This window comes from Cellulosimicrobium sp. 4261 (assembly GCF_040546915.1).
Classification (GTDB): Bacteria; Actinomycetota; Actinomycetes; order Actinomycetales; family Cellulomonadaceae; genus Cellulosimicrobium; species Cellulosimicrobium cinnabarinum.
The window spans coordinates 1-112,712 of sequence record NZ_JBEPOQ010000012.1 but is presented as its reverse complement, the minus strand read 5'-3'; the positions used below and the strand labels follow the sequence as shown (position 1 = coordinate 112,712).

The 112,712-nt window shown below is 73.1% G+C and carries 95 protein-coding genes, 3 tRNA genes and 1 pseudogene; 40 read left to right on the top strand and 59 right to left on the bottom strand.

Translation table 11 applies throughout. From position 1 onward, the window contains the following. Positions 1–88: 88 nt before the first annotated feature. From ABIE39_RS14860 to ABIE39_RS14845, 4 genes are all read right to left on the bottom strand, one after another. A complete protein-coding gene (locus ABIE39_RS14860; RefSeq protein WP_074804115.1) occupies positions 89–1,810 on the bottom strand; it encodes a sensor histidine kinase in 1,722 nt (573 codons plus the stop codon). Next, on the bottom strand, positions 1,807–2,886 hold the full coding sequence (locus tag ABIE39_RS14855; RefSeq protein WP_074804112.1) for a PIG-L family deacetylase: 1,080 nt from the start codon (positions 2,884–2,886) through the stop codon (positions 1,807–1,809). Before ABIE39_RS14855 ends, ABIE39_RS14860 begins: the two co-directional genes overlap by 4 nt. A gap of 104 nt (positions 2,887–2,990) precedes the next feature. Further along, positions 2,991–4,490, bottom strand: a complete 1,500-nt coding sequence (locus ABIE39_RS14850) for a lactate/malate family dehydrogenase (protein ID WP_074804108.1) — start codon at positions 4,488–4,490, stop codon at positions 2,991–2,993. 25 nt (positions 4,491–4,515) lie between these two features. Then, the gene (locus tag ABIE39_RS14845; RefSeq protein WP_074804106.1) at positions 4,516–5,433 is read right to left on the bottom strand and encodes a LysR family transcriptional regulator; all 918 of its coding nucleotides are present in this window, start codon (positions 5,431–5,433) and stop codon (positions 4,516–4,518) included. A gap of 216 nt (positions 5,434–5,649) precedes the next feature. Here ABIE39_RS14845 and ABIE39_RS14840 point away from each other — a divergent pair, with 216 nt between their 5' ends. Further along, entirely contained in the window at positions 5,650–6,018 is a 369-nt protein-coding gene (locus ABIE39_RS14840) for a CBU_0592 family membrane protein (RefSeq protein WP_074804104.1), read from the top strand. Between the two features lie 63 nt (positions 6,019–6,081). Here ABIE39_RS14840 and ABIE39_RS14835 read toward each other — a convergent pair whose 3' ends face one another. Both ABIE39_RS14835 and ABIE39_RS14830 read right to left on the bottom strand, forming a co-directional pair. Next, the gene (locus ABIE39_RS14835) at positions 6,082–6,981 is read right to left on the bottom strand and encodes an endonuclease/exonuclease/phosphatase family protein (RefSeq protein WP_255437299.1); all 900 of its coding nucleotides are present in this window, start codon (positions 6,979–6,981) and stop codon (positions 6,082–6,084) included. Positions 6,982–7,075: 94 nt separating this feature from the next. Continuing rightward, complete coding sequence (locus tag ABIE39_RS14830) at positions 7,076–8,260, bottom strand: aminotransferase class I/II-fold pyridoxal phosphate-dependent enzyme (RefSeq protein WP_074804408.1); 1,185 nt, start codon at positions 8,258–8,260, stop codon at positions 7,076–7,078. A gap of 122 nt (positions 8,261–8,382) precedes the next feature. Between ABIE39_RS14830 and ABIE39_RS14825 the strand changes: the two genes are divergently transcribed. The 5 genes from ABIE39_RS14825 to ABIE39_RS14805 all read left to right on the top strand — a co-directional run bounded on the left by ABIE39_RS14825 (position 8,383) and on the right by ABIE39_RS14805 (position 12,227). After that, a complete protein-coding gene (locus ABIE39_RS14825) occupies positions 8,383–9,015 on the top strand; it encodes a hypothetical protein (RefSeq protein WP_354052351.1) in 633 nt (210 codons plus the stop codon). Positions 9,016–9,078: 63 nt separating this feature from the next. Further along, positions 9,079–9,687, top strand: a complete 609-nt coding sequence (locus ABIE39_RS14820) for a DnaJ family domain-containing protein (RefSeq protein ID WP_354052349.1) — start codon at positions 9,079–9,081, stop codon at positions 9,685–9,687. 45 nt (positions 9,688–9,732) lie between these two features. Further along, positions 9,733–10,881 carry an alpha/beta fold hydrolase gene (locus tag ABIE39_RS14815; protein ID WP_175009389.1) on the top strand — a complete coding sequence of 383 codons (1,149 nt, stop codon included), beginning with the start codon at positions 9,733–9,735 and terminating at the stop codon, positions 10,879–10,881. A 60-nt stretch (positions 10,882–10,941) separates the two neighbouring features. Further along, positions 10,942–11,433, top strand: a complete 492-nt coding sequence (locus tag ABIE39_RS14810; RefSeq protein WP_175009390.1) for a hypothetical protein — start codon at positions 10,942–10,944, stop codon at positions 11,431–11,433. 176 nt (positions 11,434–11,609) lie between these two features. Next, a complete protein-coding gene (locus ABIE39_RS14805; RefSeq protein ID WP_175009391.1) occupies positions 11,610–12,227 on the top strand; it encodes a VanZ family protein in 618 nt (205 codons plus the stop codon). Here ABIE39_RS14805 and ABIE39_RS14800 read toward each other — a convergent pair. Further along, positions 12,210–12,734 carry a low molecular weight protein-tyrosine-phosphatase gene (locus ABIE39_RS14800; RefSeq protein WP_255437301.1) on the bottom strand — a complete coding sequence of 175 codons (525 nt, stop codon included), beginning with the start codon at positions 12,732–12,734 and terminating at the stop codon, positions 12,210–12,212. The genes ABIE39_RS14805 and ABIE39_RS14800 overlap by 18 nt on opposite strands. Before the next feature lie 120 nt (positions 12,735–12,854). Here ABIE39_RS14800 and ABIE39_RS14795 point away from each other — a divergent pair, with 120 nt between their 5' ends. Then, positions 12,855–13,763 carry an SDR family oxidoreductase gene (locus tag ABIE39_RS14795; RefSeq protein WP_209829385.1) on the top strand — a complete coding sequence of 303 codons (909 nt, stop codon included), beginning with the start codon at positions 12,855–12,857 and terminating at the stop codon, positions 13,761–13,763. Between the two features lie 457 nt (positions 13,764–14,220). On the opposite strand, the gene ABIE39_RS14790 is transcribed toward ABIE39_RS14795, so the two are convergent. The 8 genes from ABIE39_RS14790 to ABIE39_RS14755 form a co-directional block, all read right to left on the bottom strand. Further along, complete coding sequence (locus ABIE39_RS14790) at positions 14,221–15,078, bottom strand: sugar phosphate isomerase/epimerase family protein (protein WP_502914874.1); 858 nt, start codon at positions 15,076–15,078, stop codon at positions 14,221–14,223. Positions 15,079–15,245: 167 nt separating this feature from the next. Beyond that, positions 15,246–16,466, bottom strand: coding sequence for a dihydrodipicolinate synthase family protein (locus tag ABIE39_RS14785; RefSeq protein ID WP_354052347.1), 1,221 nt, complete (start codon positions 16,464–16,466; stop codon positions 15,246–15,248). Further along, positions 16,463–17,689 carry a Gfo/Idh/MocA family protein gene (locus ABIE39_RS14780; RefSeq protein WP_209829384.1) on the bottom strand — a complete coding sequence of 409 codons (1,227 nt, stop codon included), beginning with the start codon at positions 17,687–17,689 and terminating at the stop codon, positions 16,463–16,465. Before ABIE39_RS14780 ends, ABIE39_RS14785 begins: the two co-directional genes overlap by 4 nt. 8 nt (positions 17,690–17,697) lie before the next feature. Next, positions 17,698–18,480 (bottom strand): ABC transporter ATP-binding protein, encoded by a 783-nt coding sequence (locus ABIE39_RS14775; RefSeq protein ID WP_021479843.1) that lies wholly within the window; start codon positions 18,478–18,480, stop codon positions 17,698–17,700. After that, positions 18,473–19,231 carry an ATP-binding cassette domain-containing protein gene (locus ABIE39_RS14770; protein ID WP_175009394.1) on the bottom strand — a complete coding sequence of 253 codons (759 nt, stop codon included), beginning with the start codon at positions 19,229–19,231 and terminating at the stop codon, positions 18,473–18,475. The genes ABIE39_RS14775 and ABIE39_RS14770 overlap by 8 nt, the downstream gene beginning before the upstream one ends. Continuing rightward, positions 19,228–20,349: a branched-chain amino acid ABC transporter permease gene (locus tag ABIE39_RS14765; protein ID WP_255437303.1), complete on the bottom strand. Its 1,122-nt coding sequence runs from the start codon at positions 20,347–20,349 to the stop codon at positions 19,228–19,230. Before ABIE39_RS14765 ends, ABIE39_RS14770 begins: the two co-directional genes overlap by 4 nt. 109 nt (positions 20,350–20,458) lie before the next feature. Beyond that, positions 20,459–21,343: a branched-chain amino acid ABC transporter permease gene (locus tag ABIE39_RS14760; protein WP_074804082.1), complete on the bottom strand. Its 885-nt coding sequence runs from the start codon at positions 21,341–21,343 to the stop codon at positions 20,459–20,461. A gap of 7 nt (positions 21,344–21,350) precedes the next feature. Next, a complete protein-coding gene (locus ABIE39_RS14755; protein WP_354052345.1) occupies positions 21,351–22,589 on the bottom strand; it encodes an amino acid ABC transporter substrate-binding protein in 1,239 nt (412 codons plus the stop codon). A 217-nt stretch (positions 22,590–22,806) separates the two neighbouring features. Between ABIE39_RS14755 and ABIE39_RS14750 the strand changes: the two genes are divergently transcribed. Continuing rightward, complete coding sequence (locus ABIE39_RS14750) at positions 22,807–23,859, top strand: LacI family DNA-binding transcriptional regulator (RefSeq protein ID WP_354052343.1); 1,053 nt, start codon at positions 22,807–22,809, stop codon at positions 23,857–23,859. Between the two features lie 19 nt (positions 23,860–23,878). On the opposite strand, the gene ABIE39_RS14745 is transcribed toward ABIE39_RS14750, so the two are convergent. Beyond that, entirely contained in the window at positions 23,879–24,727 is an 849-nt protein-coding gene (locus ABIE39_RS14745; protein ID WP_354052341.1) for a class I SAM-dependent methyltransferase, read from the bottom strand. 229 nt (positions 24,728–24,956) lie between these two features. Here ABIE39_RS14745 and ABIE39_RS14740 point away from each other — a divergent pair, with 229 nt between their 5' ends. Genes ABIE39_RS14740 through ABIE39_RS14730 form a run of 3 tightly spaced genes read left to right on the top strand, consistent with a single transcriptional unit; the run spans position 24,957 to position 27,507 of the window. Next, a complete protein-coding gene (locus ABIE39_RS14740; RefSeq protein ID WP_137281383.1) occupies positions 24,957–25,961 on the top strand; it encodes a WXG100 family type VII secretion target in 1,005 nt (334 codons plus the stop codon). Further along, positions 25,958–26,773, top strand: a complete 816-nt coding sequence (locus tag ABIE39_RS14735) for a hypothetical protein (RefSeq protein WP_354052339.1) — start codon at positions 25,958–25,960, stop codon at positions 26,771–26,773. The genes ABIE39_RS14740 and ABIE39_RS14735 overlap by 4 nt, the downstream gene beginning before the upstream one ends. Continuing rightward, the gene (locus ABIE39_RS14730) at positions 26,770–27,507 is read left to right on the top strand and encodes a hypothetical protein (RefSeq protein ID WP_354052337.1); all 738 of its coding nucleotides are present in this window, start codon (positions 26,770–26,772) and stop codon (positions 27,505–27,507) included. Before ABIE39_RS14735 ends, ABIE39_RS14730 begins: the two co-directional genes overlap by 4 nt. Positions 27,508–27,588: 81 nt before the next feature. Here ABIE39_RS14730 and idi read toward each other — a convergent pair whose 3' ends face one another. After that, positions 27,589–28,185: an isopentenyl-diphosphate Delta-isomerase gene (gene idi, locus ABIE39_RS14725; protein WP_175009400.1), complete on the bottom strand. Its 597-nt coding sequence runs from the start codon at positions 28,183–28,185 to the stop codon at positions 27,589–27,591. Between the two features lie 183 nt (positions 28,186–28,368). Here idi and ABIE39_RS14720 point away from each other — a divergent pair, with 183 nt between their 5' ends. From ABIE39_RS14720 to ABIE39_RS14705, 4 genes are all read left to right on the top strand, one after another. Beyond that, positions 28,369–29,463, top strand: a complete 1,095-nt coding sequence (locus ABIE39_RS14720; RefSeq protein WP_175009401.1) for an iron chelate uptake ABC transporter family permease subunit — start codon at positions 28,369–28,371, stop codon at positions 29,461–29,463. Continuing rightward, positions 29,460–30,551: an iron-enterobactin ABC transporter permease gene (gene fepG, locus ABIE39_RS14715; RefSeq protein WP_354052334.1), complete on the top strand. Its 1,092-nt coding sequence runs from the start codon at positions 29,460–29,462 to the stop codon at positions 30,549–30,551. Before ABIE39_RS14720 ends, fepG begins: the two co-directional genes overlap by 4 nt. A gap of 104 nt (positions 30,552–30,655) precedes the next feature. Then, complete coding sequence (locus tag ABIE39_RS14710) at positions 30,656–31,456, top strand: ABC transporter ATP-binding protein (protein WP_209829442.1); 801 nt, start codon at positions 30,656–30,658, stop codon at positions 31,454–31,456. Positions 31,457–31,546: 90 nt separating this feature from the next. Beyond that, positions 31,547–32,602 carry an ABC transporter substrate-binding protein gene (locus tag ABIE39_RS14705; protein WP_175009403.1) on the top strand — a complete coding sequence of 352 codons (1,056 nt, stop codon included), beginning with the start codon at positions 31,547–31,549 and terminating at the stop codon, positions 32,600–32,602. On the opposite strand, the gene ABIE39_RS14700 is transcribed toward ABIE39_RS14705, so the two are convergent. The 5 genes from ABIE39_RS14700 to ABIE39_RS14680 form a co-directional block, all read right to left on the bottom strand. Continuing rightward, complete coding sequence (locus ABIE39_RS14700; RefSeq protein ID WP_209829380.1) at positions 32,527–33,609, bottom strand: squalene cyclase; 1,083 nt, start codon at positions 33,607–33,609, stop codon at positions 32,527–32,529. The two genes, ABIE39_RS14705 and ABIE39_RS14700, sit on opposite strands and share 76 nt — an antisense overlap. 39 nt (positions 33,610–33,648) lie before the next feature. Further along, a complete protein-coding gene (locus ABIE39_RS14695) occupies positions 33,649–35,025 on the bottom strand; it encodes a permease prefix domain 1-containing protein (RefSeq protein ID WP_354052332.1) in 1,377 nt (458 codons plus the stop codon). Further along, entirely contained in the window at positions 35,025–35,399 is a 375-nt protein-coding gene (locus ABIE39_RS14690; protein WP_024841614.1) for a PadR family transcriptional regulator, read from the bottom strand. Before ABIE39_RS14690 ends, ABIE39_RS14695 begins: the two co-directional genes overlap by 1 nt. A gap of 206 nt (positions 35,400–35,605) precedes the next feature. Continuing rightward, positions 35,606–36,133, bottom strand: coding sequence for a hypothetical protein (locus ABIE39_RS14685; protein ID WP_354052330.1), 528 nt, complete (start codon positions 36,131–36,133; stop codon positions 35,606–35,608). Between the two features lie 229 nt (positions 36,134–36,362). Further along, a tRNA-Leu gene (locus ABIE39_RS14680) sits at positions 36,363–36,446 on the bottom strand. Positions 36,447–36,850: 404 nt separating this feature from the next. Between ABIE39_RS14680 and ABIE39_RS14675 the strand changes: the two genes are divergently transcribed. The 7 genes from ABIE39_RS14675 (at position 36,851) to pknB (ending at position 46,483) form a co-directional block, all read left to right on the top strand. Then, positions 36,851–37,558 carry an FHA domain-containing protein gene (locus ABIE39_RS14675; protein ID WP_021480387.1) on the top strand — a complete coding sequence of 236 codons (708 nt, stop codon included), beginning with the start codon at positions 36,851–36,853 and terminating at the stop codon, positions 37,556–37,558. A gap of 10 nt (positions 37,559–37,568) precedes the next feature. After that, complete coding sequence (locus ABIE39_RS14670; protein ID WP_175009407.1) at positions 37,569–38,072, top strand: FHA domain-containing protein FhaB/FipA; 504 nt, start codon at positions 37,569–37,571, stop codon at positions 38,070–38,072. Between the two features lie 6 nt (positions 38,073–38,078). After that, a complete protein-coding gene (locus tag ABIE39_RS14665; protein WP_108050900.1) occupies positions 38,079–39,506 on the top strand; it encodes a Stp1/IreP family PP2C-type Ser/Thr phosphatase in 1,428 nt (475 codons plus the stop codon). Next, positions 39,506–41,140 (top strand): FtsW/RodA/SpoVE family cell cycle protein, encoded by a 1,635-nt coding sequence (locus ABIE39_RS14660; RefSeq protein ID WP_354052327.1) that lies wholly within the window; start codon positions 39,506–39,508, stop codon positions 41,138–41,140. The genes ABIE39_RS14665 and ABIE39_RS14660 overlap by 1 nt, the downstream gene beginning before the upstream one ends. Continuing rightward, entirely contained in the window at positions 41,137–42,603 is a 1,467-nt protein-coding gene (locus ABIE39_RS14655) for a peptidoglycan D,D-transpeptidase FtsI family protein (protein WP_074804024.1), read from the top strand. Before ABIE39_RS14660 ends, ABIE39_RS14655 begins: the two co-directional genes overlap by 4 nt. Continuing rightward, the gene (locus ABIE39_RS14650; RefSeq protein WP_354052324.1) at positions 42,600–44,294 is read left to right on the top strand and encodes a serine/threonine-protein kinase; all 1,695 of its coding nucleotides are present in this window, start codon (positions 42,600–42,602) and stop codon (positions 44,292–44,294) included. The genes ABIE39_RS14655 and ABIE39_RS14650 overlap by 4 nt, the downstream gene beginning before the upstream one ends. A gap of 110 nt (positions 44,295–44,404) precedes the next feature. Further along, on the top strand, positions 44,405–46,483 hold the full coding sequence (gene pknB, locus ABIE39_RS14645) for a Stk1 family PASTA domain-containing Ser/Thr kinase (protein WP_354052322.1): 2,079 nt from the start codon (positions 44,405–44,407) through the stop codon (positions 46,481–46,483). A 117-nt stretch (positions 46,484–46,600) separates the two neighbouring features. Here the strand turns inward: pknB and ABIE39_RS14640 are convergent, their stop codons facing one another. From ABIE39_RS14640 to ABIE39_RS14625, 4 genes are read right to left on the bottom strand one after another with little or no spacing between them, the layout of a single operon-like run. Continuing rightward, the gene (locus ABIE39_RS14640; RefSeq protein WP_354052321.1) at positions 46,601–47,260 is read right to left on the bottom strand and encodes an aminodeoxychorismate/anthranilate synthase component II; all 660 of its coding nucleotides are present in this window, start codon (positions 47,258–47,260) and stop codon (positions 46,601–46,603) included. Then, the gene (locus ABIE39_RS14635; RefSeq protein ID WP_175009413.1) at positions 47,257–47,451 is read right to left on the bottom strand and encodes a hypothetical protein; all 195 of its coding nucleotides are present in this window, start codon (positions 47,449–47,451) and stop codon (positions 47,257–47,259) included. Before ABIE39_RS14635 ends, ABIE39_RS14640 begins: the two co-directional genes overlap by 4 nt. Continuing rightward, complete coding sequence (locus ABIE39_RS14630; RefSeq protein WP_175009414.1) at positions 47,451–48,230, bottom strand: class E sortase; 780 nt, start codon at positions 48,228–48,230, stop codon at positions 47,451–47,453. The genes ABIE39_RS14635 and ABIE39_RS14630 overlap by 1 nt, the downstream gene beginning before the upstream one ends. Next, complete coding sequence (locus ABIE39_RS14625; protein ID WP_354052319.1) at positions 48,227–49,027, bottom strand: DUF881 domain-containing protein; 801 nt, start codon at positions 49,025–49,027, stop codon at positions 48,227–48,229. Before ABIE39_RS14625 ends, ABIE39_RS14630 begins: the two co-directional genes overlap by 4 nt. 333 nt (positions 49,028–49,360) lie before the next feature. Here ABIE39_RS14625 and ABIE39_RS14620 point away from each other — a divergent pair, with 333 nt between their 5' ends. Then, the gene (locus ABIE39_RS14620) at positions 49,361–49,612 is read left to right on the top strand and encodes a cell division protein CrgA (RefSeq protein WP_074804014.1); all 252 of its coding nucleotides are present in this window, start codon (positions 49,361–49,363) and stop codon (positions 49,610–49,612) included. Positions 49,613–49,719: 107 nt separating this feature from the next. On the opposite strand, the gene ABIE39_RS14615 is transcribed toward ABIE39_RS14620, so the two are convergent. Both ABIE39_RS14615 and ABIE39_RS14610 read right to left on the bottom strand, forming a co-directional pair. Beyond that, positions 49,720–50,529 (bottom strand): rhomboid family intramembrane serine protease, encoded by an 810-nt coding sequence (locus ABIE39_RS14615; RefSeq protein ID WP_354052317.1) that lies wholly within the window; start codon positions 50,527–50,529, stop codon positions 49,720–49,722. 107 nt (positions 50,530–50,636) lie between these two features. After that, entirely contained in the window at positions 50,637–51,176 is a 540-nt protein-coding gene (locus ABIE39_RS14610; protein ID WP_175009415.1) for a peptidylprolyl isomerase, read from the bottom strand. Between the two features lie 140 nt (positions 51,177–51,316). Here ABIE39_RS14610 and ABIE39_RS14605 point away from each other — a divergent pair, with 140 nt between their 5' ends. After that, positions 51,317–52,483: a hypothetical protein gene (locus ABIE39_RS14605; protein WP_175009416.1), complete on the top strand. Its 1,167-nt coding sequence runs from the start codon at positions 51,317–51,319 to the stop codon at positions 52,481–52,483. A 209-nt stretch (positions 52,484–52,692) separates the two neighbouring features. Here the strand turns inward: ABIE39_RS14605 and ABIE39_RS14600 are convergent. The 6 genes from ABIE39_RS14600 to gyrB all read right to left on the bottom strand — a co-directional run bounded on the left by ABIE39_RS14600 (position 52,693) and on the right by gyrB (position 59,049). After that, positions 52,693–52,768 (bottom strand) — tRNA-Ala (locus tag ABIE39_RS14600). A 38-nt stretch (positions 52,769–52,806) separates the two neighbouring features. Then, positions 52,807–52,926 (bottom strand): DLW-39 family protein, encoded by a 120-nt coding sequence (locus tag ABIE39_RS14595; protein WP_021483216.1) that lies wholly within the window; start codon positions 52,924–52,926, stop codon positions 52,807–52,809. Between the two features lie 27 nt (positions 52,927–52,953). Then, a tRNA-Ile gene (locus ABIE39_RS14590) sits at positions 52,954–53,027 on the bottom strand. A gap of 128 nt (positions 53,028–53,155) precedes the next feature. After that, complete coding sequence (locus tag ABIE39_RS14585) at positions 53,156–54,166, bottom strand: DUF3566 domain-containing protein (protein ID WP_255437306.1); 1,011 nt, start codon at positions 54,164–54,166, stop codon at positions 53,156–53,158. Continuing rightward, positions 54,163–56,862 (bottom strand): DNA gyrase subunit A, encoded by a 2,700-nt coding sequence (gene gyrA / locus ABIE39_RS14580; protein ID WP_175009417.1) that lies wholly within the window; start codon positions 56,860–56,862, stop codon positions 54,163–54,165. The genes ABIE39_RS14585 and gyrA overlap by 4 nt, the downstream gene beginning before the upstream one ends. A gap of 123 nt (positions 56,863–56,985) precedes the next feature. Beyond that, a complete protein-coding gene (gyrB, locus tag ABIE39_RS14575; protein WP_255437315.1) occupies positions 56,986–59,049 on the bottom strand; it encodes a DNA topoisomerase (ATP-hydrolyzing) subunit B in 2,064 nt (687 codons plus the stop codon). A gap of 562 nt (positions 59,050–59,611) precedes the next feature. On the opposite strand from gyrB, the gene ABIE39_RS14570 reads away from it, so the two are divergent. Continuing rightward, complete coding sequence (locus ABIE39_RS14570) at positions 59,612–61,156, top strand: hypothetical protein (protein ID WP_354052314.1); 1,545 nt, start codon at positions 59,612–59,614, stop codon at positions 61,154–61,156. 104 nt (positions 61,157–61,260) lie between these two features. Here ABIE39_RS14570 and ABIE39_RS14565 read toward each other — a convergent pair whose 3' ends face one another. From ABIE39_RS14565 to dnaA, 5 genes are all read right to left on the bottom strand, one after another. Further along, a complete protein-coding gene (locus ABIE39_RS14565; RefSeq protein WP_074804375.1) occupies positions 61,261–61,761 on the bottom strand; it encodes a DciA family protein in 501 nt (166 codons plus the stop codon). Between the two features lie 106 nt (positions 61,762–61,867). Continuing rightward, on the bottom strand, positions 61,868–63,172 hold the full coding sequence (gene recF, locus ABIE39_RS14560; RefSeq protein ID WP_354052312.1) for a DNA replication/repair protein RecF: 1,305 nt from the start codon (positions 63,170–63,172) through the stop codon (positions 61,868–61,870). A gap of 37 nt (positions 63,173–63,209) precedes the next feature. Then, positions 63,210–64,148, bottom strand: a complete 939-nt coding sequence (gene gnd / locus ABIE39_RS14555; RefSeq protein ID WP_175009421.1) for a phosphogluconate dehydrogenase (NAD(+)-dependent, decarboxylating) — start codon at positions 64,146–64,148, stop codon at positions 63,210–63,212. 53 nt (positions 64,149–64,201) lie between these two features. Continuing rightward, positions 64,202–65,332, bottom strand: a complete 1,131-nt coding sequence (dnaN, locus tag ABIE39_RS14550) for a DNA polymerase III subunit beta (RefSeq protein ID WP_034651929.1) — start codon at positions 65,330–65,332, stop codon at positions 64,202–64,204. A 1,300-nt stretch (positions 65,333–66,632) separates the two neighbouring features. After that, on the bottom strand, positions 66,633–68,054 hold the full coding sequence (gene dnaA, locus ABIE39_RS14545; RefSeq protein WP_074803999.1) for a chromosomal replication initiator protein DnaA: 1,422 nt from the start codon (positions 68,052–68,054) through the stop codon (positions 66,633–66,635). A 542-nt stretch (positions 68,055–68,596) separates the two neighbouring features. On the opposite strand from dnaA, the gene rpmH reads away from it, so the two are divergent. The 8 genes from rpmH (at position 68,597) to ABIE39_RS14505 (ending at position 74,785) form a co-directional block, all read left to right on the top strand. After that, a complete protein-coding gene (rpmH, locus tag ABIE39_RS14540) occupies positions 68,597–68,734 on the top strand; it encodes a 50S ribosomal protein L34 (RefSeq protein WP_034225701.1) in 138 nt (45 codons plus the stop codon). Between the two features lie 6 nt (positions 68,735–68,740). Then, entirely contained in the window at positions 68,741–69,109 is a 369-nt protein-coding gene (gene rnpA / locus ABIE39_RS14535) for a ribonuclease P protein component (protein WP_031315171.1), read from the top strand. Beyond that, the gene (yidD, locus tag ABIE39_RS14530; protein WP_354052309.1) at positions 69,106–69,441 is read left to right on the top strand and encodes a membrane protein insertion efficiency factor YidD; all 336 of its coding nucleotides are present in this window, start codon (positions 69,106–69,108) and stop codon (positions 69,439–69,441) included. The genes rnpA and yidD overlap by 4 nt, the downstream gene beginning before the upstream one ends. A 61-nt stretch (positions 69,442–69,502) precedes the next feature. Beyond that, positions 69,503–70,594 carry a membrane protein insertase YidC gene (gene yidC, locus ABIE39_RS14525; RefSeq protein WP_209829370.1) on the top strand — a complete coding sequence of 364 codons (1,092 nt, stop codon included), beginning with the start codon at positions 69,503–69,505 and terminating at the stop codon, positions 70,592–70,594. A 39-nt stretch (positions 70,595–70,633) separates the two neighbouring features. After that, entirely contained in the window at positions 70,634–71,161 is a 528-nt protein-coding gene (locus ABIE39_RS14520; RefSeq protein WP_175009426.1) for a R3H domain-containing nucleic acid-binding protein, read from the top strand. A gap of 326 nt (positions 71,162–71,487) precedes the next feature. Beyond that, complete coding sequence (gene rsmG / locus ABIE39_RS14515) at positions 71,488–72,150, top strand: 16S rRNA (guanine(527)-N(7))-methyltransferase RsmG (RefSeq protein ID WP_175009427.1); 663 nt, start codon at positions 71,488–71,490, stop codon at positions 72,148–72,150. A 194-nt stretch (positions 72,151–72,344) separates the two neighbouring features. After that, positions 72,345–73,439 carry an AAA family ATPase gene (locus tag ABIE39_RS14510; RefSeq protein ID WP_175009428.1) on the top strand — a complete coding sequence of 365 codons (1,095 nt, stop codon included), beginning with the start codon at positions 72,345–72,347 and terminating at the stop codon, positions 73,437–73,439. Beyond that, positions 73,436–74,785, top strand: a complete 1,350-nt coding sequence (locus tag ABIE39_RS14505) for a ParB/RepB/Spo0J family partition protein (RefSeq protein ID WP_209829367.1) — start codon at positions 73,436–73,438, stop codon at positions 74,783–74,785. Before ABIE39_RS14510 ends, ABIE39_RS14505 begins: the two co-directional genes overlap by 4 nt. A gap of 2,735 nt (positions 74,786–77,520) precedes the next feature. On the opposite strand, the gene ABIE39_RS14500 is transcribed toward ABIE39_RS14505, so the two are convergent. The 8 genes and pseudogenes from ABIE39_RS14500 to ABIE39_RS14465 form a co-directional block, all read right to left on the bottom strand. After that, a complete protein-coding gene (locus ABIE39_RS14500) occupies positions 77,521–78,441 on the bottom strand; it encodes a D-alanine--D-alanine ligase family protein (RefSeq protein WP_255437318.1) in 921 nt (306 codons plus the stop codon). Positions 78,442–78,644: 203 nt separating this feature from the next. Continuing rightward, entirely contained in the window at positions 78,645–79,880 is a 1,236-nt protein-coding gene (locus tag ABIE39_RS14495; RefSeq protein WP_175009431.1) for an aminotransferase-like domain-containing protein, read from the bottom strand. A gap of 227 nt (positions 79,881–80,107) precedes the next feature. Next, positions 80,108–80,440, bottom strand: coding sequence for a thioredoxin (gene trxA, locus ABIE39_RS14490; protein ID WP_175009432.1), 333 nt, complete (start codon positions 80,438–80,440; stop codon positions 80,108–80,110). A gap of 40 nt (positions 80,441–80,480) precedes the next feature. Beyond that, the gene (trxB, locus tag ABIE39_RS14485) at positions 80,481–81,509 is read right to left on the bottom strand and encodes a thioredoxin-disulfide reductase (protein ID WP_354052304.1); all 1,029 of its coding nucleotides are present in this window, start codon (positions 81,507–81,509) and stop codon (positions 80,481–80,483) included. Between the two features lie 339 nt (positions 81,510–81,848). Then, positions 81,849–83,705, bottom strand: coding sequence for a protein kinase family protein (locus ABIE39_RS14480; RefSeq protein WP_354052302.1), 1,857 nt, complete (start codon positions 83,703–83,705; stop codon positions 81,849–81,851). 107 nt (positions 83,706–83,812) lie between these two features. Then, positions 83,813–85,735 (bottom strand): murein biosynthesis integral membrane protein MurJ, encoded by a 1,923-nt coding sequence (murJ, locus tag ABIE39_RS14475; RefSeq protein WP_354052300.1) that lies wholly within the window; start codon positions 85,733–85,735, stop codon positions 83,813–83,815. Further along, on the bottom strand, positions 85,732–88,077 hold the full coding sequence (locus ABIE39_RS14470) for a DUF6049 family protein (RefSeq protein WP_354052298.1): 2,346 nt from the start codon (positions 88,075–88,077) through the stop codon (positions 85,732–85,734). The genes murJ and ABIE39_RS14470 overlap by 4 nt, the downstream gene beginning before the upstream one ends. A gap of 128 nt (positions 88,078–88,205) precedes the next feature. Next, a pseudogene (locus ABIE39_RS14465) lies at positions 88,206–88,793 on the bottom strand (NUDIX hydrolase); the annotation flags it as partial. Between the two features lie 152 nt (positions 88,794–88,945). On the opposite strand from ABIE39_RS14465, the gene ABIE39_RS14460 reads away from it, so the two are divergent. Then, positions 88,946–90,400 (top strand): CCA tRNA nucleotidyltransferase, encoded by a 1,455-nt coding sequence (locus ABIE39_RS14460; protein WP_354052354.1) that lies wholly within the window; start codon positions 88,946–88,948, stop codon positions 90,398–90,400. 131 nt (positions 90,401–90,531) lie between these two features. Here ABIE39_RS14460 and ABIE39_RS14455 read toward each other — a convergent pair whose 3' ends face one another. The 4 genes from ABIE39_RS14455 to ABIE39_RS14440 all read right to left on the bottom strand — a co-directional run bounded on the left by ABIE39_RS14455 (position 90,532) and on the right by ABIE39_RS14440 (position 95,735). Then, positions 90,532–92,079 carry an MDR family MFS transporter gene (locus ABIE39_RS14455; protein ID WP_354052297.1) on the bottom strand — a complete coding sequence of 516 codons (1,548 nt, stop codon included), beginning with the start codon at positions 92,077–92,079 and terminating at the stop codon, positions 90,532–90,534. A 328-nt stretch (positions 92,080–92,407) separates the two neighbouring features. Then, positions 92,408–93,739 carry an MFS transporter gene (locus tag ABIE39_RS14450; RefSeq protein ID WP_209829361.1) on the bottom strand — a complete coding sequence of 444 codons (1,332 nt, stop codon included), beginning with the start codon at positions 93,737–93,739 and terminating at the stop codon, positions 92,408–92,410. A gap of 212 nt (positions 93,740–93,951) precedes the next feature. Further along, complete coding sequence (locus tag ABIE39_RS14445; protein ID WP_021482832.1) at positions 93,952–95,043, bottom strand: inositol-3-phosphate synthase; 1,092 nt, start codon at positions 95,041–95,043, stop codon at positions 93,952–93,954. After that, a complete protein-coding gene (locus tag ABIE39_RS14440) occupies positions 95,040–95,735 on the bottom strand; it encodes a PadR family transcriptional regulator (protein WP_021482833.1) in 696 nt (231 codons plus the stop codon). Before ABIE39_RS14440 ends, ABIE39_RS14445 begins: the two co-directional genes overlap by 4 nt. 414 nt (positions 95,736–96,149) lie before the next feature. On the opposite strand from ABIE39_RS14440, the gene ABIE39_RS14435 reads away from it, so the two are divergent. The 5 genes from ABIE39_RS14435 (at position 96,150) to rplI (ending at position 100,510) form a co-directional block, all read left to right on the top strand. After that, the gene (locus tag ABIE39_RS14435) at positions 96,150–98,561 is read left to right on the top strand and encodes a transglycosylase domain-containing protein (RefSeq protein WP_209829360.1); all 2,412 of its coding nucleotides are present in this window, start codon (positions 96,150–96,152) and stop codon (positions 98,559–98,561) included. A 154-nt stretch (positions 98,562–98,715) separates the two neighbouring features. Next, complete coding sequence (rpsF, locus tag ABIE39_RS14430) at positions 98,716–99,006, top strand: 30S ribosomal protein S6 (protein ID WP_009863694.1); 291 nt, start codon at positions 98,716–98,718, stop codon at positions 99,004–99,006. Between the two features lie 155 nt (positions 99,007–99,161). Continuing rightward, positions 99,162–99,707: a single-stranded DNA-binding protein gene (locus ABIE39_RS14425; RefSeq protein ID WP_021481583.1), complete on the top strand. Its 546-nt coding sequence runs from the start codon at positions 99,162–99,164 to the stop codon at positions 99,705–99,707. A gap of 101 nt (positions 99,708–99,808) precedes the next feature. After that, positions 99,809–100,045, top strand: a complete 237-nt coding sequence (gene rpsR, locus ABIE39_RS14420) for a 30S ribosomal protein S18 (RefSeq protein WP_021481584.1) — start codon at positions 99,809–99,811, stop codon at positions 100,043–100,045. A gap of 18 nt (positions 100,046–100,063) precedes the next feature. After that, positions 100,064–100,510 carry a 50S ribosomal protein L9 gene (gene rplI / locus ABIE39_RS14415; protein WP_047230914.1) on the top strand — a complete coding sequence of 149 codons (447 nt, stop codon included), beginning with the start codon at positions 100,064–100,066 and terminating at the stop codon, positions 100,508–100,510. Between the two features lie 83 nt (positions 100,511–100,593). Here the strand turns inward: rplI and ABIE39_RS14410 are convergent, their stop codons facing one another. Next, complete coding sequence (locus ABIE39_RS14410; RefSeq protein WP_209829439.1) at positions 100,594–101,901, bottom strand: MATE family efflux transporter; 1,308 nt, start codon at positions 101,899–101,901, stop codon at positions 100,594–100,596. 460 nt (positions 101,902–102,361) lie between these two features. Here ABIE39_RS14410 and dnaB point away from each other — a divergent pair, with 460 nt between their 5' ends. Then, on the top strand, positions 102,362–105,853 hold the full coding sequence (gene dnaB / locus ABIE39_RS14405) for a replicative DNA helicase (RefSeq protein ID WP_209829359.1): 3,492 nt from the start codon (positions 102,362–102,364) through the stop codon (positions 105,851–105,853). A gap of 283 nt (positions 105,854–106,136) precedes the next feature. Here dnaB and kduI read toward each other — a convergent pair whose 3' ends face one another. The 7 genes from kduI to ABIE39_RS14370 all read right to left on the bottom strand — a co-directional run bounded on the left by kduI (position 106,137) and on the right by ABIE39_RS14370 (position 112,551). Beyond that, on the bottom strand, positions 106,137–106,973 hold the full coding sequence (gene kduI / locus ABIE39_RS14400; RefSeq protein WP_209829314.1) for a 5-dehydro-4-deoxy-D-glucuronate isomerase: 837 nt from the start codon (positions 106,971–106,973) through the stop codon (positions 106,137–106,139). A 79-nt stretch (positions 106,974–107,052) separates the two neighbouring features. Then, positions 107,053–107,817, bottom strand: coding sequence for a 2-dehydro-3-deoxy-D-gluconate 5-dehydrogenase KduD (kduD, locus tag ABIE39_RS14395; protein ID WP_209829313.1), 765 nt, complete (start codon positions 107,815–107,817; stop codon positions 107,053–107,055). After that, positions 107,814–108,722, bottom strand: coding sequence for a fumarylacetoacetate hydrolase family protein (locus tag ABIE39_RS14390; protein ID WP_354052292.1), 909 nt, complete (start codon positions 108,720–108,722; stop codon positions 107,814–107,816). Before ABIE39_RS14390 ends, kduD begins: the two co-directional genes overlap by 4 nt. Further along, positions 108,719–109,894 carry a glycoside hydrolase family 88 protein gene (locus ABIE39_RS14385; protein WP_175009444.1) on the bottom strand — a complete coding sequence of 392 codons (1,176 nt, stop codon included), beginning with the start codon at positions 109,892–109,894 and terminating at the stop codon, positions 108,719–108,721. Before ABIE39_RS14385 ends, ABIE39_RS14390 begins: the two co-directional genes overlap by 4 nt. A 53-nt stretch (positions 109,895–109,947) precedes the next feature. After that, complete coding sequence (locus ABIE39_RS14380) at positions 109,948–110,700, bottom strand: DUF624 domain-containing protein (protein ID WP_209829310.1); 753 nt, start codon at positions 110,698–110,700, stop codon at positions 109,948–109,950. 4 nt (positions 110,701–110,704) lie between these two features. Next, positions 110,705–111,604, bottom strand: coding sequence for an ABC transporter permease subunit (locus tag ABIE39_RS14375; RefSeq protein ID WP_175009446.1), 900 nt, complete (start codon positions 111,602–111,604; stop codon positions 110,705–110,707). Beyond that, complete coding sequence (locus tag ABIE39_RS14370) at positions 111,604–112,551, bottom strand: ABC transporter permease subunit (RefSeq protein ID WP_175009447.1); 948 nt, start codon at positions 112,549–112,551, stop codon at positions 111,604–111,606. The genes ABIE39_RS14375 and ABIE39_RS14370 overlap by 1 nt, the downstream gene beginning before the upstream one ends. Between the last annotated feature and the right edge of the window lie 161 nt (positions 112,552–112,712).

The window sequence follows — 112,712 nt, the reverse complement described above, 5'->3', positions numbered from 1 at the left end:
CCTCGACCTGATCACTGAGGTCCGGCAATCAGAGCGATCGCGAGGTCACTTGCTCTGTCGCTCCATGGCCCTCATTAGGAGACACGCCCTAGGGCTCGTCCTGGTCCGGTGAGAGGTCGGGCAGGAGCACGTCCACCTCGGTCCCGACCCCCGGTTCGCTGGCGATGGACAGGCTCCCCCCGTGCGCGTCGACGATCGTCTGCACGAGCGACAGGCCGAGACCGACGCCCCGGACCCGCCGACGGACGGTCTCCCGGGTCCGGTAGAAGCGCTCGGTCAGGCGCGCGAGCTCATCCGCCGGGATGCCGGTGCCGTGGTCGACGACCCGGACGCGGACGCACCGGGCGGCATCCTGCGCGGGCTCGGCGGTGACGCTCACCCGCACCTGGCCGCCCCGCGTGCTGTGCTTCACGGCGTTCGTGAGCAGGTTCTCGACCACCTGGCCCAGCCGCTGCGCGTCGGAGAGCAGGCGGACCTCGGCGTCCCCGTCCTCGACGATCGCGACCCCGGCACGGGCCGCGACCGGTGCGGTGGACGCCACGGCCTCCCGGACCACCTCCACCACGTCCAGCTCCATCGGTACCAGGGCGAACGTCCCGGAGACCACCTGGGCGCTGGTGAGCAGGTCCTCCACCAGGGCCTGGAGCTGGTGCGCGTTGCGCTCCACGACCTGGAGATAGCGCTGCTGCTCGTCGTCCAGGCTCTCGGGCCGCATCCGGAGCAGGTCGACGTACCCGAGGATCGAGGCGAGCGGCGTGCGCAGCTCGTGGCTGACGAGGCCGATGAACGCGTCCTGCTCCTGCTCGTCCTCGTGGCGGCGCGTCACGTCGGTCGCCACGAACAGGTAGCCCGGCGGGAGCTCCGGCGCCGGCCCCGAGAGGGCGGGCCTGCGGGTCACGACCACCTCGAGCCGACGACTCGTACCGTCCGGCAGGGTGTGGTCGCGCTCGTGCACCTCGGTGCCGCCGTGCGCGGCGGCCCCGACGATCTCCGCGAGCGCCGACGGCGTGCCCCCCTCCTGGTCGCCCGCCTCGCCCGCCGCGGCCGATCCTCCGCCGAGGAGGCGGACGACGTCCGTCCCCACGAGCGTGCTCGCCGCCGTCCCGAGGAGACGTTCGGCGCCGGTGTTGGCGGAGACCACCGTGCCCGCGTCGTCGGTGGCCAGGAAGGCCTGCTCGGTAGCGGCGGCGAGGATGCTCGCGAGCGTGTCCCGCGAGTCGCGCAGACGTCGTGACGACGCGTCGAGGGCGTCGCGGGCGGCGGCCAGCTGGACGGCCTGGCCGCGCGCGAGCGTCACCATGCCGTGGATGCCGAGCGCGAGCGTCGCGAGGATCGAGAAGGTGACGACCGCGTGCAGGACGGGCTGGATCCGGCCGGTGTCCACGACGACCGGCACGAGGAGGACCAGACCCGCGCCCGCGAGCCCGACCGCGGGACCGGCCGAGCCCGGACGGAGCGCCAGGCTCGCGAGGGGGAGGACGAGGAGGATGTCGAGGGTCACCGCCTGGAGGCCCGCCCCGACGTCGAGCAGGCCGATCGCGAGCATCTGCGCGAGCGAGCAGGCGAAGCGCCATGAGACGGGCCACGTGTCCCACCGGCCGAGCGCGGCGACCACGAGGACGCCGACGGAGAGCACGACCGCCGCGACCAGCAGACCCGGACGGGCGGGCTCCACCATCCACCACAGCGAGGCCGCGGCGACCACCACGGAGAGCGTGATGGGCACCTGGCGCAGCGCGACGGCGTCCTCGTCCGCCCAGCCCAGGCGGAGGACCGGGTACCTCTCACCGAGCTCGGTCGGTCTGCTCACCGCCCGCCGGAGCCGTGCCCGGCGTCCGCCCCCTGCCCGTCGACCGCGGGAGCCGCCTGGACGACCTCCCCGCGGACGAGGGTCTCGCTGGCCCGGACCGTCTCCAACGGCTCGGCGTCGCGGGCGGGGCTGAACCTGGCCCAGTACCGCGCGGTCGCACGCACCACGTCGGGCTGCATGTACTCCCGGTGGCTCTGGGACGCGAAGGCGGCGAGCATGCTCAGCTTGGTGTCGACGAACCCGTCGACGTCGACGAAGCGGTTCGGCGCGAACTCGACGGTCGAGGACGGGCTCTGGAAGCACCAGAGCCCCGGGACCTCCCGCGCAGCGACCTGGACCGCCTCGTGCACGGCGCGGTGGTCCTGGTGGCGGTCGTGGATCCCGTGGGTGTAGATCCGCGTCGGGCGGACCTCCCGGACGACCTCCTCGATCGCGGTGATCATCCCCGCGGCGGGGTCCAGCCGCGTGTCGGGGAAGTCGAGGTGCACGAGGCGCGCACCGACGACCGCGGCCGCGGCGGCCGCCTCCGAGCGGCGGGCCGAGGTCTCGCCGCCGACCGCACCGCCGGAGAGGACGAGCGTCACGATCTCGTCCCCGGCGGCGGCGTGCGCGGCGAGCGTGGCACCCACCCCGATCTCGACGTCGTCCGGGTGCGCTCCGACGGCGAGCACCCGCTGCCGGGAGGAGGTGCGGGCCGCCCGGGTCCGCTGCGCGAGCTCGGTGGCGCGGCGGACGACCTCGGCGGCTGTCACCGGCTTGACGAGGAAGTCGTCCGCCGACTCGCGCAGCGCACCGATCGCGTGGTCCACGGTCGGGTACGCGGTGACGATCATGACGCGCACCGCCGGGTCGATCGCCCGGAGCTCGGGCAGGACCTCGAGCCCGGAACGGCCGGGCAGCTGGATGTCGCTGACGAGGACGTCGTACGACTGCCGTCGCAGCGCCTCGACGGCTCCCTCGGCGGTCTCGACCGTGTCGACGTGCATGCCGCCGTGACGCTCGAGCGCGATCCTCAGGAACTCGGCGGCGTCGAGGTCGTCCTCGATCACGAGCACCTGGTACTGGGATTCGGGCACGGTCCCCCCTGACTGCGGACTCGGTCCCATCGACGGTACGCGCCCCGGGACGACACCGCTCGTCACGGTCCCGGCGTGCGCGGCACGGGCACCCCGGGGCGCGGTCAGGGACGCCCGGCGTCGCCTCCCGCGGGCTCGACGACGACGGAGCGCACCGTCGCGAGTCGCCGGACCGCGCGCTCCAGGGCCCGCGTGCGGCGGGGCGTCGCGCGGAACGACACGACGATCCGCCCGGCCCGGCCGTCGCCGTCCACCGGCCCGGTGGCGAGCGAGTCGAAGCTCACGCCGCGCGTCGAGAACACCCCGGTGAGCGCGGTGAGCGTGCCCGGCTGGTCCAGACCGTGCACGGTCGCGACCCAGTCGCGCTCCGCACCGGCCGGGGTCGGCACGCGCTCCGCGACCGTCGTCCCGGTCGTGCCCGGGACGCCAGCCGTCCCGACCTGCGTGCCCGCCGCGCCCGACGAACCCTCCGCACCCGCCGCCGCGCTCGCCGTACCGCCCGCGGGCGACCCCGCGCTCGCCGACGCCGCGCTCGCCGACACCAGGCGATCGATCCCCCCGGCCGCCTGCACGAGCCGGCGCGCTTCGTCGTCGGGCAGCTCGTCGAGCAGGACGCGCGTCCACCCGCCCGGGCCGAGCACGACCGGGACGCCGAGGACGCCGCGCGACGGCACGCCGTCGTCCGAGGGAAGCCGTCCGTCGAGCTCGCCGTCGAGCGCGACCTGCCCCGCGACGACGATCTCGCGGCCGTCGAGGATCACCTCGAGGAGGTCGACGGTCGCGCTCGCGGTGCCCGCGGGGGTCTTCGCGCCGGACTGGTGGGTCATCCAGGGTCGCGTGACGAGCCGCAGGTCGGCGGGCCAGGTGTCGATGAGCTCGAACGCGGCGCCCATGTCCTGGCTCGCGACGCGCGCGAGCTCGTCCTTCGCCGCGGCGATCTCGCCGGGCAGGGCGCCGAGCGTGCGGCCGCGGCGTAGCGCGGCGACGGCGCGGGCCCGCTCGTCGGCGTCGAGCCCGCTCACCCGGACGGTCGACCACAGCGGGACGGCGTCCTCGCCGTGCTGGCCCCCCACGAACCCGCCGACCCGGTGCCGCCGCACGCCCAGCTCGACCGCGATCTCGCGCCGGAACCGCAGCGTGTCGAGCCAGGCCCCCATGCCGAGCACACGGTGCCGCCCGAGCCGTTCCGCCATGACCGCGACCCCGAGCTCCACGGGGTTCGTCACGACGATCACGACCTCGTGGCCCGAGCCGTGCCGCGCGATCGCGTCCGCGTACTCGGCGAGCACCGCGCCGTTCGTCGCGGCGAGCACGCGCCGGTCGGGGTCGGCGCCCGTGCGGGCCGGGGGAGTGAGGCCGGCGGCGACGACGATGACGTCGGCGGTCACGTCGTCGGGCGAGTGCGCGACGTCGAGGAGCGGCGCGTGCTCGTCGTACGCGTCGACGAGGTCGGCGCGCAGCCCGTGCACGGCGCGCCCCGACGCCCCGCCTGCCCGGCCGACGAGCTGGAGCCGCGCCGTCGGCGGGAGCACCCGCCGCTCGACGATCTGCGTGCACACCTGCCGGCCGACGTCGCCCGTCGCCCCCACCACCGCTACGTCCACCCTCGCAGGCTACGACGCCCCGGAGTCAGGCGAACGCGATCCCGCCCGCGGCGGCGACCATCTCGTCGAGCACGGCGGAGACCACGGGACGGGGCTCGTGCCGGGTCGCGCGGTGGCGCGCGACGAGGCGGCGCGAGCCGAGCCCGGGCAGCCCGACGACCGTGACGCCGTCGGGCACCTCGTCCGACGCGCCACCCTCCACGGCGAGCGCCGGGAGCATCGCGACGCCGAGCCCGGCCGCGACGAGCGAGAGCGCGACGTCGAAGTCGTAGTAGTTGTGCCGCGTGCGCAGGGTCCCGCCGAGCCCGCGCGACAGCCGCCGGAGCGCACGGGCCGCGGCGGTGCCGGGCTCGGGTCCCAGCCACACGGCGTCGCGCACGTCGTCGAGACGCGTGGGCGTCGGCATGCCGGCGGGGACGACGAGCCGCCACGGCTCGTCGAGCAGGACGATCTCGCGCGTGCCGCGCGGGGCGGGGGAGTCGGCCTCGTAGTCGCGCTCGAGGAGGACGACGTCGAGCTCGCCCGCGCGCAGGAGGCGCAGGGCCTCGGTGGGCTCGCGCTCCTGCACGTCGAGCTCGATCCCGGGGGCGGTCTCGGCGAGCCGCCCGGCGACGGGCGCGACGACGGCGCGGATCGCCGTCTGGAAGGAGCCGACGGCGACGCGCCCGCTCACCTCGTCGCCGAGCGCGGCGAGCGCCTTGCGGGCCTCGACGAGCTCGGTCTCGATGCGCTCGGCGGTCTCGGCGAGCACGCGACCGGCGGGCGTGAGGGTCACGCCGCGCGGTCCGCGGTCGAGCACGACGACCCCCTCCTCGGCCTCGAGCCGCTGGATCTGCTGCGAGACCGCGGACGGGGTGACGTGCAGGAGATCCGCTGCCGCGAGGATGCCTCCACCACGGTGCACGGCAAGGAGGAAACCAAGTCTGCGTGGGTCCGTCGCCATGTAGAGATGCTAAACACCCGGTGCAGAATCCTTCGATTGTGCTGAACCGCGGAAGGCCTCACACTTGTCGTGGCGCCGGTCGGTTACCTCCTCCTCCTTACGGGTCGGCGCCCGAGCTTCGCACCACCCGCGCCACCAGCCATCGGCCCGGAGCGCACAGCCACCGCAGCGTCGCGGTACCCCCCTCCACCCCTTCTTCGTCACCGGAGTACCGCTGTGCCTGTCACCCTCGACGCGATCGTCATGTTCCTCGGCTGGATCGGTGCCGCCGCCGGCGTCGTCGCCTACGCGATGGTCAGCCGTGGCCGCTGGGCGCCGTCGTCCGCCCCGTTCCAGCTCACCAACCTCACCGCCGCGGGCCTCATGGGCATGGTCGCCGCGGCCAACGGCGTGTGGCCGTCCGTCGCCGCGAACCTCGTGTGGGTGCTCATCGGCGCCCAGGCGATCGTCGTCATCGTGCGGGCGCGGCGTGCGCGCCGTCGCGCGCTCGACGAGGCCGCCGCCCTCACCGCGTCCGCCCCTGCGGCGGTCGCCGTGCGCGCCGACGGCGAGCCCGCGCCCCAGGAGGTCGGGCTCGCCGCCTGACGGCCGCCCGCCCCCGCCCGGCACGGCTGCCCGACCCCGCTCGGCGCGGCCGCCCGACCCTGCTCAGCGCGGAGCGCCGGGCGCCGGCTCCAGGACGACGTCCACCACGACCGCACGGTGGTCGGACAGCCCCGTGTCGACGGCCGTCGCGGGCCCGAGGGCCCGGACGGTCGGGCCGCCGGGCAGGCCGTCGGCGAGCACGTGGTCGATCTGCCGCACGGGCCGGTCGACGGGGTGCGTGAGCACGTCGGCGAGCGAGGTGAACCCGGTGATCTCCGCGGGCTCCGGCGCGCGCAGGTTGAGGTCGCCCAGCAGCACGAGCGGGCGCGGGAGCGGCGCGCAGGCTCCCGTGAAGGCCCGGAGCTGGTCCGCGGTGAACTCGGGGCGCGACGTCGTGTGCGCGGTCACGACGGTGAGCGGCCCCCACGGCGTGCGGACGGCCGCGGCGAGCGCGGCGCGCGGCTCGTCGGGCACCACCCGGAAGGGCAGCAGGCGCGCGGCCCCCGTCGCGGTCCCCGGCCGGCGCCGCCGCACGCGCGACCGCCACGGCATCCGGTCGAGCTCGAGGCGCGACCACCGCTCGACGGAGAACCTGCTGACGAGACCGATCCCGTAGGACGCGACGCCCGGGACGCGCCGCACGCCCGACCCCGGCCGCCCCGCGCGCACCCACGCACCGGAGACGCCACGGAGCGTGGGGGACAGGTGCCGGTGCTCGGCGCTCAGCGCCTCCGCCGCGACGGCGACGAGGTCGGCGCGGTGCGAGCGGGGCGAGTCGCGCTCGACCTCCTGGAGGGCGAGCACGTCGGCGTCGAGATACGCGACGGCGCGCGCGAACCGCTCGACGTCGACCGTCCCGTCGAGCGCGGCGCCGTGCAGCGTGTTGAAGGTCGCGAGGCGCAGGGCGCCGTCCGGGCGCGGGGGCAGCGGTCCGTCGTTCAGGTCACGGGAGTCGTGGGGCACCGGACGATCCTCGCGCGGGCCGCGGACCGTCGCGACCAGGGCGGGGTCCCCGGGCGCGGGGGACGTCGTCGGGCCGCGCGCCGCCCGGGCCGCGTCAGAGGGTGCGGCGCCAGGCGGCGATGCGCTCGACCGCTTCGGCGACCGTGCTCGGGGCCGCGGCGAACGACAGCCGGACCCAGTCCCCGCCGCGGACGCCGTCGAAGTCGGTGCCGGGGGTGAGCGCGACGCCCGCCTCGGCGAGCAGGCGCGCGCACCACGTCACGGAGTCCAGGCCGTCCCCGGAGACGTCGGCGTAGACGTAGAACGCGCCGTCGGCGGGCGCGACGCGCGACCACCCGAGGTCGTCGAGCCGGGAGAGCACGAGCTCGCGCGACGCCGCGTACCGCGCGACGTTCTCGGCCGCGGCGGCGTACCCCTCGGGGGAGAACGCGGCGACGCCCGCGTGCTGCGCGAGCGCGGGCGGTGACAGCGCGACGTTCCCGGCGAGGGCGTCGACCGGCCCCACGAGCTCGTCGGGCAGCACGAGCCACCCGAGGCGCCACCCCGTCATCGCCCAGTACTTCGAGAACGAGTTGACGACGACGGCGCCGTCGGGCACGTACCGCGCCGCCGTCGGCAGCGCGGCGGCCGGGCCGTCCGCGCCGTCCCCGTAGACGATGCCGTGGTAGATCTCGTCGCTCACGAGGCGCACCTCGTGGTCGGTGCACCACGCCGCGACGGCGTCGAGCTCGGCGGGCAGGATCATCGTCCCCGTCGGGTTCGCGGGGCTCGCGACGACGAGCCCGTCGAGGCCGCCGTCGTAGTACGCCTCCATGAGCTGCGACACCGTGGGCTGGTAGCGCGTCTCCGGGCCGCAGTCGAGCTCGACGACCTCGCAGCCCAGCGCGCGCAGGATGTTCTTGTACGCGGGGTAGCCGGGGCGTGCGAGCGCGACGCGGTCGCCGACGTCGAAGGCCGCGAGGAACGCGAGGAGGAACCCGCCGGACGACCCGGTCGTCACCGCGACGCGCGCCGGGTCGATCTCGACGCCGTACCAGCGGTCGTAGTGCTCGGCGATCGCGCGCCGCAGCGTGGGCACCCCGAGCGACTCGGTGTAGCCGAGGTCGCCGTGCTCGAGCAGCTCGATCGCACGCCGCCGCACGACGTCCGACGCCCCGGTCGACGGCTCGCCCGCGCAGAGGTTGAGCACGGACGCGCCCGCGTCGCGCAGCCGGTTCGCCTCGGCGAGGACCTCCATCACCGCGAACGGCGGCACGTGGGAGCGGCGTGAGACCTTCATCGACCCGGGCATGAGCCCATCATGCCCGGGTCATCCGTTCGGCGGACGTCGGCCGGCCGCGCACCGGGGTGTCGGTCGTCCGGCCGACGCGCCGTGCCCGACGCCCGGGGTCGGATGGGGCCATGACGACCGACGACGCCTGGCGCGACGGCCCCGAGGACCGGGAGGACGACGACCGCGGCGACCACGGTGACCGACGGGACGGCGCCGCGACCTTCCGCCCCGTCCGCGGGTGGGCGGTGCTGTGGCGCAGCGCGTTCGGGCTCCGGCACGGCGGCCACGAGTTCGTCGTGGCCGTGGACTTCCTCGACTGGGACGAGCGCATCCGGCTGTACCGGGACGGTCGGCTCGTCGACGAGCAGCGCTCGCGCGCCCGGTTCGACCTCGGGGGCGCGACGCTGGAGGCGAGGATGGGCACCTACGGGATGCGGTACGTGCGCGTCGTGGACGCGGTCGGCACCGTGCACGACGTCCCCCCGCTGCCCGGGACCGCCGAGGCCTGGCGCGACCGCATGGACCGCGAGCGCCCGACGGCGAGCCGCGCCGTGGGCGTGACGGCGTGGGTCGTGCTCGCGGTCGCGCTCGTCACGCAGGTGCCGCAGCTGCTCGCGCTGGCTTCGGAGATCACGGGGTGGACGCCGCCCTTCGTCCCGGACCTCCCGAGCCCGGTGAACACGATCCTCACCGTGGGCGGCGTGCTCGCCGCGCTCGACCGGGCCCTGCGCCGCCGGTATCACCCGCTCCTCGACGGCTGATCCCCCGCTCGTCCTGCGGGGCGGCGGCTGCCTACGCTGGCGGGGACGACGAGGGAGGTGCTCGTGTTCCGACGACGTTCCCGGACCCCGGACGACCCGGTCCGGCGTGCCGCGCAGTACCGGGTCGACCGGGAGGCGGCACGCGAGGCCGCGCAGCAGGAGGCGTCCGACGACGAGCCCGCGATCCCTGACCCGGCGCGCGCACCGGGCGGGTCGCGCACGACGGACGAGCCGGCCGGGGCGCGCGACGACGACCTCCCGGCCGTAGGTCCGCGTCGCGTACGACCCGAGGACCGGGCGATGTACGTCGACACGGTGATCGACCAGGCTGTCCGGCGCGGCGAGTTCGACGACCTCCCGCTCGCGGGCAAGCCGATCCCCGGGCTCACGGGGACGCACGACCCGGATTGGTGGCTCAAGGCCGTGATCGAGCGCGAGCAGCTCACCGGGCTCGGGCCCCCGGCCATGCTCCTCAAGCGCGAGGACCGCGAGCTCGACGACCGCCTCGACCGGGAGCTCGACGAGCGGGCGGTCCGCGAGATCCTCGCGGACTTCAACGCGCGCGTCGTCGACGCCCGCCGCCAGCTGCTCGGCGGGCCGCCCGTCGTGACGCCGACGCGCGACGTCGAGCACGAGGTCGCGCGCTGGCGCGCCCGCCGCACCGCCCGCTGACCACCGGGCGGGCGGCCGTCGTCGGGCCCGCCTAGGGTCGGCGGCATGGCCGACTGGCAGCCCGACGTCCTGGGCGACGACTACGAGCAGCTCATGCTCCCGCTCGCGCCCGACGAGGAGGGCGACGTCGTCGCGACGCTCGTGCGGCGCCGACGCCCGGGCCCCGACCCGTACCTCGACGTGCTGTACGTGCACGGCTGGTCCGACTACTTCTTCCAGACCGGGCTCGCCGACTTCTGGGAGGCGCACGGCGCGCGGTTCCACGCGCTCGACCTGCGCAAGTACGGCCGCAGCCTGCGGCCCGGCCAGACGCCCGGGTACGTCGCCGACCTCGCCACGTACGACGAGGACATCGAGGCCGCGCTCGGGGCGATGGGCCACCGGGGCGACGGGCGCTCCTCGCGCGAGGTCGTGCTCATGGGTCACTCGACCGGCGGCCTCACGCTGAGCCTGTGGCTCGCGCGCCACCCGGGGCGCGCGGCGGCGCTCGTCCTCAACAGCCCGTGGCTGGAGTTCCAGACGCGCGAGGTCGGCCGCCTCCTGCTCGAGCCCGTGATCGGCGCACGCGCCCGGCTCACGCCCACGCGCCCGCTCCCGAACGTCGACCTCGGCTTCTACACGCGCTCCGTGAGCAAGGAGTTCGACGGCGAGTGGTCCTACGACCTCGCGTGGCGTCCCCAGCACGGCTTCCGGACGACGCCCGCGTGGCTGTCCGCCGTCTTCCGCGGGCAGCAGACCGTCGCGCGCGGCCTCGGGATCGGCGCGCCGGTGCTCGTCCTGCTCTCGGCCCGGAGCACGCTGCTGCCGCGGTGGACGCCGGAGATGATGCACACCGACACGGCGATCGACGTGGACGGCGTCGCGCAGCGCTCGGTCCAGCTCGGCGACCTCGTCACGGTCGCGCGCCTCGACGGCGCCCTGCACGACGTCGTCCTCTCCTCCCGGCCGGTGCGCGCGCTCGCGTACGGGCGCATCGCGCAGTGGGTCGGCGCGTACCTGCCGCGCCCGGCCCCCGTCACGCCCCCCGTGCCCGACGCCGTCGCCCCCTCTCCCCGCGTCGCGCCGCGCGCGACGGGGGGCGTGGCGCGCGCGCTCGGCCGGCTCGGTGCCGGGGTGCGGCGCGCCGGACGGTCCGTCGCGCGGTCCGTGGGGACCGCCGTCGGGACGTTGCGCGGGCGGACGCGCCGCCGGTGACGCTCAACGACACCCGATGACACCTCCCCTCGCCGACCGCACGACACCCAGGAGAGACGCATGACGCTGCCCCCCGCCCCGTTCACGACCCCCGGCGGCACAGTTCCCGCCGAGCGCCCCGCCCGTCGTCGACCGCGGTGGCTGGTCCCGCTCGTCGTCGTGCTCGCGCTGGTCCTCGTCGCCGCGGTCGCGCTGGTCGCCTCCCTCGTGCTGGGACCCGACCGCCAGCGCCGGGCGAACATCGCTGCCGTGTCGACGGCGTTCGACGAGTGCGACCTCGGTGGCTCGGGCGCGACCGTCGACCGCGAGAACGGCTCCGTCAGCTTCGGCGCGGTGGGATCGTCGTTCGGCCCCTCCTGGGGCCACGTCGAGTGCCTCACCGACGCGCTGGGGATGCCCGAGGGATACCTCACGGAGCTGCAGGAGCCCGGGGAGAGCGTCGACACGGAGGAGTACCGGTGGGACACCTACATGGTGCTGCGGCTGCGGAGCGGGACCGAGACCCGCGTCTCCGTCTACCACGACTGGTGGGCGCCGGCGTACGAGCGCTGACCTGATCCACCGACCCCGGGAAGCGGCGCGGACCGCGGGCCGCGCGCGGACCGGTCCCCCCGCAGGGGGACGGCGCCGGGGCCGGCGTCGCACCGTCGGGGGATCCCCCGGACGACGCGGCGGCGCTACCGTCGGCGACGTCGTGCGTGGCGTCGTCAGCTGAAGGAGCGGTTCGAGTGTTTCGCGAGGTCCCCGTCCTCCCCGTCGTGATCCCGCTGGGAGCGGTGGTCCTCGCGCTCCTGCTGTGGCGCCTGCACCGGACCGGCCGGCTGACCGTGCCCCGCGCCGCCGTCGCGCTCGCGCTCGCCGTCTACGCGGCCGGGGTCGTGGCGAACACGGTGTTCCCGATCTTCCTCGACAAGCCGGTGACCAGCGCCCCGTGGGACGCCCACCTGGTCCTCGTGCCTCTCGTGGACTACGAGGTCGCCGACGCGCTGACGAACGTCCTCGTGTTCGTGCCGCTGGGCATGCTCGTGCCGCTCCTCCTGACGCGGACGTCGTGGTGGCGCGTCGTCCTCGCGGCGGCGGCCTTCAGCCTCGCGATCGAGGTCACCCAGTACGTCACCGCGCACCTGCTGGGTGGGGGCCACATCGCGGACGCCAGCGACCTGCTCTTCAACGTCGTGGGCGGCGTGCTCGGCCTCGCGCTGTTCACCGTGCTGTCCCGCGTCCCCGCGCTCGACGCGTTCTTCGACCGCTTCCGCTGGTCCGCGGCGCCGCGGCCGGGCGGGTCGCGCGGGTCGCGCCTCGACGGGACCGAAGCCGGTCGCGCGCGCTCAGCCGTCGAGCGCTGAGCGCACGAGGTCGACGATCCCGTCGGCCGCGGCCTCGACCTCGGCGAGGCAGTCCTCGAAGTCCTGCTGCCCGCCGTACCAGGGGTCGGCGATGTCGAGCACGTGCTCGGACCCGCCCGGCTCGACGCGCGGCGCGGCCGGGTCGAACGAGCGGTACAGGCGCACCGGCGCCGACGCGTCGAGCCGCCGCAGCGCCCGCGCGTGCTGGGCGGTCATCGCGAGCACGAGGTCGCGGGCGGCGAGGTCGCCCGCGCGCACCTGCCGCGCCCGGTGCGTCCCGTCGACGACGTACCCGTGCTCGGCCAGGACGGCGCGCGCCCGGCGGTCGATCGGGTTCCCCCGCTCCTCGTCGCTGATCCCGGTCGAGTCCACGACGACGCGGTCGTTGAGCCCGGCCGCCTCGAAGCGGTCGCGCAGCACCACCTCGGCCATGGGGGAGCGGCAGATGTTGCCGGTGCAGACGGTCATGACGCGGTAGGGCCCGGGGCGGGTCTCGGCACTGGACATGGCCCCATTCTGCGCGAGTCGTGACCTTTCCTCCCGTCCGGGTCGGGCGTCCTGCGTGTCCTGACGCCCCGCCCGGACCGTCGTCGGGCGGCCGGTGACCTGGGCGCCTACCGTGAGGAGATGATGATCGGGGCGGGGTCGGGGCGGGTCGCCGTGACGGGCGCGAGCGGGCTCCTGGGGTCGAAGCTCGCGTTCCGGCTCGCCGCCGAGGGTGCGCCGCAGCGCCTGGTGGTGCGCGACGCCGCCCGCGCGCCCAGCCTGGGCGACGACCCGTTGCCCGAGTCGGACGTCGCCGTCGTCTCCGGGTACACGGACACGCGGGGCATGGTCGAGGCGTTCACGGGGGTGGACACGGTGCTGCTCGTGTCCGCGCGCGAGGACGTCGACCGCGTCGCGCAGCACCGCGCGGCCGTGGACGCGGCCGTCGCGGCGGGCGTCCACCGCATCGTCTACGTGTCGTTCGTGGGCGCCGCCCCGGACGCCGTGTTCACGTTCGCGCGCGACCACTGGCGCACCGAGGAGTACATCCGCGCCACCGGCGTGCGGCACACGTTCCTGCGCGACAACCTCTACCACCGCGGGCTCGCGCTCATGGTGGGCGACGACGGCGTGATCCGCGGCCCCGCGGGCGACGGGCGCGTCGCGTCGGTGTCGCACGACGACATCGCCGACGTCGCGACCGTCGTGCTGCTCGACGCCGACGCGCACCGTCACGACGGCGTCACCTACGACGTCACGGGCCCCGAGGCGCTCACGCTCGCCGAGGTCGCGGCCGAGCTGTCGTCGGCCACCGGGCGCGAGATCACGTACCACCCGGAGACCGTCGACGAGGCGTACGCCTCACGCGACCGGTACGGGGCGCCGCGGTTCGAGGTGGACGGGTGGGTGTCGTCGTACACGGCGATCGCCGCGGGCGAGCTCGCGCACGTGAGCGACACCGTCCCGCGGCTCGTCGAGCGGCCCGCCCAGTCGTTCGCCGCGTGGCTCGACGACTACCCCGAGGAGTGGGCGCACCTGCGTCCCGCCTGACGCCCGTCCTGCGCACGAGATCGGCCCACGCGTCCGACGTCGACCCTCGGAGGGCCGACCGGGCGACCGGCAGGTCGATCTCGGCGGTTCCACGCCGTGGGCGAAAACCCCTGGCGTGGCCGCGGGAGGCGGACGTACCGTCGTCGTACACGCGAAAGGAGGTGGTCCTGGAAGTGAAGATTCTTCGGACTCGTGAGGTGGTTGCGCGCTAGTCGTCGCGCAACCGATCCAGCAACGGACCGGATGCGGTGAGCCCGTGAACCGGGCGGGGTCTCCCGACGCGAGCCCCCGGCGGCGAGCGAGTACCACGCAACCACCGGAGCCCGCGGGTGTCGTGCCCTCGTCCAGCACGACAGGAGGAACCCTCCAGCCCGCGGGCTTCTTGCTGTCCACCCCCTGCCGCTGGGTGCAGGAAACAGTCGCGTCCGGCACGTCCGGACGCGACTGTCTCACGCGCTCACGGGGTGGCGAGGTGGGGTTCCACGAGCTCGACGTAGCGGCGGGCGAGGGTCGCGACGACGTCGGCGCCGGGCGCGGCCCAGACGTCGGCGTGGAAGATCTCGACCTCCACGTCGCCCGTGTAGCCCGCGGCCGCGACCGACCGCGTGAACGCCGCGAAGTCGACGTGGCCGTCGCCCATCATGCCGCGGCCCAGCAGCGTGTCCGCGGGGAGCGGCGTGATCCAGTCGCACACCTGGTAGCTGACGATCCGCCCCGCCGCGCCGGCGCGCGCGACCTGCTCGTGCACCTTCGGCTCCCACCACAGGTGGTACGTGTCGACGACGACGCCTACCTCCTCGGGCGCGAACGGCTCGGCCAGGTCGAGGGCCTGCTCGAGCGTCGACACGACGCCGCGGTCGGCGGCGAAGATCGGGTTCATGGGCTCGATCCCCAGCGTCACGCCCGCGTCGCGCGCGGCCGGGACGAGGGCCGCGATCGCGTCCGCCGCCCGGGCGCGCGCCCCGACGAGGTCGCGGTCGCCCGCGGGCAGGCCGCCGGGCACGAGGACGAGCGCGCGTGCCCCGAGCGCGGCCGTCTCCGCGATCGCGGCGAGGTTGCTCGCGTGGGCGGCCGCGCGCGCGTCGGGGTCGCTCGCGGTGAAGAACCCACCGCGGCACACGGACGAGACGCGCAGCCCGGCGTCGCGCACCCACCGCACGGCGGTGTCGAGCCCGACCTCGGCGACGGGCTCGCGCCACACCCCGATCGCCGGGAGCCCGGCCGCGACGCAGCCGTCGATCGCCTCGCGCAGCGACCAGCCCGCCGTCGTGCGCTGGTTGAGCGAGAGCCGCGCGAGCCGCGGATCGCCGGCCAGCGGTGTCCCGACACGAGCCGGCGCGCCGCTCGGCACGTCCACGACCCCCGCCTCCCCGCCGAACATGGGGTCATCGCCCGAGCTGAGCCCCGGACGGGCCCCAACCGCATGCTCGGCGGGTGGGGCGCCCCGTTCGGGGGCCGACGGGAACTCCGAGATCTCGGTGCTCATGCGACACCGTGCCCGACGACGGCCGGCTCGTTCGCGCCCGCACCGGACCCTTCGACTCCCGCCGCCGCGAGCACGAGGCCGAGGCGGTGCGCCGCGAGGTCCGGGTCCGGCAGGAGGCGCGCCTCGTTGGCGAGCTCGAACGCGCGCGCGAGGTGCACGACGCTCCTGGCCGACTGTAGGCCGCCGACCATGGTGAAGCCCGGCTGGTGGCCCGCGAGCCAGGCGAGGAACGCGATGCCGGTCTTGTAGTAGTACGTCGGCGCCTCGAACACGTGCCGCGAGAGCGCGAGCGTCGGCGCCATCTCGGCGTCGTAGCGGTCGAGGTCGCCGTCGTCGAGCGCAGCGAGCGCGGCCGAGGCGGCGGGCGCGACGGCCGCGAACGCGCCGAGCAGCGCGTCGGAGTGCCGCTCGCCGTCGCCCCGGATCAGCTCGGGGTAGTGGAAGTCGTCGCCCGTGTACAACCGCACACCCTCAGGAAGTACAGCGCGCAGACCCACCTCGTGCGCCGCCGAGAGCAGCGACACCTTGACCCCGTCGACCTTCGCGGCGTGCGCGCGCACGAGGTCGACGAAGGTCGACGTCGCGACGTCGACGTCGTCCGACCCCCAGTAGCCCCGGAGGTTCGGGTCGAACGCCTCGCCGAGCCAGTGCAGCACGACCGGCTCGCGCACCTGGGACAGGATCGCGTCGTAGACGCGCACGTAGTCGTCGGCGGACGTCGCGACGCGCGCGAGGTGCCGGGACGCCATGAGGATCACCTGCGACCCCGTGCCCTCGACGAACTCGACCTGCTCCGCGTAGGCCCCGATCACGTCGTCGACGGTCCGCAGCTCGTCGGGCGCGCGGTGGTCCGTGCCCGCTCCGGACGCGATGCGCGCGCCCAGCTCGTGGGCCTGCGCGGCGCTGCGCGACACGAGCTCCTGCACCGCCGGCCAGTCGAGCCCCATGTTGCGCTGCGCGGTGTCCATCGCCTCGGCGACCCCGAGCCCGTACCGGAACAGGTGCCGCCGGAAGGCGAGCGTCGAGTCCCAGTCGACGACGGCCGGGGCGCCCGGGACGTTCTCGCCCCGCGGGTCCGCCACGACGTGCGCCGCCGCGAACGCGACGCGCGAGCGGTACGGGCCGGGGTGGGCGGCCCACTCCCGGGGCGCGCGGAGCTCGACGCGGCGCGTGCCGCCGTCGGCCAGCGGGATGCGCACCGCGTCCCCGGCCGTCACGCGCCCGCCTCGACGGCAGGCGCGGCGAGGCCCGACGGCGCGGAACCCGCCCCGAGCTCGACCCGACGCCCCTCGCGCGACGACGCGTAGCCGGCGTCGACCAGGCGCAGCCCGCGGACCCCGGCGTCGAAGTCGTACGGGTGCGGCCGGCCGGCGTGGACGTCGCGGAGGAACTCCTCCCACTGGGCGCGGAACCCGTTGACGAACTCCTGGTTGTCCGGGACCTGCTCCCACTGGGCGCGGAAGTCCTGGTCGGTCGGCAGGTCGGGGTTCCACACGGGCTTGGGCGTGCGGGCCCGCGGCTGGACCCGGCACCCGAACAGGCCGGCCACCGCCGACCCGTGCGTGCCGTCCACCTGGAACTCGACGAGCTCGCCCCGGTCCACGCGCACGGCCCACGACGAGTTCACCTGGGCCACGACCGGACCGTCCGGCCCGGCGAGCTCGAAGATCCCGTACGCCGCGTCGTCGGCCGTGGCCCGGTAGGGCTCGCCGCGCTCGTCCCAGCGCTCCGGGATGTGGGTCACGGCCTTCGCCATGACCGCCTCGACGGGGCCGAACAGGTTCTCGAGCACGTAGTTCCAGTGGCAGAACATGTCGAGGACCATCCCGCCGCCGTCCTCGGCACGGTAGTTCCAGCTCGGTCGCTGCGCGGGCTGCCAGTCGCCCTCGAACACCCAGTACCCGAACTCGCCGCGCACCGACAGGATGCGGCCGAAGAACCCGCCGTCGATGAGGCGCTTGAGCTTGATCAGGCCCGGCAGGTACAGCTTGTCGTGCACGACGCCGTGGATCACCCCCGCGGCGCGCGCCGCGTCCGCGAGCTCCTCGCCGTCGGCGACGGACTCCGCGATGGGCTTCTCCGTGTACACGTGCTTGCCGGCCGCGAGCGCCGACAGCAGCGCCTTCTTGCGCTCGGACGTCACCTGGGCGTCGAAGTAGACGGTCGCCGTCGGGTCCGCGAGCGCGGCGTCGAGGTCGGTCGTGAACTCGGCGACGCCGTGCCGCTCGGCGAGCTCCGCGAGCTTCGTGCGGTTGCGGCCCACGAGGACAGGCTCCACCTGGAGGCGCGTGCCGTCGTCGAGCTCGACGCCGCCGTCGTCGCGGATCGCGAGGATCGAGCGGACGAGGTGCTGGCGGTATCCCATGCGGCCCGTGACGCCGTTCATGACGATGCGGACGGTGCGGTCGGGCGTCGTCGCGCCCGTGGTCTGGCTGGTCATCCTGCGGGTCATCCGTTCTGCGAGAGCGAGCGCTCGGCGGGGCGTCCGCCGAGGTAGAGCTCGGAGAGCTGGGGGTCGGCGAGGAGCTCGGGCGCGGGGCCGGTGATGTGGACGCGGCCCAGGTCGAGCACGCACCCGATGTCGGCGGTCTCGAGCGCGCGGCGCGCGTTCTGCTCGACGAGCAGCACCGCGACCCCGGCGTCGCGCATGCGCACGACCTGCTCGAAGACCGTCGACGTGGTCTTGGGGTCGAGGCCCATCGAGGGCTCGTCGAGGAGCACGACCTGCGGGCTCACCATGAGCGAGCGCGCGAACTCCACCTGCTTCTGCTGCCCTCCGGACAGCAAACCGGCGAGCTGCTTCCACCGCTCGCCCACGACGGGGAAGAGGTTCTGCACGAACGCCACGCGCTCCGCGACCTTCTCCTTGTCGCGCAGCGTGTACGCGCCGAGGAGCACGTTCTCCGCGACGGTCATCTCGCGGAACACGCTGTGCCCCTGGAGCACGTGGGCCAGGCCGGAGGAGAGCATCTCCTGCGGCCCCTGGCCCGTGACGTCGCGCCCGCCGACGAGGATGCGTCCCGAGCGCGGCTTGAGCAGCCCGCTCGCGACCTTGAGCACCGTCGACTTGCCCGCGCCGTTCGGTCCGACGAGGCACACGACCGTCGACGCGGGGACCTTGATGGTCAGCCCGCGCAGCACCATCGCGGCGCGCCCGTACCCGGCCTGGACGTCGTCCAGCTCGAGGAGGTACTCCTGCTTCGCCCCCGTCCCGGGGGTCGGGTCAGACACCAAGGTAGGCCTCCAGCACTCGCGGGTCGGCTTGCACGACGGCGGGGGTCCCCTCGGCGATGGGCCGTCCCCGGTCGAACACGATGACGTGGTGGGACAGGCTCATGACCATGTCCATGTTGTGCTCGACGACGAGGAACGTCTTGCCCTCGGCGTTGAGCTCCTGCACGAGCGTCCCGATGCGCCCGATGAGCGCCGGGTTCACGCCGCCCGCCGGCTCGTCGAGCATGATCGTGTCCGGGTCGCCCATGAGCACGCCCGCGAGCTCGAGGAGCTTCTGCTGCCCGTAGGACAGGTTGCGCGCCTCCGCGTTCTCCAGGTGGTCGATCCCGACCCGCACGAGCAGCGCGCGCGCCTTGTCGATCTCCTCCGGGTTGCGCGCCCCGGCGAGCAGCTCGCGCACCCGGGTGCGCCGGACCGCGACGAGCATGTTCTCGAGGACCGTCATGCGGGGGAACACGCGGCAGAGCTGAAAGCTGCGCCCGATCCCGGCGCGCGCGATCTTGTGCGGCGCGCGCCGCGTGATGTCCTCGCCGCGGAACGTGACCGTGCCCGCGTCGGGCTTGATCATGCCCGTCACGCAGTTGAAGAACGTCGTCTTGCCCGAGCCGTTGGGCCCGATGAGCGCGTTGATCTTCCCGTGCTGGAACGTGACCGTCGCGTCGCGCACGGCGTGGACGCCGCCGAACGACTTGGTGAGGCCGACGGTCTCGAGGTTGCGGGTCGTCGGCGGGGTGGTGGTCGTCGTCATCGGTCCTTCTCCTCTCCCGTGCCCTCTGCCCTCGGCTCGCCGTCCTCGCGCCGCCCGTCCTGCCCGACGGCGGTGGCCGGCCCGGCGGTCGCGGCGCCCGTCGTCGGGGCGGGGCCGGCCGCGGCGCGGTTGCGCTCGAGGAGCTCGGCGGCCGTCATCTCGCGGATCGAGGAGTCCTGCGGGCCGAAGCGCTTCACGAGCGCCTGGGCGGCGGGGATGATCCCGTCGGGCATGAAGAGCACGACGACGCCGAGCAGCAGGGCCGTGGCGACGAGGTGGAACTGGGTGTCGCCGAACTCGAGCTTGAAGTACTCCAGGCCGGTGCCCACGACGACGGCGCCGAGGAGCGGGCCGAAGAGGTGCCGGACGCCCCCGAAGAGGGCCATGAGCACCATGTAGGAGCCGAGCATGATGGAGAACTGGAAGATCGGGTCGAGGTCGCCGAACCACAGGGCGTACATGCCGCCCGCGAGGCCGGTGAACGTCGCCGACACCACGTACGCGACGAGCTTGTAGTTGCGCGTCGGGACGCCGAGCGCCTGGGCCTTGTCCTCGTCCTCGCGGATGGCCTTGAGCCCGGTACCGAAGCGCGAGCGGTCGATCGCCCACCACGCGACGAGCATGACGGCGAGCAGCGCCGCGAACAGGTAGAAGAACGTGCGGTGGTGCTCGGGCCGCAGCAGGTCGGGGAACGGGCGGGGGACGACGAGGCCGTCGGACCCGCCGGTGAAGGAGCCCCATGCCTGGAAGACGAGCAGCAGGATGAGCACGAACGAGATCGACACGATGACGAACGACGCGCCGCGCACGCGCAGCGCCGCGATCCCCACCGGGATGGTGACGAGCAGGACGAGCACGCCCGCGACGAGCCAGGCGACGAAGCTCGGGAGGCCGACGTCGCGGATGAGCAGGCCGGTCCCGTAGGCGCCGAGCCCGAAGAACGCGGCGTGGCCGAGCGAGACGTAGCCGGTGAACCCGCCCATGAAGTTCCAGGCGGTGGCGGTGCACGCGTAGCTCGCGACGACGATGCCGGCCGAGAGGATGTACGCGTTCGGGGCCATCGCCGGGAAGGCGAGGACCAGCACGACGCCGACGACAAGCGCGGCGAGGCGGACCACGCGGACCCACGGGCGACGAGCGGGAGGTGCGCCGGGAGCGGAGGAGGCGGCCGCGCCGTCGGGCACCGGGCTGGCGGCCGCAGCGCTGCGGCGGCTCGCGGGACGGGTGTCAGAAGCGTTGGGCAAGGCGACCTCCGAAGAATCCCTGGGGCCGCAGCATCAGCGTCGCGAAGAGCGCGACGTAGAAGATGGTCTGCGCCCACGTGGTGCCGAGCGGCACCTGGAGCAGGCTCTGGCCGATGCCGAGGACCATGGCGGCGATCGCGGCACCCGGGATGGAGCCCAGGCCGCCGACGACGATGATCGCCATGAGCGGGCCGATCCAGTGCCAGTGCAGCGACGGGTAGATCGTCGCGTCGAGCGACAGCGCGGTCCCGCCGATGGCGGCGGTCGCGAGGCCGAGGCCGAAGCCGTAGCCGGCGACGCGGTCGGTCTTGATGCCGACGAGCTGCGCGGCCTCGCGGTGCTGGATCGTGGCGCGCAGCGCCTGGCCGAACCGGCTGTGCTTCATGAGCACGTAGAGCAGCGCGAGCGACAGCGCCGCGAGCGCGAACGCCACGAGCTTCACGACGGCGATCCGCGCGCCGAAGAACTCGATGCTCGCGCCCGAGTACGGGAGCTGGATGCGCCGCTGCGTGCCGCTCCAGACGAAGCCGATCATGCCCTCGATGAAGAGCGCGACGGCGAACGTGAGGAGGACGGACATCATCGTGAGCGTCGCGGGCCGCAGGCGCGTGATGAGCAGGCGCTGCATCCCGACGCCGACGAGGAAGAACAGCGGCACCGTGACGACGAGCGACAGCAGCGGGTCCATGCCGGTCTGCTGGTTGAAGAACCAGGCGAGGTACGCGGCGAGGATGAGGAACGCCGAGTGGGCGATCATCACGACGCGCATCACGCCGAAGTACAGGGTGAGGCCCGCTGCCAGGAGGGCGTAGAGCCCTCCCAGCAGCACGCCGAGCACGAGGCTCTGGAAGAGCAGGGTTCCCGTCACGAGGCGATCACCAGGCCGGCTTGGGGAAGACGAAGTCGGCTTCCTTCGCGTCCTGCGGGAGCACGATCTGGATCTCGCCGCCCACGTACTGCTGGATGAGGTGGGCGCCCTGCGGCTTGCCCGTCTCGTCCCACGTCAGCGGCCCGACGACGGTCTCGACCTCGTTGTCCCGCAGCCACGAGACGAGCTCCTGCTGGCACTCGCCCTGCTCGGCGCACCCGACGGCCTCGACGGCGGCGGCGACGACCTGGCCGGTCGTGTACGCGTTGGCCTCGTCCTCGCCGGGCGGGTTGCCGTGCAGCTCCGTGTACCGCTCGACGAAGTCGACGTTCGACGGCCAGCTCGCGGTCTCCGTGTAGCCCGTGGGCGAGAGGATGCCCTCGGTCTTCGCGCCGATCGCGGCGGAGAACTCGGGGTTCGTCGGCGCGGTCGAGAACGCGGCGAGCATCGGCTGGTAGTCGAGCTGCTGCAGCGCGACGATGAGGTTCACCGCGTCCTGGTACTGCGTGCCGCCGATGACCATGTCCGCGCCGGAGTCGTTGATCTTCGCGGCGATCGAGGAGAAGTCGGTCGTGTTGGGCGGGTAGACCTCGTCGACCACGACGTCGAGGCCGGCGTCGGCGAGCTTGTCGCGCAGGCCGTAGGCGGTGCCCTGGGCGAACGGGTCGTCCATCGCGGCGACGGCGACCGTCTGCGGGCGCTCCGCCTCGGGCATGTCGAGGATGTGGTCGGCGAGGTAGTTGTAGTGGTCGTCGGCGACGGCGGGGGCGGCGTAGAAGAGGTTCTCGAAGCCCTGCTCGAACACCTCGTTCGCGGCGCCGGCCGGCTCGACGAAGAGCATCCCGTACTCCTCGGCGACACGGGCGCTCGGCACCACGAGGCGCGTCGAGAACGGGCCGAAGACGAGGTCGACCTCGTCCTGCGCGATGAGCGCCTCGTAGTCCTGCACGACGCGGTCCGCGTTGGACTGGTCGTCGAGGATCTTCAGCTCGACCTGGCGCCCGAGGAGGCCGCCGTCCTCGTTGACGAACTGGGCCCAGGCCTCGTAGCCGCGCTGGACCCCCTTGCCGGGCTCGGAGAAGTCGCCGGTGAGGGGGAGGGAGATGCCGACGACGATCGGGTCGTCCGCGCCACCGCCTCCGCCCTCGCCGTCGGACCCGCCGGAGCACGCCGTGAGGACGAGCGCCGCTGCGGACGCCCCGGCCACGAGGGCGAGCGCACGGCGTGCGGGGGGGCGGGTGGACATCCGTGGAGTCGACCGAGAATGCATGGACGTGACTCTCCCTACTTCGTCGTAGTGAAGACCTGAGGCCGTACTGCTCCGTACGAGACCGCTGCATTGCGAAAGCGCTTTCGTAAGCGCTTCCGCTAGAGTACGGTGCGGACAGCGGATGTGGCAAGCGTCACGTCGGGGAGGGCCCACGGGCCGCCGACCGGGCGACGCACGGACGAGCGGAGCAGGGGTGCGTCGAGAGGGTCGGGCCACGAAGGGCCGGAGCGCGCTGCGGCTGGTCGACGTCGCCGAGCGGGCGGGCGTGTCGCTCGCGACCGCGTCGCGCGCGCTGTCCGGCAGCGACGGCGTCTCGGAGGTCCTCGCCGAGCACGTGCGCGAGGTCGCCACGCAGATGGGCTACATCGCCAACCCGCACGCCCGCACGCTCGCGGGCGGCACGACGTCGGTCGCGGGCCTGCTGGTCTACGAGATCGGCGACCTCTACTTCTCCGAGATCGCGAGCGGTGTCGTGCGCGTCGCGACCGAGCACGGCTGGAGCGTGCAGATCAGCCACACCGAGCGCGAGCCCAGCGCCGAGGTCACGCAGATCCGCCTCATGCGCGCGCATCGCGTGGGGGCGATCCTCGTCGCCGGCTCCGGGTACGTCGAGCCCGCGATGGAGGCCGACGCCGCGCGCGAGCTCGAGGCGTTCGAGGAGGCCGGGGGGCGCGTCGTCGTCATCGGGCGGCACCACCTGCCCAGCGACGCCGTGCTGCCCGACAGCGAGGCGGCCGCCGCGACCCTCACCGAGCACGTGCTCGGCCTGGGCCACCGGCGGCTCGCGATCGCCGCCGGCCCGGAGCGCCTGACGACCGTCGCCGACCGCACCGCGGGCATCCGGGCCGCCGTCGCGGCGCACGGCCTCGACCCGGACGACCTGGTCGTCGTGCACGCGCCGTTCACGCGCGAGGGCGGCCGGGACGCCACGGCGCGCATCCTCGAGGAGGCACCCGGCACGACGGCGATCCTCGCGCTCAACGACGCGATGGCCACGGGGGTGCTGTCGCTCCTGCGCGAGCGCGGCGTCGTCGTGCCGCGCGACGTGTCCGTCACGGGGTTCGACGACATCCAGGTCGCGCAGGACCTCGCGCCCGCGCTGACGACCGTGCGCCTGCCCATGAGCGAGATGGGTGCCGCCGCGTTCGAGATGGCGCTGCGGCCGCCGTCGGCCCGGCCTCGCCGCAAGCGCACCGACCACGTGCTCGTCGTGCGCGACTCCACGGCCCCACCCCGCCACCCCTGAGTGCGAGGTGGGGCGCGGGTCAGAAGGGCTTGCGCGCGACGACGAGGAAGCGCGGCGCCTCGTCGACGAACTCGTGGCCCGCGGCGAGGTGCAGGTGCAGGGCGCGCAGGGGTGCCTCGTAGCGCGCGACCGCCTCGGGCGAGAGCGACGCGAGCCCCGGCACCTGCCAGGCCATGAGCCGCAGGTACCAGAGCAGGGCGGACAGGTCGCGGAACCGGCGCAGGCCCTCGTGCTCGCGCGCGGCGTCGACCACGAAACCGGCCTCGCGGAGCACCTCGACCGCGGCGTCGAGCGTGACCGAGTCCGGGTCCCACGCCGGCTCGGCGCCGAGCGCGGTGCTCAGGCGCACGCCGTCGCGCGAGTCGGCCTGCTGCGTGAGGAACACGCCGCCCGGCTCCAGCACGCGGAGCACCTCGTCCGGGTCGAACTCCTCGTGCCGGTCGAGCACGACCGCGAACTGGCCGTCGAAGAACGGCAGGAGCTGCTCGTCGTCGCCCTGCACGGGCCGCACCTCGACCCCGAGGGGCTCGAGCCGCCGTCGGGCCACCGGCAGGTTCGGGGCCCAGCCCTCGGTCGCCGCGGAGCCCGCGGGGAACGGGCGGAGCGTCGAGAGGAGCTCGCCGCCGCCCGTGCCGAGGTCGAGCACGGCCCCGCGCCCGCTCGCGACGAGCTCGCGCGCGAGCGCGACGTAGTCCCACGGCAGCGGGTCCTCGACGACGCGGCCCGCCACGGGGGAGAGGTCGGACCCGACGACGGGGACCGCGCGGGCCCAGGCGACGTGCTCCTCGAACGAGGCGTCCCGGGCGGGGGTCGGCACCTCGCTCGCCCGGTCGGGGGTGTCGGGGGTGTCGGGTACCGCGTCAGGCATGGGTCGATTGTCACCCGCCCGGGCGCCGGAGCCGAACGCGAGCGGTGCGCGTGCGGCGCGCGTGCGGCGCGCGTGCGGTGGGCGTGCGGCGCGCCCGCCACGACCCGACGGGGAGGACTCCCCATCGCCCGCACGACGGCGCGCACGGTAGCCTCCCCGGTGCCCGCCTCGCGCGTCCCGGACACCGGGTGCCGGCGGGCCGGACGACCGACGAGGGGACGAGGACGACGTGAGCGGTATGTGGGGCGCGGACGTCAACGAGCTGCGGAGGCTCGCGCAGTCGCTGCGGTCCGCCTCCGACCAGCTCGTGAGCACGACCTCCGAGGTCAGCGGCCTCGTGGAGGCGGCGGGCCGCTGGCAGGGCGGCGACGCCGACCAGTTCCGCAGCGAGTGGACCGGCACGTCCGTCGCGCTGCTGCGCGGCGTGAGCCAGACGCTCTCCGAGGCGTCGCAGGCCGTCCTGCGCCACGCGGACCAGCAGTTCGCGACGAGCACCGAGGGCGGGTCCATCCCCTCCCCGGGCGTCCCCGGACCCGGCGTGCCGACCGGCCCCGGCGGCGGCCCTCCCGGCGCGGGCGACCCGCTCGACGGCTCGATCTGGGACGTCGGCGACACCGCGCTGTCCGCGTGGGGCGCCGGCAGCGGCGCGTGGATCGCGTACCGCACGTTCCTCGCCGCGCGCGGATTCCTCGACGCGAGCCGGCTCGCGGCGCTCTCGCCCGCGGCCGCGAGCGCCCTGCAGCTCACGCGCGGCATGGCGGTCGGGGACGCCCTGAGCGTGCTCGGGCGGGCCACGACGTTCTCCCGGTTCATGGGCTTCGCCGGCGGTGCGGCCGGCGTGGTCGGCGGCATCAACCAGATCGTCAACACCCAGTACGACGGCGTGCGCGGCGGCGTCGACCGCGGCATGGGCGTCCTGTCCGTGATCGGCGGCGCCGGGACCATGGCGATCGCCGCGGGGCTCCTCACCAACCCGGTCGGCATCGCGGTCGTCGCGGGCGCGGCGGCGGTCGCGGGCGTCTGGGCGCTCGGCAACCTCGTCTACGACAACTGGGACTCGATCACCGGGTTCTTCTCCGACCCGGGCCCGTACCTCGCGGACGGCTGGAACGACGTCACGAGCTTCGTCGGGGACGCGGCCGATACCATCGGCGACGTCGCGTCCGACGTCGGTGACGCGATCGGCGACGGGCTCTCCGCCGCCGGCGACTTCATCGGAGGCCTCTTCTCGTGACCCAGCAGCCGACCATGCAGTGGTCCGCGGCCGACATCGCGGCCGCCGAGCAGACGCTCGCGCGCACGGCGCCCGGCGACGTGACGCACGTCGTCACGCTCACGGACGAGGAGGTCGCGATCCTCGACGGGCTCCAGAACCCTCAGCTCGTCCCGCTGCCCTGGCTCGACGCGCAGGAGGGCGCGGACCGCACGCTCGTCGGGCGCGTGGCCCTGCGGTCGCTGCTCGCGCGGGGTCTCGTGGTGCCGTCGGACGAGGAGCGCCCGCCCGGGCCGGGCGGCGAGCCGCAGGTCGGGATCGACGCGGTCCCCGAGGTGACGGGCCCGCTCGTGCTGCGCCGCACCGCGTCGGCCATCCTGTCCGCGGACCGCACGACGGCGCTCGGCAAGCACTGGGTGTACGTCTACCTGCACGACGAGGACCGCGTGCTCGAGGAGGAGGTCGGGCCGAGCGGCCACCACTCCTTCAGCGTCTACCCGCTCGCCGAGCTCGCAGGCCGCCTCGCGGTGTTCCTCGACCCCGCGGCGAAGGCCGTGCTCGACGGCCGCGCCCGCACCTTCACGACCGAGCAGTTCGCAACGGAGGCGCGCACGTCTCCCGAGCTCTCCGGAGCGGTCGCCGTCACGGTGCTCGGCGCGGTGCGCGCGGGCTCGGACTCCCTCGTCCGGGTGAGCGTCTACACGACGCCGGACGGCGTGTACGTCGTGCGCGGCGGCGAGCACGGAGCCGACGGCGCGCCCGTCACGCTCGAGATGTCGGAGGTCGGGCCGGCGACGCTGCGCCACCTCCCCGCCGAGCTGCTCGGCCGATGACGGCCCCGACCGGAGACCGCGCGACGCGCAAGGTGCGCCACTGGGCCGACGCGTCGCGTCTCGGCCGCCTCCGGCACGTCGAGGCCGCGACGCCGAACGGCCCCGCGTGGGCCGTGGTCCTCGTGCTCGTGCTGCTCGCGCCGGTCGCCAGCCTGGCCGACGGCGAGGTCGTCGCCGCGGGCGTCCTGCTCGTGGCCGTCGCCGCCGTGCTCGGGATCCTGCTGTGGTTCCTCGGCTCGGAGAAGCTGCTCGTGCTCGACGGCGGGATCGTCGTGGGCTCGTTCGCGCCCTTCCTGCGCCCGACGGTCATCCCCTGGTCGGGGATCGACCCGCGCACGGTGTCCGCGGTCGTGGGCAACCAGCGCACGATCGGGCTCCTCATGGCCGACCGCGGCGTGAGCGGTGCGTCGCGCACGGTGCTGTGGTCGCGCCGTCCGATCACGTTCCTCGCCGTGTCGCCGGTCGTCGCGCGGCACGCGTGGGCGCAGGGGCAGCCCGTCGACCTCGCGACCGCGCCCGGCTTCGACCTGTGGGTCTTCTCGACGCGGCGGCCGTCCCGGCAGGCGCCCCTGGTGCACGCGCTCGCCGCCGCGATGCACGACGCGCGGGTCCCCGGCGCCGAGGCGGTCGTCCCCCACGCGCTCCCGCCACGGCGGCTGCGCTCGACCGCCGAGGACGCCGACCACCTGGGCATCCCCGAGCGGTTCCGCCGCACGCAGCTCCGGCGCGTCTGACGCCTCGACCGACTCCTCGACCCTGCCCGCTCACGGCCGCGTCGACGGCGCCGTCACCACCGGGTCACTGCCCGGCCGCGGTCAGGCGGCGGCGGAGCCGAAGGCCGCGGCGAGGCGCGCCGTCGGGCCGTCGCCGACCGCGCTCGCGCCGCCGAGCGCCGCGACCTGGAGCACCATCCACGGGCTGAACGCCCACGGCGTGGCGGCGACGCCGCGCGCGACGTCCCGCGGGTCCGCCCAGGCGAGCTCCATCACCTCGTCGGGGTTCGCCTCGACCGGGCCGGCCGCCCGGGCGGCGTAGACGGGGCAGATCTCGTTCTCCACGACGCCCGACGCGTCGACCGCGCGGTAGCGGAACCCCGGGACGGCGACCTCCAGGTCCGCGATCTCGAGCCCGAGCTCGTGCCGCGCGTGGCGGACGATCGACTCCTCGGTCGACTCCGTCCAGCGCGGGTGCCCGCAGAACGAGTTGGTCCACACGCCGGGCCACGTGCGCTTCGCGAGGGCGCGCCGCGTGAGGAGCAGGCGGCCCGCGTCGTCGAGCACATAGCAGGAGAAGGCGAGGTGCAGGGGCGTCTCGGTCGTGTGGACCGCGGCGCGCTCGAAGGTGCCGGTCCGGCGGCCCTGGTCGTCGACGGTGACGACGTGGTCGGCGGCGACGGGGACGTGCGAGGTCATGCGGCCACTCTCGCACACGCCGCTCGCGGACCGGCAACCCCCTCCGGCAGCGACGGTGAGCGGGGTCACTCCGCCGGGTGCGCGCACGACCTTGCCGGACCCTCCGGGGCGTGAATTAAGGTGAGGGTAACCTCACTAGTGATGACCCGCCGGGCCGAGCGCCCCCGAGCAGATCCGAGCACCATGACCTCGCCCGCGACCGCCGCCACGACGGCCGACGTCCCCGGCGGCACGGCACCGGCCGGGACCGACCCCGCCGACCGCCCGGCCGGGGTCGCCCGCACGAACGCGGGGCGCAGCGTCGGCCTCCTCGTCGCCCTCGCGGTCCTCGTGCTCGCGGTCGTGCTGAGCCTCGTCGTCGGGTCGAAGCCGGTCCCGCTCGGCACGGTCTGGGACGCCCTCACGGGCTACGACGGCTCGGGCGACCACGTGATCATCCGCGACCTGCGCCTCCCGCGGACGGTCGTCGGGCTGCTCGTCGGCACCGCGCTCGGCGTCTCCGGCGCCCTCATCCAGGCCATGACGCGCAACCCCCTGGCCGACCCGGGCATCCTCGGGGTCAACGCGGGCGCCGCGTTCGCCGTCGTGCTCGCCGTCGCGTTCCTCGGGCTCACCGACATCGGGTCGTTCATCTGGTTCGCGTTCGCGGGCGCCGTCGTCGCGACCGTCGCGGTGTACGCCATCGGGTCGCAGGGCCGCGGGGGAGCGACGCCCGTGCGTCTGACCCTCGCGGGCGTCGCGCTGGGCGCGGTGCTCGGCGGCATCTCGCAGGGCGTCACCCTGCTCGACCCGGCGGCGTTCGACCGCATGCGCTTCTGGGGCGCCGGCTCGCTCGCGGGCCGCACGATGGAGATGGCCGGGACGATCGCGCCGTTCGTCGTGGTCGGGCTCGTCCTCGCGCTCGTCGTCGCGCGCCCCCTCAACACCGTCGCGCTCGGCGACGACCTCGCGAGCTCGCTCGGCGCGCACGTCGGACGCACGCGCGTGCTCGTCGGCGTCGCAGTCATGCTCCTGTGCGGCGCGGCGACGGCCGCCGCCGGACCCATCGCGTTCGTCGGCCTCATGGTGCCGCACGTCGCGCGGTGGACGGTCGGCCCGGACCAGCGCTGGATCCTCCCGTACTCGGCGGTGCTCGCGCCCGTCCTGCTGCTCGTGTCCGACGTCGTCGGCCGCGTCGTCGTCATGCCGGGCGAGCTCCAGGTCGGGATCGTCACGGCGTTCGTCGGGGCCCCGGTCCTCATCGCGCTCGTGCGCCGCTCGAAGGCGAGCGGGCTGTGAGCGCCCCGGTGCAGGACCGTCTCCCCGCCGGGGCGCCCCGCCCGGACCGGCGCGTCGACTTCGGCCGCCCGACGCGCGTCGTGCGCGGCCGGGGCGTGAGCCTGCGGCTCGACGTGCGCACGCTCGCGGTGTGCGGGGCGCTCCTGCTCGTCGCGCTGGCCGTCGGCGTGGTCGCGCTCACCACCGGCGACTACCCGCTCACCGTGCCGCAGGTGCTCCAGGCGCTCGTCGGCGCGGCCGACGGGCCGGTGCACATGGTCGTCGTCGAGTGGCGTCTGCCGCGCGCGCTCATGGCGCTCGTGCTCGGCGCTGCGCTGGGCGCGAGCGGCGCGATCTTCCAGTCGCTCACGCGCAACCCGCTCGGCAGCCCCGACGTCATCGGCTTCAATACCGGCGCGTACACAGGCGCGCTCGTCGTCATCATGCTGCTCGGCGGCGGGTACGTGGGCGTCGCGGCGGGCGCGCTCGTCGGCGGCATCGCCACCGCGGGGGTCGTGTACGTCCTCGCGTACCGGCGCGGCGTCCAGGGCTTCCGGCTCATCATCGTCGGCATCGCGGTCTCGGCGATGCTCGCGTCCGTCAACCAGTGGCTCATCATCAAGGCCGACCTCGAGACCGCGATGGCGGCCGCGGTGTGGGGCGCCGGCTCGCTCAACGGCATGACCTGGGCGCAGGCCGTGCCCGCAGCCGTGCTCGCCGCGCTCCTCGCGCTGCCGCTCGTGTGGCTCGCGCCACGGATGGGCCTGCTCGAGCTGGGCGACGACGCCGCGGCCGCCCTCGGCCTGCGCAGCGAGCGCGTGCGCCTCGCCCTCGTGATCGTCGGCGTGGCGCTCACGGCCCTCGTCACCGCCGCCGCCGGACCGATCGCGTTCGTCGCCCTCGCCGCCCCCCAGCTCGCGCGCCGCCTCACGGGCGCCGCCGGGGTGCGGATCCTCCCGGCCGCCGTCATGGGCGCCGTGCTGCTCGCCGCGAGCGACCTCGTCGCCCAGCGCGCCTTCGCGCCCACCCAGCTCCCCGTCGGCGTCGTGACCGTGAGCGTCGGCGGCGCCTACCTCGTGTGGCTCCTCGTGCGCGAGGCCCGCAAGTGACCACGAACCCGCAGAACGGAAGGCCCCCGGTGGCTCTCACGAACCTCGCGGACGCCCCGAGCGGCGTCCTCGCCGCCGCGTCGACCGACGCGCGCGCGGACCGCGTGCACCCCGCGGACCGCCTGCACGCCGAGGGGGTCACGATCGGGTACGACGATCGTGTCATCTCCGCCGACCTCGACGTGAGCATCCCCGACGGGTCGTTCACGGTGATCGTCGGGCCGAACGCGTGCGGCAAGTCGACGTTGCTGCGCGCGCTGTCGCGCCTGCTCAAGCCGTCGCGGGGGCAGGTCGTGCTCGACGGGCGCTCGATCTCGTCGATCCCCGCGAAGGAGGTCGCGCGCCGCCTCGGCCTCCTGCCGCAGTCGTCGATCGCGCCCGAGGGGATCACCGTCGCGGACCTCGTCGCGCGCGGGCGCTACCCCCACCAGAAGCTGCTGCGCCAGTGGTCGCGCGAGGACGAGGCGGCCGTGGTCGCCGCGCTCGCCGCGACCGGCACCACCGACCTGTCGGGCCGCCTCGTCGACGAGCTCTCCGGCGGCCAGCGCCAGCGCGTGTGGGTCGCGATGGTCCTCGCGCAGGAGACCCCCCTCCTCCTGCTCGACGAGCCGACGACGTTCCTCGACATCGCGCACCAGATCGAGCTGCTCGAGCTGTGCGCCGACCTCAACCGGGACCGCGGGCACACGCTCGTCGCCGTCCTGCACGACCTCAACCACGCGTGCCGCTACGCGACGCATCTCATCGCCATGAAGGACGGCGCGATCGTCGCCGAGGGCGCCCCGGCGGAGGTCGTGACGGCCGAGCTCGTCGAGGACGTGTTCGGCCTCCCGTGCCGCATCATCGCCGACCCCGTGACGGGCACGCCGCTCGTCGTGCCCGAGGGCCGGCCCCGCCGCGCCTGACGCGGCCCCGTCTCCCGGTCGGACCACCCCGCCCGACCGGCCCCCCACCGTCCTGCGCTCGCCCGCACCGCCTCGTCGGAGGAGCACCGCATGACCCGCACGACCCGTCCCTCGTCCACCCTGCCCGGCGCGCGCCGTCCGCGGCGTCGGCCCGCGCGCTCGGTCGCGGCCGCCACGCTCGCGCTCGTTCTCACGGCCGTCGCCGCGGCGTGCTCCCCGAGCACCGACGCGGGCTCCGACGGCGCCGGGGACGGCCGGCCGTCCGCGAGCGCCGACGGCTGGTCGTGGACGTCCTCGGGCCACGGCACGACGTACGAGCTCGACGAGGCGCCGGACCGCCTCGTCGTCGACGGCTACTCGGCCGCCGCGCTGTGGGACTACGGCGTGCGGCCCGACGGGGTGTTCGGGTACGGCTTCTCGGACACCGGGGCGCTGTCGATCGGCAACGCGCGGGTCGACGAGATGGAGGTCGTCGGCACCGACGCCGAGCTCAACCTGGAGAAGCTGCTCGCGCTCGACCCCGACCTCGTGATCGGGTTCGGGACGGAGGACGGCACGGCGTGGCGGTGGTGGGACGAGAAGATCACCGAGGAGGCGACCGCCGTCGCGCCGTTCGTCGGGATGAAGTTCTCCGGCCGCCCCGTCGTCGAGGTGATCGAGGACTACGCGTCGCTCGCGGAGGCGCTCGGCGGCGACGCGGACACCCCGGAGGTCGCCGAGGCGCGCGCCGCGTTCGACGAGCGCCTCGACACCCTGCGGGCGATCGCGGCGGAGAAGCCGCTGACGATCCTGCCGCTCAACGGGGCCGAGGAGCTGTGGGTCGGGCAGCGGACCCTGGGCCAGCTCGCGCTGCTGGAGGAGCTGGGCTTCACGATCGGCGGCCCGCAGGACGAGGAGGCCTGGGCGGAGCTGAGCTGGGAGCGCGTGCCGGACTACCCGGCGGACGTCGTGCTCAGCTACACCGGCTCCGACGAGGCCATGGCGGCGAACCCCGTCTACGCGGGCTTGCCCGCGGTGCAGGCGGGGCAGGTCGTGGGCTGGGACGACAAGCGCCCGTTCACGTGGGCGAGCTACGTCGAGTGGTTCGACGAGCTCATCGCGGTGCTCGACGGCGCCGAGGTCGTCTCGGGACCGCCCGCGTCCTGACCGTCCCACCAGTCGAGGACGACGGTCGCGTGGTACGTGAGCCAGCGCGACGGCTCACCCGCGGGTGCGTCGACCTCGAACCACACGCGGCCCGGGTGGCGCCGGCCCTGGAGCCAGGTGCCGTCCGGGCGCCGCGCGCGGCGGACGTGCTCGACCGCGTCCGCCGCGCGCGGGTCCGGCGGCGTCCCGTCGAGCAGCGACGCCGCGCGCAGGTAGACCAGCGCGTTGAGCACGCTGTAGTACCAGCGGAACGGGTAGGCGAGGCGGAACGCCCAGTCCCCGACGGGCTCGCCGGTGCCGAGCCGCCGGAACAGGCCGCGGCGGAGCAGGTACTCCTCGCCGGTGCGCCGCGCGGCGCGCAGCTCGTCGGTCGCCCCGGCGTGCTCCTGGTAGGCGAGGAGGCCCTTGAGCGCGTTGAGCGTCGAGTGGTACGACGACACGGTCGCGCCCTCGACCCACGCGCAGTTCCACCCGCCGTCGGGCAGCCGCCCGTCGAGGACGGTGCGGAGCAGCCCGGACACGTCGACGCCGAGCCACGCGCCCGCGGCGAGCGTGTACCCGTTGATGCACCAGTCGACCTCGCCGCCCCAGTAGGGCAGGTCGTCGTACTCCCAGCGGCAGTGCTCGGCGAGCAGCTCGGGCGTGCGACGCGCGCGGAGCACCTCGGGGTCGAGCCCCCACTCGCGCAGCGCGACGAGCGACCAGGTGGTCGCGGTCCAGGGCTGGCCCTCCTCGGGCCTGCCCTCGGCGTCCGGCGCGGTCGCGCCGTCCCCGCCGACGTCCGCGGGGAAGTACGCGCCGCCCGCCCACTGCCCGTCGGGGTCCTGGAGCGCGAGGAGCCGGGCGCCGAAGCCCTCGGTCGCGACGCGCGCCCGCGTCGCCCGCCACACGGAGGGCGGGGCGTGCACGACGTCGCGCTCCACCTGCCAGCGCAGCGCCGGGTCGGCGTCGAGGAGCCAGCCGACGACGTCGCCGTCGACGGGGCCTCCGGGCGTTCGGTCGGCCATCCCGTCACGCTACGCCGGGGGACGGCCGACCGCCGTCCGTCAGACGAAGCCGAACACGGGCGGGAACACGAGGGCGACGACCGCCGCCCACCCCGCGTAGACGGGGAGGAAGCGCGTCTGCCACGCGACGAGGTCGGCGAACGGCCGGCGCCCGCGGAGGAACGCGGTCGCGAGCACAGCCGACCACGCGAGGTGGACGAGCAGCAGGAGGTTGAGCCCGAGCGCTGCCGCCTTGTTGGGGCTCACGCCGAACTCGGCGATGCGTGTGAGCATCGCGGTGAGCGCGACCGCGTCGACGGCGAGCGCCGCGCCGACGAGGACCACCAGGAGCCCGTCGAAGAACGACCCGGGGGCGAGCGGGTCGCGTGCGGAGACGGAGTAGAGGAGCAGGCACAGGACGAGCACGAGGATCGCGTCCATGAGGATGAGCAGCTCGCGGTCGACGGCCGCGAGGTTCCCCGCGGTCGCGAGGACGACGAACGCGGCGAGGAGCATGACGAGCGTCAGCGGCGTGAACACGCGCGTGAGCACGGGCGCGATGTTCTCGACGACGTTCTGCTTCGCCTCGACGAGCCAGGCGGCCACGATGAGCGCCGCCGGGACGCACAGGGTGAGGATCCAGGTGTCGAGGTACGGCTCGAGGTCGACGCCGGCGAGCGAGAAGACCCCGATGGTCAGGCCGAGCAGGACCCCGCCACCGAGCGCGATGAGCGTGTAGTACACGGCGAGCTCGCCCGTGAACCGCACGAAGTCCATGCGGCGCGCGTCCGAGCGCCACCGCCCGCCCACGTAGGCGAGCCCGACGACGGCCCACAGCGTCACCGGGGCGGCGAGCGCCGCGAGCACGAAGGTCGAGTCCGTGGGCTCGAACGGGTACGCGTTGAGGACGACGCCCAGCACGACGAACGGCACGACGAGCACGCCGACGACGCGCAGCGTGACCTGCCGCTTCCACGCGAGGTAGGCCGTGAGGAACGGCAGCACGAGGAGCCCGACGTTGAGCCCGACCGTCTCCCAGGGCAGGAGCACGGTCGCCACCTTGACCGTGACGCCCACCGCGACGGCGAGCCCGAGCACCACCGCGAGCTCGCGCCACGAGCGGGTGCGGCCCGCCTGCTCTCCCACGAGGACGAGCTGCTTCCACAGACGCTCGGAGTGCTCCTGCGCGAACTCGCGCGACAGGTCGTCGAGCGTGCCCATGCGCTTCACGGCGACGAGGAACGCCTCGTCGTCGTCGAGGCCCGTGGCCCGGAGGTCCTCGACCCGCTCGCGCAGGTGGTCCTCCATCTCGTCGACGTCCGCGGCGGAGATCGCCTCCCGGCGCCGGACGTACCCGCGCCACTGGTCGATCTGGGCCTCGAGCGCGGCGTGCGGGCCGGGGCTCGCCCCGTCCGTCGGCGCGGTCGCGGCGCCCATCAGGCCCACCCCTCCGCGACGCGCGGCGGGCTCTGGAGCCCGTCCTGGGCGGAGCGCCACACCTGCTGGAGCGCGTGCGCGACGACGTCCCACTGCGCCTGGCGCTCGACGAGCGCCTCGCGCCCCGCGGCGGTGATCGCGTAGTGCTTGCGGCGCCGGCCGACGTCGGACGTGCCCCACGACGCCTCGACGAGCCCGAGGCGCTCCAGCCGGTGCAGCAGCGGGTACAGCATGCCGTCGGTCCACTGCATCCGCCCGCCCGAGAGCTCGTCCACGCGCTTGAGGATCGCGTAGCCGTAGGACTCGCCGTCGGCGAGGATCCCGAGCACGAGCGGGGTGGCCGAGGCGGCCACGAGGTCCTTGTCGATACGCATGACGCTCCTATGCCTAGCTGTTCTAGGGGTTACGACCCTAGCAGTTCTAGGTGTGCGGAGCGGACCGGTCGTGCGCCTCGCGCAGAGGATCGGGCCGGTGCCGCCCGCTCGCCGCGGTCGACCCGAGCTCGACGTCCCCCACCGCGCTCGACGCTCCCGCGGTCCGTGGGTCCCGGCGGTCGGCGACCAGCGCCGACGTGCCTCGACTACCGGTTGCGCGCCGCACCGTCCACCGCCGTGGCGAGGTCCGGCGTGAAGGCGAAGATCGTGCCGCCCTCCTGGCTGACCCACCATCGACCGCAGAGCATGGTGGTCCGCGCCTCCTGGTCGTCCGGCCACCAGTCGGCCTCGAGCGTCCTCACTTCGGCCATCTTGTCGACCGGGACGCGCTTGGTCCGCTCGTCCGACCTGTACGCCGCGACCAGCTCCTCCCGGGACGGCGCGCCCTCCTCGGCGACGGGCCGGCACTCGCCGGACAGGTCGCCGTCGTAGGACGCGACGAGGAGCCGCTCCGCGCCCGTGGCCCGCTGCAGGACGACGACGTCCGTCGCCTCGTCGGGCACCCAGTCCGCGAGCAGGCCAGACTCCTTCCCGCTCGCGCCGTCGCTCGCCTTCTTCTCGACCACCTCGCTCGGGACGACGCCGCACGCCCCGAGCAGGAGGGTGGCGGGGACCGCGAGGGCGAGTGCGAGGGAGGCGGGACGCGGACGGGCGGCAAGGGTGTCGTTGACCATGCGTCGATCGTCGTCCGTGGCCGATCGGCGCGGCGTCGGCCCGTGGCCGGACCTGGATGCGCGCACCGTCGTGCCACGGGACGAGAAGCGGTCATGCCACGGGCGTCGGCGTGCAGTACCGGCAGCGGGTGCGGGACACGACGTCCCGGACGCAGAAAGTCCCGGCCAGGAGAACCTGACCGGGACTCTTCGAAGGTGTTGCGGCCCTGAAGCCGAAACCCTCGTCACGTGCGCGAGGGGGGAGTTGAACCCCCACGCCCTTTCGGGCACACGGACCTGAACCGTGCGCGTCTGCCTATTCCGCCACTCGCGCGTGCCGCAGAAGACTAGCACGACGCGAGGGACCGACCGGCACCGCGCCGTCCTGCGTGACGCCCGCCACCCGGACGCACCACGGCGCGAGCCCGTCGTCGACCACGACCTTCATCGCCCTCGAGCATGCCGTCGCTCCCGGGAAGAGCGGCGAGACGACAGCAACCTCGCGCTCGGCGGGGGAGCGGACGCCCGACGTTCACACGCTCCGCCACGAAAGCGCCACATCCGTCCGGTAATCGTCCGACGAAACGGGCCTGCTGGTCCGACGCGATCGATACGATCTAGGTAGTCTGCCCGGACGCGGGTGCGCGCGGGGGGCCACCGGAGAGAGGGCGCCGGCAGAGCAGACGAGATCCGCGCGGCGCGAGCCGCGGCACGAGCGAGCACGAGGGAGGAGGTGGCATGGGAGTCCTGGACCGCTTCGAGAAGGGCGTCGAGCGGGTCGTGAACAACGCCTTCGCCAAGGTGGGACGCAGCGAGGTCAAGCCCGTCGAGCTCGCGAGCGCGCTGCGGCGCGAGGTCGACGACCGCGCCGCCGTCGTCGACCGCGAGCGCACGGTCGTGCCCAACGAGTTCACCATCGAGCTGTCGGTGGACGACTTCGGCCAGGTCGAGGGGTGGGGCGCGGAGACCCTCGCCGACGAGCTGGCGTCGAACGTCACCCAGTACGCCGCGTCGCAGCACTACGCGTTCGTCGGGCCCGTGAGCGTGAGCTTCGAGCAGAACGACACGCTCGACGTCGGCCGCTTCCAGCTCCGCTCGGCGAGCGTGCGCGGCAACGTCGCACCCGCCACGACGGCGTCCCCGAGCACGCGCCACCCGCTCGTCGACATCGACGGGCAGCGCTACCTGCTCACCGGCCCGGTCACGGTGATCGGCCGCGGCTCGGAGGCCGACATCGTCGTCGACGACCCGGGCGTCTCGCGGCGCCACCTGGAGATCCGGGTGACCCCGGAGGGCGTGATCGCGACGGACCTCGGCTCCACGAACGGCCTGTTCGTCGAGGGGCACCAGGTGCCGGCAGCGACGCTGCTCGACGGGAACTCCCTGACGATCGGCCGGACCCGCATCATGTTCTGGACCGGCGCGTCCGACAACGAGGAGTGGTGATCCGGCCCGCATGACCGATCTCACGTTCACCCTGCTCCGGCTGGGCTACCTGGTGCTGCTCTGGGTGTTCGTGCTCTCCGCGATCGGCGTGCTGCGTCGGGACCTGTACGGCACGAAGATCACGCCGCGCCGCGGCAAGAAGGGCGGTCCCGCACCCGCCGCCCGCCCGACGTCGGGCCCCACCCCGGCCGCGCCGGAGCCCTCGCGGCCCGTCGCGCCCGCGGGCCCGTCGCGGCTCGTCGTCACCGCCGGCCCGCTGACCGGCACGACGATCCCGCTCACGACGTCGTCGATCCTCATCGGCCGCGCGCCGAGCTGCACGCTCGTCCTCGACGACGACTACTCGTCGTCGCGCCACGCCCGCATCTTCCCGCAGCACGGGTCCTGGTTCGTCGAGGACCTCGGCTCCACGAACGGCACCTACGTCGAGGACCAGCGGATCGCCCAGGTCACCCCCCTGGGCCCGGGGACGCGGGTGCGGATCGGTCAGTCCGTCGTCGAGCTGCAGAGGTAGCCCGCAGTGAACATCGCCCTGCGCTACGCCGCGCGCTCCGACGTCGGGCTCGTGCGCTCCAACAACCAGGACTCCGGCTACGCGGGCCCGCACCTGCTCGTCGTCGCGGACGGCATGGGCGGCCACGCGGGGGGCGACGTCGCCTCCTCCATCGCGATCGCCGCGCTCGCGCCGCTCGACGGCGAGTCGCACGGCCCGGACGACGCGCTGGCCGAGCTCGAGCGCTCGATCGACCACGCCCGTCAGGACCTCGTGGACCGCAGCGTGACCGACCCGGAGCTGGTCGGCATGGGCACGACCGTCACCGCGATCCTGCGCGCGGGCAACAAGCTCGCCATGGCGCACCTCGGCGACTCGCGCGCCTACCTGCTGCGCGACGGCGAGCTGAACCAGGTCACGACGGACCACACGTTCGTGCAGCACCTCGTCGACACGGGGCGCATCTCGGCGGACGAGGCGGAGACCCACCCCCAGCGCAACGTCGTCATGCGCGTGCTGGGCGATTTCGACATCGACCTCACGCCGGACATGTCCGTCCGCGAGGCGAAGCCGGGCGACCGGTGGCTCCTGTGCTCGGACGGCCTCTCGGGCTTCGTCAGCCAGGAGACCATCGCGCAGACGCTCACCGAGACGGACGACGTCGACGCGTGCGCCGACCACCTGCTCCAGCTCGCGCTGCGCGCGGGCAGCACGGACAACGTGACGGTCGTCGTCGCGGACGTCGTGGACGTCGACGCCCTGCCCGACGGCGGGGCGCCCGGCACGGGCGCGCAGGTCGTGGGGTCCGCGGCGATCGACCGCGACGCCCCGACGTCGGCAGCGGACGGCCCGGCGGCCCGCGCGGCCGCGCTCATGGCGAGCACCAAGGCGACCGCACCGACCGAGGAGCCGGACGCCGACGCGCCGGACGAGGACGGTGCGGAGGCCCGGACCGCCGTCGAGGGCTCCGGCGACGACGAGGACGACGTGCGCCCCGGTCGCGCCCCCCGGCGCTGGATCACCGTGGTCGCGATCCTGCTCGTGGTCGCGGGCCTGGGTGCCGCCGGCTGGGCGGGGTACCGCTGGACGCAGTCGCAGTACTACGTGGGCGTCGCCGACGGCCAGGTCGCGGTGTTCCGCGGCATCCCCGAGAACGCGGGCCCGGTCACGCTGTCGACCCCGATCGAGCTCACGGGCACGCGCGTCGACGACCTGCCGGGCTACGTCGTCGACCGCCTGGAGACCACGATCCCCGCGGAGTCGCTCGAGGACGCCCGCGCCCGCGCGGAGCGGCTGGTCGCCGAGGCCGCGGAGGACACCACCGAGACCCCCGCGACCGACGGCTCGACCGACACGCCGGACGGGACCACGGACGGCGCGGCGACGGGGACCCCGGAGGCCGACGCGCCGAGCGTGACCCCGGCGCCCGCCGACGGCGCCGGCTCGGGGGCCTGATGGCCACGGTGGAGACCACCGAGGTGCGCCCCGGCCGGGGTGCGGAGCTCGGTCTGCTCGTCCTCGCGCTCGCGCTGGGCATCGGGGCGTACGCGCTCGTGGGTCTGCAGCTCACGGGCGAGCTCCCGGGCCGCTTCTACGTGTACAGCATCGGGACGGTGGTGCTCGCGGGCGCCGCGCACGTGCTGCTGCGCTTCAAGGCGCCGTACGCGGACCCGGTGATCCTGCCGATCGCCGTCGCGCTCAACGGCATCGGCCTCGCCATGATCTTCCGCCTCGACCTGGGCTCGCAGGTCACGGGCGGCACCCAGGACCTCGCGCCGCGCCAGCTCCAGTGGACGGCGCTCGGCATCCTCTGCGCGTTCGCCCTCGTCTGGTTCCTGCGCGACCACCGCACCCTGCGCCGCTACACGTACACCGCGATGATCGCGGGCATCGTGCTCGTCGCGCTGCCGCTCGTCCCGGGCCTGGGCACCCGCATCAACGGCGCCCAGATCTGGATCAACCTGTTCGGCTTCTCGCTCCAGCCGGCCGAGTTCGCCAAGGTCGCGTTCGCGATCTTCTTCGCGGGGTACCTCGTGACGAACCGCGACACGCTCGCGCTCGCCGGCCCCCGCGTGCTCGGCCTCCAGCTCCCGCGCCTGCGCGATCTCGGGCCGATCATCATCGTCTGGCTCGTCTCGCTCGCGATCCTCGTGTTCGAGCGCGACCTCGGGACCTCGCTCCTGTTCTTCGGCCTGTTCGTCGCGATGCTCTACATCGCGACCGAGCGCGTGAGCTGGGTCGTCATCGGTCTGCTCCTCATCGCGGTCGGCGCGGTGCTGGCAGCCTCGACGTTCGGGCACGTGCAGGCGCGCGTCGACGTGTGGCTGCACCCGTTCGACCCGGAGATCTTCGGCCGCAGCCCGGGTGGCTCGGGCCAGCTCGTGGGCGGCCTGTTCTCGCTCGGCAACGGCGGGCTCTTCGGCACGGGCTGGGGCGCCGGCTACCCGCGCACGGTCCCGTACGCGTTCTCCGACTTCATCTATGCGTCGCTCGGCGAGGAGCTCGGGCTCACGGGCCTCATCGGCATCCTGCTCGCCTACCTCGTCCTCGTGGAGCGCGGCCTGCGCACCGCGATCGGCGTGCGCGACGGGTTCGGCAAGCTGCTCGCGGGCGGGCTCGCGTTCGTCATGGCGTGGCAGCTCTTCGTCGTGGTCGGCGGGATCACGCGGATCATCCCGCTCACCGGCCTGACCATGCCGTTCGTCGCCCAGGGCGGGTCGTCGCTCCTCGCGAACTGGCTCGTCGTCGGGCTGCTGCTGCGCATCTCCGACGACGCGCGCCGCCCCTCCTCCCTGCCCGTGCGCGGGCAGGTCGCGCCCGGCGGCGCGCGCAGCCGCACCGACTCGGACCCGGTCGCGGGCGGCGGCGCGGCCGTGGGCGCCCTGCCCGACGACGCACCCACCACGGTCGGCGCGCCCACCGTCCCCGGTCCCGCCACGGGCCCCACGCGCGCGACGACGGGCGTCCAGCCCGCGGTCGGCCGCACCGGGGAGGTCCCCGACCACCCCGACGACCTGCGCACGGAGGTCGTCCGCCGGCCGGACGCCGCCACCGAGACCGACCGCGACCCCTGGGGAGGAGCCCGGTGAACGTCCCCCTGCGTCGCGTCGCGACCGTCGTCCTCGTGATGTTCCTCGCGCTCATGGTGTCGACGACGTACATCCAGTTCGTCCAGGCCGACTCGCTCAACAACGACTCGCGCAACGCCCGCACCATCTACCGCGAGTACAACAAGTTCCGCGGCCCGATCGTCGTCGCGGGCGACGCCATCGCGTCCTCGACCCCGGTGGACGACGCGTTCGGCTTCCAGCGCCAGTACTCGAACGGCCCGCTCTACGCGCCCGTCTCCGGCTTCCTGTCGCTCACCAACGGGCGCACGGAGATCGAGGACAAGGAGAACGACTACCTCAACGGCGAGGCGAGCTCGCTGTGGCTCGACCGCCTGAGCGCGCTCTTCACCGGGCAGCAGCCGCAGGGCGCGTCCGTCGAGCTGACGATCGACCCGGCGGCCCAGCAGGCCGCGTGGGACGCGCTGGGCGACCAGCGCGGCGCCGTCGTCGCGATCGAGCCGAAGACGGGCCGCGTCCTCGCGCTCGTGTCCAAGCCCAGCTACGACCCGAACGAGCTCGCGACGCACGACACCGCCCTCGCGCGCCAGCGCTACCAGGAGCTGCTCAACGCCGAGGGCAACCCGATGTCGAACCGGGCCATCCGCGGCAACACGTACCCGCCGGGCTCGACGTTCAAGATCGTCACCTCGGCCGCGGCGCTCGAGAGCGGGCAGTACACGGCCGAGACCGTGATCCCGGCGCCGGACGAGCTGCCGTACCCCCAGTCGACCCAGACGATGAAGAACTTCGGCGGCACGCGCTGCTCGCCCACGGGCGAGATGACCCTCGCGGACGCGCTGCGCATCTCGTGCAACACCGCGTTCGGCGACCTCGCCATGACCCTCGGCGAGGACGCGATGCGCGACCAGGCCGAGGACTTCGGCTTCGACGCCTCGCTCGAGATCCCCATGGACGTCACGCCGAGCCGCTTCCCCGCCGAGGGCACGCCGGGCGCGGACGCCGCCGGGATCGCGCGCGCCGGCATCGGCCAGGGCGAGGTCAAGGTCACGCCGCTCCAGATGGCGATGGTCGCCGCCGCGATCGCGAACGACGGCGTGCAGATGGCCCCGTACACGGTGGAGACGATCCGCAACCCCGACCTCGACGTCGTCCGGCAGTCGGAGCCGCGCCGTCTGCGCACCTCGGTCTCCCCGTCGACGGCGGAGCAGCTCACCCAGATGATGGTGGGCGTCGTGCAGAACGGCTCCGGCAAGTCGGCGCAGATCCCGGGCGTGCAGGTCGCGGGCAAGACGGGCACCGCCGAGACGGGCGGCGAGGCCGCTCCGCACGCGTGGTTCACGAGCTTCGCCCCCGCCGACGACCCCCAGGTCGCGGTCGCGGTCATCGTCGAGAACGGCGGCTCGATGGGCAACGAGGCGACGGGCGGCGCGATCGCCGCGCCGATCGCCCGCGCCGTCATGGAGGCGGTGTTGAACGGATGAAGCCGGTCCGGGGGCTGACGCTCGGCAACCGCTACCGCCTGGTGCGGCGCATCGCCGTCGGCGGCATGGGCGAGGTGTGGGTCGCGGCCGACGACGCGCTCGGCCGCGAGGTCGCGGTCAAGGTCCTGCGGAGCGAGTACGCGGGCAACGAGGACTTCCTCAACCGCCTGCGCACCGAGGCCCGCAACAGCGCGGCGCTCTCGCACCCCAACATCGCGCAGATGTACGACTACGGCGAGACCAACGGCTCCGGGTACCTCGTCATGGAGCTCGTCGTGGGCGAGCCCATGGCGGACCTGCTGGAGCGCGAGCCGGTGCTCCCGCCCGCGCGGCTCCTCCCGATCCTCGCGCAGACCGCCCGCGCGCTGCACGCCGCCCACCTGTCCGGCGTCGTGCACCGGGACGTCAAGCCGGGCAACATCCTCATCGACCGCTCCGGCACGGTGAAGATCACCGACTTCGGGGTCTCCCTCGCGGCCAACCAGGTCCCGATGACGGCGACGGGCATGGTCATGGGCACGGCCCAGTACCTGTCGCCCGAGCAGGCGGTCGGCCAGGCCGCGACCGGGGCCTCGGACATCTACGCGCTCGGCATCGTCGCGTACGAGTCGATCGCGGGGAACCGGCCGTTCACGGGGTCCACGCCGGTCGACATCGCGGTCGCGCACGTCAACGAGCCGGTGCCGCCGCTGCCCACGTCGGTCGACCCGGAGCTCGGCGAGCTCGTCATGGTCATGCTCGCCAAGGACCCGCTGGCGCGGCCTCACCCGGCCGACGCGCTCGCGCGCGTCTTCGAGGGCATCGGCGCGCGCCTCGCGAGCGACCCCTGGTCCGCCCGCACAGGGGCGCCCGCCCCGACGCGACGCGCGCGCCGGGCCCGCACCACCGCCGACGACGTCCCCGCGCCCGAGCCGGACCCGGCACCCGTCATCACCCCGCTCGTCATCCCGGCCGCGGTGCGCGACCCGCACGCGCCCGACCCGACGAGCCCGTGGGTCGCCCCCGCGCCGCGCCGCGCCGCGCACGCCGCGTCGGCGGGGGAGACGGCGGACGTGCCGCCGTCGGCCGGCACCCCGCCCGGGCCGCCCGACGACGACGCGACCCACGTCCGGCCGCTCGGCCGGCACGGCGGGACGGTCCCGGCGACCGCCGAGCCCGTCCCCCCGGCACCGCCCGCCCCGGACGACGCCGCACCCGGCCCCGCCCTCCCGTGGGAACGCCCCGTCCCCGCCGCCCCGGCGGACGACCCGGGGGCTCCGCGGTCGTACCCGCCGCGTCGCGAGATGCACGGCCCGACGCGCTCCTCACGACGACCGCAGCCCACCCGCGCGGGCACACGCCCTGCCGGTGCGCCCGGGCGTCCGGCGAGCCCGACGCACGCCGAGCCCGTCGCCCCCGCGACCCGCGCCGAGGCGCGCCGTCAGTCGCAGTCGGCACCCGTACCCTCACGCTCCGCGGGACGCCGCACGTCGACCACGACGGGCCGCCGCCTGGGTGGCCTGCCCAACGGCCTGACCTGGCCCCTCGTCGCCCTCCTGGGTCTCCTGCTCGTGCTGGTGATCGCGACGATCGCCACGCTCGGGGACCGGGACGGCGACGGCGGCGACGCCGCCCCCGTGCGGGGCGCGGAGACCTCCGTCGAGGTCGTCGCGTCCGACGCCGAGAGGCTCCCCGGACGGGTGACATCGTGACGACATCGTGCTGTTCCCTGCGTGACCGCAGGGCCCCGGGTGGGATGATTGCGCCAGCTGTGCCACGGGCGGACGCGCCCGCGGCTCCGACGACACCGAAGGACGAATGAGTGGTGGACAACGCTCCCCGAGTGCTTGCCGGGCGCTACCAGGTCGGTGAGCTCATCGGCCGTGGTGGCATGGCCGAGGTGCACATCGGCCACGACAACCGCCTCGGTCGTACCGTCGCGATCAAGATCCTGCGCTCCGACCTCGCGCGCGACCCGTCGTTCCTCGCACGCTTCCGGCGCGAGGCGCAGGCGGCGGCGTCGCTGAACCACCCGGCCATCGTCGCGGTCTACGACACGGGCGAGGACGTGCACGAGGACGCCACCGGGAACTCGGTGCACGTCCCGTTCATCGTCATGGAGTACGTCGAGGGCCACACCGTGCGGGACATCCTGCGCGACGGCCAGGCCGTGCCCATCGACGAGGCCGTGGAGATCACCGCGGGCGTCCTGGCGGCGCTCGAGTACTCGCACCACGCCGGGATCGTCCACCGCGACATCAAGCCCGCCAACGTCATGATCACGCCGACCGGCGCCGTGAAGGTCATGGACTTCGGCATCGCCCGCGCGGTGGCCGACTCCGCAGCCACCATGACGCAGACGCAGGCCGTCATCGGCACCGCCCAGTACCTCTCCCCGGAGCAGGCGCGCGGCGAGACGGTCGACGCGCGCTCCGACCTGTACTCGACCGGCTGCCTGCTCTACGAGCTGCTCACGGGGCGCCCGCCGTTCATCGGCGACTCGCCCGTCGCGGTCGCCTACCAGCACGTGCGCGAGGCGCCCGCCACGCCGAGCGCGATCGCTCCCGACGTGCCCGAGGTGCTCGACCGCATCACGCTCAAGGCGCTCGCCAAGGACCGCACCGCGCGGTACTCGAGCGCAGCCGAGTTCCGGGCCGACCTCGAGAACGCGGTGCGGGGCGGGTCCATCACGGCCCCCGCGCTCGGGGTCGCGGCCGCCGCCGCAGGCCTCGGTGCCGCCGCCGCGGCCGCCGACCTCCAACCGACGATGGTCGAGTCCGCGACGCAGGTCATGACCCCGGCCGCCGCGGCGGCGAACCCCTGGGCGACCAGCGCGGCGCCCGCCGTCCCGCCGGGGGAGCAGCCTCCCGGCGAGGACGAGGAGCAGCCCAAGAGCCGCAAGGGCCTCATGTGGGCGCTCATCGCGGTCGGCGTCCTCGCCATCGCGGCGATCGTCACGATGCTGCTCATCAACCAGAACAAGGACGCCGAGCCGGAGCTCGTCACCGTGCCGACGGTCCAGGCGGGCATGACCCAGGAGGAGGCCGCCGCGCTCTTCGACGGCCTGGACCTCGAGTTCAACCCGCTCCTCGAGGAGAACTCCGACGTCCCGGAAGGCGAGTTCATCCGCCAGAGCCCCGCCGGGGACGCCCAGGTCGACCCGGGCACCTCGGTCGACGTCTGGTTCTCGACCGGGCCTGACGCCGTCACGATCCAGGACCTCAAGGGCAAGACGCAGGAGGAGGCCCGGCAGTATCTCGCCGACGCCGGGCTCAACGTCGGCGACGTCAACACCGAGGACTCCCCGGACGTCCCGAAGGGCTCGGTGACGAAGACCGACCCCGGCGCCGGGCAGTCCGTGCCCGCGGGCTCGACTGTCAACCTCTACGTGTCGAGCGGCCTCGTCGCCCTTCCGGACGTCACGGGCCAGCAGTTCGACGCCGCGAAGTCGACCGTCGAGGCACTCGGCCTCAAGGTCGACCGCAGCGAGGAGGAGTCCGACGAGCCGGAGAACCAGGTCCTCTCGCAGCAGCCCAACGCGGGCAGCGTCCCGCAGGGGTCGACCGTGACCCTCAAGGTCGCCATCCCGCGCGCGGCGGAGACGACGACGGTGCCGACGAACCTCGCCGGCATGACCGAGGAGCAGGCCATCGAGGCGCTCAACGGCGCCGGCCTCAACCCGAGCGGCAACCGCATCACGCAGGAGTCCGAGCAGTGGCCGGCGGGCACGGTCATCGGGTCCGACCCGCGGGGCGGGACCGAGCTCGAGGTCGGCTCAGAGGTGCGGCTCATCGTCTCCACCGGCCCCGGACCGTCGACCGGTGGCGGCGAGAACGGCGGAGGGAACAACGGCGGGGGCAACGGGAACGGCGGGGGCAACGGCGGAGATAGCGGGGGCTGAGCCTCCGCCCCCGGGCCATCTCACGACGACGGGCCCTCACCTCCGTGGAGGTGAGGGCCCGTCGTCGTGCGGAGGAGCCGAGAGGTGGCGGCGGGGGTCGGCGCTGCGCCGTGCTCGCTACTGGCGCACGAGCGGGGCCATGCCCGCGGAGCGCTCGACGGCTCCCTCGAGGCCGCACGCCTCGAGCCAGTTCGCGAGCAGGCGGTGGCCGCCCTCGGTGAGCACCGACTCCGGGTGGAACTGGACGCCGTGCAGCGGCAGCTCCTTGTGCTGGAGGCCCATGATGACGCCCCCGGCGGTCGTCGCCGTCACCTCGAGCTCGGCGGGCACGGTGTCGCTCACGACGGCGAGCGAGTGGTACCGCGTCGCGGTGAAGGGCAGGGGGAGGCCCGCGAGCACGCCCTCGCCCTCGTGCTCCACGAGGCTCGTCTTGCCGTGCATGAGCTCGGGCGCGTGGGTGACCGTCGCGCCGTACACCTCGGCGAGGGCCTGGTGGCCGAGGCAGACCCCGAGCATCGGCGTGCGCGACGCGGCGCACGTCCGGATGACCTGCTCGCTCTGCCCTGCCTCCTTCGGCGTGCCGGGCCCGGGGGAGACGAGGACGCCGTCGAACACCGTGCCGTCGGCGTCGCGGAACCGGCCGTCGGCGTCCGGCTCCGGCACCGCGTCGTTGCGCACGACGACGGTCTGCGCGCCCAGCTGGTCGAGGTAGCCGACGATCGTGTAGACGAACGAGTCGTAGTTGTCCACGACGAGGATGCGGGTCGGGTGGGTCATCGCGTGGCCTCCACGGACGCTGCGCCGGCGGCGTCGGTCTGGATGTTGGGGTCGTTGAACGGCATGTACTCGGACACGAGCGGGAACAGCCACTCGAAGCACGCGAGCACGACGGCGGCCGCGAGGACGAGCAGGATCAGCACCCGCAGCCACGCCGGGCCGGGCAGCACGCGCCACAGCGCCCCGTACATCACGAGCCTCCTTCGGCGGCGGGAGCGGTCTGGCCGACGAGCTCCGGCGGCGTGCCGTCCTCGACGGGCATCCAGTAGTCGAACTTCGCGTTGACGATGTACCGCGCGACGAGCGAGTTGAGGCCGATCGGGTGGCACGTCGTCAGCGTGAGGTACCGCTCGGTGGGCTCGACGCCGGGCTGCCACGGGACGGGAGCGATCGCCTCGACCTGGTCGGGCTTCACGGCCTGCATGTGGTCGACGCGGTAGACGTACCAAGTGCCGTCGGCCTCGACGACGATCGGGTCGCCGATCTCGAGCTCCTCGACGTCGTGGAAGATCTTGCCGTACGTCTGCCGGTGCCCGGCCAGGGAGAAGTTCCCGACGCCGCCGGGCATGACCGTCTCGGGGTAGTGCCCGGCCATGGCCCGGTCGAGGATCGACCGCTTGTCGGTGCCCTCCGCGATCGGCATCATCTTGCCGTCCCACCGCGGCACGTAGAGGGTGCCCCACACCTCGCCGAGCGCCGGCGCGGCGGGCACGGGCGGGTCGTCGCGCAGGATCGTCGTGCCGACGTCCGCGGCGTCCGGGGTCGGCGCCTGGATCTCCTCGAGCACCTGCGCCTGGACCCGGTCGGCCTGGACGTCCGTCCACCAGAGCTGCCAGACGACGTACAGGCCGAGCAGGATCCCCAGCGTGATGAGCAGCTCGCCGAGCACCCCGACGACCGCGGACACCGGACCACGGCTCGAGCCGCGCTGCCCGGCGTGCCGGGCCGGTGCGGGGCTCGTCGCGGTCACGACGCCACCGCGTCGGACGGGCGCGCGTAGCGGAGCTCGAGCGCGCCCTGGTAGCCCGGCATCTCGATGTCGTCCTCGTCCTCGACGGACCAGCCGAGGTTCACCGCGTCGACGTACTCCTTGTACACCTGGACGCCCGGCGAGCGGTCGAGCGCGTCGCGCAGCGCCTCGGGGTCGCCCACGGCCTCGACGACGTAGGGCGGGGAGTAGACGCGCCCGTGCAGGAGCAGGATGTTGCCCGCGCAGCGGAACGCCGACGTCGCCGTGACGCGCTGCCCCTGGAGCGTCATCGCCTCGGCACCGCCCGCCCACAGCGCGTTGACGACCGACTGGATGTCCTGCTGGTGCACGACGAGGTCGTCGGGGCGGATCCCCGCGGGGTAGCTGCCGTCCGGGGGCGCGTCGTCGAGCGAGACGGACACGCCGGCGCCCCGGACCGGCGTCGTGCCGGCGGAGACGGCCGTCCGCGCCGCGAGGTCGGGGTCGACGCCGGTGGGCGCGTCCTCGGACCGCGACAGGTCCGCGACCTCGGCCGTCAGGGCGTCGACCTGGGTCGCGAGGTCGGCCACGCGGTCGGACTCGCGGTCGACGAGCTGCGCGAGGTTCTCCGGGTGGCGCGACTCGTCGCCGCGCGCGAGCCGGGCGTTGGCCGTGAACATGAGCCCCGCGAGCGCGAGGACGAGCGCGACCGTCACGGCGGACCGCACGCGGCGCGCGCGCGGCGTACCGCCCGGGCCCGACGACGGCACGTCGGCGGGATCGTCCGGGCCCGCGGCGGCGGGGTCCGTGGTGCTCACGCGACCGTCTCCTTCCTGGGGCGGACGCGGTCGTCGACCGGTCTGCGTCGTGCGTCTGCGTCGTGGGCTGTGTGGTGCTCGAGGTCGTGCGCGGCTCACCTCGCGGCACGTCCTCCGCGCGCGGTGTCCGCGCCTATTGTGTGCGCCCACTACGCTAGTCGACGAACGTCGTCCACGATCGTGACGGACCCGTGCTCCGGCAGAGTCTCGCGGCGCGTCGACGACCTTCGCCCGACCCATGCACGGTTCCTGCACGACGACGGCAGGCGTCCGCTCCCGCGGTGCGTCCCGGCGTCGGCGCAGCGAGCCCCACCAGGACAGGAGCCCACCCTCGTGCCCGAGTCGAAGTCGCGCAAGAAGCCCAAGCCGCAGCGTCCGCCGAGCGTGCCGAAGCCCGAGTCGGGCAACCCGCGCTGGCTCGTGCCCACGATGCTCGGGCTCATGCTCGTCGGGCTCGCCTGGATCGTGCTGTTCTACCTCAGCGGTCCGAAGCAGCTCCCCGTCCCGCCCCTCGGCGCGTGGAACCTCGGGGTGGGCTTCGCCTTCATCATCGCCGGGTTCGCGCTCACGACGCGCTGGAAGTAGCCGCGCGCCGGGCAGGGCCTCGGCCCCGCCCGGCGACGTCGGGCCTCACACCGGTGTAGTTCCACACCTGTGAGTAACTCTGGGGATAACTCTCGCGGCGGGCCCGGTCAGGCGACGTGGCCGAACTGGTCCGCCGCCGCGTAGGTGAGCCAGGAGGCGGCGACCAGCGCCGCGACGACCACGACCGTCGCGCCCACGGACACCAGGGTGCGGCGCTCCCGCGGCGCGTACGCGTAGGCCGCGCCGAGGGCGAGGCCCACCACGAGACCGCCCAGGTGCGCCTGCCACGCGATCCCGGGGAAGAACAGCCCGATCGCGAAGTTGATGCCGATGAGCACGACGATCTGCATCGCGTTGCGGCCCGTCCGGCGCAGGACGAGCAGGATCGCCCCGAAGAGCCCGAACACCGCGCCCGAGGCGCCGACGACGGGCTGGTACCAGGCCTCCGACGTCGGGCCTCCCGCGAGGAGCAGGTACCCGACGGAGCCCCCGAGGGCGGAGAGCAGGTAGAGCGCCGTGAAGCGCAGCCGTCCGAGCTGCTGCTCGAGGAACGGGCCCGTGATCCACAGGGCGTACATGTTGAAGAGGATGTGCACGGGGCTCGTCGAGTGCAGGAACGCCGCCGTCAGGAAGCGGTAGGGCTGCAGCTCGCCGACCCACGGCGCGAACGCGAGCATGTTCGTCCACGTGCCGCCCGTGACGAGCTGGAGCAGCCAGCTCACGACGCACAGCCCGATGATCGTGAACGTCACGACGGGCGGGCCGCCCCGCACCTTCCCGCCCAGCGCGGTGCGCGCCGTGGGCGCCTGACGGGCGGCCTCCCGCACGCAGTCCACGCACTGGACGCCGACCGCCGCGGGGCGCTGGCACTCGGGGCATGCCGGGCGCCCGCAGCGCTGGCAGCGCACGTACGACACGCGGTCGGGGTGCCGCGGGCACACCGGCGGGACGGCGGGACCGTCGTGCGGTCCGGCCGTCCCGTACGCCGGCGGGCCGGGTGGCCCGGGAGGTGTCGTCGAGATGGTCAGTCCTCGATGGTGACGGACGTGATGACGATGTCCTCCTGCGGGCGGTCGCCCGGACGCGTGGGCGTCGCGTTGATCGCGTCGACGACGGCGCGGGACTCGTCGTCCGCGACCTCGCCGAAGATCGTGTGCTTGCCGTTGAGCCACGGCGTGGGGACCGTCGAGATGAAGAACTGCGACCCGTTGGTGCCCTCGGCCTCGCCCGTCACCGGGTTGCGGCGCACGCCCGCGTTCGCCATCGCCAGCAGGTACGGGCGGTCGAACTGGAGCTCGGGGTGGATCTCGTCGTTGAACGTGTAGCCCGGGCCGCCGGTGCCCGTCCCGAGCGGGCAGCCGCCCTGGATCATGAAGTCCTGGATCACGCGGTGGAAGATCAGGCCGTCGTAGAACGGCTCGGTGCGCTCGGCGCCGGTGCGGGGGTCGGACCACGTCTGGGTGCCCTGGGCGAGCCCGACGAAGTTCGCCACCGTCTTCGGGGCGTGGTTCGGCAGGAGCTCGATCCGGATGTCACCTGCGGTCGTGTGGAGGGTTGCGAACATGGGCACCATCTTCCCACGAGACCCGCGCCCGACCCGTCCGGGGCGATGTCTCGCGGCGTGGCCGGGGTGGTGGCAGAGTGGGCGGAAACGCATCGCATCCGCACATTCGTCCCGTCGGACGACGACCCCGGGGAGCACGCATGACCCGTTCTCGCTCAGCGAGCGACTCCGTCAAGGACACGCTCGAGTCGATCGACACCGAGAAGCTGAAGGAACAGGCCGCGCAGGCCGCCGCGACGGCGCAGAGCGCCGCGACCCAGCTCGCGGACCAGGCCAAGGACGCCGCGGTGCACGCCAAGGAGTGGGGCACGCCCAAGGTGGAGGCGTTCCTCGAGTGGCTCCAGCCGCGCGTCGAGAAGGCCTGGCAGGACAGCATCCAGGCCGCCGCGCCGCGCGTCGAGAAGGCCGCGACCAAGGCCGCGCCGGCGATCGACACCGCGCACGACCGCCTCGTGGAGGACGTGCTGCCGAAGATCGTCGCCAGCTTCAACGCCGCAGCGGCCAGCGCGGCGGACTCCGCCCAGCGTGCCGCGGACAACGCCGCCGAGGCGACCGCCGCCGCGACTGCCGCGGCCGCCGCGGCGTCGGGCAAGAAGGCGCGCAAGCTCGCGAAGCAGGCCAAGAAGGCCACGACGGAGGCCGCGAAGCAGGCGCAGAAGTCGGCCGGCAAGGCCGGCAAGAAGGCCGCGAAGCACGCCGACAAGACCGCGGAGAAGGCGGCCGCCAAGCTCGCCGCGGCGGCGGACAAGGCAGCCGCGAAGGCCGCCGAGGCCGACTCCTCGAAGGGCAAGGGCCGCACGCTCTGGTGGATCGCCGGTGGCGTCACCGCCGCGGGCGTCGGCTACGTCCTCTACCGCCGCGCGCAGCCGACGACCGACCCCTGGGCCGAGCCGTGGGAGCAGGAGCAGCAGCAGGTCCACTTCGACGACGTCGTCGGCGACGCCAAGCACGCCGTCGGGGACGCGGCCGAGTCGCTCGGCGAGGCGGCGGGCGCCGCCGTCGCCAAGGGCCGCGAGGCCACCGACAAGCTGGCCGAGCGTGCCGCCGAGGTCCGCGACGACGTCACGGACCGCGTCACCGAGGCCGTCTCGGACGCGAAGGACGCGGCGAAGAAGGCGACGAGCCGGGCCCGCAGCACCACCCGCGGCGGCGCTGCCGGCGCGAAGGACGCGGTGAAGGACACGGCGGAGGACGTCAAGGACGCCGCGGCGGACGCCAAGGACGACCTGGGCGACGCCGGCAAGAAGGCGCGCGAGGCCGCCGAGTCGGCAGCCGAGGACGCCGCGAAGAAGGCCGACGACGCCTGACCCTCCACCCGCCGTCCCCGGACGGTGACAGACGACCGAGGGGCCCGTCCCGGCAGGGACGGGCCCCTCGTCGTCCCTCCGGGCAAAGACCTCGCGAGCACGCGGACGCGGCCGTGGGACGCGGCCGCGGCCCGCGGCGCCGGGTACGCCGACGTCGGACGCACGGAGACCCCGTCCGCAGCCGGACGGGGTCTTGGTGGTCGTGACGATGGTGGAGCCAGGGGGACTCGAACCCCCAACCCCCTGCTTGCAAAGCAGGTGCGCTACCAATTGCGCCATGGCCCCGGGTGACGCGGCCGGGGCCGGTCAGCAGCGAGAGGTGCTCACTCGAAGGTGTCGGTGACCTCTGCCCAGAGGTCGCGCTCGGCGTTGTCCTCCGTGTACTTGCGCCACACGAGGTACCCGGCGCCGGCGGCGAGGAGCAGGAGCAGAAGCTTCTTCATGGTGTTCCCCCTCGAGTGGGTTGGCAGTGGGCCTAAGAGGACTTGAACCTCTGACCTCTTCCTTATCAGGGAAGCGCTCTAACCGTCTGAGCTATAGGCCCGAACGCGCCTCGCCGGACAGCCCCAGGAGGGCTGCTCCGCTCGCAGGCAGCGATTGAGGTTACCCCACCGGGAGCCGCAGACCCAAACCGAGGGGCCCGTGCCTCCCGGTCGGGGAGCCGGTGCGTGGTCAGTCGTCGGTGAGCGTGAGGTGCACGCCACCCACGAGCGCCGCGACGATGTTGTAGAGGAACGCCATGATCGTCGAGAGCGCCGTGATGATCACGACGTTCACGACGCCGAGCAGCGTGGCGATCGAGATCACGCGGCCGAACGCGACGTACTGGCGGATGTCGACGTCCGTCTCCGTGCCGACGATCTGCGTGAACAGCTCCTCGATCTTGAAGAAGACCTGCATGCCGTCGAGCACGTACCAGACGACGGCGGTCGCGACGACGGTCATGATCCCGATCGCGACCGCGAGGAGGAAGCCGAGCTTCATCGCGGACCACGGGTCGATGCGCGAGACCGCGAGCCGCACGCGGCGCGGGCCGCCGTCGGGCCGGACGGCCGGGGTCGCGCCCGTCGCGGTCCCCACGGCCGGCGTGGCGCCGGTGAGCGGGCTCGCCGTGCCCGTCACCCCGGCGGCGGAGTAGTGCATGGAGGCCCCGGCGGGAGCGCCGGCGGTCGCCGCGCTCGTGGGGGCCGAGGTGGTCGTGGGCACGCGCCTCACCGTCTCGTCGTCGATCTCGTCGTGCCCACGCTCGGGCTCCGTCTCTGCGGGCGCGGCGGGGACCGCCGCCGACACCTTCTTCGCGGCCGTCTTCGCCGCCGCGATCGCCGCGGCCGCCGCCTTCACGGCCCCGGCCCGGGCGACCGCGACACGGCTCTCGCCCGACGCGCGCTCCATGCCGTCGTCGTCCACCGTGCCCTGCGCGGGCGCAGCCTGGGCCGACGGGCCCGGCGGAGGCGGGGGAGGCGGCGGGACCGCGGCCGCGGCCCCGTCACGCGGGGTCGCCGGTGCCGAGGAGCCCTGGGACGCACCCTTCGTCGAACCCTTCGACGAGCCGTTCGACGACGTGCCGTCCGCCTCGCCGTGCCGGCTCGGGGACGTGCCCCCGGAGCGGGCCGCGTCCGTGTCCGGTCGCGGCACGGTCAGCCGCGGCGTGATGGTCGGCGGTGCGTTGTTCTCGCTGCTCATCTGGTTTCCTCGGTGGTTCCGGGGGCCGGGTCGGTCCCGCCCGCCCCGTCGGACGAGGCGGGCGCGTCGGTGGTCGGTGCGCTGCTCGTGTCGGTGACGCCCGGGGCCGTGCCGGTCCCGTCCTCGCCCTCCACGGTATCCCGATCCTCTCCGAGGCGACGCTCGACGTTCCGCGCGACCGCGATGATGCGGTCGCCCTTGTCGGGCTTCGCGAACGTCACCCCCTGCGTGTTCCGACCGGTGAGGTTCACCTCGCCGACCGCGGACCGCACGATCTTCCCGCGTTCCATGATGACCAGCACCTCGTCGTCGGCCTCCGTCACCAGAGCCCCCACGAGATCTCCACGAGCCTCCACCAGGTTGGCGACCTTGATGCCCAGACCGCCGCGGCCCTGGACGCGGTACTCGTCGATCCGCGTGCGCTTCGCGAACCCGCCCTCCGTCACGACGAAGAGGTCGGAGCCCTCCTCGACCACGTCGGCCGAGAGCAGCTCGTCGCCGTCGCGGAACTTCATGCCCGTGACGCCCGACGTCGCGCGGCCCAGCGGCCGCATCGTGTCGTCGTCGGCGGGGAAGCGGATGGACTGGCCCTTGCGTGACACGAGGATGAGGTCGTCGTCGGCGTCCACGAGGAGCGCCGCGACGAGCTCGTCGGGCGTGCCGGACTCGTCCTCGCGCAGGTTGATCGCGATGAGGCCGCCCGAGCGCGGCGAGTCGTACTCCGACAGCCGCGTCTTCTTCACGAGGCCGCGACGCGTCGCGAGCACCAGGTACTGCGCCGCGTCGTAGTCGCGCAGGTCGAGGACCTGCGCGATCTTCTCGCCCGGCTGGAACGCCAGCAGGTTCGCCACGTGCTGACCCTTGGCGTCGCGCCCGCCCTCGGGGAGCTCGTACGCCTTCGCGCGGTAGACGCGGCCGAGGTTCGTGAAGAACAGCAGCCAGTGGTGCGTCGTCGTCACGAAGAAGTGGTCGACGATGTCGTCCTCGCGCAGCTGGGTGCCGCGCACGCCCTTGCCGCCGCGCTTCTGGGCGCGGTAGCTGTCGCTGCGCGTCCGCTTCACGTACCCGCCACGCGTGATGGTGACGACCATCTCCTCCTCGGCGATGAGGTCCTCGATGGAGACCTCGCCGTCGAACGGGAGGATCGTCGTCCGACGCTCGTCGCCGTACTTCGCGACGATCTCGCCCATCTCGTCGCCGACGATCGACCGCTGCCGCTCCGGCTTGGCCAGGATGTCCTGGTAGTCGAGGATCTGGCGCTCGAGCGCGTCGTGGTCGTCGAGGATCTTCTGCCGCTCCAGGGCCGCCAGACGGCGCAGCTGGAGGTTGAGGATCGCGGTCGCCTGGACCTCGTCGACGCCCAGCAGCTCCATGAGGCCCGTGCGGGCCTCCTCGACGTCGGGCGAGCGCCGGATCAGCGCGATGACCTCGTCGAGCGCGTCGAGCGCCTTGAGGTACCCGCGCAGGATGTGGATGCTGCGCTCGGCCTCCGCCAGCAGGTACCGCGTGCGGCGCACGACGACGTCGAGCTGGTGCGTCGTCCAGTGCCGGACGAACGCGTCGAGGCTCAGCGTGCGCGGCACCCCGTCGACGAGCGCCAGCATGTTCGCGCCGAACGTGTCCTGGAGCTGGGTGTGCTTGTACAGGTTGTTGAGGACGACCTTCGCCACGGCGTCGCGCTTGAGGACGACGACGAGGCGCTGGCCCGTGCGGCCCGACGTCTCGTCGCGGATGTCCGCGATCCCCTGGACGCGGCCTTCCTTGACGAGGTCCGCGATCTTCGCGGCCAGGTTGTCCGGGTTCACCTGGTAGGGGAGCTCCGTGACGACCAGGCACACGCGGCCCTGGATCTCCTCCACGTTCACGACGGCGCGCATGGTGATCGAGCCGCGACCCGTGCGGTACGCCTCCTCGATCCCCTTGTGGCCGAGGATCGTGGCGCCCGTGGGGAAGTCCGGGCCCTTGATGCGCTGGAGCAGCGCCGCGAGGAGCTCCTCGCGCGAGGCGTCCGGGTGGTCGAGGTGCCACTGCACGCCCGCCGCGACCTCGCGGAGGTTGTGCGGCGGGATGTTGGTCGCCATGCCGACGGCGATGCCCGCCGAGCCGTTGACCAGCAGGTTCGGGAACCGCGCGGGCAGGACCGACGGCTCCTGGGTGCGGCCGTCGTAGTTGTCCTGGAAGTCGACGGTGTCCTTGTCGATGTCCCGGACCATCTCCATGGCGATCGGGGCCATGCGGCACTCGGTGTACCGCGGGGCGGCCGCCGGGTCGTTGCCGGGGGAGCCGAAGTTCCCCTGCCCGGCGACGAGCGGGTAGCGCAGCGACCAGTCCTGCACGAGGCGCACCAGCGCGTCGTAGATCGCGCTGTCGCCGTGCGGGTGGAACTTGCCCATCACGTCGCCGACGACGCGCGAGCACTTCGAGTACGAGCGGTCCGGGCGGTACCCGCCGTCGTACATCGCGTACAGCACGCGCCGGTGCACGGGCTTGAGGCCGTCGCGCACGTCGGGGAGCGCACGGCCCACGATGACGCTCATCGCGTAGTCGAGGTACGACCGCTGCATCTCGAGCTGCAGGTCCACCTGCTCGATGCGCCCGTGGTGCACCGCGACCGCCGACCCGTCGGCGTGCACGGTCTCCTCGGACCCGTCGCCGGGAGCCGTGGGCTCGTTCTCGGGGTTCTGCTCGTCCGTCACGGTCTACCTCGTTCGTTCGTCTCTGCGTGCGTCGTCGACCTGGAAGCCCTCCGGACCCGCCCGGGAGGGCGGGCCGCGCCGGGGCGTGCGGTCCTGCCGCCCCCCGGCTCCGCGAGGAGCGGCTCAGATGTCAAGGAACCGCACGTCCTTCGCGTTGCGCTGGATGAAGCTCCTGCGGGACTCCACGTCCTCGCCCATGAGGACGGAGAAGATCTCGTCCGCCGCCGCGGCGTCGTCCAGGGTCACCTGGTTGAGCGTGCGGTGCTCGGGGTCCATGGTCGTGTCCCACAGCTCCGAGTAGTCCATCTCGCCCAGACCCTTGTAGCGCTGGATCCCGTTCTCCTTGGGGATCCGCTTGCCGGCGGCCTGACCGGCGGCGAGGAACGCGTCGCGCTCCTTGTCGGAGTACACGTAGTCGTGCGGGGAGTTCGACCACTTGAGCCGGTAGAGCGGCGGCTGCGCGAGGTAGACGTGCCCGTTCTCGATGAGCGGGCGCATGTACCGGAACAGCAGCGTGAGCAGGAGCGTCGCGATGTGCTGGCCGTCGACGTCGGCGTCGGCCATGAGGACGATCTTGTGGTACCGGAGCTTGGTGAGGTCGAAGTCCTCGCCGATGCCGGTGCCGAACGCCGTGATGATCGACTGGACCTCCTGGTTGGACAGGGCCCGGTCGAGGCGCGCGCGCTCGACGTTGAGGATCTTCCCGCGGATCGGGAGGATCGCCTGCGTCCGGGGGTTGCGCCCGCGCACGGCAGAGCCGCCCGCGGAGTCACCCTCGACGATGAAGATCTCGCACTCCTCCGCGCGGTTCGACTGGCAGTCGCGCAGCTTGCCCGGCATGCCGCCCGACTCGAGCAGGCCCTTGCGGCGGGTGGCCTCGCGCGCCTTGCGGGCGGCGAGCCGCGCCTGCGACGCCTGGATCGCCTTGCGCAGGACGTCGCGGGCCTCGTTCGGGTGCGAGTCGAACCAGTCGTTCAGCCGCTCGTTGACGACGCGCTGGACGAACGTCTTCGCCTCGGTGTTGCCGAGCTTCGTCTTCGTCTGGCCCTCGAACTGCGGCTCGCCCAGCTTGACGGAGATGACCGCCGTCAGGCCCTCGCGGATGTCGTCGCCCGTGAGGTTCTCGTCCTTGTCCTTGAGGATGCCCTTGTCGCGCGCGTAGCGGTTGACCAGCGAGGTCATCGCCGCGCGGAAGCCCTCCTCGTGCGTGCCGCCCTCGGTCGTGGAGATCGTGTTGGCGAACGTGTGGACGGACTCCGAGTAGGCGCTGGTCCACTGCATCGCGATCTCGACGGAGATGCGCCGCTCGGTGTCCTCCGACTCGATGTCGATGACGTCGGGGTGGACGAGCTCGACCTTCTTGGCGCCGTTGAGGTGCTTCACGTAGTCGATGAGGCCGCCGTCGTACTTGTAGCTCACCGTGCGCGCTGCGGGCGACGCGCCCGACGACGTCCCGTCGCCGCTCGCGGGCGTGCCGTCCTCGGCCTCGCCCGTGACCTCGTCCCCGGTGTCGAGGTGCGCAGGGCGCTCGTCGGTGAGCGTGATCCGCAGCCCCTTGTTGAGGAACGCGTACTGCTGGAACCGCGCGCGCAGGGTCTCGAAGTCGTACTCGGTGGTCTCGAAGATGGTCGGGTCGGCCCAGAACGTCTGCGTCGTGCCCGTCGCCTCGGTCGCCTCGCCGCGGTGCAGCTCGCCCACGGGCTTGCCGCCGTCGGCGAACTCCTGGCGCCAGGCGTAGCCGTCGCGCTGGACCTCGGTGACCACGCGGGACGAGAGCGCGTTGACGACCGAGATGCCGACACCGTGCAGACCGCCGGAGACGGCGTACCCGCCGCCGCCGAACTTGCCGCCCGCGTGGAGGATCGTCATGACGACCTCGACGGTGGGCCGGCCCTCGGTGGGGTGGATCGCGACGGGGATGCCACGCCCGTTGTCGACGACGCGCACCCCACCGTCGGCGAGGAGCGTCACGTCGATCGTGTCCGCGTGGCCGGCGAGAGCCTCGTCCACAGAGTTATCCACAACCTCGTACACAAGGTGGTGGAGGCCTCGCTCACCGGTGGAGCCGATGTACATGCCCGGACGCTTGCGGACTGCCTCGAGGCCCTCGAGGACGGTGATGTTGCTCGCGTCGTAGCCGCCGCCCGCCGAGGGTGCCGCCTCCGCGGACGCCGTCGGGTCGGGGATGGCGGTGTCGGTGTGCTCTGCCACGGGCAGGACTGCTCCTCGTCGTCGTGCGCGCGGCCGCCGTGTCCGTGCCGGACCGGCCGCCGCTGCTCAAAGGTTCCGGGCCCGCACCGCCGCCTGCGCCGGCTCCGTGGGGGGAGCGTCCGACCTGCCGCGGACGGCTGATGGAGGCGCCGCGGACGGGCTGCGCGGGCGGGTGGTGACAAGACCCGGAATGACCTCCCCAGTCTACCCGCCACGAGCCGAATTCCGCGGATCTCGGCCGTCCTGAGGTCATCTCGCGAGACATTCGCGACGCGATCCGCGCCGCCCGCCCGAAAGTTCTCCACACGGTTGTCCACAGGCGCTGTGGGCGCCGCCCGGACTACCTGGGGAGCAGCCCGAGAAAGTGCCCACGGCAACCGTCTGGGCGGGCGGATGGGAGCGCTACCGCAACTGACAAGTCGGGAATCGGCGTTTCACGCGGAAAGTGGTCTAATACCACACACCATCCTGATTCGCGCGTCGTCCGCGCAGCAGTGATCGCCACGCGGGCGGCTCGACCCCGAAGGGACCCCACTCAGTGAAGAGACTCCTCGCGAGCGCTGCGGCGACAGCGCTCGCACTCGGTGGCCTGATCGTGGCCACCGCGGCACCCGCCTCCGCCCACACGCCCGTCGTCACGGCCGACTGCACGACGCTCTCGGTGAAGCTCTGGGCCTACTCGCAGAAGAGCAACCAGCTCACCGTCACCGTGGACGGCAAGGAGGTCGAGTCGACGACCTTCCAGCGCCAGCTCACGCGGTCGTACGACCTCGACCCCACGCAGGACCACACCTGGACCGTCTCCGTCGACGCGTCCGACGGTCGCCAGTACGACCACGAGCAGTCCGGCTCGACCCGGGCCTGCGAGACGCCCGACGCCCCGGTGCAGGTCGGCGTCTACGTCTATCCCAAGACCGACCCCGCGAAGCCGGCGGCCTGGGAGAACTCCGGCCCGCAGAAGATCGTCACGAGCGCCGAGTTCCCCCTGCCGGAGAAGCCGTGGGACAAGGCCTGGGTCGTGCAGCCCCTCGACCTGGAGGCCGTCCGCGAGGTCGCCCGCACGATCCAGCCGGACGTCGACACGCCCGAGCTCTGCACCGCCTGGGCCGTCCAGCAGGACCTCGTGAACCTGCCCGACGGCCTCGACGGCCTCCCGACCGACATCCGCTACTCGCCCGACGGGAAGCACCTCGGCGAGTTCCCCGAGGGCACGCTCATCGCGTGGGACCACCAGGACCTCGCCGACCTCCTCCCCGAGGGCGCGTGCGAGACGCCGGAGCCCGTCGAGGAAGAGGTCGACGCCGTCGTCACGCCGGCCGTGCCGACCGCCGTCGAGGTCTGCGGCACCGAGCTCACGGAGCAGAACCTCCCCGCCGAGTCGGAGGACGTCCGGTACACCCTCACGGACGAGGGCGTCGTCGCCGAGCCGAAGGACGCCGCGGCGACCTTCTCCCCCCAGACCGAGGAGCTGGGCTACCTCGTGACCGAGGACGGCCGGTTCGCGCTCTTCCCGCTCGAGGACCTCGTGCCCGACGACGAGGCGTGCGCGCTCGTGCCCGGCGAGATCGGCGCCGTCTGCCAGGGCGACGTCCCCTACCTCGGCTACGAGGTCGCCCTGCCCGAGGGCGTCACGGTCGACTCGGCGACACCGCTGACGATCACCTTCCTGCACCCGAACGGCGGCGAGGACTACGTCGTGACGGACCAGCCCCTCAGCGGGACCCTCCTGTGGCCGGGAGCCTCTGCCGAGGAGCCGAAGCAGTGGCCCGGGTTCGTCCGCAACGAGGACGGGTCGTACACCGAGACCGACGGCAACTACGCCTGGACCCGCGACGGCGCCGAGGTGCTGTTCGAGGTCAACCCGTCGTACTCGACCGTGGTCGAGTACCCGCCGGCGACGAGCGCGTGCGCGAACCCGACCGTCGCGCCCGTGGCCGTCGAGGACGTCGCCGGCCCGGCGGAGCCGAGCGGCCCGGCGCTCGCCGCGACCGGTGCGACGGTCGCCGGTGCGGCCGCGTTCGCCGCGCTGCTCGTCGGCGGCGGTGCCGTGGTGCTCTGGCTGCGTCGTCGAGCGCAGGCGTGACCCCCTGACGACCCCATGACGTGGTGACCAACGCCCCGGTCACCACCCGCGCGAGGCCCGCCGTGCCCCCTTCACGGCGGGCCTCGTCGTCGGTCCGGGCGGGCTCAGCCCCAGGTGTCGCGAGGGCCCGGGCCGCGCACGGACTTCTTCCCCCGGCGGAAGCTCGGCCCCGCCGGCCCGAGGACGGTCACCGTCTCGACGACCCCCTCGCCGACCTCGCGCGCGAGCCGCTCGAGCAGCTGCGGCGTGAGGAGCCGCACCTGCGTCGCCCACGCCGTCGAGTCGGCCCGCACGACGAGGACCTTGTCCTCGAACGTCTCGGGCTCGCAGTGGTCGGCGACCTGGTCGCCGACGACCTCGCGCCACCGCCCGACGACGCCCCCCACCGACACGTCCGCGACCCAGTCCCGCTCGCGCAGCAGGCGCGCGACGACGTCGCCCAGGAGCTGCGGGTCGCGGCCGCCCGGGCGCGCGCCCGACGTCGGCGGGTCCGCGAGGATGCGTCGGCGAGGCTCCTGCCCGGGCCGGAGCCCCTTCGCGCGCGCCGCCGCCTTGGCGCGGTTCAGAGCCTGGCGCGCCACCTCCGCGGGCGGTGTCAGGTCCACGACGTGGCCGACGGGCAGCCCCGTGGGGCGTCGCTCCGGGAGGTCGTCGGCCGCAGCGGGACGCGCGTCGTCGTCCTGACCTCGAGAGCCGTCCCGGTCCGCGTGCTCAGTCCTCGACACGGTCCACCGTCCCGTCGTGCACGGCGAACCGCGCGCCGTCGAGGAGGCTCGGGACGTCGTCGGGCACGGCCGCGGTGATGATCACCTGGCCCGCGTCTGCCACGAGCTCGGCGAGCCGCTCACGCCGCCGGACGTCGAGCTCGGCGAACACGTCGTCGAGCACGAGGATCGGTTCGCCGTCGGGCCCCCACTGGTCGGCCCACAGGAGCGAGTCGAGGCCCGCGGGGGCGCCGTCGCGCAGCAGCCGGTACGACGCGAGCCGCAGCGCGAGCGCGAACGACCACGACTCGCCGTGGCTCGCGTAGCCCTTCGCCGGGAGGCCGCCCAGGGTCAGGACGAGGTCGTCACGATGGGGACCGACGAGGTTCACCCCGCGGTCGACCTCCTTCGCGCGCACGGCCTCCATGGCCTCCAGCATGCGCCTCTCGAGCGTCGCCACGTCGGGAATGCCCGACGCCGGCGCCTCACCCGGGTCCGCGACGTCGCCCGCCGCGGGCCCACCTGCCGGGCCGTCGTCCGCGTCGAGCGCCTCGTCCACGGACGAGCGGTACGCGATGCGTGCCTCGCCCTGCCCCGCGCTGACCTGCTCGTACGCCTCCGCGACGTAGGGCGTCAGCGCCGCGACGAGCTGCAGGCGTAGCGCCGTGATCTCCGCGCCGAGGCTCGCCAGGCGCGCGTTCCACACCTCCAGGGTCGCCAGGGGCGAGGCGGCGGTCTCGGGTGCGTCGTCGTCGGGCGGCGGCTCGACGGCGGACGGCCTGCGCCGGCCGCGGCCGCGCAGCGCCGTCGCCGACTTGAGCAGAGCGCCGCGCTGGCGCAGCACCCGGTCGTAGTCCGCGAGCAGCGCCGCCACGCGCGGCACCAGGAGCACCGCGAGCTGGTCGAGGAAGCGGCGCCGCCCGTCCGGGTCGCCCTTGACGAGAGCGAGGTCCTCCGGCGCGAAGAGCACGGTCCGCACGATGCCGAGCACGTCGCGCGGCCGCTGGGCCGGGGAACGGTTGATCCGCGCCCGGTTGGCCCGCCCCGACGCGATCTCGAGCTCCACGGTGCTCGCCCGGTCACCTCGCACGACGCGCGTGCGCACGACGGCGCGCGCGGCCCCCGCACGGACGAGCGCGGCATCGCCCGCGACGCGGTGGCTCGCGAGCGTCGCGACGTACCCGATCGCCTCGACGAGGTTCGTCTTGCCCTGCCCGTTCTGCCCGACGAGCGCGTTCACGCCCGGGACGAGCTCGACGTCGACGGACTCGTACGAGCGGAAGTCGACGAGGGAGAGGTGCGAGACGTACATCGGTGCGGCGCGGGTCGAGGGGGTCGGACGGGACCGGTCAGGCCGGGGGTTCGAGCGGCCCGGCTCCCGGGGAGGCCGGCCCGGCCGCCTTGACCGCGTGCCCGCCGAACTGCTGGCGCAGGGCGGCGACGGCCTTGAGCGCGGGCGACTGCTCCTGGCGCGACGCGAAGCGCGCGAACAGGGCAGCGGAGATGACGGGCAGCGGGACGGCGTTGTCGATCGCCTCGTCGACCGTCCAGCGGCCCTCGCCGGAGTCGTCGACCCAGTCGTCGATCGCGGCGAGCTGCGGGTCCTCCTCGAGCGCCTTGACGAAGAGGTCGAGGAGCCAGGAGCGCACGACCGTGCCGCGGGTCCACGCCTTCATCGTGCCGTGCACGTCCTTGACGAGCCCGCTCTTGGCGGCGAGGAGCTCGTAGCCCTCGGCGTACGCCTGCATGAGCCCGTACTCGATGCCGTTGTGGACCATCTTCGCGAAGTGCCCGGCGCCGACCTCGCCCGCGTGGACGAAGCCCTCCTCGCGCGGGCCGTCGGGGCGCAGGGCGTCGAAGACCGGCATGGCCGCGTCGACGTACGTCCGGTCCCCGCCGACCATGAGGCCGTAGCCGTTCTCGAGGCCCCAGACGCCGCCCGAGACACCGACGTCGAGGTAGCCCACGCCCTTCTCGGCCAGCTCAGCGGCCCGCGCCTGGTCCTCGGCGTAGTACGAGTTCCCGCCCTCGATGACGAAGTCACCCTCGGCGAGCAGAGCGCCGAGCTCCGTGACCACGCCACGGGTCGCGTCGCCCGCGGGGACCATGACCCACACGATGCGCGGGCCGTCGTCGGGCAGCGCTGCCACGAGGTCGGCGAGCGTCGCGACGTCCGACACCTCGGGGCGAGGGTCGTACCCGACGACCTCGATGCCGGCGGCGCGGACGCGCGCCCGCATGTTGTTGCCCATCTTGCCGAGGCCGACGAGGCCGATGCGCGTGACCATACGAGTCCTCCGGGGTGCGGTGGTGCGGTGCGAGCCGTCCGGCTCCGTCGGGATCAGCCGGCGAAGCGGATCGGCACCAGCAGGTAGCGGTAGTGGGACGAGTCCTCGCCGTCCAGCGAGTCCTGACCCGTGAACTCGACCGGCTTGTTCGGGTGCGTGAAGCTCAGGCGCACGAAGTCGGTGCCGAGCGCGCCCAGGCCGTCGAGCAGGAACTGCGGGTTGAACGCCACCGAGATGTCCTCGCCGACGAGCACCGCCTCCAGCGCCTCGGACGCCTGCGCGTCGTCGCCCTGACCGGCGTCCAGGACGACCTGGCCGTCCGTGAACGAGAGACGGATCGGCGTGTTGCGCTCGGCCACCAGCGACACGCGCTTGGCGGCGTCGATGAGCGGGGCGGTGGGGACGACGGCGTGGATCGGCGTCTCGTCCGGGAAGAGCCGGCGCACGGCGGGGTAGTCCCCGTCGACGAGCTGCGACGTCGTGTGACGACCCCCGGCCTCGAAGCCGATGAGGTCCACGCCGGCGCCCGTGTTGAGCCCGATGTTGACGAGGCCCGAGCCGCCGAGGGACTTCGCCACGTCGTTGAGGGTGCGTGCGCGCACGAGGGCGACCGCGGAGTAGCTCGGGGTCACGGGCGTCCAGGTGAGCTCGCGCAGGGCGAGGCGGTACCGATCGGTCGCGAGGAGCGTGATCTTCTCGCCCTCGATCTCGACGCGCACGCCCGTGAGGAGGGGCAGCGTGTCGTCGCGGCTCGCCGCCACCGTGACCTGCGCGACGGCGTTCGTCAGCTCGTCGCCCGAGACGGTGCCGGAGAGCTCGGGCATCGCGGGCAGCGCCGGGTACTCGTCCACCGGCATGGTGAGGAGCGTGAACCGGCTCGCGCCGCACGTCACGGTGACCTTGTTGCCCTCGAGGACGACGTCCACGGGCTTCGCAGGCAGCGCCCGGGAGATCTCGGCGAGCAGCCGGCCGGAGACGAGCACCGTGCCGGGCTCGCTGACCTCGGCGGGGATCTCGGAGCGCGCGGAGACCTCGTAGTCGAAGCTCGACAGGCCGATGGTCCCGGACGCGTCGGCCTCGAGCCGGACCCCGGCGAGGACGGGCGCCGGCGGGCGGGTCGGCAGGGTTCGCGCCGTCCAGGTCACCGCGTCGGCCAGGACATCACGCTCAACCCGGAACTTCATCCCACACCCTCTCGTCCCCACGTCTCGATCGGACCCGATCTTCACATGTGTCGTCCTGCGTCGCCGCGACGCCGGGCTCGCCGTCGGGGCCGCTCGTCCTCCGTCGTCCACGGGGCAGGTCTGCCGCTGTGGACGTGAGGAGCCGGGTCGCAGGTCCGCGCACACGTGTCGTGCATGAACCCTACGCGAGGAGGCGGGTGGGAGGAACTGGAACGACAGGCCTGGGGACAGGAGCCGGGCTGGGGACCTCGGCGACGTCGCGCTCTCGGCGTGGGTCGGTGAGGATCGGAGCGAGGCTCGTCGGGGCACAGGTCGCACCGTCGGCCGCCGGAGCCTGATGAAGGCGTGTGGAATTTTCCCTCTGAGAACACTTTCGTCGTCGTCATAGGGGTTGTGGATCTCGTGGAAAACCGGTGTCTGCGCAGGTCAGCGGGCAGAAATGCGTGTGGACGAACCGGTGCGTCCAGTGTGGGAAAGTCGCAGCCCCTGTGGGCGGGCGATCTGTCCCCACACGTCGTCCACCGATCGAGGGTGCCCCGTCCACACGGAGAGCACCTTCATCCACAGCTGTCCACAGAACTGTGCACAGACCGGGCGTGGTGATGCCGTCCACAGGGTGTGTACGAGCTGGCCCGTCCACAGGTTTCGGGGGGAAAACCATGATCTTGTCGGGATTTGTCGCGCCAGGTAGGCCTCTGTGGTCGACCGCCGGCGCCCGCATTCTGCGGATGTGAATACCCACAGGAACCCTGTGGATGACTGTGGACAACTCCACCCACATGCTGTGTACGAGTGCGGTTCGCAGCAATGATGCGCGGAGGCGGTCGCTCGCTGAGGGCGATATCCACAGCTGAGAGCACCGCAGTGGGGAAACGTGTGGACAGTGAGCGGGAGGGGCGAGGACGGCGCATCCCGCTCGACGACGACGCTCCGAGGACCGCTCGAAGGCGCGCGGAAGTCCGACGGCCGCTCGCCGTCGTGGGCGTGCACGAGCTCGTCCGGGCACGGCAGAGGTCGGGTGAGAGGACGTCGCCGACGCGAGACGGCCCGACGCCGTCGACGGACGGTCCGTTGCCTCGCGTGTCCCGCTCCGTCGGGGATCGTCGGGGATCGTCGGGGATCGAGGTCGAGGTGGCCGACGGGGGTCGACGCAGAGCGTGAGCGATCGCGGGGCCGGGGCGCTCGGGTGTGGTCGCGGGTGGCCTGCGCGCCACGGCTGGAGCCGGGCGGCAGAGGCGTCCACCGTGGGGCGCGGCGAAGTCGTCGGGAGCAGCACCGTCAGGACCACGGCGGCGCCGCCTCAGCCGCGGTGCTGCTGCTTGATCCGGCTCGTGAGCTCCGTGACCTGGTTGTACGTGGAGCGTCGCTCCGCCATCTGCTCGGTGATCTTGCGGTTCGCATGCATGACCGTCGTGTGGTCGCGGCCGCCGAACTGCTGACCGATCTTCGGGAGCGAGAGGTCGGTCAGCTCGCGGCACAGATACATGGCGATCTGCCGTGCGGTGACGAGGACGCGCGAACGGGAGCTGCCGCAGAGGTCGTCGATCGTCAGGCCGAAGTAGGCGGCCGTCTGCGCGATGATCGCAGCGGGCGTGATCTCCGCGCTGTCCTCGTCGGTGATGAGGTCCTTGAGCACGATCTCCGCGAGCGGGAGGTCGACCTGCTGGCGGTTCAGGTTCGCGAACGCGGTGACACGGATCAGCGCGCCCTCGAGCTCGCGGATGTTGGTCGAGATGCGCGAACCGATGTAGGACAGCACGTCGTCCGGAGCCGCGAGACGTTCGCTCGACGCCTTCTTGCGGAGGATCGCGATGCGCGTCTCGAGGTCCGGCGGCTGGACGTCCGTGATGAGGCCCCACTCGAACCGCGACCGGAGACGGTCCTCGAACCCGTTCAGCTGCTTGGGAGGCAGGTCGGAGGTGATGACGACCTGCTTGTTGGCGTTGTGCAGAGCGTTGAAGGTGTGGAAGAACTCCTCCATCGTCTGCTCCTTGCCCTGCAGGAACTGGATGTCGTCGATGAGGAGCACGTCGACGTCACGGTAGCGCCGCTGGAACGCCCCGGCCTTCCCCTCACCGATGGAGTTGATGAAGTCGTTGGTGAACTCCTCGGAGTTCACGTAGCGCACCCGCACGTTCGGGTAGAGGTTGTGCGCGTAGTGCCCGATCGCGTGCAGCAGGTGCGTCTTGCCGAGTCCGGAGTCGCCGTAGATGAACAGCGGGTTGTAGGCCTTGGCCGGCGCCTCCGCCACTGCGACGGCGGCAGCGTGCGCGAACCGGTTCGACGAACCGATGACGAACGTCTCGAAGACGTACTTGGGGTTCAGCCTGCTGGGCTCGGCCTGGGGACGCGGCGGGGGAGGCGGCGGCAGGTCGGGGAGGAGCACGTCGTCGGGCTCGATGTAGGGGCGCTCGACCGCCGGCCGCGACGCGGGCGCGAGGACCGGGTCGGAGCTGAGCTCCGGGTCGACGGTGATCCCGAAGCGGACGTCGCGCCCCAGGCACGAGGACATCGCGGTCACCAGCTCGTCGCGGACGCGCGTCTCGAGGTACGTGCGGGTCTGCTCGTGGGGGACCGCGATGAAGACGGTGTCGTCGAGGATCGCCAACGGCTTGGCCAGCCGGATGAACGCGATCTGCCGCGGGGTGATGTCCGGGCTCGCCTCGAGGATGCTCAGGGTCTGTGCCCAGACGTCGGCGATGTTCTCGTCCGGGTTGGCCACGGGCAGTTCCTCACGGGGGTCGACAGCGTGCGCCGGGCACAGCTCCGGCCGTCGAGCGCGCTGACGGGCCGGGCGGGGTGCGCCGACGAGAGAAGGTCACGGATGGGGTGATGCTGGGGTCGATCGTGCCACGGGAACCCCTCATCCACATAGTTGTCCACAGGCTGTGGGTTGTAGGGTGGGGTTCCTCCCACCGGCAGGTTGCCGGGATTCGGGACGACGCCGCGCCATCGTCGCACGCGGCGGACGTCACCCGTCGCGGTTTGACCCGGAAGGGTCGCGCAGCGTAACGTCAGACAGCCGTTCCAGGTGTTCTTGGCGCGCCCGCGTGGAGGAAACTCGACACGAGGCCTCACGCCACGAGCTGCCTGCGAGGACCCGATGCCCCCAGCAATGGCCATTCGGTCCGCGCGCCTGAGCGGCGACCGGGCGGGGAACCGTCCGGCGCACGACCTGAACCACCGGCAGGAGCCAACCGGATCCTGTCACTGCATCGTCGAGGACATAGACGGTGTACCTCCCCGACGTTCTTGGAGTACCTCGTGAGCAAGCGGACCTTCCAGCCGAACAACCGGCGCCGGGCGAAGACCCACGGCTTCCGGCTGCGCATGCGGACCCGCGCCGGCCGCGCCATCCTGGCTGCCCGCCGCCGCAAGGGCCGCACCGAGCTCTCTGCCTGATCGCACGTGCTTCCCGCGGCGCACCGACTGCGCCGTTCCGTCGATTTCGAGCGGGCGGTGCGCCGCGGCGTGCGTGCGGGTAGGTCGACCGTGGTCGTGCACCTCTCGGAGGACCCCGAGGGTGCTGCGCAGCCGCAGGTCGGCTTCGTCGTCTCCAAGGCAGTGGGAAACGCGGTGCACCGCAACCTCGTGAAGCGCCGACTGCGCGCCGCCACGGCGTCGCGCCTCTCCGTGCTGCCCGCGCACGGGCGCGCCGTCGTCCGCGCGCTTCCCGGCGCGGCGCTCGCCTCCTTCGAGGAGCTCAGCGCCGACCTCGACAGCGGTCTCGTGCGTGCGACCCGTCGGCTCGACGAGCGAGCGGGCGAGCGTCGATGACGACGACCCACCCGCCGCGCGTCCCGGCGCCGTCCTCGCCCGAGGAGCCCGGAAGCGACGAGCGCGGCGTCGTCCGCCGGGTCGTCGACCTGCTGCGCCGTGTCCCCGCCCTCACGCTGATCGGCATGATCAGGGCCTACCAGTCGGTGATCTCGCCGATGACGGGGCCGACGTGCAAGTACTACCCGTCCTGCTCCCAGTACGCCCTCACGGCGGTGCGTCGGCACGGCGCCCTGCGCGGAACGGGCCTCGCCCTCTGGCGGCTGCTGCGCTGCAACCCCTGGAGCCTCGGTGGGGTCGACGACGTTCCGCCGGCACGACACACGCACTAGTCCGTAGCCCGAACCTCGGGCGATTCACACGCTTTGTCTGAAGTTGAGGGAGCAGTCACCGATGGACTTCTTCGCGTTCCTCGCCCCGATCGAGTGGGTCGTGGCGTGGATCATGTACCTCTGCCACCAGGGGCTCGTCTTCCTCGGGTTCTCCGACGGCCCAGGCCCGGCGTGGGTCCTGTCGATCGTCGGCCTGGTCATCATCATCCGTATCCTCCTGATCCCCTTGTTCTTCAAGCAGATCAAGGCGTCGCGCGGTATGCAGATGTTGCAGCCGGAGATGCAGGCGATCCAGAAGAAGTACAAGGGAAAGACCGACCCGGCGTCCCGCGAGGCCATGAGCCGCGAGACGATGGACCTGTACAAGAAGCACGGGACGAACCCGTTCGCCTCCTGCATGCCGATCCTGCTCCAGTCGCCGATCTTCTTCGCGCTCTTCCGGGTGCTGAACGGCCTGGTGCCGATCTCCGACGGCTCCTCGAAGCCGATCGGTCCTATCGACGCGTCCGTGGCGTCCGACATCGAGAGCTCGTCGGTGTTCGGTGCGCAGCTGTCGGACGTCTTCCTCCGCACCGACGACCTGCAGACGAAGATCGTCATCGCGGTCCTCATCATCGCGATGTGCGCGACGACGTTCTTCACGCAGCGCCAGCTCACGATGAAGAACATGCCGAAGGCCGCGCTCGAGGGCCCGATGGCGTCGACGCAGAAGATGATGCTCTACGTCTTCCCCTTCATCTTCGCCGTCTCCGGCGTGAACTTCCCGGTCGGTGTTCTCGTCTACTGGACCACGACGAACCTCTGGTCGATGGGGCAGCAGTTCTACACGATCCGGCGCATGCCCGCTCCGGGTTCGGAGGCGGAGCGCCTCCTCAAGGAGCGTCAGGCGCGCAAGCGCGCCGCGAAGGGCGTGGTCGAGGACGCGACGCCGGTCATCGAGCAGCCTCGCGGCCAGCGCCAGCAGCCCAAGCGCAAGGACCGCCAGAAGAGCGCTCCTCGTCCCGTCGGAACGGTGGCGGCGACCACCCCGGAAGATGCTCCGGTGGAGGACGCCCCGGCGGACAAGCCGTCGCCCGGCGGTACCGCGAAGGGCGGGCCCGGGTCCGGGACCGGCGCGACGAAGCCCGCGCCCAAGAAGAAGAAGCAGAAGTAGCCCTGCGCCCGAGCGCGCACGTGCCGTGAGGAGCAACGCATGACGCCTACCGAGACGCCCGCGCCCGACGCGACGTCCACCGAGGAATCCGCCCCGGAGACCACCCGGCTCGAGGAAGAAGGGGAGATCGCGGCGGACTACCTCGAGGAGCTCCTCGACATCGCGGACCTCGACGGTGACATCGACATCGACGTCGAGCACGACCGGGCCGCAGTCGAGATCGTCGCGGACGACCCCTCCGCTTTGAGCTCGCTCGTGGGCGACGACGGCGAGGTGCTCGATGCGCTGCAGGAGCTGACCCGCCTTGCCGTGCAAGCGAGGACGGGGGAGCGGAGTCGCCTCATGCTTGATGTCGCCGGCTTCCGGGCGGGCCGCCGTCGTGAGCTCACGGCGCAGGCCGCGGAGGCGATCGAGCGCGTCCGTGCTGAGGGCGCCAAGGTCTCGCTCGAACCGCTCAACGCGTTCGAGCGGAAGGTCATCCACGATGCGGTAGCCGCCGCCGGGCTGCGCAGCGACTCGGAGGGCGTCGAGCCGCAGCGCTACGTCGTCATCTACCCGGCGGACTGACACCGACGGCGACAGCAACCGCACCACCACCCCGCCCCGCGTTTCACGTGAAACGCGGGGCGTAGTGCATGGGGCGAGGGCTCGTGCGTCGTCCCGGCCCCCGTGGGCCGGGACGCGCTGGCACGACGGGAAGGCCGACATCCCCACGGCGCGCCAGCGCGGGAGTCGCCACGGCCCTGCGGGACGGACACGGCGGTCCTCGGACCGCGGTGCAACCGCGACGGCAAGAGTCGACCCCGGTCTCACCGCTTCGGTGGGCCGCGCACGCTTGCCGTCGTTTCACGTGAAACGATGAGGCGTTCGCACACAAGGAGGCAGACGACCCGATGCAGCACGAGGCCGCAGGCAACGAGGAGCCGGAGATCCCCCGGGAGGCGCTGATCGAGTACTTCGGAGAGTCGTTCCCCGCCGTCGAGAAGTTCGCGGAACGTCTGCGTGACGAAGGCGAGCTGCGTGGCCTCATCGGTCCGCGGGAGGTTCCGCGCATCTGGGATCGTCACATCCTGAACTCGGCCGCCGTCGTGCCCTTTCTGCCCAGGACGGGCCTTGTTGCGGATGTCGGATCGGGTGCCGGCCTCCCGGGCGTCGTGATCGCTGCGATGCGGCCGGAGGCGACGGTCTACCTCATCGAACCGATGGAGCGACGCTGCGCCTGGCTCACGGAGATCGCCGAGGATCTCTCTTTGCCGAACATCGAGGTCAAGCGCGGGCGAGCCGAGGAGTATCACGGCGCTTTCGAGTGCGACGCGGTGACGTCTCGCGCCGTCGCGGCACTCGACAAGCTCGCGCGGCTGTCGCTCCCGCTGGTTCGTCCTGGCGGAGAGATGATCGTGCTCAAGGGTCGCAACGTGAGCCGTGAGGTCGATCCGGCACGGAAGGTTCTGCGCAAGCTCAAGGCATCGGAGCCGGAGATCCTTGAGGCGCCGACGCTGCCTGGTGTGGAGACCACGACCGTCGTTCGTATCGTGCGGCAGACTGGTTCACGCTGATCCTGGGAACAGGTGGCCGAGCACGTGAGCGACACGCGAGATCTCGGCCCCGATATCCGTCGGACGCCATGGCGTACGGCGGATGCTGAGAGGCGACGACGGAGAGGATGAGACGCGTGACGCAGAGCCCTGTGGGTCCCGACGGATCCGAGGAGCGAGCGGCGCTCTCCCACGACGGGGAGGGTGCACAGAGCATGGGAACCGAGGACGACCGTCGAGCTGCACTGATGGCCAGTCTTCCCGTCGCTGACGACTCGACGCCGCTCGCCGCCCAGCTCGCGGAGGATGCTCGCCGCCGGATCGACCTCCACGGGCGGCGTTTCCCTCGACCGGTGACGACACGGATCATCACCGTCGCCAACCAGAAGGGCGGCGTCGGGAAGACGACGACGACGGTGAACCTCGCCGCTGGGCTGGCCATGGCCGGGCTCAACGTGCTGGTGATCGACAATGATCCCCAGGGGAACGCTTCGACGGCTCTCGGGGTCGAGCATCGCGCGGGGACACCGTCGGTCTACGAGGTTCTCGTCGATGGCGACCCGTTGGCGAGCGCCGTCCAGCAGTGTCCTGACATCCCCACGCTCTGGTGCGTCCCGGCGACCATCGACCTCTCTGGTGCAGAGATCGAGCTCGTGTCGCTGGTTTCACGTGAAACACGACTTCGCCGCGCCCTCGATGAGTACCTGGCGCAGCGTGAGCGGGACGGTCTGGAGCCGATTGACTACGTTCTGGTCGACTGCCCTCCGAGCCTCGGCCTCCTGACGGTGAACGCCTTCGTCGTCGGCCGGGAGGTGCTCATTCCGATCCAGTGTGAGTACTACGCCCTAGAGGGTCTGAGCCAGCTCCTCAAGACGATCGAGCTGATCAAGGCGCACCTCAATCCGGGTCTGCACGTGTCAACGATCCTGCTCACGATGTATGACGGGAGGACGAACCTCGCGCAGCAGGTCGCGTCGGAGGTTCGTGAGCACTTCCCGGAGCAGACGCTGCGGACCACGGTCCCGCGTTCGGTGCGTATCTCCGAGGCCCCGAGCCACGGACAGACGGTCATGACCTACGACCCGGGGTCGACCGGCGCGCTCGCCTACCTGGAGGCGGCCCGCGAGCTCACCCAACGCGCGGAGAACCGAAGCGACGAGGGGACGGATGACGACGGGCAGAGGAACGCCGCTTCGCCGCCGCCGCAGGACCCTCCGCAGTCAGCACACACGGGATCGACGTCTCACCACGACCATGAGTTTGCCGGCACCATCGGTGGTCCCGGCCTGCGGCAGGAGGAACAGCGATGAGCGAGAAGCGCCGAGGGCTCGGGCGAGGACTGGGCGCCCTGATCCCGACGAGCTCCGAGGGCAGGCGGCCCGTCGACGTCTTCTTCCCGAGCCCTGTGTCGGAGGAGGCGACCCGCGGGGAGAAGCACCGCGAGGCGGCTGGGTCGGCCGACGAATCAGTCACCGCGGTGGCTGAGGGGACCGACTCCGCGACGAGCGTCACGACGCTCGTGGCGGACGCGGACTCCGGACCCGCTGATCTTGCCTCGCTCACGTCACTCTCGGAGGCTGACCTCGCCGAGCTGGATGCTGTGGTCGCGGACGACTCCGCGGACGCGAGTGCGGTACCCGTGACCCCGCGCGACGAATCGACGAGCGATAGGCCGACGACGGACGCCGTTTCACGTGAAACGACATCCGACGCGAGCCGAAGCACGGGGGAGGAGCAGGCCCCCGCTCGGGCTCTCGACACGTCTTCGCCCGCTGAGTCGACAACGGTGGAGGAGTGGGCGGGTGGGGCGGCCGAGGATCTGGTTCCCGTCCCGGGGGCGCGGTTCGCTGAGCTTACGACGTCGTCGATCCGACCTAACCCGCGGCAACCGCGCACCGTCTTCGACGAAGGCGAGCTCGACGAGCTGATCGGCTCCATCCGCGAGATCGGGGTGCTCCAGCCGATCGTGGTGCGTCCGGTGCCGGGGGAGTCCGGCACCTACGAACTGATCATGGGCGAGCGCCGTTGGCGCGCGACGCAGGCAGCGGGACTCGACGTCATCCCGGCCATCGTCCGCGAGACCGACGACGCCGATCTGCTGCGTGACGCGCTCTTGGAGAACCTGCACCGCAGCGCTCTCAATCCTCTCGAGGAGGCTGCCGCATACCGCCAGCTCCTCGACGACTTCGGCTGCACGCACGAGGAGTTGGCAGACCGCATCTCGCGGAGCCGCCCCCAGATCTCCAACACCCTGCGTCTGCTGCGTCTACCTCCCCTGGTGCAGCGGCGAGTTGCTGCCGGAGTGCTCTCGGCAGGGCACGCGCGCGCTCTTTTGGGTCTCACCGACGGTGCGGAGATCGAGCGTCTGGCGCAGCGCATCGTCGCCGAAGGTCTCTCCGTGCGGGCGACGGAGGAGATCGTCGCCATGGGCGGCCTCGACGGTGAGCGCCGCGCGCCGCGGACACCGCGGGCGGGACAGCGGTCCGCGGCGATCGACGAGCTCGCGCATCGGTTGTCCGACCGTTTCGAGACGCGGGTCAAGGTCGACCTGGGTAAGAACAAGGGGCGCCTGACGGTCGAGTTCGCCTCGGTCGAGGACCTCAACCGGATCCTCGACGTCATGGCGCCCGACGATCCCGGTCTGCTGCGCAAGTAGAGGCATCGCGGGGCAGTACACCGGCGCAGAGTCCCCGTGGCCAGCGTCGGGGACCAGAGCGCAGGGCGGGGCGCGCGCACTCACCACACGGGAGTGCGCGCGCCCCGTCTGTCTCTACGGACGAGGAGCGTCCGCCCAGTTCGCCGATTCTCTGCGAGCAGCTTGCGTGCGCACACACGCGCTCACTCGACAGTAGATGACCTGTGTTTCGCCTCGACGGGTGGCCGCGCCCGTGCCGCGTCCGACGGTGCGTGGCAGAGGAGCGACTGACGGGCGCCGCGACCAGCGTCGCGTGCGGACAAGCGCTCGGACCCGCATTCTCGTTCTCTCCGACACGCAGGCGTCTGCGCGGGAAGGGTCGACCGCACGACGAGGCCCTCCCACAGGCCGGCGGTGCGCCTCGTTTCACGTGAAACACCACGGCCGAGGGCTCCACGACGGGGAGGACGGCTTCTCGGTGCCACGTTTCACGTGGAACACGCCTCCGGTTCCGTTGTCGCGAACCGGAGTCCACGGCCGGGACCGGCGCCACAGATCACAACACCCGATCGGATCGACGGCATTCGACCAGCTTTGAATTCACCTCGAGGTTCACCTTTCAAGGACCACCGGTCAAGCCCAGCGCGCAGGGCCACACACACGGGGCACGGATGGCGCGGCCTGCGCCCCCGGTGATCTTCGTGCTCTGGGCACCCGCCGAGGACCAGCGATACGCCCCGCTCCTGAGTTGCGCGGCCGCAGCGCACAGAATGATGCGCCTGCGGTACTGCGGCGGGCCTTCTCGCCTCCGACGCGTCGAGCACGTCGTGACCTCTCCTAGTCTCCACCGATGCGCGAGGAGGAGGTGGGCAAGGATCCGGCGTTCGTGCATGCGAACTGACGGGGTCGCTGGCGCCCCAAGCGTCCACCAACGGTGAGCGCTGTCGGGTAGGCCCTGAGGTCGGCGTGCTGGGGCGCGCGTGTCACTCGCCAGCTCCGAGACGGATGAGCAGTCGCGACGTCGCCAGAGGAGTGCGCCAGACCGGCATGGGCCGCAACGGCTTCGAGGTGGGCGTGCTCTCGGCAAGAGAGAGGGGCTGTCGTGCTCTGCTCTTTGGCGATGCAGTCGATCGTTTCACGTGGAACATCGGACTGGCATAGTGCCGATGAACGGGGTCTCGGCGTGCGCGGGGCAGCACCCGGAACTTCAGGGTCGTCCTGCTGGCGACGATCCACGCGCCCACGGCGGGGGAGGGGAGGAGTCCCGCTAGACCGAGCCCGGTCCGAACGGCGGCGGTCAGCAACACGAACTGAGGGGTCTCCCGGGGTGGGGCGGTGGTGAGTGATCGCCTCCCACCACAACCGTCTTCCCACCAGCCGCCGCACCCCGCGAAGGTGGAGGGGTCTCAGAGCGTCACGACGCGACGTCGGCGACTGGCGCCGTTGTTCAGTGCGCATGCGCTCGCCTCACACCTCACATCGGAGAGCCGACCTGTGCAGCTTGCCGGCGCAATCGACACGGTGGGTCCGGTCTCCCGGGCCCCGACGTCGTGGACAGTTGCAACCACGCCCAGTCCCGTGGCGATCACCGCGACGCGACAGTGTTTCACGTGAAACGGCGAGGGCGATGCGGTCGAGGACCCGGCGGGGCTGGACGGGGGCCGGAGGCACAACCGACACGGCTGTCGGAACTGTGCGTCCGTGCTCGCGACAGTGTCAAGGAAGTCACGGTGCCGGAGGCCGGGCGCGGCGAGCGCGGCGAGCGCACGGACGGTCTCGGGTCTGACGGAGCGCGGCACGCGCGGGACCGTCAGGCATGAGGAGCCCGACACCCGTCGGGTCAGTGAGATGTCGAACCACACGGCGGAGTTGCGCGGCCGCGACGCCGCCAGCCGCGCCGGTCGTGCTCGACGCCATCCTGGAGGACCGTACGGGGCTTCCGGTCGAATCCGTCGACCGTGAGGGCGGCGGGGGTCCTTCGCGAGACGGCCCGGCGGGGATCCCGGCCGGTTGGCGACGGGTGTGCGCAGGACTCGATAGAGATGCGGCATCGATTTGCATCAGGTGGTGCTGAGGAGACGACGGAGGACGACGAGCCGGACAACCGCGAGGCGGTACCACGAGCGGTGGCGGCAGGTTATGCAGAGCGGGAGACCACCACGGCGCGTACGGGCTGGCGCCCGACGGCGGCGCGGCGCGTGGTGTGTGGCTAGTGACCGGAGCAGGTGACCGGTCCGGTGTCTCGCCACCCGGTTCGAGGTCGCCGCCGCGGACGCAGTCCCGTCGCGAGGGGCGAGGGGCGAGGGGCCGGAGGCGCGGGGCGAAGGGCGGGAGGCGGGAGGCGGGAGGCGACGGTCCCCCAGACCACATACTGTCCCAGCACGGCAGCACGGCAGCACGGCAGCACGGCAGCACGGCAGCACGGCAGCACGGCAGCACGGCAGCACCAGGATCGGGCGCGCGCGGAGCGCTCGCCTTGCTCGTCGGAGCGGTCGGGGTTTCCTCACCGGCGACGCAGCAGCAGCCGTGAGAGTGAGCCCGTGCCACGAGGCAGACGAAGAGTCTGCGAGCAGGACAAGGCGTGCGCTCATGTCGGTGCACCAGCGAGGCGACCGGTGGTGCTCGAGCGGCAGCGTGGAGGCCCCACCATCACCGGTGCCCGGCTTGAGCCAGCTCTCTCCGTCGACGGGGCAGAGACGGGAAACGCCCCTGTTTCACGTGAAACAGGGGCGTCGCCACGTCGCGCACGCGACGAACTAGTGGCGTACGTGGGCGTTGACGAGGGACCGGTAGAGGTGTCCGAGGTCGAGGCCGGCCGCACGGGCTGCCTGGGGGAGGAGAGAGGTCTCGGTCATCCCCGGCGCGACGTTGACCTCGAGGAACTGCACGACCCCGTCGGCGTCGAGGATGACGTCGGTGCGCGACAGGTCGCGGAGACCGAGCGCGGTGTGTGCCCGGACGGCGACCTGGCCGACGACGCCGAGGATGTCGTCGTCGAGCCGGGCCGGCGCGAAGTACTCCGTGCGGCCGGGGTTGTAGCGCGCGTCGAAGTCGTACGGTCCGGTCGTGACGATCTCGACCGGCGGCAGCGCCTGCGGCCCGCGGCCCAGGTCGACGACGCTCACGGCCAGCTCGACGCCCCGGACGGCCTGCTCGATGAGCGCGACCTCCCCGTACGCGAAGCAGTCCACCATGGCGCGAGGAAGCTGGTCGGCGCGCTCGACGAGCGTCACGCCGAGCGCCGACCCGCCGTGCGTCGGCTTCACGACGAGCGGGAGCCCGAGTCGCGCGACGACCGCGTCGAGCACGGGCTGGGCACCGAGCTCGCGGAACAGGCTCTGGGGGAGGGTGACGTACTCGGGAGTGCACAGGCCGGCGCCGAGGACGACGTTCTTCGCGACGGGCTTGCTCCAGGCGGCGCGGCTCTCCCGCGGGCCTGTCCCGACGTAGGGCACCCCGACGAGCTCGAGGACGTCGCGGATGGAGCCGTCCTCCCCGCTCGCGCCGTGGAGCAGCGGCCAGACGACGTCGGGGTGCGCGGAGTCGAGGAAGGGCAAGAGGTCGGCGTCGACGTCGTGCACGGTCACCTCGAGACCAGCGGCGCGGAGGCTCTCCGCGACCCGGCGGCCGGAGCGGAGCGAGACGTCGCGCTCGTGCGAGAGGCCGCCCGCGAGGATGGCGACGTGCCCGCCGGGGGGGACGTCGTCGTCGGGCCGGAGGAGGTGAAGGTGCTGGTCAGGGCGCTGCGCGTCCGTCGAGGTCGTGCTGTCGGCTGCGCCGGTCGTCGTCGGGCTGCCCGTGGTCGTGTCCACTGGTGACGGACTCCTGTTCGGTGCCGCTGCCGCCCGTCCGGGGCGCAGCGGCGTGGGTGGTGAGTGCTTCAGGCCAGGTTCGGCGAGGGGTTCTCGACGTCCGTGACGTCGGGGTCGAGCTCGGCGTTGGTGCCGAAGATCTCGACGAGCTCCTGCTCGGCGTTCACGACGCCCGCGAGACGGCGGACGCCCTCGCGGATCCGCTCCGGGGTCGGGAAGCAGTAGGAGAGGCGCACGTGGCTCGCGCCCGTGCCGTCGGCGTAGAACGCGGTGCCGGGGACGTAGGCGACGCGCGCGGTGACCGCGCGGGGGAGCATGGAACGCGCGTCGAGGCCGTCGGGGAGCTGGACCCACGTGTAGAAGCCGCCGTCCGGCACGGTCCAGCTCGCCGAGGGGAGGTGCTCGGCGAGGGCACCGATCATGGCGTCGCGTCGCTCCCGGTAGAGCTCGCGGAACTGCTTGATCTGGCCCTTCCAGTCGCACGTGTCGAGGTAGGCGGCGATGGCGAGCTGCGACGCGTTGGACGGGCACAGGATGGCGGACTCGCTCGCGAGCACGAGCTTCTCGCGGACGGCGTGCGGCGCGACGACCCAGCCGACGCGGTAGCCCGGGGCGAAGGTCTTCGAGAACGACCCGAGGTAGAGGACGCCGTCCTCGTCGAGCGACCGCAGCGCGGGGAGCGTCTGGCCGTCGAAGCCGAGGAGCCCGTACGGGTTGTCCTCGATGACGAGGACGCCGTACCGCTGCGCGATCTCGAGGATGCGCGGGCGGCGCTCGGCGGTGAGGGTCACGCCGGCGGGGTTGTGGAAGTTGGGCACGGTGTAGAGCAGCTTGACGCGGCGCCCGTCGGCGGCGAGGCGCGCGAGGGTCTCTTCCAGCGCCTCCGGGACGAGCCCGTGCTCGTCGAGGGGGACGTGCACGACGTCGGCCTGGTAGGAGCGGAACACGCCCAGCGCCCCGACGTAGCTCGGCGCCTCGGCGACGACCACGTCGCCCGGGTCGACGAAGATCCGCGTGACGAGGTCGAGCGCCTGCTGCGAGCCAGTCGTCACGACGACGTCGTCGGGGTGGCACTCGATGCCCTCGAGTCGCACGACGTCGAGGATGCGCTCCCGCAGGGTCTCGTCGCCCTGCCCGGAGCCGTACTGGAGCGCCGTGGCGCCACGCGTCGCGACGAGGCGCTGCATGGTGTCGGCGATCTGGTCGAGGGGGAGGCCTTCGAGGTAGGGCATGCCGCCGGCGAGCGACACGACCTCCGGCCGGTTCGCGACCGAGAACAGCGCGCGGATCTCCGACGCTCGCATCCCGTGCGCTCGCTCTGCGTAGGCACCGAACCACGGGTCGAGGCGGGTGCCGCTGGGAGCGGGCTGCTGCGAGGGAGTCGTCGGTCCAGTCACGATCCCCAGTGTGGCACGGAGGATCGGGGGATCGCGTGAAGACGCCGGAGGGCGGACCACCGTGCGGGTGGCCCGCCCTCCGGCGTGCGTGGTGCGAGGTCGCTCGCAGTCCGTGCGGTCGCGGAGGCGACGGCTCAGACGGCCGTGGCGAGGACGGCGTCGATCTCCTCCGTGAGCGCGCGCTTGGGGCGCGCCCCGATGATCGACTTCTGCAGCTCGCCCCCGACGTAGACGTTGAGCGTCGGGATCGACACGATGCCGTAGGCGGCGGTCGTCTCGGGGTTCGCGTCGGTGTCGAGCTTGGCGATCTTGATCTTGCCGTCGTACTCCTCGGCGAGCTCTTCGAGGATCGGCGCGACCTGGCGGCAGGGGCCGCACCAGGTCGCCCAGAAGTCGACGAGGACGGGGACGTCGGACTCGAGGACCTCCGCGCGGAAGGTGGAGTCGGTGACGGGGACGGTCGACATGGTGTACCTCCTGGGGGGCGTGGGTGGCTGCGGTGCGGGGTCAGGCCTGGAGCTCGGCGAGCGCCTCGGGCAGCTCGTCGGGGTTCGGCGTCTGCGGGGTGCCGGCCAGGTCTGCGAGGCCCGCCGCGTCCGCGAGCTCCGTGAGGTAGCGCTGCGCGTCGAGGGCGGCAGAGCACCCCGATCCCGCCGCGGTGATCGCCTGGCGGTAGGTGTGGTCGACGGCGTCGCCGCACGCGAACACACCCTCGAGGTTGGTCGCGGTGGTGCGCCCGACGACCTGGATGTAGCCCTCGTCGTCCAGGTCGATCTGCCCCTTGACGAGCTCGGTGCGGGGCTCGTGACCGATCGCGACGAACAGGCCCGTGGCGGGGAGCTCGCGCTCCTCACCCGTGACGGTGTCGCGCAGCGTGACCGCCTCGACCTTCTTGTCGCCCTCGATCCCGGCGACCTCGCTGTTCCAGGCGAACTCGATCTTCGGGTCGTTGAGCGCGCGGTCGGCCATGATCTTCGACGCGCGCAGCTCGTCGCGACGGTGCACCAGCGTCACCTTCTCGGCGAAACGGGTGAGGAACGTGGCCTCCTCCATCGCCGAGTCGCCGCCGCCGACGACCGCGATGTGCTGGTCGCGGAAGAAGAAGCCGTCGCACGTCGCGCACCAGGACACGCCGCGGCCGGACAGGCGCTTCTCGTCGTCCAGGCCGAGCTCGCGGTACGCGGACCCGGTCGCGAGGATGACGGCGCGGGCGCGGTAGGTGTCGCCGTTGCCCGTCACGACGGTCTTGACCGGACCCTCGAGGTCGAGCAGCGTGGCGTCGTCCCACTCGATGCGCGCGCCGAAGCGCTCGGCCTGCTTCTGCATGTGGTCCATGAGCTCCGGGCCCATGATCCCGTCGGGGAAACCGGGGAAGTTCTCGACCTCGGTGGTGTTCATCAGCGCACCACCGGCGGTGACCGACCCCGCGAGCACCAGCGGGGCGAGGCCCGCGCGCGCCGCGTAGATCGCCGCGGTGTACCCGGCGGGACCGGACCCGACGATGATCAGGTTCTGGACGGCTGACTGCTCGGTCACGTGCTGCTCCTCGGATGCTCGATGCGTGGCGGCCGACCACGCGAGAGTGTGAACGCCGCCGGGGCGGCTTCTGTTCCACGGTACGGGGGTTCGCCGGTCGACGGGCGCTCGGCTCACCGTGAGCGCGATCCCACCGGCGCCCGTCCCGCAGCGTGGTGGTCCCCGGCGCCTCGACGCCCCGTCCGCCGCGACCCGGCGCGGACGCTCGGCGTCCCGTCCGGCGCCCGAGCGACCGGCCACGCCGGGCGTGTCGACGACGAGCACCGCACCGCGGGCACGGGCACGACGGCGGGCGAGGCCGCGGACCGTGGGGACCTGGCGGCGTCGGCCCCCGCGACGTCAGGAGACGAGGATCTCGTTGATCTCCGCGCGGTACTCGCCGGCCGGGTTCTGCGGCAGCTCGGTGAACCACAGGACGATGGACTCGGCCTCGACCGGCTGCTCGAACGTGAACGTCGCGCCGGGCGACAGCGGCCCGGACGCGAGCACGGTGCCCTCGGTCGGGGTGTCCGGGCTCGTCGCGCGGATCTCGACGTTGCCGCCGTTCGTCGCGGTGTCGATGACGATCGACGAGACGGGCGCCTTCTGCTCGAGGGTGACGGCGAAGCCGATCCCCGAGCGCAGCCCGGCGAAGTCCGCCGCGTTGTAGCGGCGGGAGATCCACGTCGTGTCCGGCTGCTGGTCGTAGGCCAGCGACGCGAGCTCGGGGTGCTCGCCGTCGTTGTTGCCGGCGGCGTCCCCCTCGGGGTCGAGGGCCGTGCCGGACGCGATCATCGGGCGGACCTCGGGCGCGGCCGGGGCCTCCTCCCCGCCGGAGCCGGTGCCCTCACCGCCCTCGGCCGGTGCCTCCGACCCGCCCGCGGTGGGCTCGTTCGTCTGCACGGCGGGCCCGAAGCCGTCGAACGCCGTGTTGACGGCCCACACGACACCGCCGACCACGAGGGCCAGGACGAGCACGAGGACGATCGGGGTCGCGTTGAACCGGCGCGGCCCGCGCCGCGACGGGACGGGCTCGCTCCACGCCGCCGCGGCGTCGGGACCGGCGGGCGGGGGCGGCGGGGACGCCGGGTCGTATGCCAGGGGAGCGGTTCCCGCGTCGTAGCCGACGGGCGGCGGTGGGACGGAGTACGCCGCGGCGGTCGGGGCGGGTGCGGGCGGCGGGACGGCGGCGGTGGCCCCGGTCGCGGCCCCGGCGGCGTAGGCCACCCCCGGGCCTGCGGACCCGGGCACCGCGCCGACGCGGTGGATGCGTCCGGTCGTCGGACGGCGGACCGGCGGGGCGGGCGGCGGCGTCCCGGGCGGCGCGCTGGCCGCGCCGTCGAACGCCGAGCGCACCGACTGACGGCTCACACCGGCGGCGGGCTGCACGAACGCGGGCAGCGCCGCGACGACGGAGACCTCACCCCAGGGCTCGACCGCACCGACGACGTCGGCGGGCGAGCGCGGCCCGTCGCCCAGGGGCGTCGCGGTCCACTCCTCGGCGGTGCCGTGGGTGCCGGCGAAGGTCTCGGTGCAGAGGTCGTCGAGCTCGGCCGGGACGTCGGGGCGGACGGCGGAGAGGGCGAGCACGCCCTCGCCCGCGCGCTGCGCGGGGAGCGGGTGGATGGCGTCCGCGGCGATCCAGGGGACGTCGAGGGACGGCCCGGCCCACCGGGCGGTCATCGCGTAGTAGAGGAGCGCGACGAGCCCGACGGCGTCCGCGCGGGAGGTCTGCTCGGCGTCGTGCTGCTCGTGGCCGGCGACGCCGGCGTCGAGACCGAGGCCGGTGACGAGCACGCGGCTGCCGTCGACGCGGACCGCGTCGGGGCGCAGCGCGAGGTGGTGGACACCGCGGCGGCGCGCGACCTCGAGGGCGGCGGCGGCCTCGCCGACGATCGCGCGCGCCTGCTGCGGGTCGACGATCCCGCCGGCGACGACCTCGCTCAACGTGATGCCCGTGTAGCGCTCGGTCACGACGTACGCGACGCCGTCCTCGGACCCGACGTCGAGGACGCGCGTGAGGCGGGGGTCGACGACGAGCGCGGCGCGCCGTGCGGAGTCGAGCGCCTCGGCGACGTGCGCGCCGGTGACGACCGAGAGCCGCACGGGCCGGTCGAGGATCTGGTCGTGCGCCGACCATGCCGTGACGTCCGACAGGTCGGACGCGAGCTGTTCGTCGAGCCGGTAGCGCGCGACGAGCAGCGTTCCTGGGGCCACGCCGTTCACCGGACCTCCTCCGTGTGGGACTCGTGGTCGAGACCCCATGGTACGCGGGCCCGGATTGCCCCCGTATCACCGGATCCGCGCACGTCAGACGTGTCGTGTCACCGTCGGACGAGGCGTCTGACGCGCCCCACGATCGGTCCCGCGAGCTGGTCGAGCTCCCGGACGCGCATGAGCTTGAGGCCGCCCGCGTAGACGAGGCCCATCACGGTGCCGGCGACCGCCACGACGACGACGGACTGCCACCACGAGAGCCCGTAGATCCCGTCGGCCGGATCGCCCGACAGCACCACGAAAGCCCGCAGCACGCCCCACCCGGCGACGGCGCTGACGAGTGCCGCGAGGCCGGCCTTGACGTGCAGGCGCAGGATCCGTGCGCCGTCGAGCCCGCGGAGGGTGCGCCGCAGGCCGACCGTGCGGAGCCCGACCGCCACGAGGTTGGACAGGCTCATCGCCAGGCCGATGCCCACGACCCACAGCTGCGGAGGGAGGAGCTGCGTGCCGAGCCACGACACGCCGACGAGCACGAGCGTGCCCGGCACCTGGATCCAGAAGACCGTGCGCCCGTCCTCGAACGCGTAGTAGACCCACTTCATGAGGACCATGCCGCCGAGCGGCACGAGCCCGAGCGCCATCGCGCGCAGCACCATGGACACGGCCTCGCCCGAGGCGGCGTCGACCGAGGGCACGAGCAGCTTGGTGACCGGCAGGGCGAGGACGACGAGGACCGCCGTCGCGAACACCGTGAACACGCCGACGGTGCGCACGCCGCGCGAGAGGTCGTGCCGCACGCGCGCGAGGTCGCCCGCGTGGGCGGCCGCGCTCATGCCCGTGAAGAGCGCCGTCGCGATGGAGACGGTCACGAGCGAGTGCGGGAGGAGGTAGATCATCAGGGCCTGCGTGTAGGCCGCGTTGCCCGCGACGGCGAGCGCGCCCGAGAAGGCGTCGGGGGCGCCCGTCACGAGCCCGGTGACGGCGCCCAGGGTCCCGGGGTCGTCGCGGTAGGCCCCGAACGTCTGGGCGAGCGCCGCACGGGGCGCCTCGCTCGCGAAGCGCGTCGTGAACAGGACGCCGACCTGCTCGAGGATGACCGCGGCGAACGTCCACAGGGCCACCTGGCCCGCGGACCGCAGGCCGATGCCGTGGAGGCCGAACCGCAGGTGCCAGCGGAAGCCCGCGCGCCACAGCGGGACGACGAGGATGAGCGCCTGGGCGGCGACGCCGAGCGTCGCGGTGCCCGCGAGCAGCGCGATCTTGGTCCCGTCCCACTGCGTGAGGTCGTCGACGTTCCCGGTCGCCGCCGGGCCGTACAGCGCGATGAACGCGGCGAACCCGGCGATCGACACGACGTTGTTCAGCACGGGCGCCCACATGAACGGGCCGAACTGGCCGCGTGCGTTGAGGACCTGACCGAGCAGGGTGTAGAGGCCGTAGAAGAAGAGCTGGGGCGTGCACCAGAAGGCGAACGCGACGGCGAGCGACGTCTGCGGTGCCGTCCAGCCCGGGCCGGTGTACAGCGCGACGAGGATGCTCGAACCGGCCGTGAGCAGCGCGGACAGCGCCAGGAGGATCACGCCCGAGAGCGTGAGCAGCTTGTCGAGCCGCTCCTGCGTGTTGCGGGCGCGGTAGGCCCGCACGATCTGCGGGACGAGGACGGCGTTGAGGACGCCGCCCGCGAGGATCGCGAAGAGGACGTTGGGGATCTTGTTCGCGACGTCGAACGCGTCCGCGACGAGGCCCGTCGTGCCGATCGCGGCGACCAGCAGGACGTTGCGCACCAGGCCCAGGCCGCGCGAGACGAACGTGCCCGACGCCATGAGCGCCGACGACCGGCCGAGCCCGCCCGTGCGCGGTGCAGGAGCCTCCGTCGCGCCGGCCTCCGCGGTCTCGTCGGGGGTGCCCGGCGCCGCCGGGTCGCCGGGGAGCGTGCCTGCGATCCGGGGGACGGCGTCGCGCGTCGTCCCGGGGCGCGGACCCCGCCCGGCACCTGCGGGGCGGACGTGCCGCGGCTGGTCCGGGCTCACTCGGGGCGCTCCGCGTCCGGGTGGCGCGGCCCGCCGGGCGCGACGTCGACCTGGCGGTCGGGCGCGCCGCCCTCTCCCGCCGCGACGGACGCGCGAGCGCTCGGCCCGGGCGCGCCGGCGTCTCCGGCGGACGGCTCCCGCGGCGACGGCTGGTCGAGCGTGGCCCCCGCCAGGCGACGGGGCGAGCGGCCACGACGCACGGTGCGCCAGATGCCGGCGAACAGGGCGATGACGAGCAGGACGGCGACCACCACCGTGCCGACCGACTCCCAGTCGGCCCGGACCCGGACGACGAACTGCTGCGGCTCCGCGACCCGCACCTGGGGCTGCGCGGCGCTGACGAGCTCGACCTCGACGGTGACGTTGCCGCTCCCGAAGCCCTCGACCGGCACCCCGACGCTCGCCTCGGTCGGGACGAGGTCGCCGTCCGCGTCGCGCGTCGCCGCCGGGATCGTCACCGTCGTGCGCTCCGGGGCCCGCAACCGGGGGTCGTCGGGCCGGAGCACGACCTGGACCGTCGCGTCCTGCGTGAGGGTGCTGCGCACCCGGACCGGCAGGTCCTCCTGCTCGGCGACGAAGAAGAACGACGAGCGCGTCTCCACCGAGAGCCCGCCCCGCACCGCGGCGGACCGCTGCTCGGCCTGCTGGACGGCGAGCGTGCGCGACGGCGGCGCCGCGCGGTAGGCGACGGCCGTCGGCGTGACGAACGCCGGCTCGAGCGGGCGCGTGAGCGCCGTCGGGTCGGCCGCGACCGTCGCGAACGTCGCGAGCTCCGCGCGCGACCGGTCGAGGGACCGGAGCTCGGCGGCACCGATCTCGCCCTCGCCCGGGGCGTCCTCCGGCAGCGCCGCGCGGTCGACGGCGGGCGGCTCGACCCCGAGGAGCTGGTCCACGGGCGCGAGGTCGACCCAGCCGGAGTCGCGCAACGCGTCGAGCCGCGCCGTGAACAGGCCGGGCTCGGGCTCCCACGACCGCGGCAGCGCCGCGAGGACGTGCCGCTGGTCGGCAGGGCGTTCACGGGCGATCACGGCCGTCTCGGCGAGCAGGCGCTGCGTGGCGGACACGCCGGAGCCGTCGCCGGCGGAGAGCAGCGCCGTGAGCACCGGGTCGGCGACGACCGCCGTGACCGGCCCCGCGGCCGTCGTGACCGTGGCGACGCCCGACGGCGTGTAGGTGAGCGAGTCGTCCGGCGCGAGGCCGCCCGGGCCGACGACCGTCGCGGTCGCCCCCGACGCGGCGGCGAGCGTCGTGGTCGCGAGGTCGGGCACGGCGTCGGCCGGCCAGGCGAGGTCGGTGCGCCACCCGCTCGTCGGGTCCGAGGGGGTCGAGGCCGCCGTGCCGGTGCCGGCGTCCGCGGCGCCGGTGGTGCCGTCCGTCGTGGTGCCCGACGCCGGGTCGGACGAGGAGCCCGACGACGGCAGCGGCGTCCCTTCGGGCAGCGCGAGGCCCGCGTGCGCGAAGGCCGCGACGTCCGGGTCGTAGGCGCGCAGCGCGAACGTGGAGCGTCCGGCGGTCGCCCCGCTCACCGCGTCCCCCCAGGCGTTCACGGCCGGGTCCGCCGCCACGGCGGCCGCCGCGAGCAGCGCCGGGTCCGCGACCCAGCCCACCTCGGGCCGTTCGCCCGTCGCGGCGAGCAGGCGGCCGAGCCGCCCGTCGCTCGCCACCGCCGCCGAGAGCGCGTCGTCGTACGCGACCGGGTCCGGGTCCACCGGGGGTCCCGTCAGCGCCGCGACCACGCTCAGCCGGACGGGCGACACCTCGCTCGCGGGTGCGCGGAGGACGAAAGTGCGCTGCGCGGCCAGGCGCGCGCCGCCGTCGGACACGGCGACCGCCACGCCGCGCGGGCCCCAGTCGTTGCCCGCGCCGAGGCCGAGCTCGGCGGCCGTCGCCGAGAGCGTCACGTCGGCGCTCTGGCCCGGCGCGAGCGGTCGCCCGACGTCCTCGGAGGCGACGGTGGCGCCGACACGCCCGTCGAGACCGGTCGTCGTCCAGCTCTCGAGCGCGGACCGCGTGCGCAGCGCGCGGCGGTCGACGCCGAGGGTCACCGCGGGGGAGCCGAGCGTCTGCTCCGTCCCGTTCGTCACCCGCGCCGTGACGGTGAGGGTGCCGTCCGGCGCGAGGACGGTCGGTGCGAACGACGTGAGCTCGAGCGTCACCGCGTCCTCGCCCTCGGGGACCGTGTCCGCCGCGGCGGGCGGGGCCGCCGTCGTGCCGCCGAGCAGGAGGCCGGCCGCGACGACCAGCGTCAGGAGCAGGGCGACGAGCAGCCGTGCGGACGGACCGCGGAGCGAGACCGGCGCGGCGCCGGGAGGGCGCGCACCGCTGCGGGAGGAGGGCGTCATGAGTGGTCGGTCGAGCTCCGTGGGGCGGGCGGTGCCGGGCCGCCGCGGCCGTCGTGCGGGTGGCCGTGCGGGCGGACGATCGTCCGGGTCACCCTACTCTCGACCACCCCGTGGAACCGCGTGCGCCGACCCTCGAGAACGCCCTGCGCGACGACGGCGATGCGCCGCTCGTTCGGGTACGCGAGGCGCGCCGGGAGGTCCGCGACCGGGATCCAGGCGACGTCCTCCGCCTCGCCGTCCGGGTCGCCCTCGACCGTGAGGTACCCGCCCGTCGCGCGGAGCAGGAAGTGGTGGACGACCTTGTGGACGCGCCGGTCGTCGCCCGTGAACCAGTAGTCGATGACGCCGAGGGGTTCCTGCACCGCGCCGCGGATGCCCGTCTCCTCCGCGATCTCGCGGACGGCCGCCTGCTCCGGCGTCTCGTCGCCCTCGAGGTGGCCCTTCGGCAGGCACCACTCCAGGCGGCCGCCGCGGTTGCGCCGCGCGATGATCGCCGCGCACGGCTCGCCGCCGGCGAGCGTGATGACGAGACCGCCCGCCGACACCTCGTCCACGACCGGGAGCGGCGCGGGCGCGGGGCCCGGTCGTGAGCGCGGGTCGATGCGGAGGGCGTGACCGCCCGGCGGGGCCGGGACGGGGGCGGGCTGCCCACGGCCGTCGCCACGCCCGCCCGCCGGATCCCTCCGGGGGTCGTCGGCGTGCGCGGGGGTGGACATGGATTCAACTTTACCGAGTGGGCACCCACCTCCCCGGGACCGGCTCCCCGGCGCGGGCGCGGCATCTGGCAGGCTTGGGTGTCGTGCCCCAGCCTTCGTCCTCCTCGCCGTCGCCCCAGCCGACACCGCCCGCGACGCCGCACGCGCTCGAGCTGCAGCGCCGGGCCCTCGCGGTGCTCACCGAGATGGCGCCTGCGGCGATCGAGCTGGGCGAGGCGTTCCGTGCCGCGGGCCACGAGCTCGCTCTCGTCGGGGGACCGGTCCGCGACGCGTTCCTCGGGCGGGCGAGCAACGACCTCGACTTCGCCACCTCCGCGTCGCCCGACGAGACCGAGGCGATCCTGGCGCGCTGGGGCGACGCGCACTGGGACATCGGCAAGGAGTTCGGCACGATCGGCGCGAAGCGCTTCGGGCGCGGCGGGCCGGGGGACGACCTCGTCGTCGAGGTGACGACGTACCGGACGGACGAGTACGACCCGACGTCGCGCAAGCCCGTCGTCGCGTTCGGCGACACGCTCGAGGGTGACCTGTCGCGCCGCGACTTCACCGTCAACGCGATGGCCGTGCGGGTGCCCGACATGACGTTCGTGGACCCGTTCGACGGCCTGGGCGACCTCGCCCGCCGCGTCCTGCGCACCCCGATCGCCCCCGAGCGGTCGTTCGACGACGACCCGCTCCGCATGATGCGCGCGGCGCGCTTCGCCGCGCAGCTCGAGTTCGACGTCGACGGCGGCACGCTCGCCGCGCTCGTCCTCATGACCGAGCGCATCGAGATCGTCTCCGCGGAGCGCGTGCGCGACGAGCTGTCGAAGCTGCTGTGCGGCGCTGCGCCGCGGCGTGGGCTGGAGGTGCTCGTCGACACGGGCCTCGCCGACCACGTGCTGCCCGAGCTGCCCGCGCTCAAGCTCGAGATCGACGAGCACCACCGGCACAAGGACGTGTACGAGCACTCGCTCACCGTCCTCGACCAGGCGATCGCGCAGGAGACCGGGCCCGACGGCGCCGTCCCCGCGCCCGACCTCGTGCTCCGCCTCGCGGCGCTCCTGCACGACGTCGGCAAGCCGCCCACGCGTCGGTTCGAGGCCGGGGGCGGCGTGAGCTTCCACCACCACGAGGTCGTGGGGGCCAAGATGGTCGCCAAGCGCCTCAAGGCCCTGCGGTACGACAAGCAGGTGGTCAAGGACGTCGCGCGCCTCGTCGAGCTGCACCTGCGTTTCCACGGCTACGGCGACGGCGCGTGGACCGACTCGGCGGTGCGCCGCTACGTGACCGACGCCGGCCCGCTGCTCGAGCGCCTGCACCGCCTCACGCGCGCCGACTGCACGACCCGCAACCGGCGCAAGGCGCAGCGGCTCCGCGAGTCGTACGACGACCTGGAGCGGCGCATCGCCGAGCTCCAGGCGAAGGAGCAGCTCGACGCCGTCCGGCCCGACCTCGACGGGCAGCAGATCATGGAGATCCTCGGGATCCGCCCCGGGCCCGTGGTGGGCAAGGCGTACAAGCACCTCCTGGAGCTGCGCCTCGACCGCGGGCCGGTCGACGAGGAGACGGCGCGCGCCGACCTCCTGCGGTGGTGGGCCGAGCAGCCGGAGTCGTCGGCGTCCTGAGCGTGGCCCGCCCGCGTGCGCGCGGGCGAGCGCTCGGGGGCGAGAAGGAGCGGAAACAGCGCAGGGGTGCCGCTCTCGGGCTGAGAGCGGCACCCCTTCGTGCTCAAGCGCGCGACGTCGTGCCGGACGCCTCAGACGTCGTCGGTGGCCAGGGCGGCCTCGACCTTCACGTCCTCGGTGCGGGCGCCCTCGACCGGGGCGTCCTGCGTCCCAGGCTGATCCGGGCCGTGGCCGTGCGCCGGCGGCGCGCTGCGGCGCAGGAGGAACGACAGGCCGACGGCGACGAGCATGACCGCCGTGCCCCAGACGAACGCGTCGCCGACGCCCTCGGCCAGCGCGACCTGGGGCGACGCCCCCGCCTCGCCGTAGGCGATCGAGCGTGACGTCATGACCGCGACGAACATCGCGGTCCCGGCGGCGCCCGCGAGCTGCTGCACCGTGCCGATCGACGCCGAGCCGTGCGAGTACTGGTGCGGCTCGAGCGACGAGAGCGCGGACGTGAACAGCGGCGTGAACATGAACGCGAGACCGAGGCTCAGCGTGACGTGCAGGGCCAGGACGAACCACGGCGACGAGTCCGCGTGGATCGTCGTGAAGGCCGCGAGGGCGACCGCGACGACGCTCACGCCCGGGATGACGAGCGGGCGCGGCCCCACCCGGTCGTAGAGCCGGCCGACGGTCGGGCCGAGCAGACCCATGAGGAGCCCGCCCGGGAGCACGATGAGCCCGGTCGCGAGCGGCTCGAGGCCCATCGCGTCCTGGAGGAACAGCGGCAGGAGGATGAGCGAGCCGAACATCGCGACCATGCCGACGGCCATGATGCCGAGCGGCACGCTGAACCCGCGGTGCGTGAACACGCGCAGGTCGAGCAGCGCGCGGTCCTCGCGCTGGAGGACGATCTGCCGCCACGCGAACGCGGCGAGCGCGAGGACGCCGAGCGCGAGCGGCACCGCGGGCGGGACGACCGGCGTGTGACGCGCGGCCTCGCCGATGCTCGACAGCCCGTAGACGAGCCCGCCGAACGCGAACGCCGCGAGGACGAGGGAGGACGGGTCGAGGCGCGAGTGCGTACGGTCCGCGACGTCCCGGATGTACAGGAAGCCCAGGACGAGGGCGACGAGACCGATGGGCAGCACGATGCCGAAGACCCAACGCCAGCTCAGCGAGTTGAGGATGAGCCCGGAGAGCGACGGGCCGAGCGCGGGCGCTGCGGCCATGACGATCGAGATGTTGCCCATGACCTTGCCGCGGATGGCCGGCGGCACGAGCGTCATGATCGTCGTCATGAGCAGCGGCATCATGATGGCGGTGCCCGACGCCTGGACGACGCGCCCGACGAGCAGCCACGCGAAGCCGGGGGAGAGCGCGGCGAGCAGCGTGCCCGCGCTGAACAGCGACATCGCGAGCAGGTACGCGCCGCGCGTCCCGAGCCGCTGGAGCAGGAACCCGGTCGCCGGGATGACGACGGCCATGGTCAGCATGAACGCCGTCGTGAGCCACTGGCCCGTGCTCGCGGTGATCCCCAGGTCCGCCATGAGCGGTGCGAGCGCCACGCTCATCGTGGTCTCGTTGAGGATCACGACGAACGCCGAGCCGAGCAGCAGCGCGATGACGAGGAAGTCCGCCCGGGGCAGGCGGTCGACGGCGGCCGAGGTGTCGTGGGTGGGGGAGGCTGTCACGGTGTGTCTCCGCTCGCGTCGGTGGCGGCCCGGGCGCAGGGTCGGACCCGGTCGGGGGGCAGGGTGCGCTGCGGGGCAGCGCGACGGTCGCGTGCGGGGGCACGCGACGACGGTGTCGGTTCGGTCGGCGGGGCCACGAGCAGGGTGACGCGACCTGGGACGGCCCGCGCGGCGCTCGCCGCAAGATCCGTACCCTGTACGACCATTCACCATCCTGCGTTATTCCCACCGACCGTGACGACCTCTTTTCCGCCCCGGACTCATCGGTACGCGGACGGCAGAAGGAGGTCCGCGCGCGTCGCGCGGGCGGTCGAGGGGGAGGGGCGCGTCAGGCGGGGGACGTGCGCGGGGAGGCCCCGGCGTCGGGCACGACGTCGCCGCCCGGCTCGGACGGCGTGCGCGCGCCCCGCGTCCACAGGACCAGCGCGGCGACGCAGTACGCCACCGCCAGCGCGACGAAGACACCGCGCGACCAGCCCGTGTCGGGGAGCGTGAAGGCGGCGAGGGCCGCCGCGCCCACGAACGCCGCGTTGTACAGCACGTCGTAGAAGGCGAACGCGCGGCCGCGGAACTCGTCGTCCGTGTCGCGCTGGACGATGGTGTCCACCGCGATCTTCGTGCCCTGGGCAGCCAGGCCGAGCAGCGTCGCCCCCGTGAACACGACCGCGCGCGACGGCGTCGTCACCAGCAGGAGCTGGCTCGCCGCCGCGAGCAGCAGCATGATCGCGATCCACACCTGCGGGCCGGTGCGGCGCGACAGGAACGGGGTGATGACCGCCGCCGCGGCGCCCCCCACGCCGGTGAGCCCCACGACGAGCCCGAACGTCACGAATCCCGCGTCCTGGTCGCCGGGGCTCAGGAGGTTGCGCGCGATGAGGATCGACGCGATGAACACCACGCCGTAGAGGAAGCGGTGCGTCGCCATCGCGAGCAGCGCCTGCCCGGGCGTGCGGCGCGCGACGAGGTACCGGGCGCCGTCGGCCAGACCGCGCGCGACCCGCGCGATCTCGGAGCTGATCGCGGACTCCGCCGGGCGCTCCGGGCCGAGCTGCGTGCGCCCGAGGCGCAGCGCGAGGAGGGACGCGACGCCGAACACGAGCGCCGCGCACACGAGCGCCGACGAGTCCTTGACCCGGCCCGGCTCGAACGCCAGCCCGAGCACGACGCCGATCCCGCCCCCGACGAACGCCGCTCCCGCGCCGAGCGTCGGAGTGAGGGAGTTCGCCGTGAGGAGCAGCGGCCCGTCGACGACGCGCGGCAGGCCCGCAGAGAGCCCCGCGAGCAGGAAACGGTTCACCGACAGCGCGGCCAGGCCCAGCGCGTAGATCCAGCCGTTCACCCCGCCCGACAGCATGAGCACCGCCATGCCCAGCGTGATGACGACGCGCACCGCGTTGCCCCACGCGAGGACCTGACGGCGCTGCCAGCGGTCGAGGAACACCCCGGCGAACGGGCCGACGATCGTGAACGGCGCGAGCATCACCGCGAACGCGCCCGCGATGGCCGCCGCCGTGCCCTGCGACTCGGGGGAGAAGAACAGGAGCGACGCCAGGCCGACCTGGAACATGCCGTCCCCGGCCTGCGACACGAGCCGCACGGCGAACAGCTTGCGGAAGCCGTCCAGACGCAGCAGCGCCCGCAGCTCGGAGATCACACCCACGCGGTCACCCTACGTTCGTCGTCGTGCGGTCGGACATGCGGTTGTCCCCCGTGCCGCGTCGTGCGGGGTCGGGGGCCCGGGTCGCGCTGGGAGGTCGGGCGGGGAGGCGCGCCTCGGGCGTGCCCGCGGCCGACGGCGAACCGTTGCCGGGCGAGGTAGAGCCCTGGTCATCCGGCGGGACGACCAGGGCTCTACCGCTGCCTACTCAGAGCTCAGCGCTCGACCTCACCGGCGATGAAGGCCTCGAGCTGCGCACGGCCCTTCGTGTCCTCCATCTGGACCGGCGGGGACTTCATGAAGTACGTCGAGGCCGAGAGGATCGGGCCGCCGACGCCGCGGTCCTTGGCGATCTTCGCGGCGCGGACGGCGTCGATGATGATGCCGGCGGAGTTGGGGGAGTCCCACACCTCGAGCTTGTACTCCAGGTTCAGCGGGACCTCGCCGAACGCACGGCCCTCGAGGCGCACGTACGCCCACTTGCGGTCGTCGAGCCACGCGACGTAGTCCGACGGGCCGATGTGGACGTTGCGGTCCTCCTTCTTGCCGCCGAGCGGGCCCTCGAGGTTCGAGGTCACGGCCTGCGTCTTGGAGATCTTCTTGGACTCCAGGCGCTCGCGCTCGAGCATGTTCTTGAAGTCCATGTTGCCGCCGACGTTGAGCTGGTACGTGCGGTCCAGGACGACGCCGCGGTCCTCGAAGAGCTTGGCGAGCACGCGGTGCGTGATCGTCGCGCCGACCTGCGACTTGATGTCGTCGCCGACGATCGGGACGCCGGCCTCCTCGAACTTCGCGGCCCACTCCGGGTCGGACGCGATGAAGACGGGGAGCGCGTTGACGAACGCCACGCCGGCGTCGATCGCGGCCTGCGCGTAGAACTTCGCGGCCTGCTCCGAGCCCACGGGGAGGTAGCAGACGAGCACGTCGACCTGCGCCTCGCGCAGCGCGGCGACGACGTCGACCGGCTCCGCGTCCGACTCCTCGATCGTCTGCGCGTAGTACTTGCCGACGCCGTCGAGGGTCGGGCCGCGCTGGACGGTCACGCCGAGCGGCGGGACGTCCGCGATCTTGATCGTGTTGTTCTCGGAGGCGTTGATGGCCTCCGAGAGGTCGAAGCCGACCTTCTTCGCGTCGACGTCGAACGCCGCCACGAACTCCAGGCTCGACACGTGGTAGTCGCCGAACTGGACGTGCATGAGGCCCGGGACGGTGCTGCTCGGGTCGGCGTCACGGTAGAAGTGCACGCCCTGGACGAGGGACGATGCGCAGTTGCCTACGCCGACGATGGCGACGCGGATGGAGGTCATCCTCGCTCCTTGGTGTTCGTTGTTCCAGGGTCCTCGGGACGCCTCGCGCCGTCGGGCTCCTGCTCGGATGGTTCCGCAGGATGCGGGGTGCTGCTGGACCGCGCGCGGGCGGCGCCCCGGGCGTGCCCGGAGCTCCTGTCGCGCTCGGTGGTGATGAGACCGTCGAGCCAGCGCACCTCGCGCTCGACCTGCTCGAGTCCGTGACGTTGCAGCTCGAGCGTGTACTCGTCGAGCCGCTCGCGCGTGCGAGCCGCGGACTCCCTGACCGCCTCCAGCCTCTCGGTGAGCCGGGTGCGCCGGCCCTCGAGGATGCGGATGCGGGTCTCGGCGTCGGTCTGCGCGAAGAACGCGAACCGGACGTCGAAGCTCTCGTCCTCCCACGCCGCCGGCCCGGAGGAGGCCAGGACGGTCTGGAGGTGCTCCTTGCCCTCGGCCGTCAGCTCGTAGACGATCCGCGCGCGCTTGCCCGAGAGGGCGGGCGCGAGGGTCGACTGCGCGGCCGACTGCTCCGTGCCGGTGATGAGCCCGCGGGCCACCAACGACTTGAGGGCGGGGTACAGCGAGCCGTAGGAGAGCACGCGGAAGGATCCGAGCATGATGTTGAGCCGCTTGCGCAGCTCGTACCCGTGCAGCGGCGCCTCCTTGAGGAGCCCCAGGATCGCGGTCTCGAGCACAGGCGTCTTGCTCCGCACGATCCCACCTCCTGACGCTCCTCGGCGTGCCCCCGGTGGGGCTCGCTGGGATCTGGTTCGACCCGATGTATCGAGTCGATACATCGACAGGTTAGGTCGTCCCGATGTGTCGTGCAATCCCGACCGGACTGTGACACGCGTCGCCGGGCATGTGAAGAACCCGCGGAGGCGGCGGGACGCCCGGGCGAATCAATGGCGGACGATCCCGCTCACGGTGCGCTGAACCCTTGTCGGGACAGGGTGACGCCCTATTGTTCAGGGTGGTCCGGCGTGCGCCGACCTCGTGCCCGACGGCGGCCCGCCCCCGAGGCAGGGCCCGTCCCGTCGGTCAGGTGGTCCCCGCACGGCGGTCCACGGGCAGGCCCGCGGTCGACGCGAGCCGGCTCCTCGATGCCCCCCAGAGGAAGGTAGACCGTGGCGCGATCCACGAGGACGAACGGACGGACGACCCCGCGCGGGCGCCGTCGGTTCTTCAACTACCCACGCTCGCACGTCAAGGGCGTCCGTCGCTGGCTGCCGTCGTGGCGCGTGGTCGTCGGGACCATGCTGACGGGCATCGCGCTCGTCGCCGGCGTCGGCGTCGCCGCGTGGTTCACGACCGAGGTCCCGACGAAGCTGCCCAGCGTGGGCGCCCAGACGTCGACCGTCTACTGGGGCGACGGCACCACCGAGATGGGCAAGTACGCGGTCGAGGACCGCGAGATCGTCGACTACGCGACGCTGCCGCCGTACGTCGGCAACGCGGTCGTCGCGTCCGAGGACCGCACGTTCTGGACGAACTCCGGTGTCGACGTCAAGGGCATCGCGCGCGCCTTCTACAACAACATCAAGGGTGGCGGTCGTCAGGGCGCGTCCACGCTGACGCAGCAGTACGTCGAGCGGTACTACACGAACACCGTGACCGACTACGCGGGCAAGGCGCGCGAGGCGATCCTCGCCGTCAAGATCACCCAGGAGCAGGACAAGTCCGAGATCCTCGGCAACTACCTCAACACCATCTACTTCGGCCGTGGCGCCTACGGCATCCAGGCGGCCGCGCAGAAGTACTACGGCGTGAACGCCGCCGACCTCACCGTGTCGCAGGCGGCGATGATCGCCGGCATCATCCCCAGCCCCACCAACTGGGACCCGGCCGTCAACCACGCCCAGGCCGAGGAGCGGTGGCAGCGGACGCTGCGGAACATGGAGGAGGACGGCCACATCACCGCCGCCGAGCGCCAGGCGGCGGTGGACGCGGGCTTCCCCGAGGCGGTCGAGTACGTGAAGTCCCAGAAGTACGAGGGCCCCACGGGCTACCTCCTCGCCATGGTGGAGAAGGAGCTGGCCGGCGAGGGGATCGGCATCAGCGAGGACGCCCTCACGAGCAAGGGCTACAAGGTCACGACGACGATCGACCCGGCCATGCAGCAGGCGGCCGTCGCGACGGCGGACTCGCTCCCTCAGGAGGGCCGCGACGAGAACCCGGTCTCCCCGAACCTCCGGACCGCGATCGTCTCCGTCGACCCCAACGACGGGTCGATCCGCGCCCTCTACGGCGGCAAGAACTTCCTCGAGAACCAGTACAACAGCGCGACTCCCGGCGCGGCGCAGGGTGGCTCGACGTTCAAGCCGTTCACGCTCATCGCGGGCCTGGAGAACGGGCACACGCTCGACGAGCGCTTCGACGGCAACTCGCCCAAGACCTTCCCCGGCGCCAACAACGGCGAGGACTGGAAGGTCCGCAACTTCAGCGACCACGACTGGGGGAACGTCGACCTCACCGAGGCGACCGCGCAGTCGGTGAACACCGCCTACGCCGAGCTCAACCTCGAGGTCGGGCCGGAGAAGACCGCCGACGTCGCGGCGCGCCTGGGCATCAAGGCCGACGTCGGGTCGAACCTGGCGAACGTGCTCGGTGACGCGACGGTGACGCCGCTCGAGCTGACCAACGCCTACGCGACCATCGCGGCCCAGGGCATGAAGGCGACCCCGCACATCGTGGCCTCCGTGACCGACTCCCGCGGCAACCTCGTCTACGAGGCGCCGGGGGCCGACAAGCGGACGCAGGAGTTCGACCCCGAGGTGATGGCAGCGGCGACGTACGCGCTCTCCCAGGTCGTCGAGACGGGTTCGGGCAAGCCCGCGCAGGCGATCGGTCGTCCCGCGGCAGGCAAGACCGGTACGTCGACGGACAACAAGTCCGCGTGGTTCGCCGGCTTCACCCCCGGTCTCGCGACGGTCGTGGGCCTCTACCAGTCCGGGCCCGAGGGCGAGCAGGAGCAGATCACGCCGTTCGGCAAGTGGGTCAACAGCGAGATCACCGGTGGCTCGTGGCCGGTCGAGGCCTGGACGTCGTACATGCAGACCGCTACGGCGAACCTGCCCGCGGGGGAGTTCCCGGCATACACCCCGCCCAAGCCGAAGCCGACGGAGACGCCGACCGAGACCCCGACGGAGACGCCGTCCGAGGAGCCGACGCCGGAGGAGACCGAGGAGCCGCAGCAGCCGGAGAACGTGGCCGTGCCGTCCGTCGTCGGCATGGAGGCGCGTGCCGCGCGGGCCCAGCTCGAGGGCGCGGGGCTCAAGGTGCGGATCACCGAGGAGTTCTCCGACCAGCAGCCCCGGGGGTACGTCATCAGCCAGTCCTCGATGGACCAGGTCCCGCCGGGCTCCACCATCGCGCTCGTCGTCTCCAAGGGCACCGACCCGGGCCAGCAGCCGCCGCCCGAGACGCCCGACCCGGAGGACCCGGACCCGTCGCCCACGGAGACCGGGAACCCGGGCGGCGGAGGCAACGCCGGCGGGGGTGGCGGCAACGCCGGCGGCATCATCCCGGGCAGAGGCTGACCCGCCGGTCGGCCGCAGATTTCCGGGCGCCCGCGCCGAGCGGGTACCCTGGGGAGCTGCCGTCCGCGCGTCGGACGGCAGCAGCACGTAGGCATGAACCCTCCTGTCACGGAGAGACCGTGACCGCGAAGACCAGAGGAGGTGGGTTATCCGCATGCGTCAGTACGAACTGATGATCATCCTCGACCCCGAGATCGAGGAGCGCACCGTCGCCCCGTCGCTCGACAAGTACCTGTCGGTCATCAAGACCGACGGCGGCTCCGTCGACAAGGTGGACATCTGGGGTCGTCGCCGCCTGGCGTACGACATCAACAAGAAGTCCGAGGGCATCTACGCGGTCGTCGACTTCACGTCGACCTCCGACACCGCCAAGGAGCTGGACCGTCAGCTCGGCCTCAACGAGGTCGTCCTGCGGACCAAGATCCTGCGCACGGACGCTCGCTGATCCTCCCCGCGTCCCCCCGTTCGACCGTCCCGCACCGGGATGCTGCACGCCGTAGCGCGTGTGGGCGCCGCGTGGTGGGATGAGCGACGCGAGAACGTTACGAGCGAGGCGCGCGGCGCCGTCGACGACACAGACGACACACGAAGGAGCTGGCCATGGCAGGTGACACCGTCATCACGGTGATCGGGAACCTCACGGGAGACCCGGAGCTGCGTTTCACCCCCTCGGGTGCGGCGGTGGCCAACTTCACGGTGGCGTCCACGCCGCGGACCTTCGACCGCCAGTCGAACGAGTGGAAGGACGGGGACACCCTGTTCATGCGCTGCTCGATCTGGCGCGAGGCCGCGGAGAACGTCGCGGAGTCGCTGACGAAGGGCATGCGCGTCATCGTGCAGGGCCGCCTCGTCCAGCGCTCGTACGAGACCCGCGAGGGGGAGAAGCGCACCGTCGTCGAGCTGCAGGTGGACGAGATCGGTCCTTCCCTGCGCTACGCCTCCGCGAAGGTCACCCGCGCCCAGCGCTCGGGTGGCGGTGGCGGCGGCTTCGGCGGCGGTGGCGGCTACGGAGGTGGCGCCAACTCCGGTGGCGCCTCCGGCGGCGGATTCAGCTCCGGCGGCGGTCAGCAGCAGAGCGACGACCCGTGGGCCACGGCTGGTCCCGCGTCGTCCGGTGGTTCGTTCTCCGACGAGCCCCCGTTCTGATCGTCCGCCACTCCCAGAACACACACCCGTCCCCGCGGGTGCCGCGCCGCTCGTCGGCGCGGCCCGCGCGCGGGGATCGCACCTTGTAGAGGAGCAACACCATGGCGAAGCCTGTGGTGCGCAAGCCCAAGAAGAAGTCCAACCCGCTGAAGTCGGCCAAGATCGAGTCGGTCGACTACAAGGACACGGCGCTGCTGCGCAAGTTCATCTCCGACCGCGGCAAGATCCGCGCGCGTCGCGTGACCGGCGTCTCCGTCCAGGAGCAGCGCCAGATCGCCCGTGCGGTGAAGAACGCGCGCGAGATGGCGCTGCTGCCGTACACGTCGACGGCTCGCTGAGCGGGAGGGAGAGAACTCATGGCCAAGCTGATCCTGACCCACGAGGTCACCGGTCTCGGTGAGCCCGGCGACGTCGTCGAGGTGAAGGACGGGTACGCCCGTAACTTCCTCGTCCCGCGCAAGCTCGCCACGCCGTGGTCCAAGGGCGCCGAGTCGCAGGTGACTGCGATCCGCAAGGCGCGCAAGGCCCGCGAGATCGCGTCGCTCGACGACGCGAAGGCGATCCGCGACTCGCTGCAGTCGAAGCCGGTCGTCGTCGAGGCGAAGGCCGGCGCTGCCGGTCGCCTCTTCGGCGCCGTCACGACGGCGGACATCGCGTCCGCCGTGACGGCTGCCGGTGCGTCGGTCGACAAGCGCAAGATCGAGATCGGCCAGCCGATCAAGGCGACCGGGGACTACACGGTCTCCGTCCGCCTCCACCCGGAGGTCTCCGCGACCCTCGCGGTGAAGGTCGTCGCTGCCTGATCTGCTGCTGAGCAGTCCGCGAAGGCCCGGCCCCTCCTCGGAGGGACCGGGCCTTCGTCGCGTCCGGCCGCGGTCTCGACGGCTCAGGCGGCACCGGTGACCATCCAGGCGCTGCCGCGCGCCCGGAGCCCGGTGGTGAGGGCGCGCGCCGCCATGAAGACCCCCGCGAAGGCGAGCCACAGCCACGCGAGGCCCGCTGCGCCGTCGGGCGCCCAGTGCCGGACGGCGAGCGCGAACGGCGCGTAGACGACGAGCGTGAGCATGCCCGCCCAGGCGAGGAAGCGGCCGTCCCCGGCGCCGATGAGGACGCCGTCGAGCACGAAGACCCAGCCCGCCATCGGCAGGAGGGCGCCGCACACCGCCATGCCGACGGCGACGGCGGCGCGCACGTCGGGGTCGGACGTGAAGAGGAGCGCGAACCACCAGCCGCCCGCGGCCATGACGACGCCGAGCCCGGCCCCGGCGGCGACGCCCCACTGGAGGGTGCGGCGCAGGACGGCGCGGACGCGCGGGACGTCGTCGGCCCCCAGCCCGTGCCCGACGAGCGCCTGCGCGGCGATGGCGAGCGCGTCGAGCGCGAAGGCCGCGAGCCCCCAGACGGAGTTCACGACCTGGTACCCCGCGAGCGTGACCTCCCCGAGCCCGGTCGCGACGAACACGGTGAGGAGGATCGCGAGGCGGAGCGACAGCGTGCGGACGAAGAGCGGCGCCCCGGCGCGCGCGTTGGCCCAGATCCCGCCCGCGGCGGGCCGCAGCGACGCACCGTGCCTCCGGGCGCCGCGCACGACGACGACCACGAGCACTGCGCCCATGGTGAGCTGGGCGACGGCCGTGCCGATCCCGGACCCCGCGATCCCGAGCCCTGCCCCGTAGACGAGGACGACGTTGAGGACCGCGTTGAACGTCGCGCCGCCCGCGGCGACCCACAGGGGCGTCCGCGTGTCCTGCATGCCACGCAGCACGCCGGTGGACGCGAGGACGAGGAGCATCCCGGGGAGCCCGAGCGCGGACCAGCGGAGGTAGACGACGGCGTGCTCGGCGACCTCGCCCGTGCCGCCCATCGCGCCGACGGCCCACGGCGCGGTCGTCCACAGGACGGCGGCGAGGAGCGCGCCCAGCCCGACGGCGAGCCAGAGGCCGTCGATGCCGGACTGGAGCGCCTCCCGCGTGTGGCCGGCGCCGATGCGGCGCGCGACGGCGGCCGTGGTCGCGTAGGCGAGGAACACGCACAGGCCCACGAGCGTGACGAGGAGGGTCGATGCGAGGGACAGGCCCGCGAGCTGCGCGGTGCCCAGGTGGCCGACGACGGCGCTGTCGACGAGCACGAACAGCGGCTCCGCCACCAGCGCCCCGAGCGCCGGGACGGCGAGGGCGAGGATCTCGCGGTCGATCCGGGACCGAGCGCGGCGACCTGTGGACGACGCACCGGGGCCGGAGGGCGGCCCGGTGTCGTCGGGGTGGCCGGGCGGTGTCCGGCGTGTCGTCGGCGTGTCGCCCGACTTTCTTTCTTCCACACCCCTGAGGGTAGTGATGAGGCTGGTCAGAGGCCGCTCGCGGCGATGTACACAGCAAGATCGTGAGGTTGTCCACACCGTTTTCCACCGGGTGTGCACAGTGTGGGGGACTGTGTCCACAGGAACGGGGGTCCCTGTCCACCGGGTGTGCACAGGGCCGTTTGCAGGGCGTCGGGGAGCGATCTAGTGTCGCGGGGTCGTGCCTGTCGGAGGCGGGGGGCGCGGCCACCGGGACAGTCGTGTGGGTGGCCCGCGGTAGAACACGTGTACGACGAAGAGTGGTCCCGGTCGTGCGGTCCCGCAAGGGCCGTTCCAGTCCCGGGGGAGCGAGGGGCGCATGTCGATCGAGGAGCTCGAGGAGAGCTACGGGGGACCGGGGCCGTCGGGGTTCGACCGGACGCCGCCCCAGGACGTCGCCGCCGAGATGAGCGTGCTCGGCGGCATGCTGCTGTCCAAGGACGCCATCGCCGACGTCATCGAGCAGATCCGCGGCTCCGACTTCTACCGCCCGGCCCACGAGATCGTCTACGAGTCGATCATCGACCTCTACGGTCGCGGTGAGCCCGCCGACGCCATCACCGTCGTCGCGGAGCTGACCAAGCGCGGCGAGCTCCAGCGCATCGGCGGCGCGCCCTACATCCACGACCTCATGGCCGGCGTCCCGACCGCCGCCAACGCCGGGTACTACGCGCGCATCGTCCGCGAGCGTGCCGTCCTGCGTCGCCTCGTCGAGGCGGGCACGCGCATCGTGCAGCTCGGCTACGCGACCGACGGCGGCGACGTCGACGAGATCGTCAACAACGCCCAGGCCGAGGTCTACGCCGTCACCGAGCGGCGCACGACCGAGGACTACCTCCCGCTCTCGGAGATCCTCGGTCCGACGTTCGACGAGATCGAGGCCGCGCAGGGGCGCGGCGAGGGCATGACCGGCGTCCCCACCGGCTACTCGGACTTCGACCGGCTCACCAACGGCCTGCACCCCGGCCAGATGATCGTCGTCGCGGCGCGCCCGGCCATCGGCAAGGCGCTCGCGCTCGACACGCCGCTGCCCACGCCGTCGGGCTGGACGACGATGGGCGAGGTCGCGGTCGGTGACCTGCTGGTCTCCGCGGACGGGACGCCCACACGCGTCGTCGCCGCGACCGAGGTCATGGTCGACCGCCCCTGCTACGAGGTCGAGCTCGACGACGGCACCGTGATCGTCGCGGACGCGCAGCACCAGTGGGTGACGTCGACCCGTGCTCAGCGACGCGCGGTCCGCGCCGGCGAGACGCCCGAGGCGTCCGTCCGCACGACCGAGGAGCTCGCCGCCACGGTCCGCTGCGCCACGGCGGACAACCGTGCGAACCACTCGATCGCCACGACGGCGCCGCTCGACCTTCCCGAGGCCGACCTTCCGATCCACCCGTACGCGCTCGGGGTCTGGCTGGGCGACGGCAGCTCTCGGCGCGCCGAGTTCACGTCCGCCGACCCCGAGATCGCGATGCGGATCGAAGGCCTCGGACACGTCGCACACCCGACCTCCGACGACCTGCTCGCGCTCGGCCTGCCGACGGCCGGTGAGATCCCCGTTGCCTACCTGCGTGCGAGCGAGACGCAACGACGAGAGCTTCTCGCGGGTCTGCTCGACACGGACGGGACGGTCACGCCGCAGGGAAGCGTCCAGATCGCTCTGACGAGCGAGCGGCTCGCGCTGGAGACGCGAGAGCTCGTCCTGTCCCTCGGGTACCGCACGGGGTGGTCGACGAAGACCGTCCAGGGTCGGACCGAGGCCTCGTCCACGGCGTACACGATCACCTTCACGACCGAGGACGACGTCTTCTGGCTGGAGCGCAAGCGGCTCGTCCACAAGGAGCGCCGTCGACCCGGGACCGCCCGGCTCACCTCACGGTTCGTGGTCGACGTCCGACGCGTCGACCCGGTCCCGGTGCGCTGCGTCGAGGTGGACCACCCGTCGCACCTGTACCTCGCGGGACGGTCGATGGTGCCGACGCACAACTCCGTCCTCGGCATCAACGTCGCGACGCACGCCGCGGTGCACCACCAGATGGCGGCCGTCATCTTCTCCCTGGAGATGAGCCGCAACGAGATCACCATGCGTCTGCTCGCTGCCGAGGCGAAGGTGCCGCTCACGCGGATGCGCTCCGGGAAGATGGACGAGCAGGACTGGCAGAAACTCGCCTCGACGATGGGCAAGGTCGCCGAGGCGCCGCTGTTCATCGACGACTCGCCGAACATGTCGCTCATGGAGATCCGGGCGAAGTGCCGCCGCCTCAAGCAGCGGCACGACCTCAAGCTCGTCGTCATCGACTACCTCCAGCTCATGAGCTCCGGCAAGCGCGTCGAGTCGCGCCAGCAGGAGGTCTCGGAGTTCTCGCGTGCGCTCAAGCTGCTCGCGAAGGAGCTCGAGGTGCCCGTCATCGCGATCTCGCAGCTGAACCGTGGTCCGGAACAGCGTGGCGACAAGAAGCCGCAGATGAGCGACCTGCGTGAGTCGGGCTGCCTCACCGAGGACACGAAGATCCTGCGCGCCGACACGGGCGCCGAGACCAGCCTGGGTGAGCTCTTCGCGCTCAACGCGAAGGACGTCCCCGTGTGGGCGCTCAACGACCGGCTCCAGTACGTGCGCCGTCACCTCACGCACGTGTTCCCTACGGGTGTGAAGCCCGTGTTCCGAATGCGACTGGCGTCGGGCAAGGAGATCGAGGCGACGGCGAACCACCCGTTCCTCACCTGCGACGGTTGGACCGCGCTCGGGGACCTGGAGGTGGGCTCGCGCATCGGTGTGCCGCGCCACGTGCCGGGGCCGGAGCGGAACCTGGAGTGGGACGACCGCAAGGTCGTCATGCTGGCCCACCTCCTCGCGAACGGTGCCTCGCGTGGCGCCCGCACCGGGCACACGAGGGTGATCGGCGCGGTGCGATCCGCGTCCGCCGAGTGGCTCGACGACCTCGGGCTACGCGCGGCGAGCGCGAGCGAGGCGTTCGTCCCTGCGAGCGTCTTCCACTTGCCGAAGCGGCAGATCGCTCTGTTCGTCAAGCACCTGTGGTCGACGAGCGCCGACGTGCGTGTCAGCGCGGACGGGAGCGGCGGCCGGATCCGCTTCACCTCCGGCTCCCGCGCGGTCGCCGACGGCGTCGCTCGGCTCCTGCTCCGCTTCGGAATCTCCACCAACGTGCGACCAGGGCTCGACGGCTCTTCCTTCACGCTCGAGATCACCGAGCGTGACGACCAGCGTCGCTTCCTGCAGGAGATCGGGCTCGAAGGCCCCCAGAGTGAGAACGCCGCTGAGCTTCTGGCGATCGTCCGCTCCCAGCGCTCGGCGACGCACGTCGATACCGGACCACAGCACGTGTGGGACGTCGTCCGCGACCTGCTCGTGGAGGAAGGTCCGACGGTGTCCGCCCGGCCCAGCGTCGTGGAGGGTGCCGCGGGGCCGAGCGACGCACTGTGGCGAAACGGTCTCTCCCGGCACCGCCTCGGCAAGATCGCGGCAGTGCTCGAGAGCGAGGAGCTGGAGATCATGGCGGTCAACGACCTCCTGTGGGACGAGGTCGTCTCGATCGAGCCGGTGGGGGAGAAGCAGGTCTACGACGCCACGGTCCTCGACGGACACAACTTCGTCGCCAACGGCATCGCGGCACACAACAGCATCGAGCAGGACGCCGACGTCGTGATCCTGCTCCACCGCGAGGACGCCTACGAGAAGGAGTCGCCGCGCGCGGGAGAGGCCGACCTGATCGTCGCCAAGCACCGTAACGGCCCCACCGACACGATCACGGTCGCGTTCCAGGGTCACTACCAGCGCTTCGCCGACATGCAGATGTAGCGACCGCTGTCCGCCGATGTCCGCTGCCGAGATGCGGACTGCGGAGCATTGACCGATCCCTTCGCCCAGTCTGGCCGCCGGCGAGTGGCAGCACACCGTTCAGCTGCCCCACCGCCTCCACACGCCTGCTGTGCGTGATCGCTCGGGCGTGGACTGCCGGCACGGGACGTTCGTGGTCGCGCGGCTCGTCGTAGCGCCGACGCACCGTCGCCCCGCGCGAGCCCGGGCCCCTGCCGGTCGGGACGCGGCCGACAGGAGACCCGGGATCGGGGCTCGGAGGGCGTCAGCGCATCGCGGTGACGGGGAATCCGTCCATGTCGTCGAACGACTGGTTCTCACCGGCCATGGCCCAGACGAACGAGTACGCGGCCGTCCCGACGCCCGAGTGCACGGACCAGCTCGGGGAGATGACGGCCTCCCGGTCGCCCACCACGAGATGGCGGGTCTCCGAGGGCTGCCCGCAGAGGTGCACGACCCGCGCGTCGGCGGGGACGTCGAAGTACAGGTAGCACTCGGTGCGGCGGTCGTGCGTGTGCGCCGGCATGGTGTTCCACATGCTGCCGGGGTGCAGCGACGTCACGCCCATGACGATCTGGCAGGACTTCACGCCGTTCTCGTGGATGTACTGGTTGAGCGAGCGGCGGTTCGACGTGACCTGGTCGCCGAGCTCGCGCACCGTGCCCTGGCCGGGCAGCGTGAGCACCGTCGGGTAGTCGGTGTGCGCGGGCGCGGAGAACAGGTAGAACGCGGCCGGGCCCTCGTCGCCCGAGCCGGCGTTCGCGAACACGACCTCGCGCACGCCCCGACCCACGTACAGGCAGGCGCCCTTCGGCAGCTCGTGCACCTCGCCGTCGGTCGTCACGGTGCCCGCGCCCCCGACGTTGACGATGCCGACCTCGCGGTGCTCGAGGAAGTACTCGCTACGGATCTCGTCGTAGGTGGGCAGCGGCAGCGGCGCGTCGCCCGGAACCGCGCCGCCGAGGACGATGCGGTCGTGGTGGGTGTAGGTGACGTTCACCTCGCCTGGGACGAACAGGTCCTGGACGAGGAATCGGTCGCGCAGCTCCTGCGTCGTCGCTCCGGTGATCTGCTCGGGGCTGGTGGCGTAACGCTGTTCCACGGTTCTGCTCTCCTGGTAGTGCGGGTTGGTGCTCGGTCAGGCTTCGGTCGGCCTCGCGGCCGGGGACGGGCCGGTCGGCTCAGCGCACGAGCCAGCCGCCGTCGACGGGCAGGATCACGCCGTGGACGTACCGGGCGGCGTCGGACGCGAGGAACACGAGGGCGCCCGCCAGGTCGTCCGGCGTGCCCCACCGGGCGGCGGGGATGCGCTCGGCGATGGAGCGCTCGCGCGCCTCGTCGGCGCGGATCGGGGCGGTGTTGTCGGTCGCCATGTACCCGGGGGCGATCGCGTTGACGTTGACGCCGCGCGCGGCCCACTCGTTGGCGAGCGCCTTCGTCAGGCCCGCGACGGCGTGCTTGGAGGCGGCGTAGCCGGGCACGAGGATCCCGCCCTGGAACGACAGCATGGAGGCGACGTTGACGATCTTGCCGCTCCCGCGCTCGAGCATGCCCCGTCCCACGGCCTGCGAGAGGTGGAACACCGCGTCGAGGTTCACGGAGAGCACCGCGTCCCAGTCCTCGACCGGGTGCTCGGCGGCGGGCGCGCGGCGGATCGTGCCCGCGTTGTTGACGAGGACGTCGACGGCGCCGAGCGCCTCCTCGACCTCCGCGACGGCCCCGTGGAGCTCGTCCGGCGTCGCCGTCGTGAGGTCCCGCCGGACGGAGTGCACGCGGCGGCCGAGCGCCTCGACCTTCGCGATCGTCTCGGTCGGCAGGCTGCGGTCGAGCAGCGCGACGTCGGCGCCGGCCTCGGCGAGCGCGACCGCGCTGCCCTGCCCGAGCCCGCGGCTCGTGCCCGTGACGAGCGCGACCTTCCCGTCGAGCCGGAACTGGTCGAGGATCATGCGTTCGCTCCTTCGTTCTGTGCGGTGGTGCGGGCGGTGCCGGCGAAGCGGGTCGTCAGCGCCCCCAACCCCGTCACCCGGATCGTCACCGCGTCGCCGTCCGCGAGCGGCCGGTGGGTCGCGAGCGCGTCGGGCAGCTTCTGCGGCGTGCCGGTCGAGACGACGTCCCCCGGCTCGAGCGTCATGACCTGGCTGAGGTAGGAGACGAGGAACGGGAGGCGGAACACCATCGTCGACGTGCTCTGCGAGACCGTCACCACGTCGTCGCGCACGACCTCGACCGTGAGGTCGTGGAAGTCGGGCACCTCGTCCGCAGTGACGACCGCGGGGCCGAGCTGGCCGAACCCGTCGAAGCACTTGCCCAGGGCCCACTGGCTCTGCCGCCGCTGCCAGGAGCGGTCGGAGACGTCGTCGAACAGCGTGTAGCCGGCGACGTGGTCCATCGCGTCCTCGACGCTCACCGCGTGGGCGCGGCGCCCGATGACGACGGCGATCTCGCCCTCGTAGTCGACGTCGTCCGCGACGGCCGGCAGCGCGACGACGTCGTCCGGCCCGCTGAGCGTGTTCGGCGTCTTGACGAAGACGTCGGGGAACTCCGGGTCGTTCGTCGTCGGGTCCTCGCCGTCGGGCACGTGTCCGCGGTAGTTGTACCCGAGGCACAGGATCGCGCCCGGACGGACCGGGGGAGCGAGCCGGACGTCGTCGGCAGAGGGCAGCGACGCCGGGTCGGCACCCGCGACCGCGTCGCGTGCCCGAGCACCGAGGGCGGCGTCCGCGAGGACGTCCGTCACCGTGACGCCGGCTCCCAGGACCGTCGCGAGGTCGAGCAGGCGGTCGCCCGCGCCGTGGGGCACGAGCGTGCCGGGGCGCTCCTCGCCGTCGTGGACGTGCGTGACGAGCCTCACCAGTACCGCACCCAGCCCGGGACGGTGTGGCGCACGAGCGCCTCGAGGTAGAAGTAGTCGCCCCACAGGCATCCCTCGTCGACGCCGACGCTCTTCGGCGCGTCGTAGACGGAGTGGAGCAGGAGCGCGTCGGACTCGACGCCCTCGGCGGCGGGCGTGTACCCGGTGACGAGCGCGCGCAGCATCTCGCGCCCGGCGCTCGCGTAGCGCTCGCGCCGCTCCGGGTCGGTCTCGACCGACGCGAGCTCGTGCAGGCCGGAGGCCGCGATCGCCGCGGCCGAGCTGTCGCGCGGGGCGTCGCTGCCGTCGGTGTAGACGAGGTCCCAGAACGGCACGCCGTCGGAGGGCAGGTGCGCGAGGAAGTAGTCGGCGCAGCGGCGCGACGCCTCGAGCAGCGCGGGGTTCTGCGTGACCTGGTAGTTCATCGCGAAGCCGTAGATTCCCCAGGCCTGGCCGCGGGCCCAGCACGAGTCGTCGCCCGCGCCCTGCTCGGTGCCGCCGCGCAGCGGCTCGCCCGTCACCGCGTCCCAGTAGAACGTGTGGAACGTCGTGTCGTCGTCGCGCAGGATGTGCGCCTCGAGCTGCTCGGTGTGGCGGCGCACGGCGTCGGGGAAACGCGCCTCGCCGGTCTGCTCGCCCGCCCACGTGAGCAGCGGCATGTTCATGAGGCTGTCGATGATCGTGCGGCCGCGCTGGGCCGGGTCGGACAGGTCGCCCCACGCCTGGAGGATGCCCGCCGGCTCGAGGAAGCGGACCATGAGGTGGTCCGCGGCCGCCAGCGCGGCGGTGCGGGCGGTCTCGTCGCCCAGCAGGCGCCACGGCGCGACGCACGACAGCGTGTAGAGGAACCCGAGGTCGTGGGTCTGCAGGTCCTGGCCCTGGGCGACCCGGCGAGCGAAGTCCGCGACGTGCCGCTCGCCCGCGGCGCGGAACGCATCATCGCCGGTCATCTCCAGGGCGAGCCACTGCATGCCCGGCCAGAAGCTCGTGGTCCAGCCCCGGTTCGCGCCCTCGGCGAACTCGGGGGTCGCCGGACGCAGGGGGTAGCGGCCGTCGCGGGTCGTGTCGTCGGGGTAGCTGTCGCCGAACGTGGCGATGTTGCGACGGACCGTCGCGATCGCTGCGTCGAGGGCGGGAGCGAGCTCGGTGGCGAGCTCGGTGGCGAGCGTCATCAGGACTTCCTTCTGGTCGGCGCACGACGGCGCGCCGACGGTCGTGTGCGGGTTCAGTGGGCCGGGGAGGCGGTGGGGGCCGCGTCCAGCACGGAGCGCAGCGCGTGGCGGGCCGCGCCCCAGGCGACGAACAGCAGCGGGGCGAGGGCGAGGCCCAGGCCCACGGCGGGCTGCGCCGCGACGAGCGAGAGGAGCATCCCCAGCACGAGCAGCGAGGGCGCCGTGAGGTACCAGCGGCGCACGCCCGCGAAGAGCGCGACGCGCAGCAGCACGCGAAGCCGGAGGGTCGGGTGGTCGGGCAGGGCCACCGCGGCGACGAGCGCGGTGAGCGACCCGAGGACGCCGAGCGTCACGAAGAACGGGATCGCGACCGCGCCGACGGGCAGGGCCCAGACCGCGCGCACGTCGACGGCGACCACGACGTGGAGCCCGGTCGTCATCGCCCCGAGCGCCGCGGCGCGGCGCCAGTGCGTGCGGTACCCGCGCCAGAACGTGCGCACGGGCTGGACGGTCCCGTCGGCCGAGAACGCCCGGAAGACCTCGAACGCCGCGACGAGCGCCGGGGCGCACAGGGGCGCGACGAGTGCGATCGCCGGCCAGGAGGCGGCCGGGTCCGTCGTCAGGAGGAGCACGACGACGGGCAGCGCGCAGAGCACGACGAGCACGTTCGTGACGAGCCCTGTGTAGACCGTGCCGAACGCGAGCTCGTACATCTCGTGGTTGAAGATGCGTCGGCGTGAGGGCTGCGTCGAGCCCTTCGACGCGCGCACGGGCGTCCTGGCCGGGGTGACGGTCGTGGTGGCCACGGCGTCAGCCCTTCACGCCGGTCGTCGCGATGCCCTCGACGAAGTACCGCTGGCCGAGGAGGAAGATCACGGCGATGGGCAGCACCGAGAGCACCGAGCCCGTCATGATGAGCGCGTACTCCGCGTTGTACTGGCTGATGAACGTCTTGAGACCGAGCTGGACGGTCCACAGCTCGGGGCTGCGCAGGTAGATGAGCGGCCCGAGGTAGTCGTTCCAGGTGTTGACGAACGTCAGGAGCGTGAGGCTGGCGATCGCGGGCACCGACAGCGGCAGCATGATCCGGCGCCAGATGCCCCACTCGGACAGCCCGTCGATGCGCGCGGCCTCGTTGAGCGACTCGGGGATCGACTCGAAGTACTGCTTCATGAGGAAGACGCCGAACGCGCCGAACGCCTGGAGCAGCAGGATCGACCACAGCGTGTTGGCGAGCCCGAAGTCGGACAGCATGACGAACTGCGGGATCATGTACGACTGCCACGGCACGGCGATGGTGCCGATGTAGACCAGGAAGAGCACGTCGCGCCCGGGGAAGCGCATCCGGGCGAACCCGTAGGCGGCGAAGCTCCCGGTGAAGACCTGGAGGAACGTGACGCCGACGGACAGCAGCAGGGTGTTCCCGAGCCACGTCGTCATGTCCGAGCGCGTCCAGATGTCCAGGTAGTTCTGCCAGACCACGGGGTCCGGGACCCACTGGACGGGGACGGTGAAGACCTGGTTGTTGGTCTTCAGCGACGAGACGATCATCCAGACGAAGGGCAGCAGGAGCCCGGCGGCCGCGACCACCATGGCGACGTAGCCGGCGGTCTTGCCGACGGTCGAGCCGAGGCGCCGCTTCTCCGGCCGGAGCAGGGGCTCTGTGGCGAGGGGCGCGCCGGTGGGCGTCGGGCTGTCGAGGGTGGCCATCACGCCTCCTTCTTCTTGTTCCAGAAGAACTGGAAGAGCGTCACGGCGATGCAGATGAGGAAGAGGGAGACCGAGACCGCGGACGCGTAGCCGAACTGGTTCTCCACGAAGCCCTTCTGCCAGATGTACTGGCTCAGGACGAGGGTCGACTGCCCGGGGCCGCCGTTGGTCATGACGAGGATGAGGTCGAAGACCTTGAACGAGCCGATGGTGAGCATCACGGTGACGAAGAACATCGTCGGGCGCAGGCACGGCAGGGTCACGTTGAGGAACCGCTGCCAGGCGCTCGCGCCGTCCATGCGTGCCGCCTCGTGCAGCTCGGCGGGCACGGTCTGCAGCCCGGCGAGGAGGAGCAGCATGTAGTAGCCCATCTCGCGCCACGTGCCGACGATGATGACGGCGGGCATCGACCACGTGGCGGACGTCGTCCATCCGGGCGGGTCGTCGACGCCGAGGGCGGTGAGGAACTGGTTGATCGGGCCGAACTCGGGGCTGAACAGCATGTTCCAGACCACGGCGATCGCGACGATCGAGGTGATGTAGGGGAAGAACGCGACCGTGCGGAAGAACGCGACCCCGCGCATCTTGCGGTTGAGCAGCAGGGCGAGCCCGAGCGCCGCAGCCAGGGTGAGCGGGATGTGCACCACGGCGTAGTAGAGCGTGTTGAGCAACGCCTTGTGGTAGCTGCCGTCCTGGACGAGGCGCGTGTAGTTGTCGAACCCGGTCCAGTCCGCCACGCCGAACACGTTCCAGTTCGTGAACGACATGTAGAACAGGACCAGCACGGGGACGAGCGTCAGGATCGTGAACCCGACGAAGTTCGGCAGGATGAAGCTCCAGCCGATCAGGGTGTTGCGCCACTTCAGCCGGCTGCCCGGCCGGCGGCGCGGGGCGGGTGCGCCGGCCGCGGCGACGAGCTCGCGCTCTTCGACGGCGTTGGTCGCCATGAGGGGGACTCCTGTGGTCGATTCCGGGTGGTCCGCGGTGGTGGGGCGGGGCGGGGGGGGGGGCCCCCCCCGCCCGGGGGGGGGCCGGCCCCCCCCGGGGGGCCGCGGCCCCCCCCCCCCCAACCACCGCGACAGGGCGGGCTACGGCGCGGAACCGCCCC

Excerpts from the sequence above, each read along its gene's own strand:
- rpsF (WP_009863694.1), top strand. The coding sequence starts at position 98,716 with ATGCGTCAGTACGAACTGATGATCATCCTCGACCCCGAGATCGAGGAG.
- ABIE39_RS14770 (WP_175009394.1), bottom strand. The coding sequence starts at position 19,231 with ATGACGACGACCACCACCCCGCCGACGACCCGCAACCTCGAGACCGTC.
- ABIE39_RS14610 (WP_175009415.1), bottom strand. The coding sequence starts at position 51,176 with ATGTTCGCAACCCTCCACACGACCGCAGGTGACATCCGGATCGAGCTC.
- ABIE39_RS14705 (WP_175009403.1), top strand. The coding sequence starts at position 31,547 with ATGACCCGCACGACCCGTCCCTCGTCCACCCTGCCCGGCGCGCGCCGT.
- ABIE39_RS14445 (WP_021482832.1), bottom strand. The coding sequence starts at position 95,043 with ATGACCTCCATCCGCGTCGCCATCGTCGGCGTAGGCAACTGCGCATCG.
- ABIE39_RS14370 (WP_175009447.1), bottom strand. The coding sequence starts at position 112,551 with ATGGCGACCAACGCCGTCGAAGAGCGCGAGCTCGTCGCCGCGGCCGGC.
- ABIE39_RS14795 (WP_209829385.1), top strand. The coding sequence starts at position 12,855 with ATGATGATCGGGGCGGGGTCGGGGCGGGTCGCCGTGACGGGCGCGAGC.
- ABIE39_RS14585 (WP_255437306.1), bottom strand. The coding sequence starts at position 54,166 with ATGAGCAGCGAGAACAACGCACCGCCGACCATCACGCCGCGGCTGACC.
- ABIE39_RS14685 (WP_354052330.1), bottom strand. The coding sequence starts at position 36,133 with ATGGTCAACGACACCCTTGCCGCCCGTCCGCGTCCCGCCTCCCTCGCA.
- yidC (WP_209829370.1), top strand. The coding sequence starts at position 69,503 with ATGGACTTCTTCGCGTTCCTCGCCCCGATCGAGTGGGTCGTGGCGTGG.
- kduD (WP_209829313.1), bottom strand. The coding sequence starts at position 107,817 with ATGATCCTCGACCAGTTCCGGCTCGACGGGAAGGTCGCGCTCGTCACG.
- gnd (WP_175009421.1), bottom strand. The coding sequence starts at position 64,148 with ATGGTCACGCGCATCGGCCTCGTCGGCCTCGGCAAGATGGGCAACAAC.
- ABIE39_RS14495 (WP_175009431.1), bottom strand. The coding sequence starts at position 79,880 with ATGCGAGCGTCGGAGATCCGCGCGCTGTTCTCGGTCGCGAACCGGCCG.
- ABIE39_RS14695 (WP_354052332.1), bottom strand. The coding sequence starts at position 35,025 with ATGGGCGCCGCGACCGCGCCGACGGACGGGGCGAGCCCCGGCCCGCAC.
- ABIE39_RS14670 (WP_175009407.1), top strand. The coding sequence starts at position 37,569 with ATGACCGATCTCACGTTCACCCTGCTCCGGCTGGGCTACCTGGTGCTG.
- ABIE39_RS14745 (WP_354052341.1), bottom strand. The coding sequence starts at position 24,727 with ATGCCTGACGCGGTACCCGACACCCCCGACACCCCCGACCGGGCGAGC.
- rplI (WP_047230914.1), top strand. The coding sequence starts at position 100,064 with ATGGCCAAGCTGATCCTGACCCACGAGGTCACCGGTCTCGGTGAGCCC.
- rsmG (WP_175009427.1), top strand. The coding sequence starts at position 71,488 with ATGCAGCACGAGGCCGCAGGCAACGAGGAGCCGGAGATCCCCCGGGAG.
- ABIE39_RS14510 (WP_175009428.1), top strand. The coding sequence starts at position 72,345 with ATGGGAACCGAGGACGACCGTCGAGCTGCACTGATGGCCAGTCTTCCC.
- ABIE39_RS14825 (WP_354052351.1), top strand. The coding sequence starts at position 8,383 with ATGACGACCGACGACGCCTGGCGCGACGGCCCCGAGGACCGGGAGGAC.
- rpsR (WP_021481584.1), top strand. The coding sequence starts at position 99,809 with ATGGCGAAGCCTGTGGTGCGCAAGCCCAAGAAGAAGTCCAACCCGCTG.
- ABIE39_RS14375 (WP_175009446.1), bottom strand. The coding sequence starts at position 111,604 with ATGGCCACCCTCGACAGCCCGACGCCCACCGGCGCGCCCCTCGCCACA.
- ABIE39_RS14730 (WP_354052337.1), top strand. The coding sequence starts at position 26,770 with ATGACGGCCCCGACCGGAGACCGCGCGACGCGCAAGGTGCGCCACTGG.
- ABIE39_RS14385 (WP_175009444.1), bottom strand. The coding sequence starts at position 109,894 with ATGACGCTCGCCACCGAGCTCGCCACCGAGCTCGCTCCCGCCCTCGAC.
- ABIE39_RS14660 (WP_354052327.1), top strand. The coding sequence starts at position 39,506 with ATGGCCACGGTGGAGACCACCGAGGTGCGCCCCGGCCGGGGTGCGGAG.
- ABIE39_RS14505 (WP_209829367.1), top strand. The coding sequence starts at position 73,436 with ATGAGCGAGAAGCGCCGAGGGCTCGGGCGAGGACTGGGCGCCCTGATC.
- ABIE39_RS14650 (WP_354052324.1), top strand. The coding sequence starts at position 42,600 with ATGAAGCCGGTCCGGGGGCTGACGCTCGGCAACCGCTACCGCCTGGTG.
- ABIE39_RS14815 (WP_175009389.1), top strand. The coding sequence starts at position 9,733 with ATGGCCGACTGGCAGCCCGACGTCCTGGGCGACGACTACGAGCAGCTC.
- trxA (WP_175009432.1), bottom strand. The coding sequence starts at position 80,440 with ATGTCGACCGTCCCCGTCACCGACTCCACCTTCCGCGCGGAGGTCCTC.
- ABIE39_RS14640 (WP_354052321.1), bottom strand. The coding sequence starts at position 47,260 with ATGACCCACCCGACCCGCATCCTCGTCGTGGACAACTACGACTCGTTC.
- dnaB (WP_209829359.1), top strand. The coding sequence starts at position 102,362 with ATGTCGATCGAGGAGCTCGAGGAGAGCTACGGGGGACCGGGGCCGTCG.
- ABIE39_RS14605 (WP_175009416.1), top strand. The coding sequence starts at position 51,317 with ATGACCCGTTCTCGCTCAGCGAGCGACTCCGTCAAGGACACGCTCGAG.
- ABIE39_RS14800 (WP_255437301.1), bottom strand. The coding sequence starts at position 12,734 with ATGTCCAGTGCCGAGACCCGCCCCGGGCCCTACCGCGTCATGACCGTC.
- ABIE39_RS14700 (WP_209829380.1), bottom strand. The coding sequence starts at position 33,609 with ATGGCCGACCGAACGCCCGGAGGCCCCGTCGACGGCGACGTCGTCGGC.
- ABIE39_RS14780 (WP_209829384.1), bottom strand. The coding sequence starts at position 17,689 with ATGACCAGCCAGACCACGGGCGCGACGACGCCCGACCGCACCGTCCGC.
- ABIE39_RS14675 (WP_021480387.1), top strand. The coding sequence starts at position 36,851 with ATGGGAGTCCTGGACCGCTTCGAGAAGGGCGTCGAGCGGGTCGTGAAC.
- idi (WP_175009400.1), bottom strand. The coding sequence starts at position 28,185 with ATGACCTCGCACGTCCCCGTCGCCGCCGACCACGTCGTCACCGTCGAC.
- yidD (WP_354052309.1), top strand. The coding sequence starts at position 69,106 with ATGACGACGACCCACCCGCCGCGCGTCCCGGCGCCGTCCTCGCCCGAG.
- ABIE39_RS14755 (WP_354052345.1), bottom strand. The coding sequence starts at position 22,589 with ATGTCCACCCGCCCCCCCGCACGCCGTGCGCTCGCCCTCGTGGCCGGG.
- ABIE39_RS14810 (WP_175009390.1), top strand. The coding sequence starts at position 10,942 with ATGACGCTGCCCCCCGCCCCGTTCACGACCCCCGGCGGCACAGTTCCC.
- ABIE39_RS14595 (WP_021483216.1), bottom strand. The coding sequence starts at position 52,926 with ATGAAGAAGCTTCTGCTCCTGCTCCTCGCCGCCGGCGCCGGGTACCTC.
- ABIE39_RS14635 (WP_175009413.1), bottom strand. The coding sequence starts at position 47,451 with ATGTACGGGGCGCTGTGGCGCGTGCTGCCCGGCCCGGCGTGGCTGCGG.
- ABIE39_RS14830 (WP_074804408.1), bottom strand. The coding sequence starts at position 8,260 with ATGAAGGTCTCACGCCGCTCCCACGTGCCGCCGTTCGCGGTGATGGAG.
- dnaN (WP_034651929.1), bottom strand. The coding sequence starts at position 65,332 with ATGAAGTTCCGGGTTGAGCGTGATGTCCTGGCCGACGCGGTGACCTGG.
- ABIE39_RS14470 (WP_354052298.1), bottom strand. The coding sequence starts at position 88,077 with ATGACGCCCTCCTCCCGCAGCGGTGCGCGCCCTCCCGGCGCCGCGCCG.
- ABIE39_RS14520 (WP_175009426.1), top strand. The coding sequence starts at position 70,634 with ATGACGCCTACCGAGACGCCCGCGCCCGACGCGACGTCCACCGAGGAA.
- ABIE39_RS14845 (WP_074804106.1), bottom strand. The coding sequence starts at position 5,433 with ATGGCGACGGACCCACGCAGACTTGGTTTCCTCCTTGCCGTGCACCGT.
- recF (WP_354052312.1), bottom strand. The coding sequence starts at position 63,172 with ATGTACGTCTCGCACCTCTCCCTCGTCGACTTCCGCTCGTACGAGTCC.
- ABIE39_RS14425 (WP_021481583.1), top strand. The coding sequence starts at position 99,162 with ATGGCAGGTGACACCGTCATCACGGTGATCGGGAACCTCACGGGAGAC.
- ABIE39_RS14720 (WP_175009401.1), top strand. The coding sequence starts at position 28,369 with ATGACCTCGCCCGCGACCGCCGCCACGACGGCCGACGTCCCCGGCGGC.
- ABIE39_RS14690 (WP_024841614.1), bottom strand. The coding sequence starts at position 35,399 with ATGCGTATCGACAAGGACCTCGTGGCCGCCTCGGCCACCCCGCTCGTG.